This window comes from Herbaspirillum sp. 3R11, assembly GCF_004563925.1.
GTDB lineage: Bacteria > Pseudomonadota > Gammaproteobacteria > Burkholderiales > Burkholderiaceae_D > Herbaspirillum.
This window is the reverse complement of the sequence record NZ_SPNJ01000005.1, coordinates 115,344-225,943: the sequence shown is the minus strand read 5'-3', so window position 1 is coordinate 225,943 and position 110,600 is coordinate 115,344. Positions and strand designations below refer to the sequence as shown.

General features: G+C 59.3%; 120 protein-coding genes and 3 tRNA genes (2 of these 123 cut by a window edge). 40 read left to right on the top strand and 83 right to left on the bottom strand.

Features of this window, described 5'->3' with window-relative positions; genetic code table 11:
• The 4 genes in view from flgE to flgB are tightly spaced (at most 33 nt apart) and all read right to left on the bottom strand, a layout consistent with a single transcriptional unit that may run on beyond the window.
• Positions 1–107, bottom strand: partial view of a flagellar hook protein FlgE gene (gene flgE, locus E4P32_RS21100; RefSeq protein ID WP_116435535.1) — the start only. The gene continues 1,174 nt to the left of window position 1, outside the view; 107 of the gene's 1,281 nt are visible here — the first part of the coding sequence; it begins with the start codon at positions 105–107; its stop codon lies off the left edge, out of view.
• A gap of 33 nt (positions 108–140) precedes the next feature.
• On the bottom strand, positions 141–860 hold the full coding sequence (locus E4P32_RS21095; RefSeq protein ID WP_116435534.1) for a flagellar hook assembly protein FlgD: 720 nt from the start codon (positions 858–860) through the stop codon (positions 141–143).
• Positions 861–875: 15 nt separating this feature from the next.
• Complete coding sequence (gene flgC, locus E4P32_RS21090) at positions 876–1,280, bottom strand: flagellar basal body rod protein FlgC (protein WP_116435533.1); 405 nt, start codon at positions 1,278–1,280, stop codon at positions 876–878.
• A 5-nt stretch (positions 1,281–1,285) separates the two neighbouring features.
• Positions 1,286–1,708 (bottom strand): flagellar basal body rod protein FlgB, encoded by a 423-nt coding sequence (gene flgB, locus E4P32_RS21085; RefSeq protein ID WP_116435532.1) that lies wholly within the window; start codon positions 1,706–1,708, stop codon positions 1,286–1,288.
• A 210-nt stretch (positions 1,709–1,918) separates the two neighbouring features.
• Here flgB and flgA point away from each other — a divergent pair, with 210 nt between their 5' ends.
• The 3 genes from flgA to E4P32_RS21070 all read left to right on the top strand — a co-directional run bounded on the left by flgA (position 1,919) and on the right by E4P32_RS21070 (position 3,547).
• Entirely contained in the window at positions 1,919–2,641 is a 723-nt protein-coding gene (flgA, locus tag E4P32_RS21080; RefSeq protein WP_116435531.1) for a flagellar basal body P-ring formation chaperone FlgA, read from the top strand.
• A 107-nt stretch (positions 2,642–2,748) separates the two neighbouring features.
• The gene (gene flgM, locus E4P32_RS21075; RefSeq protein ID WP_116435530.1) at positions 2,749–3,069 is read left to right on the top strand and encodes a flagellar biosynthesis anti-sigma factor FlgM; all 321 of its coding nucleotides are present in this window, start codon (positions 2,749–2,751) and stop codon (positions 3,067–3,069) included.
• Between the two features lie 4 nt (positions 3,070–3,073).
• The gene (locus E4P32_RS21070; protein ID WP_116435529.1) at positions 3,074–3,547 is read left to right on the top strand and encodes a flagellar protein FlgN; all 474 of its coding nucleotides are present in this window, start codon (positions 3,074–3,076) and stop codon (positions 3,545–3,547) included.
• A gap of 53 nt (positions 3,548–3,600) precedes the next feature.
• On the opposite strand, the gene motD is transcribed toward E4P32_RS21070, so the two are convergent.
• From motD to E4P32_RS21000, 14 genes are all read right to left on the bottom strand, one after another.
• Positions 3,601–4,422 (bottom strand): flagellar motor protein MotD, encoded by an 822-nt coding sequence (gene motD, locus E4P32_RS21065; RefSeq protein ID WP_116435528.1) that lies wholly within the window; start codon positions 4,420–4,422, stop codon positions 3,601–3,603.
• A gap of 23 nt (positions 4,423–4,445) precedes the next feature.
• Positions 4,446–5,192 carry a flagellar motor protein gene (locus E4P32_RS21060; RefSeq protein WP_116435527.1) on the bottom strand — a complete coding sequence of 249 codons (747 nt, stop codon included), beginning with the start codon at positions 5,190–5,192 and terminating at the stop codon, positions 4,446–4,448.
• Positions 5,174–5,908 (bottom strand): RNA polymerase sigma factor FliA, encoded by a 735-nt coding sequence (locus tag E4P32_RS21055; RefSeq protein ID WP_116435526.1) that lies wholly within the window; start codon positions 5,906–5,908, stop codon positions 5,174–5,176. The genes E4P32_RS21060 and E4P32_RS21055 overlap by 19 nt, the downstream gene beginning before the upstream one ends.
• A 6-nt stretch (positions 5,909–5,914) precedes the next feature.
• Entirely contained in the window at positions 5,915–6,712 is a 798-nt protein-coding gene (locus E4P32_RS21050) for an antiactivator of flagellar biosynthesis FleN protein (RefSeq protein ID WP_116435525.1), read from the bottom strand.
• A gap of 34 nt (positions 6,713–6,746) precedes the next feature.
• Positions 6,747–8,225: a flagellar biosynthesis protein FlhF gene (flhF, locus tag E4P32_RS21045; protein ID WP_116435524.1), complete on the bottom strand. Its 1,479-nt coding sequence runs from the start codon at positions 8,223–8,225 to the stop codon at positions 6,747–6,749.
• A complete protein-coding gene (flhA, locus tag E4P32_RS21040; RefSeq protein WP_116435523.1) occupies positions 8,222–10,312 on the bottom strand; it encodes a flagellar biosynthesis protein FlhA in 2,091 nt (696 codons plus the stop codon). The genes flhF and flhA overlap by 4 nt, the downstream gene beginning before the upstream one ends.
• Positions 10,309–11,490 carry a flagellar biosynthesis protein FlhB gene (flhB, locus tag E4P32_RS21035; protein WP_116435522.1) on the bottom strand — a complete coding sequence of 394 codons (1,182 nt, stop codon included), beginning with the start codon at positions 11,488–11,490 and terminating at the stop codon, positions 10,309–10,311. Before flhB ends, flhA begins: the two co-directional genes overlap by 4 nt.
• A gap of 258 nt (positions 11,491–11,748) precedes the next feature.
• The gene (gene cheZ, locus E4P32_RS21030; protein ID WP_116435521.1) at positions 11,749–12,399 is read right to left on the bottom strand and encodes a protein phosphatase CheZ; all 651 of its coding nucleotides are present in this window, start codon (positions 12,397–12,399) and stop codon (positions 11,749–11,751) included.
• A gap of 1 nt (position 12,400) precedes the next feature.
• Positions 12,401–12,796, bottom strand: a complete 396-nt coding sequence (gene cheY, locus E4P32_RS21025) for a chemotaxis response regulator CheY (RefSeq protein WP_116435520.1) — start codon at positions 12,794–12,796, stop codon at positions 12,401–12,403.
• A 118-nt stretch (positions 12,797–12,914) separates the two neighbouring features.
• Positions 12,915–13,991 (bottom strand): chemotaxis response regulator protein-glutamate methylesterase, encoded by a 1,077-nt coding sequence (locus E4P32_RS21020; protein ID WP_116435519.1) that lies wholly within the window; start codon positions 13,989–13,991, stop codon positions 12,915–12,917.
• An 80-nt stretch (positions 13,992–14,071) separates the two neighbouring features.
• Positions 14,072–14,668 carry a chemoreceptor glutamine deamidase CheD gene (gene cheD, locus E4P32_RS21015; RefSeq protein ID WP_116435518.1) on the bottom strand — a complete coding sequence of 199 codons (597 nt, stop codon included), beginning with the start codon at positions 14,666–14,668 and terminating at the stop codon, positions 14,072–14,074.
• Positions 14,669–14,671: 3 nt separating this feature from the next.
• A complete protein-coding gene (locus E4P32_RS21010; protein WP_116435517.1) occupies positions 14,672–15,535 on the bottom strand; it encodes a CheR family methyltransferase in 864 nt (287 codons plus the stop codon).
• 105 nt (positions 15,536–15,640) lie between these two features.
• Entirely contained in the window at positions 15,641–17,329 is a 1,689-nt protein-coding gene (locus E4P32_RS21005; RefSeq protein WP_116435516.1) for a methyl-accepting chemotaxis protein, read from the bottom strand.
• Positions 17,330–17,697: 368 nt separating this feature from the next.
• Positions 17,698–17,937: a hypothetical protein gene (locus E4P32_RS21000; protein WP_233526707.1), complete on the bottom strand. Its 240-nt coding sequence runs from the start codon at positions 17,935–17,937 to the stop codon at positions 17,698–17,700.
• Positions 17,938–18,150: 213 nt separating this feature from the next.
• Here E4P32_RS21000 and E4P32_RS20995 point away from each other — a divergent pair, with 213 nt between their 5' ends.
• Positions 18,151–18,909 (top strand): hypothetical protein, encoded by a 759-nt coding sequence (locus E4P32_RS20995; protein WP_116435514.1) that lies wholly within the window; start codon positions 18,151–18,153, stop codon positions 18,907–18,909.
• A gap of 116 nt (positions 18,910–19,025) precedes the next feature.
• Here E4P32_RS20995 and E4P32_RS20990 read toward each other — a convergent pair.
• From E4P32_RS20990 to E4P32_RS20935, 12 genes are all read right to left on the bottom strand, one after another.
• A tRNA-Pro gene (locus tag E4P32_RS20990) sits at positions 19,026–19,102 on the bottom strand.
• A gap of 76 nt (positions 19,103–19,178) precedes the next feature.
• Entirely contained in the window at positions 19,179–19,577 is a 399-nt protein-coding gene (locus tag E4P32_RS20985) for a hypothetical protein (RefSeq protein WP_116435513.1), read from the bottom strand.
• A gap of 71 nt (positions 19,578–19,648) precedes the next feature.
• Positions 19,649–20,032, bottom strand: coding sequence for a DUF427 domain-containing protein (locus tag E4P32_RS20980; RefSeq protein WP_116435512.1), 384 nt, complete (start codon positions 20,030–20,032; stop codon positions 19,649–19,651).
• A 162-nt stretch (positions 20,033–20,194) separates the two neighbouring features.
• Positions 20,195–21,442 (bottom strand): MFS transporter, encoded by a 1,248-nt coding sequence (locus E4P32_RS20975; RefSeq protein WP_116435723.1) that lies wholly within the window; start codon positions 21,440–21,442, stop codon positions 20,195–20,197.
• 332 nt (positions 21,443–21,774) lie between these two features.
• Positions 21,775–22,197, bottom strand: a complete 423-nt coding sequence (locus E4P32_RS20970; RefSeq protein WP_116435511.1) for an Rrf2 family transcriptional regulator — start codon at positions 22,195–22,197, stop codon at positions 21,775–21,777.
• An 85-nt stretch (positions 22,198–22,282) separates the two neighbouring features.
• The gene (locus tag E4P32_RS20965) at positions 22,283–22,762 is read right to left on the bottom strand and encodes an OsmC family protein (protein WP_167735765.1); all 480 of its coding nucleotides are present in this window, start codon (positions 22,760–22,762) and stop codon (positions 22,283–22,285) included.
• A 279-nt stretch (positions 22,763–23,041) separates the two neighbouring features.
• The gene (locus tag E4P32_RS20960; RefSeq protein WP_135008779.1) at positions 23,042–23,674 is read right to left on the bottom strand and encodes a hypothetical protein; all 633 of its coding nucleotides are present in this window, start codon (positions 23,672–23,674) and stop codon (positions 23,042–23,044) included.
• A 465-nt stretch (positions 23,675–24,139) separates the two neighbouring features.
• A complete protein-coding gene (locus E4P32_RS20955) occupies positions 24,140–25,492 on the bottom strand; it encodes a pentapeptide repeat-containing protein (protein WP_135008778.1) in 1,353 nt (450 codons plus the stop codon).
• 138 nt (positions 25,493–25,630) lie between these two features.
• The gene (locus E4P32_RS20950) at positions 25,631–25,825 is read right to left on the bottom strand and encodes a hypothetical protein (RefSeq protein WP_135008777.1); all 195 of its coding nucleotides are present in this window, start codon (positions 25,823–25,825) and stop codon (positions 25,631–25,633) included.
• Positions 25,826–25,973: 148 nt separating this feature from the next.
• Positions 25,974–26,049: transfer RNA gene (locus tag E4P32_RS20945), tRNA-Asn, on the bottom strand.
• A 245-nt stretch (positions 26,050–26,294) separates the two neighbouring features.
• Positions 26,295–26,370: transfer RNA gene (locus E4P32_RS20940), tRNA-Asn, on the bottom strand.
• Positions 26,371–26,462: 92 nt separating this feature from the next.
• Positions 26,463–27,686 carry an amino acid aminotransferase gene (locus tag E4P32_RS20935; protein ID WP_116435507.1) on the bottom strand — a complete coding sequence of 408 codons (1,224 nt, stop codon included), beginning with the start codon at positions 27,684–27,686 and terminating at the stop codon, positions 26,463–26,465.
• Between the two features lie 116 nt (positions 27,687–27,802).
• On the opposite strand from E4P32_RS20935, the gene uvrB reads away from it, so the two are divergent.
• Positions 27,803–29,896, top strand: coding sequence for an excinuclease ABC subunit UvrB (gene uvrB, locus E4P32_RS20930; RefSeq protein WP_116435506.1), 2,094 nt, complete (start codon positions 27,803–27,805; stop codon positions 29,894–29,896).
• A 93-nt stretch (positions 29,897–29,989) separates the two neighbouring features.
• The gene (locus E4P32_RS24175) at positions 29,990–30,784 is read left to right on the top strand and encodes a uracil-DNA glycosylase (RefSeq protein WP_158559739.1); all 795 of its coding nucleotides are present in this window, start codon (positions 29,990–29,992) and stop codon (positions 30,782–30,784) included.
• A 74-nt stretch (positions 30,785–30,858) separates the two neighbouring features.
• Here E4P32_RS24175 and E4P32_RS20920 read toward each other — a convergent pair whose 3' ends face one another.
• The gene (locus E4P32_RS20920; RefSeq protein WP_116435505.1) at positions 30,859–32,832 is read right to left on the bottom strand and encodes a methyl-accepting chemotaxis protein; all 1,974 of its coding nucleotides are present in this window, start codon (positions 32,830–32,832) and stop codon (positions 30,859–30,861) included.
• Positions 32,833–32,863: 31 nt separating this feature from the next.
• Here E4P32_RS20920 and E4P32_RS24170 point away from each other — a divergent pair, with 31 nt between their 5' ends.
• Positions 32,864–33,001 (top strand): hypothetical protein, encoded by a 138-nt coding sequence (locus E4P32_RS24170; RefSeq protein ID WP_158559738.1) that lies wholly within the window; start codon positions 32,864–32,866, stop codon positions 32,999–33,001.
• 28 nt (positions 33,002–33,029) lie between these two features.
• Here E4P32_RS24170 and E4P32_RS20915 read toward each other — a convergent pair whose 3' ends face one another.
• The 11 genes from E4P32_RS20915 to E4P32_RS20865 form a co-directional block, all read right to left on the bottom strand.
• Complete coding sequence (locus tag E4P32_RS20915) at positions 33,030–33,452, bottom strand: VOC family protein (RefSeq protein ID WP_116435721.1); 423 nt, start codon at positions 33,450–33,452, stop codon at positions 33,030–33,032.
• A gap of 44 nt (positions 33,453–33,496) precedes the next feature.
• Complete coding sequence (locus E4P32_RS20910; protein WP_116435720.1) at positions 33,497–34,300, bottom strand: sulfite exporter TauE/SafE family protein; 804 nt, start codon at positions 34,298–34,300, stop codon at positions 33,497–33,499.
• A 23-nt stretch (positions 34,301–34,323) separates the two neighbouring features.
• Positions 34,324–34,917 carry a malonic semialdehyde reductase gene (locus tag E4P32_RS20905; protein ID WP_116435504.1) on the bottom strand — a complete coding sequence of 198 codons (594 nt, stop codon included), beginning with the start codon at positions 34,915–34,917 and terminating at the stop codon, positions 34,324–34,326.
• Positions 34,918–34,922: 5 nt separating this feature from the next.
• Complete coding sequence (locus E4P32_RS20900; protein WP_116435503.1) at positions 34,923–35,297, bottom strand: RidA family protein; 375 nt, start codon at positions 35,295–35,297, stop codon at positions 34,923–34,925.
• Positions 35,297–36,217 carry a dihydrodipicolinate synthase family protein gene (locus E4P32_RS20895; RefSeq protein WP_116435502.1) on the bottom strand — a complete coding sequence of 307 codons (921 nt, stop codon included), beginning with the start codon at positions 36,215–36,217 and terminating at the stop codon, positions 35,297–35,299. The genes E4P32_RS20900 and E4P32_RS20895 overlap by 1 nt, the downstream gene beginning before the upstream one ends.
• 45 nt (positions 36,218–36,262) lie before the next feature.
• Entirely contained in the window at positions 36,263–37,177 is a 915-nt protein-coding gene (locus E4P32_RS20890; RefSeq protein ID WP_116435501.1) for an alpha/beta hydrolase, read from the bottom strand.
• Positions 37,177–37,983, bottom strand: a complete 807-nt coding sequence (locus E4P32_RS20885) for an ABC transporter ATP-binding protein (protein ID WP_233526706.1) — start codon at positions 37,981–37,983, stop codon at positions 37,177–37,179. The genes E4P32_RS20890 and E4P32_RS20885 overlap by 1 nt, the downstream gene beginning before the upstream one ends.
• A 14-nt stretch (positions 37,984–37,997) precedes the next feature.
• Complete coding sequence (locus tag E4P32_RS20880) at positions 37,998–38,741, bottom strand: ABC transporter permease (protein WP_094563271.1); 744 nt, start codon at positions 38,739–38,741, stop codon at positions 37,998–38,000.
• A 100-nt stretch (positions 38,742–38,841) separates the two neighbouring features.
• Entirely contained in the window at positions 38,842–39,396 is a 555-nt protein-coding gene (locus tag E4P32_RS20875) for a VOC family protein (RefSeq protein ID WP_116435499.1), read from the bottom strand.
• 31 nt (positions 39,397–39,427) lie between these two features.
• A complete protein-coding gene (locus E4P32_RS20870) occupies positions 39,428–40,426 on the bottom strand; it encodes an ABC transporter substrate-binding protein (RefSeq protein ID WP_233526705.1) in 999 nt (332 codons plus the stop codon).
• A gap of 53 nt (positions 40,427–40,479) precedes the next feature.
• Positions 40,480–41,427 (bottom strand): fumarylacetoacetate hydrolase family protein, encoded by a 948-nt coding sequence (locus tag E4P32_RS20865; RefSeq protein ID WP_116435497.1) that lies wholly within the window; start codon positions 41,425–41,427, stop codon positions 40,480–40,482.
• Between the two features lie 164 nt (positions 41,428–41,591).
• Between E4P32_RS20865 and E4P32_RS20860 the strand changes: the two genes are divergently transcribed.
• The gene (locus E4P32_RS20860; RefSeq protein WP_116435496.1) at positions 41,592–42,536 is read left to right on the top strand and encodes a 2-hydroxyacid dehydrogenase; all 945 of its coding nucleotides are present in this window, start codon (positions 41,592–41,594) and stop codon (positions 42,534–42,536) included.
• A gap of 74 nt (positions 42,537–42,610) precedes the next feature.
• On the opposite strand, the gene E4P32_RS20855 is transcribed toward E4P32_RS20860, so the two are convergent.
• Entirely contained in the window at positions 42,611–43,090 is a 480-nt protein-coding gene (locus tag E4P32_RS20855; protein WP_116435495.1) for a VOC family protein, read from the bottom strand.
• A 266-nt stretch (positions 43,091–43,356) separates the two neighbouring features.
• Here E4P32_RS20855 and E4P32_RS20850 point away from each other — a divergent pair, with 266 nt between their 5' ends.
• The gene (locus tag E4P32_RS20850; RefSeq protein WP_094563266.1) at positions 43,357–44,001 is read left to right on the top strand and encodes a GntR family transcriptional regulator; all 645 of its coding nucleotides are present in this window, start codon (positions 43,357–43,359) and stop codon (positions 43,999–44,001) included.
• 275 nt (positions 44,002–44,276) lie between these two features.
• Positions 44,277–45,386: a porin gene (locus E4P32_RS20845; protein ID WP_233526704.1), complete on the top strand. Its 1,110-nt coding sequence runs from the start codon at positions 44,277–44,279 to the stop codon at positions 45,384–45,386.
• A 355-nt stretch (positions 45,387–45,741) separates the two neighbouring features.
• On the opposite strand, the gene E4P32_RS20840 is transcribed toward E4P32_RS20845, so the two are convergent.
• The gene (locus E4P32_RS20840) at positions 45,742–45,981 is read right to left on the bottom strand and encodes a hypothetical protein (protein WP_116435494.1); all 240 of its coding nucleotides are present in this window, start codon (positions 45,979–45,981) and stop codon (positions 45,742–45,744) included.
• A gap of 105 nt (positions 45,982–46,086) precedes the next feature.
• Here E4P32_RS20840 and E4P32_RS20835 point away from each other — a divergent pair, with 105 nt between their 5' ends.
• On the top strand, positions 46,087–47,019 hold the full coding sequence (locus E4P32_RS20835) for a LysR substrate-binding domain-containing protein (RefSeq protein ID WP_116435493.1): 933 nt from the start codon (positions 46,087–46,089) through the stop codon (positions 47,017–47,019).
• On the opposite strand, the gene E4P32_RS20830 is transcribed toward E4P32_RS20835, so the two are convergent.
• The 5 genes from E4P32_RS20830 to E4P32_RS24395 all read right to left on the bottom strand — a co-directional run bounded on the left by E4P32_RS20830 (position 46,995) and on the right by E4P32_RS24395 (position 50,160).
• Positions 46,995–47,306: a putative quinol monooxygenase gene (locus E4P32_RS20830; protein ID WP_116435492.1), complete on the bottom strand. Its 312-nt coding sequence runs from the start codon at positions 47,304–47,306 to the stop codon at positions 46,995–46,997. The genes E4P32_RS20835 and E4P32_RS20830 overlap by 25 nt on opposite strands.
• Before the next feature lie 108 nt (positions 47,307–47,414).
• On the bottom strand, positions 47,415–48,344 hold the full coding sequence (locus E4P32_RS20825) for a metal ABC transporter substrate-binding protein (protein WP_116435491.1): 930 nt from the start codon (positions 48,342–48,344) through the stop codon (positions 47,415–47,417).
• A gap of 18 nt (positions 48,345–48,362) precedes the next feature.
• Complete coding sequence (locus E4P32_RS20820) at positions 48,363–49,244, bottom strand: metal ABC transporter permease (RefSeq protein WP_116435490.1); 882 nt, start codon at positions 49,242–49,244, stop codon at positions 48,363–48,365.
• Positions 49,241–50,032, bottom strand: coding sequence for an ABC transporter ATP-binding protein (locus E4P32_RS20815; protein ID WP_116435489.1), 792 nt, complete (start codon positions 50,030–50,032; stop codon positions 49,241–49,243). The genes E4P32_RS20820 and E4P32_RS20815 overlap by 4 nt, the downstream gene beginning before the upstream one ends.
• A 2-nt stretch (positions 50,033–50,034) precedes the next feature.
• On the bottom strand, positions 50,035–50,160 hold the full coding sequence (locus tag E4P32_RS24395) for a hypothetical protein (RefSeq protein ID WP_255419431.1): 126 nt from the start codon (positions 50,158–50,160) through the stop codon (positions 50,035–50,037).
• Positions 50,161–50,370: 210 nt separating this feature from the next.
• On the opposite strand from E4P32_RS24395, the gene E4P32_RS20810 reads away from it, so the two are divergent.
• Genes E4P32_RS20810 through E4P32_RS20795 form a run of 4 tightly spaced genes read left to right on the top strand, consistent with a single transcriptional unit; the run spans position 50,371 to position 53,689 of the window.
• Complete coding sequence (locus tag E4P32_RS20810) at positions 50,371–50,940, top strand: DUF2796 domain-containing protein (protein WP_116435488.1); 570 nt, start codon at positions 50,371–50,373, stop codon at positions 50,938–50,940.
• A gap of 23 nt (positions 50,941–50,963) precedes the next feature.
• Complete coding sequence (locus tag E4P32_RS20805) at positions 50,964–51,677, top strand: ABC transporter ATP-binding protein (RefSeq protein ID WP_116435487.1); 714 nt, start codon at positions 50,964–50,966, stop codon at positions 51,675–51,677.
• A complete protein-coding gene (locus tag E4P32_RS20800) occupies positions 51,674–52,936 on the top strand; it encodes an ABC transporter permease (RefSeq protein ID WP_116435486.1) in 1,263 nt (420 codons plus the stop codon). The genes E4P32_RS20805 and E4P32_RS20800 overlap by 4 nt, the downstream gene beginning before the upstream one ends.
• A 45-nt stretch (positions 52,937–52,981) precedes the next feature.
• Positions 52,982–53,689, top strand: a complete 708-nt coding sequence (locus tag E4P32_RS20795) for a DUF3299 domain-containing protein (RefSeq protein WP_116435485.1) — start codon at positions 52,982–52,984, stop codon at positions 53,687–53,689.
• An 881-nt stretch (positions 53,690–54,570) separates the two neighbouring features.
• Here the strand turns inward: E4P32_RS20795 and E4P32_RS20790 are convergent.
• From E4P32_RS20790 to E4P32_RS20780, 3 genes are all read right to left on the bottom strand, one after another.
• Positions 54,571–55,218, bottom strand: coding sequence for a DUF2026 family protein (locus E4P32_RS20790; RefSeq protein WP_116435484.1), 648 nt, complete (start codon positions 55,216–55,218; stop codon positions 54,571–54,573).
• A gap of 48 nt (positions 55,219–55,266) precedes the next feature.
• Complete coding sequence (locus E4P32_RS20785) at positions 55,267–55,548, bottom strand: hypothetical protein (RefSeq protein ID WP_116435483.1); 282 nt, start codon at positions 55,546–55,548, stop codon at positions 55,267–55,269.
• 282 nt (positions 55,549–55,830) lie between these two features.
• Positions 55,831–56,196 (bottom strand): hypothetical protein, encoded by a 366-nt coding sequence (locus E4P32_RS20780; protein WP_116435482.1) that lies wholly within the window; start codon positions 56,194–56,196, stop codon positions 55,831–55,833.
• 150 nt (positions 56,197–56,346) lie between these two features.
• Here E4P32_RS20780 and E4P32_RS24165 point away from each other — a divergent pair, with 150 nt between their 5' ends.
• Entirely contained in the window at positions 56,347–56,508 is a 162-nt protein-coding gene (locus E4P32_RS24165; RefSeq protein WP_158559737.1) for a hypothetical protein, read from the top strand.
• A gap of 82 nt (positions 56,509–56,590) precedes the next feature.
• Here the strand turns inward: E4P32_RS24165 and E4P32_RS20775 are convergent, their stop codons facing one another.
• The 3 genes from E4P32_RS20775 to E4P32_RS20765 all read right to left on the bottom strand — a co-directional run bounded on the left by E4P32_RS20775 (position 56,591) and on the right by E4P32_RS20765 (position 58,665).
• A complete protein-coding gene (locus tag E4P32_RS20775) occupies positions 56,591–57,202 on the bottom strand; it encodes a hypothetical protein (protein ID WP_167735730.1) in 612 nt (203 codons plus the stop codon).
• A gap of 615 nt (positions 57,203–57,817) precedes the next feature.
• Entirely contained in the window at positions 57,818–58,177 is a 360-nt protein-coding gene (locus E4P32_RS24330; RefSeq protein WP_233526703.1) for a hypothetical protein, read from the bottom strand.
• Positions 58,178–58,344: 167 nt separating this feature from the next.
• Entirely contained in the window at positions 58,345–58,665 is a 321-nt protein-coding gene (locus tag E4P32_RS20765) for a hypothetical protein (protein ID WP_116435480.1), read from the bottom strand.
• 281 nt (positions 58,666–58,946) lie between these two features.
• On the opposite strand from E4P32_RS20765, the gene E4P32_RS20760 reads away from it, so the two are divergent.
• From E4P32_RS20760 to E4P32_RS20750, 3 genes are all read left to right on the top strand, one after another.
• Entirely contained in the window at positions 58,947–59,735 is a 789-nt protein-coding gene (locus E4P32_RS20760; protein WP_116435479.1) for a FadR/GntR family transcriptional regulator, read from the top strand.
• Positions 59,736–59,930: 195 nt separating this feature from the next.
• Positions 59,931–60,845, top strand: coding sequence for a 5-dehydro-4-deoxyglucarate dehydratase (kdgD, locus tag E4P32_RS20755; protein ID WP_116435478.1), 915 nt, complete (start codon positions 59,931–59,933; stop codon positions 60,843–60,845).
• Between the two features lie 118 nt (positions 60,846–60,963).
• Positions 60,964–62,400, top strand: coding sequence for an aldehyde dehydrogenase family protein (locus E4P32_RS20750; RefSeq protein ID WP_116435477.1), 1,437 nt, complete (start codon positions 60,964–60,966; stop codon positions 62,398–62,400).
• A 177-nt stretch (positions 62,401–62,577) separates the two neighbouring features.
• On the opposite strand, the gene E4P32_RS20745 is transcribed toward E4P32_RS20750, so the two are convergent.
• The 7 genes from E4P32_RS20745 to E4P32_RS20715 form a co-directional block, all read right to left on the bottom strand.
• On the bottom strand, positions 62,578–64,320 hold the full coding sequence (locus E4P32_RS20745) for a methyl-accepting chemotaxis protein (protein WP_116435476.1): 1,743 nt from the start codon (positions 64,318–64,320) through the stop codon (positions 62,578–62,580).
• Positions 64,321–64,531: 211 nt separating this feature from the next.
• Complete coding sequence (locus E4P32_RS20740; RefSeq protein WP_116435716.1) at positions 64,532–65,590, bottom strand: beta-propeller fold lactonase family protein; 1,059 nt, start codon at positions 65,588–65,590, stop codon at positions 64,532–64,534.
• Positions 65,591–65,724: 134 nt separating this feature from the next.
• Positions 65,725–67,314 carry a galactarate dehydratase gene (gene garD, locus E4P32_RS20735; protein ID WP_116435475.1) on the bottom strand — a complete coding sequence of 530 codons (1,590 nt, stop codon included), beginning with the start codon at positions 67,312–67,314 and terminating at the stop codon, positions 65,725–65,727.
• Positions 67,315–67,358: 44 nt separating this feature from the next.
• A complete protein-coding gene (locus tag E4P32_RS20730; protein ID WP_233526718.1) occupies positions 67,359–68,642 on the bottom strand; it encodes an MFS transporter in 1,284 nt (427 codons plus the stop codon).
• 576 nt (positions 68,643–69,218) lie between these two features.
• On the bottom strand, positions 69,219–69,641 hold the full coding sequence (locus E4P32_RS20725; protein ID WP_116435474.1) for a CHRD domain-containing protein: 423 nt from the start codon (positions 69,639–69,641) through the stop codon (positions 69,219–69,221).
• 90 nt (positions 69,642–69,731) lie between these two features.
• Positions 69,732–71,993, bottom strand: a complete 2,262-nt coding sequence (locus tag E4P32_RS20720; protein ID WP_167747548.1) for a molybdopterin cofactor-binding domain-containing protein — start codon at positions 71,991–71,993, stop codon at positions 69,732–69,734.
• Positions 71,990–72,460: a (2Fe-2S)-binding protein gene (locus E4P32_RS20715; protein WP_116435473.1), complete on the bottom strand. Its 471-nt coding sequence runs from the start codon at positions 72,458–72,460 to the stop codon at positions 71,990–71,992. Before E4P32_RS20715 ends, E4P32_RS20720 begins: the two co-directional genes overlap by 4 nt.
• A 279-nt stretch (positions 72,461–72,739) precedes the next feature.
• On the opposite strand from E4P32_RS20715, the gene E4P32_RS20710 reads away from it, so the two are divergent.
• Positions 72,740–73,651, top strand: coding sequence for a prolyl oligopeptidase family serine peptidase (locus E4P32_RS20710; RefSeq protein WP_116435472.1), 912 nt, complete (start codon positions 72,740–72,742; stop codon positions 73,649–73,651).
• A gap of 71 nt (positions 73,652–73,722) precedes the next feature.
• Here the strand turns inward: E4P32_RS20710 and E4P32_RS20705 are convergent, their stop codons facing one another.
• Complete coding sequence (locus E4P32_RS20705) at positions 73,723–74,292, bottom strand: OsmC family protein (protein ID WP_116435471.1); 570 nt, start codon at positions 74,290–74,292, stop codon at positions 73,723–73,725.
• Positions 74,293–74,643: 351 nt separating this feature from the next.
• On the opposite strand from E4P32_RS20705, the gene E4P32_RS20700 reads away from it, so the two are divergent.
• The 5 genes from E4P32_RS20700 to E4P32_RS20680 all read left to right on the top strand — a co-directional run bounded on the left by E4P32_RS20700 (position 74,644) and on the right by E4P32_RS20680 (position 79,652).
• A complete protein-coding gene (locus E4P32_RS20700; protein WP_116435470.1) occupies positions 74,644–75,681 on the top strand; it encodes an ABC transporter substrate-binding protein in 1,038 nt (345 codons plus the stop codon).
• Between the two features lie 36 nt (positions 75,682–75,717).
• Positions 75,718–76,746 (top strand): ABC transporter permease subunit, encoded by a 1,029-nt coding sequence (locus E4P32_RS20695; protein ID WP_116435469.1) that lies wholly within the window; start codon positions 75,718–75,720, stop codon positions 76,744–76,746.
• Positions 76,740–77,555 (top strand): ABC transporter ATP-binding protein, encoded by an 816-nt coding sequence (locus E4P32_RS20690; protein ID WP_116435468.1) that lies wholly within the window; start codon positions 76,740–76,742, stop codon positions 77,553–77,555. The genes E4P32_RS20695 and E4P32_RS20690 overlap by 7 nt, the downstream gene beginning before the upstream one ends.
• Positions 77,552–78,742, top strand: a complete 1,191-nt coding sequence (locus tag E4P32_RS20685) for a cytochrome c (protein ID WP_116435467.1) — start codon at positions 77,552–77,554, stop codon at positions 78,740–78,742. The genes E4P32_RS20690 and E4P32_RS20685 overlap by 4 nt, the downstream gene beginning before the upstream one ends.
• A 118-nt stretch (positions 78,743–78,860) precedes the next feature.
• Positions 78,861–79,652, top strand: coding sequence for a MetQ/NlpA family ABC transporter substrate-binding protein (locus E4P32_RS20680; RefSeq protein WP_116435466.1), 792 nt, complete (start codon positions 78,861–78,863; stop codon positions 79,650–79,652).
• A gap of 94 nt (positions 79,653–79,746) precedes the next feature.
• Here the strand turns inward: E4P32_RS20680 and E4P32_RS20675 are convergent, their stop codons facing one another.
• Positions 79,747–80,790 (bottom strand): DMT family transporter, encoded by a 1,044-nt coding sequence (locus E4P32_RS20675; RefSeq protein WP_116435465.1) that lies wholly within the window; start codon positions 80,788–80,790, stop codon positions 79,747–79,749.
• A gap of 139 nt (positions 80,791–80,929) precedes the next feature.
• Between E4P32_RS20675 and E4P32_RS20670 the strand changes: the two genes are divergently transcribed.
• The 3 genes from E4P32_RS20670 to E4P32_RS20660 all read left to right on the top strand — a co-directional run bounded on the left by E4P32_RS20670 (position 80,930) and on the right by E4P32_RS20660 (position 82,875).
• Positions 80,930–81,373, top strand: a complete 444-nt coding sequence (locus tag E4P32_RS20670; RefSeq protein WP_116435464.1) for an SRPBCC family protein — start codon at positions 80,930–80,932, stop codon at positions 81,371–81,373.
• 39 nt (positions 81,374–81,412) lie between these two features.
• The gene (locus E4P32_RS20665; RefSeq protein ID WP_116435463.1) at positions 81,413–81,868 is read left to right on the top strand and encodes a MarR family winged helix-turn-helix transcriptional regulator; all 456 of its coding nucleotides are present in this window, start codon (positions 81,413–81,415) and stop codon (positions 81,866–81,868) included.
• Positions 81,869–82,101: 233 nt separating this feature from the next.
• Positions 82,102–82,875, top strand: coding sequence for a DUF2076 family protein (locus E4P32_RS20660; RefSeq protein ID WP_348533521.1), 774 nt, complete (start codon positions 82,102–82,104; stop codon positions 82,873–82,875).
• Positions 82,876–83,779: 904 nt separating this feature from the next.
• Here E4P32_RS20660 and E4P32_RS20650 read toward each other — a convergent pair.
• The 4 genes from E4P32_RS20650 to E4P32_RS20635 form a co-directional block, all read right to left on the bottom strand.
• A complete protein-coding gene (locus E4P32_RS20650) occupies positions 83,780–84,265 on the bottom strand; it encodes a hypothetical protein (RefSeq protein ID WP_233526702.1) in 486 nt (161 codons plus the stop codon).
• A 348-nt stretch (positions 84,266–84,613) separates the two neighbouring features.
• Positions 84,614–84,853 (bottom strand): hypothetical protein, encoded by a 240-nt coding sequence (locus tag E4P32_RS20645; RefSeq protein ID WP_116435460.1) that lies wholly within the window; start codon positions 84,851–84,853, stop codon positions 84,614–84,616.
• Positions 84,854–85,002: 149 nt separating this feature from the next.
• Entirely contained in the window at positions 85,003–85,590 is a 588-nt protein-coding gene (locus E4P32_RS20640; RefSeq protein WP_116435459.1) for a hypothetical protein, read from the bottom strand.
• A 213-nt stretch (positions 85,591–85,803) separates the two neighbouring features.
• Entirely contained in the window at positions 85,804–86,286 is a 483-nt protein-coding gene (locus tag E4P32_RS20635; protein ID WP_116435458.1) for a MarR family winged helix-turn-helix transcriptional regulator, read from the bottom strand.
• Positions 86,287–86,330: 44 nt separating this feature from the next.
• Here E4P32_RS20635 and E4P32_RS20630 point away from each other — a divergent pair, with 44 nt between their 5' ends.
• From E4P32_RS20630 to E4P32_RS20615, 4 genes are all read left to right on the top strand, one after another.
• On the top strand, positions 86,331–87,839 hold the full coding sequence (locus tag E4P32_RS20630; RefSeq protein WP_116435457.1) for an FAD-dependent oxidoreductase: 1,509 nt from the start codon (positions 86,331–86,333) through the stop codon (positions 87,837–87,839).
• 247 nt (positions 87,840–88,086) lie between these two features.
• Positions 88,087–88,653, top strand: coding sequence for a DUF3455 domain-containing protein (locus E4P32_RS20625; protein ID WP_116435456.1), 567 nt, complete (start codon positions 88,087–88,089; stop codon positions 88,651–88,653).
• 196 nt (positions 88,654–88,849) lie between these two features.
• Positions 88,850–89,392, top strand: coding sequence for a sigma-70 family RNA polymerase sigma factor (locus tag E4P32_RS20620; RefSeq protein WP_233526701.1), 543 nt, complete (start codon positions 88,850–88,852; stop codon positions 89,390–89,392).
• Complete coding sequence (locus E4P32_RS20615) at positions 89,389–90,108, top strand: anti-sigma factor (RefSeq protein ID WP_116435454.1); 720 nt, start codon at positions 89,389–89,391, stop codon at positions 90,106–90,108. Before E4P32_RS20620 ends, E4P32_RS20615 begins: the two co-directional genes overlap by 4 nt.
• A gap of 96 nt (positions 90,109–90,204) precedes the next feature.
• Here the strand turns inward: E4P32_RS20615 and E4P32_RS20610 are convergent, their stop codons facing one another.
• From E4P32_RS20610 to E4P32_RS20585, 6 genes are all read right to left on the bottom strand, one after another.
• Positions 90,205–90,861 carry a DsbA family oxidoreductase gene (locus E4P32_RS20610; RefSeq protein WP_116435453.1) on the bottom strand — a complete coding sequence of 219 codons (657 nt, stop codon included), beginning with the start codon at positions 90,859–90,861 and terminating at the stop codon, positions 90,205–90,207.
• A 141-nt stretch (positions 90,862–91,002) separates the two neighbouring features.
• Positions 91,003–91,647 carry a LysE family translocator gene (locus E4P32_RS20605; RefSeq protein ID WP_199525667.1) on the bottom strand — a complete coding sequence of 215 codons (645 nt, stop codon included), beginning with the start codon at positions 91,645–91,647 and terminating at the stop codon, positions 91,003–91,005.
• Between the two features lie 244 nt (positions 91,648–91,891).
• Positions 91,892–93,076 (bottom strand): glycerophosphodiester phosphodiesterase family protein, encoded by a 1,185-nt coding sequence (locus tag E4P32_RS20600; protein WP_116435452.1) that lies wholly within the window; start codon positions 93,074–93,076, stop codon positions 91,892–91,894.
• Between the two features lie 132 nt (positions 93,077–93,208).
• Positions 93,209–93,907, bottom strand: a complete 699-nt coding sequence (locus E4P32_RS20595) for a class I SAM-dependent methyltransferase (RefSeq protein ID WP_116435451.1) — start codon at positions 93,905–93,907, stop codon at positions 93,209–93,211.
• Positions 93,904–94,365, bottom strand: coding sequence for an Rrf2 family transcriptional regulator (locus E4P32_RS20590; protein ID WP_116435450.1), 462 nt, complete (start codon positions 94,363–94,365; stop codon positions 93,904–93,906). The genes E4P32_RS20595 and E4P32_RS20590 overlap by 4 nt, the downstream gene beginning before the upstream one ends.
• 136 nt (positions 94,366–94,501) lie before the next feature.
• Complete coding sequence (locus E4P32_RS20585) at positions 94,502–95,080, bottom strand: XRE family transcriptional regulator (protein ID WP_233526700.1); 579 nt, start codon at positions 95,078–95,080, stop codon at positions 94,502–94,504.
• Between the two features lie 267 nt (positions 95,081–95,347).
• On the opposite strand from E4P32_RS20585, the gene E4P32_RS20580 reads away from it, so the two are divergent.
• The 7 genes from E4P32_RS20580 to E4P32_RS20550 all read left to right on the top strand — a co-directional run bounded on the left by E4P32_RS20580 (position 95,348) and on the right by E4P32_RS20550 (position 103,349).
• Positions 95,348–96,715, top strand: coding sequence for an LLM class flavin-dependent oxidoreductase (locus E4P32_RS20580; RefSeq protein WP_116435449.1), 1,368 nt, complete (start codon positions 95,348–95,350; stop codon positions 96,713–96,715).
• 126 nt (positions 96,716–96,841) lie between these two features.
• Positions 96,842–97,336, top strand: a complete 495-nt coding sequence (locus E4P32_RS20575; protein ID WP_116435448.1) for a flavin reductase — start codon at positions 96,842–96,844, stop codon at positions 97,334–97,336.
• Between the two features lie 40 nt (positions 97,337–97,376).
• Positions 97,377–98,600, top strand: coding sequence for an MFS transporter (locus E4P32_RS20570; RefSeq protein WP_116435447.1), 1,224 nt, complete (start codon positions 97,377–97,379; stop codon positions 98,598–98,600).
• A 103-nt stretch (positions 98,601–98,703) separates the two neighbouring features.
• Complete coding sequence (locus E4P32_RS20565; RefSeq protein ID WP_116435446.1) at positions 98,704–100,134, top strand: NAD-dependent succinate-semialdehyde dehydrogenase; 1,431 nt, start codon at positions 98,704–98,706, stop codon at positions 100,132–100,134.
• Positions 100,135–100,337: 203 nt separating this feature from the next.
• Complete coding sequence (locus E4P32_RS20560) at positions 100,338–100,547, top strand: DUF3311 domain-containing protein (protein ID WP_116435445.1); 210 nt, start codon at positions 100,338–100,340, stop codon at positions 100,545–100,547.
• A 1-nt stretch (position 100,548) separates the two neighbouring features.
• Entirely contained in the window at positions 100,549–102,048 is a 1,500-nt protein-coding gene (locus E4P32_RS20555) for a sodium:solute symporter (protein ID WP_116435444.1), read from the top strand.
• A gap of 89 nt (positions 102,049–102,137) precedes the next feature.
• A complete protein-coding gene (locus E4P32_RS20550; RefSeq protein WP_116435443.1) occupies positions 102,138–103,349 on the top strand; it encodes a M20 aminoacylase family protein in 1,212 nt (403 codons plus the stop codon).
• A 53-nt stretch (positions 103,350–103,402) separates the two neighbouring features.
• Here E4P32_RS20550 and E4P32_RS20545 read toward each other — a convergent pair whose 3' ends face one another.
• From E4P32_RS20545 to E4P32_RS20505, 9 genes are all read right to left on the bottom strand, one after another.
• On the bottom strand, positions 103,403–103,831 hold the full coding sequence (locus E4P32_RS20545) for a hypothetical protein (RefSeq protein ID WP_116435442.1): 429 nt from the start codon (positions 103,829–103,831) through the stop codon (positions 103,403–103,405).
• Positions 103,832–103,852: 21 nt separating this feature from the next.
• A complete protein-coding gene (locus tag E4P32_RS20540) occupies positions 103,853–104,476 on the bottom strand; it encodes a glutathione S-transferase family protein (RefSeq protein ID WP_116435441.1) in 624 nt (207 codons plus the stop codon).
• Between the two features lie 88 nt (positions 104,477–104,564).
• Complete coding sequence (locus tag E4P32_RS20535; protein WP_116435440.1) at positions 104,565–105,281, bottom strand: aspartate/glutamate racemase family protein; 717 nt, start codon at positions 105,279–105,281, stop codon at positions 104,565–104,567.
• Between the two features lie 20 nt (positions 105,282–105,301).
• Positions 105,302–105,823, bottom strand: a complete 522-nt coding sequence (locus E4P32_RS20530; RefSeq protein ID WP_135008776.1) for a hypothetical protein — start codon at positions 105,821–105,823, stop codon at positions 105,302–105,304.
• A gap of 24 nt (positions 105,824–105,847) precedes the next feature.
• The gene (locus E4P32_RS20525; RefSeq protein ID WP_116435438.1) at positions 105,848–106,936 is read right to left on the bottom strand and encodes an FAD-dependent oxidoreductase; all 1,089 of its coding nucleotides are present in this window, start codon (positions 106,934–106,936) and stop codon (positions 105,848–105,850) included.
• 173 nt (positions 106,937–107,109) lie between these two features.
• On the bottom strand, positions 107,110–107,445 hold the full coding sequence (locus tag E4P32_RS20520; RefSeq protein WP_167735708.1) for a hypothetical protein: 336 nt from the start codon (positions 107,443–107,445) through the stop codon (positions 107,110–107,112).
• 254 nt (positions 107,446–107,699) lie between these two features.
• The gene (locus E4P32_RS20515) at positions 107,700–108,599 is read right to left on the bottom strand and encodes a DUF72 domain-containing protein (RefSeq protein WP_116435437.1); all 900 of its coding nucleotides are present in this window, start codon (positions 108,597–108,599) and stop codon (positions 107,700–107,702) included.
• Between the two features lie 72 nt (positions 108,600–108,671).
• On the bottom strand, positions 108,672–109,379 hold the full coding sequence (locus tag E4P32_RS20510) for an MOSC domain-containing protein (RefSeq protein ID WP_116435436.1): 708 nt from the start codon (positions 109,377–109,379) through the stop codon (positions 108,672–108,674).
• On the bottom strand, positions 109,376–110,086 hold the full coding sequence (locus tag E4P32_RS20505) for a glutamine amidotransferase (RefSeq protein ID WP_116435435.1): 711 nt from the start codon (positions 110,084–110,086) through the stop codon (positions 109,376–109,378). Before E4P32_RS20505 ends, E4P32_RS20510 begins: the two co-directional genes overlap by 4 nt.
• A 97-nt stretch (positions 110,087–110,183) precedes the next feature.
• On the opposite strand from E4P32_RS20505, the gene E4P32_RS20500 reads away from it, so the two are divergent.
• A protein-coding gene (locus E4P32_RS20500; RefSeq protein WP_116435434.1) for an XRE family transcriptional regulator crosses the window boundary here: on the top strand, positions 110,184–110,600 show its 5' portion. Its footprint extends 126 nt past the window's final position; the window shows 417 of its 543 coding nt (coding positions 1–417); its start codon is at positions 110,184–110,186; its stop codon lies off the right edge, out of view.

Below are 110,600 nucleotides of genomic sequence, written 5' to 3'. Positions count from 1 at the left end.
TGTGCCGATTTGAAACCCACTGTGCTGGCGTTGGCAACGTTATTGCCGATCACGTCGAGGCTCTTCGATGCCCCTGCCAGACCGCTCAGGCCTTGTTGAAAACTCATTTGATTCTCCTTGTGCTGGAAGCAGTCAGTGGATTACAGGATTTGGATAACGTCGGTCGGCTTGATGGTGCCGATATTCGATACATTCAGCTTGACGCCGTCGGTGCCGGTGCTGACGCTGGCAACCGTGCCGAAGGACAGCGCCGTGGCGTCCACGGCGGTGCCGGCGCTGGTCGCTGCGACAGTGAAGGTGTACTGACCGTCGGCCGCCTTGGTGCCGGCGTCGTTGGTGCCGTCCCAGATGACCGGCACGGTGCCCGCAGCCTGGCTGCCCAGATCCATCTGACGCACGACGGCGCCGGTGGTCGCGTCACGGATGGTGACCTGAATGCTGTCGGCGTTGGCGCCGAGCTGCACGCCAAACACGGCTTTTTGTGTGGTTGTCTCGGTGCCGTCGGCAGCCTTGACGGTATCCGAAGTCAGAGTCAGGTTGTTGCCCGCGGCCAGCACACTGTGGCCGATCATGTTGGCTGCTTGCAGCGACTGCGCCGAACCCAGGTTGGACATGAGCGACGCCAGCGTGGTGTTCAGCTGGCTGATGCCCGACACGGTCGACAGCTGCGCCAGCTGTGTGGTCAGCTGCGAATTGTCCATCGGATTGGTCGGATCCTGGTTCTGCATCTGCACGGTCAGCAGCTTCAGAAAGCGATTCTGGATCGCTTCGGGGCTATTGTCGTTCAGGCTCGAAGTATTGGAGGTCGATGTCGACGTGCCATTCATTGACGACAGCAGATCGTTGGAGACAGTAGTCATGATTTAAGATCTTCCTTATTGACCGATGGTGAGGGTTTTCATCAACATGTTCTTGGCGGTATTCATCGTTTCGACGTTAGTCTGATACGAACGCGATGCGGAGATCATGTTGACCATCTCCTCTACCGGATTGACGTTGGGCATGGCGACGTAGCCGTTGCTGTCGGCCATCGGATGCTTGGGGTCGTACATCAGCTTGGGCGGCGCCTGGTCTTCGACGATCTGGCTGACCTGCACACCGCTGTTCTCGATATTACCGAACGGGACCGCCTTGAATACCACTTGCTTGGCCTTGTACGGCTTGCCGTCCGGACCGGTTGCGCTGTCGGCGTTGGCGATGTTGCTGGCGACCGTATTGAGGCGCTGGGATTGCGCACTCATGGCAGAACCGGCGACGTTGAAAATATTGGAAAGAGACATGATGATCAGCCTGGTTGGATGGCAGCGAGCAGACCTTTGATCTGCGCATTGACGGCGGTGATGCCTGCTTCGTAGCGCACCGCGTTGTCGGTAAATTGGTTACGTTCGACGTCCATGTCGACGGTGTTGCCGTCCACACTGCTTTGCGTTTCCTTCCGATACAGCAGCGGCGAACCGCCGATGCCGCCGTCGCCCGCAGCCTTGCCGGAAATGTGGGCCGACGAGGTGCGCGCCAGCTCGACCGGTGGCACCGTGCTCGACTTGCCCGCCATGGCGCCTTCCAGCGTTTTGGCGAAGTCGATGTCGCGCGCCTTGTAATTCGGCGTATCCGCGTTGGCGATATTGGACGCCAGCAATTGCTGACGCTGGGCGCGCAAATTCAGCGCCGTTTCATTGAATCGCAGATAATCATCCAGTTTTGCAGCCATCTAATCCTCCTGACGTACCCTTCATAAAGTACGCTTTACGCCGATAATGGGATTTACACACCATTGGATCATAAGGCTACCCCTCAAACTCTAATGCCCGAGAAAGAGAGAAAACTATGCCTTGTTCGACCTTTTGACAGAGTCGGCCGCCAGTACTATTGCTGACAGGATGGCCCTGCCTCCGATCACCCGGGTTGAAAAGTTGTTGTTATGAAATTATTGTCCAAAGCGCTGTTGCCTTTGCTGCTGTTGCTGCCCGTATTCGGGCTGTCTGCGCTGGCGCAAACTGCTGAACAGAACACCCCGCCGCGCCAGGATCTTGGCGCCCTGCAAAAGATTGCAGAACAATTCATGAAAGTACAGACAACCGGTTTGTCCGGCACTGTCAATATTGCCGTCGAACCGGTCGACAGCCGCCTGAACCTTGCCGCCTGCACGTCGCCGCAAGCCTTCATGCCGAACGGCGGCCGCCTGTGGGGCCGCACCACCATCGGCATCAAGTGCATCGCGCCGTCGCCGTGGACAATCTACGTGCGCGCCACGGTACAGGTCATTGCAGAATATATTGTCACCGCAGCGCCGTTGGCACAAGGCCAGATCATCGGCCCGAATGACATCACCAAGATGAAAGGTGACCTCTCGAATTTGCCCAGCAGCATCATTACCGATCCAACCCAGGCCATCGGCCGCACCGCCAACATTTCGCTGGCGATGGGCGCCCCGATCCGCCAGGATGCATTGCGCAGCAATCGTGTAGTCCAGCAGGGGCAAACCGTACGCGTGGTATCCACCGGCCCCGGCTTCCAGATTTCTACCGAAGCGCGCGCCCTGACGAACGGTAGCGAAGGCCAAATGGTGCAAGCCAAAACGCCTGCAGGCCAGGTCGTGAGCGGGATAGCGAAGGCCGGCGGCATACTCGAAATCAATTACTGACAAGAAACATCCTGACGGGCGATAAAAGAATTAAAGTTTGCGGAAAAATGGCCGATAATCTAGGCAACAGGCGGGTCACAGAACCCTAACCCATTAAGGATGATGCCGTGAACGTTAATGACGCCCTCAAAACAGGCAAAGGCTTACCGGAAATCGCGCAACCCCAGGCGCGCTCCGCAAACAGCAATGCCGGTACAACAACAGCCAAGACAGGCAGCGACGCTTCTACCGCCGCCAATGTCCAGCTGTCCTCGCAATATCAATCACTGGGTGTGAAAGCCACTGCGACCGGCGGCACTTTCGACGCCAAAAAAGTTGCTGAAATCAAGGCTGCCATCGCTAACGGCACCTTTCAGGTTGATCCCGAGAAAGTCGCCAGCGGTTTGCTCGATACTGTCAAAGATCTGATCGGTTCACGCAGGGCTTAATGTAATGACAAGTAATTCGCTTCTGCCATCCCAGACACTCGCTGACGAAAAGCTGGTCACGTCACGCCTGGTGGCGGCGTTGCAGCAAGAGCAGGATTTGCTCAGCGGCAATGGTGATGCCGACAAGATTCCCGACATCATCAACGAGAAGGCCAATATTGTTGCCAACATGGCGACGTTGGCGGATCAGCGTCACAAAATTCTGGCTGCGCTGGGATTCACTGCCGGCGAAAACGGCATGCAGTCATGGATCGAACAACACGGTTCGGCTGAAGACAAGCAAGTGTGGGATGAATTGTTCGCACTGGCCCAATCTGCACGCGAACTGAATCGCCTGAACGGCTTGCTGATCGGCAAGCAAATGGCAATCAATCAGAACGCCATGAACATCCTGCAAGGCAAGAGCAACGGCTCCTTTTATGGTCCTGACGGCCAGTCCAGCCTGCGCAGCTCTGGTCGCCCCCTCGGCATCGGCTGATTTTCGACAGCCCGGAATTTGAAAAGCCCGTTCGCAAGAACGGGCTTTTTGCTTTAGGGCGCCGACTTGGGCTGGACCGGTAGCGCAGCCTTGCCGCCCTCGTCCGCAAACGGCACCTCGGTTGCCTGTTCCGCCAATCGCGACAAGATCATCACGTCAACGCGACGATTACGCAGCCGCCCTTCCGGCGTATCGTTGGAAGCCACCGACTGGTTCGATCCATGCCCGACCGCCGTCAAGCGCAGGTCGGCGATGCCTTGGTTGTTGAACAGTCGCGCCACCGTGCTCGCGCGCACCGCCGACAGTTCCCAATTGGAAGGAAACACGCTGGTGTTGATCTGCGTATTGTCGGTATGCCCTTCGATCTGGATGGCGTGATCGTCATTCTTCAGCACGCGCGCGATGGCAATCAGGGTTTCTTCCGACTCCTTGCTGACCTTGGCGTCGCCGGGTGCGAACAATACATTGGCGTTGATCTCGACATTGACGCCCACGCTCGTTTGGGTCACACGCACCTTGCCTTCCTGGACCAATGGCGCCAGTACCTGCATGATGTCGCGCGCCATGTCGGTCATGCGCTCTTTTTCACGGCGTAGCGCTTCGTTGTTGCGCGGTTTCTGCAGCGTGATTTTGGGTGCGACGGATTGCTGGGCGCCCTGCCCGCCAGCCTGAACAATGATCGGCGCGGTCGAGACCGGCTCCTTGCCGAAGGCGTTGATCAGCGAGTCGGCAAGGATCTTGTACTTGCCTTCGTTGACCTGGGAAATGGCATACATGACCACGAAAAACGCGAACAGCAGCGTAATGAAGTCGGCATAGGAAACCAGCCAGCGCTCGTGGTTCTCATGCTCTTCTTCATGTTTTTTGCGCGCCATGATGTGCGTTGTGCGTCAGTAGGTCATGCGGTGGTGAAATAGGATTCGGCGCGCTCCTGGATCACGCGCGGATTGTCGCCGCTGGCAATGCCGAACAGACTGTCGGCCACCATGTCGCGTCGATTCACTTCCACGGCGAGCAACTCCTTGAGCTTGTTGGCCACCGGCAGGAAGAACAGATTAGCCAGGCCGACGCCGTAAATCGTCGCCACAAACGCCACCGCGATGCCGCCGCCCAGCTTGGCGGGGTCGGATAAATTTTCCATCACATGGATCAGGCCGAGCACCGCGCCAAGGATGCCGATCGTCGGCGAATAGCCGCCGGCGGCTTCCCATATCTTGAGCGCCTGGCGCTGGCGGGTTTCGTAAGCGGTAGTATCGACCTCGAGGATCTCGAGCAACTTGGCCGGTGTGATGCCGTCGATCAGCAGGCGCAGGCCCTTCTTGACGAAGGGGTCGCTGCTGTCGTTCATGTGCTCTTCGAGATGCAGCAGACCTTCGCGCCGCGAGATGCCGCTCCAGACCGTGATGTTGTCGATCAGTTTGCGGTGATTGTGAACCGGCGGAGAAAATACCCAGGACAGCAACTTGATGCCGTGGACGAAGTTGTCGAGCCTGGTTTGCAGCAGCACGGCACCGACGGTGCCGGTGAAGACGATCAGGAAAGCGGTCGGCTGCAGGATAGAACCGGGATGACCGCCTTCAAGCAGCAAGCCCAGGAGGATGCCTCCCAACGCCAGCAGTATCCCTCCTACGCTACTCCAGTCCACGCCTGCTCCCTCAAGGTCGAGCGCATGCGGGCGATGGCCTGGCTGTGCAGCTGGCAAACCCGCGACTCGGAGACGCCCATGACGGCGCCGATTTCCTTCAAGTTCATTTCCTGTTCGTAGTACAGGCCCATGAGGATTTTTTCACGCTCAGGCAGGGCCTTGATCGAATCGATGACGGCGTCGCGGAAACCACCGTTGATCAGGTTCTGCAACGGGTCATCGGTATCACGGGTCTGATAACGATCGAGGAAATGCTCGTGACCGCCATCGGCATCGTGGAAATCTTCGTAGTAAATCAGCTGGTGGCCGCCGCATTCGGTCAGCATGTCCTGGTATTCCGGCAAGCTCAGCTTGAGCTGCGTGGCGACCTCGGTCTCCTGCGGCGGACGGCCGAGTTGTTGCAGCAGGACATGGATGGCCTCTTCGATCTTGCGGGTATTCTGGCGGATGCTGCGCGGCAGCCAGTCGCTGCTGCGCAGTTCGTCCAGCATGGCGCCGCGGATACGCTGCACGGCATAGGTTTCGAACTGCGCGCCGTGCGTTTCTTCATAGCGATTGACGGCATCAAGCAGACCGATCATGCCTGCCTGAATCAAGTCGTCCACTTCCACGCTCGGCGGAAGCTTTGCCTTCATCTGATGCGCCAGCTTTTTTACAAGCGCCGCATGCAGCTCGAGCAAATCGTTCTTGGTCGTCTTTCCCTTGACGTTATACATAACACGTCATACTCCGAGACTTGCACCATCGGTTGCCATACCGTACGTGCCTTTGGTGAGATTGGACAACGAAAACTGATCGGCCAGACGCTTGAACGCAAGCGTCGCGCCGGCCAGCGGAAATGCTTCCAGCACGGTGCGGCCCTGTCCCGATGCGCGACGGATATGTTCATCTGCCGGGATGGAGCCCATGAAATGCAATTGCGCCGCCAGGTAGCGATTGGCCGCCTGCGCCATGTTGGCATACACCATCTGGGCTTCCGCGTCCGAACCACCGCTCACGAGCAGGTTGAAAGGACGGCGGCCGAGCTTGTCGCTGAGGCCCTTGAGCAAGACGTAAGCCGCCTTGATCGAGGTCGGGCTGGTCGACATGTGCACCACGATTTCGCCCATTTCCATGGCCGGCACCGGCAGCAGTTCGTCGTCGTTCAACTCACCATTGATGAGCGTGATGTCCGACTCTTCCGTCAGTCCGTCGAAAATTTGTGCCAGCCGTGAGGCTTGCGGATGCGTGGAAGCCGATACATTCTTGCGCGACAGGCGCGCCAGTGCGAAACCTTCCGGCACCATGCGTACCGCTTCGTCCAAACGCCGCTCCTGACGGGCAACGTCAAGCAGTGTCGCCACGGCGACACCGCCGAAACGCGACAAGATCACCGAGGGCGTCATGCAAGCGTCGACCAGTAATGCGTTGTGGTCGGCGGCGGCAAGAGAGGCTGCCAGATTGATCAGCATCGCGCCTTTTTCATCGTCGGGAAGAACCGAGAAGAAAGTGAACACGCGCGGCGTCGGACGCTCCAGCATCCGTCGCAGTCCTTCCGCTTGATCAACGTCATAGCTAGCCAAGGATCACCTCCCGCAGGCTTTTGTCATTCATGGCCGTGGCCGTCGGTCCGACAACAACCGGCAACTCGGCATCCTGAAATTCGAACGGTGCTGTTTCTCGCTTCAGTTTAAAAGCGCGGTCAGCCAGATACAACCTGTTGGCAACGTGCAAATCTTCCGGCACGCGCTGACCGTTCGCCACGTAATACAGATTCAGTTTTTGACGGATGACAACATCCAGCACGTTGCCGATGGTTGCCGCTTCGTCGAGCTTGGTAATAATGCAACCCGCCAGGCCATCGCCCGAATACGCGCTCACGACTTCATTGAGCGTGCCGCCGGTCGCCGTTGCATTGAGGCACAACAGGCGCTTGATGTCGGTACCTGCGCCCGACAGCATGGCGGCCTGTTCGGCCACCATCTGATCGCGCTGGCCCATGCCGGCAGTATCGATTAGGACAGTATGTTTGCCGCGCAGTTCGTCGAGTGCGATACGCAAATCGGATTCATCTTTGACCGAGTGCACCATCACGCCGAGAATCTTGCCGTAAATGCGCAATTGCTCGTAGCCGCCGATACGGTAGCCGTCGGTGGTGATCAGCGCCAGCTTGCCCGGACCGTGGCGCATCACGCAACGCGCCGCCAGTTTCGCGGTCGTGGTCGTTTTGCCAACACCGGTCGGACCGACCAGCGCGTAGACGCCGCCTTCTTCCAGCAATTCGTTTTCGTTGGCCATGGTCATCAGATTCTTGGCCAGCACCGACTTGACCCAGAACATGGCGTCTTGCGATTTCGGGCTTTGCGGCAAGTTCTCGGTGATCAGGCGCGACAGGCTGGCGCTGAAACCGGCGGCCAGCATTTCACGCATGATCGCCGCCTTGGCCGGTTCGCGCTTTTGCGTGCCGCCCCAGGAGATTTCCGCCAGTTGGGTTTCCAGCACGCCGCGCATGGATCGGATCTCCGTCATGACGTCGGACAGGATTTCGTCGTAGTCCTTGCCGTCGAATTCAGCCATGACGCCGGGCTGTTGCGGACGAGCTGCAACTGCAGCTGCAGCAGCGACAGCGGCCTTGGGACCGGCAGCCACCTGCGTCGGCGTCAGAGCTTGTACCTGCTGCTCCTTGGCGCTGGCGCGTGCTGCGTTGCGGGTACGCCAGACGCGGGCATCGGCTTGCGCCGTGTTGTGTTCGACCGGCATGGATGCACCGGGCGCCTGCGGTTGCTGTTCGACGCGTGTGCGCGGCACGGCGGCCTGCAGCGACTGTTGCGGCGCAGGCTGGGCAGGCGGTCGGCGCACGGCCGGACGCGGCATGGCATCCTTGGACATGGCCGGCACCACCAGCGACGACATGTCTTCGTTTGCCATGGCCAGGATCTCGACACCGTCGTCGATATTCCGGTTGGAGAGAATGACGGCGTCAGGACCCAGCGCTTCGCGCACTTGGCGCCATGCGTCTCGCGACGAACCTGCTATAAATTTTTTGACGTTCATGCTTGCCCTCCAACTAGGCTAGTAACTTTAATCGTTTTCGAATCAGGAACTTCAGCGTGTGAAAGCACCCGGAGTTGTGGCATTGCGCGTCGCAAGAAGCGCGCCAGCAATGCTCGCAAAGGACCCGGGACCAACAATACCGGGGTTAAACCCAACTGCTCTTGATGACGTGCTGCGTTTTCTGTTTGCGTAATCAGTGTATCCGCGAGACCAGGCTCGATGCCGCCGCCTTCCGGCCCGCTGGCCTGCATCGCCTGCATGAGCAGACGTTCCAGCTTGTTGTCCAGCGTCATGACCGACAGCTCGCTCTCGGTCGGGAAAATCTGCTGCACGATCGCGCGGCCCAAGGCAATGCGCACGATGGCGGTCAATTCATTCGGCTCCTGCACGCGTGGCGCATGCTCGGCCAGGGTTTCGATGATAGTCCGCATATCGCGGATATGCACGCCTTCGATGAGCAGGTTTTGCAACACTTTTTGCACTGTGCCCAGCGGCAACGCCTTCGGCACCAGATCTTCGACCAGCTTCGGCGCATCCTTGCCGATGTGATCCAGCAATTGCTGCACTTCCTGACGACCCAGCAATTCGGCTGCGTGGACCGTGATCAAGTGGTTCAGGTGCGTAGCGATAACGGTGCCGGTATCGACCACGGTATAACCCATGGTCTGCGCCATTTCGCGCATGTTGCTTTCGATCCAGACCGCCGGCAGACCGAACGCAGGATCGGTGGTCATCAGGCCCGGCAACGGACCGGTGACCATACCCGGATTGATCGCCAGGAACTGGCCGAAAGTAGCCTCGCCCTTGCCGATTTCCACGCCCTTCAAGGCGATGCGGTAGGCCGAAGGTTTGAGCTCCAGGTTATCGCGAATATGGACCGGCGGCGACAGGAAGCCGACTTCCTGCGCGAATTTCTTGCGGATGCCCTTGATCCGGCGCAGCAGTTCGCCGCCCTGCCCTTTATCCACCAGCGGGATCAGGCGATAACCAACTTCCAGACCGAGCGTGTCGACCGGGAGAATATCCTGCCAGGTGGCTTCTTCGATTTCCTGCGGCGTCGTGACCGGAGCAGGCAATTCGGCGATAGCGCCGGCCTCCTGCTTGCGCTTGTTCACCGAGTAACCCGCAGCAGCCAGCAGGCTGGCGATGATGATGAAGGAGACGTGCGGCATGCCCGGGATCAAGCCCATGCCGCCGATGATGATGGCGGTCAGGTACAGGACTTCCGCCTTGGCGAACAACTGGTTGATCAGCTGACCGCCGACGTCTTGGTCATTGGCCACGCGCGAGACCACCACACCGGCAGCAGTCGAGATGATCAGGGAAGGGATCTGCGCGACCAGGCCGTCACCGATGGCAAGCAGCGTGTAGTTCTTCAACGCCAAGTCAAAGGCCAGATCATGCTGGACCATACCGACCACCAGACCGCCGACGATGTTGACCACGGTCACGATGATGCCGGCCACGGCATCGCCGCGCACGTACTTACTCGCACCGTCCATGGCGCCATAGAATTCTGCTTCCTGCGCGACTTCCTTGCGACGGGCGCGGGCTTCCGGCTCGCCGATCATGCCGGCATTGAGATCGGCGTCGATCGCCATCTGCTTGCCGGGCATCGCGTCAAGGGTAAAGCGTGCGCCCACTTCGGCGATACGACCGGCGCCCTTGGTGACGACGGTGAAGTTGATGATCGTCAAAATGATGAACACGACGATACCAACGGTGTAGTTGCCGCCGATCAGGAAGTGGCCGAAGGCCTCAATCACTTTACCCGCTGCGTCGGGACCGGTATGGCCTTCGGTCAGCACGACGCGGGTGGAGGCGACGTTGAGCGACAGACGCAGCATGGTGCTCACCAGCAGCACCGCCGGGAACGCCACGAAGTCGAGCGGCTTGACTGTGTACAGCGCCGTCAGCAGCACGATCACCGACAACGAAATATTGAAGCTGAACAGGATGTCGAGTGCAAAGGCCGGCAGCGGCAGCACCATCATCGCCAGCATCATGACGATCAGGACCGGCGCCGTGAGCGCCTTGGCGTGCTTGACCGGCACCCAGGTCGGCAGTTTCATGCTGTTGATGTTCATTGTGCAGCCTTAGCTTGTGCGGCAGCCATGGCGGCCTTGCGTTTGTACAGTGGATCGTCCAGCTCTTTCGGCACTTCCAGGTCGCTCGGCTCGTCCGGACGGACGCCGCCGTTGCTGTTGTAGGTGCGCAGCTGGAAGATATAGGCGAGGACTTCGGCGACCGCTGTGTAGAGCGATTCCGGGATCTCGTCGCCGATTTCGGTGTGGTAGTGCAATGCGCGCGCCAGCGGCGGCGCTTCGAGAATCGGTACGTTGTTCTCTGCGGCGATCTTGCGGATGTTGGCCGCCACCGCTTCGGTGCCCTTGGCCACCACCTGCGGCGCCGACATGCCGCCTTCGCTGTACTTCAGCGCCACGGCAAAGTGGGTCGGGTTGGTCACCACCACGTCCGCAGTCGGCACTGCCGACATCATGCGGCGACGTGCGGCGGCGCGTTGCAGAGCGCGGATCTTGCCCTTGATCAACGGGTCGCCGTCGGATTCCTTGTGTTCCTGCTTGACTTCCTGACGCGACATCTTGAGCTTGCGGGTGTAATTCCACAATTGATACGGCACGTCGATGGCCGCAATCGCGATCATGGCGCACACCATCATGATGAAACAGGTCCACAGCAAATTCGGCATATGGCTGCTGGCCACCTTGAGCGGTTCGACGCTCAGGTTGAGGACGGCGTCGAGATGGGTGCGCATGGCGAACCAGGCGATGAAGCCGACCAGCACGCTCTTCAGGATGCCCTTGCCCAACTCGACCAGCGAATTGAGCGAGAACAGATTCATGATGCCCTTGATGGGATTGAGGCGGTCGAACTTGGGTTCCAGCGAGCTGCCGTTGAACAGCCAGCCGCCGAGGATCAGCGGCGACGCCACGGCCGCCAGGGTCATCAGGAAGGCGACGGGGATGCAGGCGATCGCCACTTCCATGAAGTGGCCGCTCATGCGTTCGAACAGCAAGGCCGGATCGAAGGCCATTTCGCGTTCGAAGGTCATGGTCGAGACCATGAAACGGTTCAGGCTGGTCACCAGCGGACCGGTAAACATCCACAGGGTGCAACCGCCGATCAGCAGCATGACGCACGTCGCCATCTCGCGCGAGCGCGGCACGTCGCCCTGCTCACGCGCTTTTTCAATGCGTTTGCTGGTGGGCTGTTCGGTCCGTTCTTGATCGCTATCTTCGGCCACTGCCGTTCCCCTGTATTGCTTCTTTCCGCTGATGAAGGCGGAATTTTGAGACTATCAGGCAGAATTATTGGCGAGGGAAGCCTCGAATCATCACGGGAATAAGGGGCGAAACGCCCCGTATTTCGGGGCAGGGGAAGCGCGTCATATCTGCCTTCAGGGGGCGAAGGCAGACGGGACGGCGGTCTGCGGTGTTGTCGGGTGGTCGTAAAAAACCACACGCAGCAACACCGCAAGCAGGAAAATTATCGTTAAAACAACTTAAAAGCCCAGACTTTCCAGCAAATCGTCAACCTGGCTTTGATTGGCGATCACGTTTTGACCGGTCGGATTGATCTGCGGACCATTCAGCAGCCCGGAATCTTCGCGCTTGGCTTCCGGCGGGGAATAATCGACCAGCAGTTGCACCAACTGGCTTTCAATATCGTGCGCCACCTCGGTAACGCGCTTGATCACTTGCCCAGTCAGATCCTGGAAATCCTGCGCCATCATGATGTCGAGCAGTTGCTGCTTGGTCAGGCTGACGTTTTCACGCGTTGCGCCGAGGTAAGCCTGGGTCTTTTCCGCCAAAGCGCGGTAATCGCCCTCCGAAAACGGCGCGTCGGTGACTGCCTTCCACTCCGCAGCCAGCGTGCCAGCACCTTCGCCGATAGCATCCTGCATCGGACCGGCAGTCTCAGTCGCCGTCAGGACGCGCTGGGCAGCCTTCTCGGTCATCATCGCCACATATTCGAGGCGGTCGCGCGCGTCCGGCATGTCGCTGGCCGCTTTTTCCAGCAAACGATCGAAACCGAGCCCACGCAGGTTGTCATGCAAGCTGCGCGTCATGTGACCGATACGCGAGAGGAACTGATCCTGCTGATCAGCTACCGGCGCGCCCGACGGCACTGCTCCCTGGGATGCGCTATCCACGTCAGCCTCCGGCGGCCAGCTTTTCGAAGATCTTGCCGAGCTTTTCGTCCAGAGTCGCGGCCGTGAACGGCTTGACCACATAACCATTGGCGCCGGCTTGCGCAGCGGCAACGATGTTTTCCTTCTTGGCTTCGGCAGTGACCATCAGCACCGGCAACTTCGCCAGCGCCGGATCCTTGCGGATTTCCTGCAGCATGGTCAAGCCATCCATATTCGGCATATTCCAGTCCGAAACCACGAAGTCAAACTGGTCGGCGCGCAGCTTCTGCAGCCCTTGCACGCCATCTTCAGCTTCATCCACATTGGTATAACCGAGCTCTTTGAGCAGGTTACGGACAATGCGGCGCATCGTGGAGAAATCGTCTACAACGAGAAACTTGGTATTAGGGCCTGCCATGATTATTACTCCATTGATTCGAAACTATTGTTGACGATAACGACACTAATTCGGCAAAACTTAAGGCCCAGCAACTAGCAACCGGTCAAATTTCCCGGATGGCCGAATGGTACTCGAACTACACCCGCAATGCACGACTGCCGTGCTCGGCAAGATAACTCAACACCCGGCCAGGCATGGCCTGCAGCGCCAGCACCTCGTGCGCCCCGCCCACTGCGATTGCTTCGCGCGGCATGCCGAAGACCACGCAGGACGCTTCGTCTTGCGCAAAATTATAGGCGCCGGCGTTGCGCATTTCCAGCATGCCCAGGGCGCCGTCCTTGCCCATGCCGGTCAGGATCACGCCGACCGCGTTCTTGCCGGCGCAGGCCGCCGCCGAATTGAACAGGACGTCGACCGACGGCCGATGACGATTGACCGGCGGCCCCTGGTCGAGCTGGGTCATGTAGTTGGCGCCGCTGCGCACCAGCTTGAGATGCGAGTGTCCAGGTGCGATATAGGCATGGCCCGGCAGGACGCGCTCGTTGCCGGCAGCTTCCTTGACCGAAATCTTGCACAGGTTGTCGAGACGTTGCGCGAATGAACGCGTGAAGCCTTCCGGCATGTGCTGGGTAATCAGGATGCCCGGGCAGTCGGACGGCATGCGGATGAGGAATTCCTTGATTGCCTCGGTGCCGCCGGTAGAGGCGCCGATGATGATCAGCTTTTCGCTCGACAGCAGCGGGTTGCGCATCTGCGGCAACGGCTCGCTGCTCGCCTTGTGCGCGTCCGGATGCGGAATGGCGCGCGGACGGATGCTGGCCTTGGACGCGGCGCGGATCTTGTCGGCGATCATGTCGGTGTATTCCTGCATACCGCTCTGGATCGAGATCTTTGGCTTGGTGACGAAGTCGACCGCCCCCAGCTCCAGCGCGCGCAGCGTGATTTCCGAACCGCGCTCGGTCAGCGACGACACCATCACCACCGGCATCGGTCGCAAGCGCATCAGTTTCTCGAGGAAGTCGAGGCCGTCCATGCGCGGCATTTCGACGTCCAGCGTAAGGACGTCGGGATTGGTCTGCTTGATCAGATCGCGCGCAATGATGGGATCGGGAGCAACGCCCACGACTTCCATGTCAGGTTGGCTGCCGATGATCTCTTTCATGACGCTGCGGATCAATGCCGAGTCGTCGACGATCAATACTTTTATTTTCATACGATGCGTACTTTCCTGAAACTGGCCCCTGCGGTCTCCGCCCGGGCCGATAAAACCCTTCTCTGCCGACGCAACCGACCTTAAAACAGGTCGACTGCCCCGCCCACCGGTTTGGCGACCAGCTTGCTGGCGTAATCCTGTTCGCGATTCACCAGTGTATTGTTGTGCAATTGCTTGAGCTTCTTGACCAGCACCTTGCCGGTGCGGGGGAAGAAATATACCTTACGCGGCCAGATATCGTTCAGATCTTCCGCCGTCACGCGAATATTTTCCGCCTTCAGGTAATCGCGTACAAATTGCGCGTTGCGTTCGCCGACGTTGATGGCGATGAAGCCGCGCAGCACGTTGCCGCCCCCGAATACCTTGGCTTCCAGGTTCTCGCGCCGGGCGCCGGCCTTGAGCACGTCATTGATCAGAATTTCCATGGCGTAAGTGCCGTAGCGCATCGAGGCCGAAATCGGGCTGTCGCCGTCGCCGCTGTCAGGCAGCATGAAGTGGTTCATGCCGCCGATGCCGGTGACGCGGTCGCGGATGCATGCCGACACGCACGAACCCAGCACCGTGACGATCATCATGTCCTTGTGCGTGAAATAGTATTCGCCCGGCAATATCTTGGCCGCGTCGCAATCGAAGGTGCGGTCGTAGTAGACGTTGGAAGCGAATTGGTCCTGGTTCATGACTTATTTCCCCGCCTTGCGTTGTGCTGCACCGAGCTCGTAGACCGTTTTTCCCTTGAGCTTCAAGGCGTCGGAGACATACAGGAAGTTTTCGGAATGGCCGGCAAACAGCAGCGCATGCGGTTTCATGAGCGGCACGAAGCGGGACAGGATCTTGCTCTGCGTCGGCTTGTCGAAATAGATCATCACGTTGCGGCAAAAGATGACGTCGAACTGCCCGGTCACGGGCCAGTTGTCACCCAGCAAATTCAGTTGCTTGAAGGTCACCAGCTTGCGCAATTCAGGACGCACCCGTACGTAACCTTCCTGGTTGCCCTTGCCGCGCAGGAAGAATTTCTTGATGCGCTCGGGCGACAGCTTGTCGATGCGCTCGATCGGATAGACGCCGTTGGCGCCGGTGGCCAGCACGTTGGTGTCGATGTCGGTGGCGATGATCTGCGCCGGCGGCGTCAGAGTGCCGTAGGCTTCGCACAGCGTCATGGCGATGGTGTAGGGTTCTTCGCCGGTGGAGGCGGCCGAACACCAGACCGTGGCAGGCTCTTTCAGCGTCTTGACGAAATCGGCAAGGATAGGGAAATGATGCGACTCGCGGAAGAACGACGTCAGATTGGTGGTCAGCGCATTGGTGAATGCCTCCCACTCGTCGCTGTCGCCGCCGCGTTCAAGCAGGTCCAGGTATTGCACGAAGGAAGCGATGCCGGTCGCACGCAGGCGCCGCGCCAGGCGGCTATAGACCATTTCCTGCTTGCTTTCGGCCAGCGCAATGCCGGCGCGCTTATAGATAAGATCCCGCACCCTGTCAAAATCGCGATTCGTAAAATCGAATTCTTTGACAGAATCGAGCTTATTCTGCGGAGCAGGTTTCAAGTTGTTGTTCCTTTTCTAATCCGGACCTATCGCATTCTCAGCATTCTCGATAGGTTACCCCCGTTGTCGAATAGTCTATCAACCTGCCCTGCCCGGTCAAGCTGTTCAAGCCGAGATCTGGCGCACCAATCCCTTGCTGTTCTCCGTCTTACCCGTTTGCTTAAGCTGCTTTGGCGTCGGCGCCGCCGCCAATGCGACCGCTTGGACAGGCGCTGCCTCCTGCGCCTGGCTGGAGCGATAGCCGACCCGGAAGCCTCCCCAATGCTTGCCGTTCACATAAATCGGTACGGAAAGATCGTGCATGACTTCGCCGGTATCGCGTTTATACGTCTGTAACAGGAACGGTTTTGTATTCGCCCCGCAACGCTTTCCAGTACGATCGCTGAAGATGCGCTTGGTGCGGTTGTTGACCAGGTCGGTGTCGTAGTCGCCGGTCAGCGGCCTGGAGAATTTTTTGTTATGCGTGGGGAAATAACCGTTGTTGTCCACCGCACCGGCATACGCCAGTTGCGGCATGGACTCGAGGATAGCTTCCTGGACGTCCGGCAATACACGGTCGGTGAAGGCGTCGAATTGCGTCGTGTGCTTGGGCGGATTGGTGTTCGGCAGCGGCTTGTAGGTGCGGTCGAACAAGGCCCCTTCGCTGATCCGGCCGGCGCCGATGGCCTCCTCGAACAACTTGCCGATACGCTTGGCGGCAGCGGCGGCGACTTTCTGGATGTCGTCGTGCTGGGTCTTGGCATTGCTCGCGGCGATGGCGTCATAGACCAGCTCGGCGCGTTCGGACAAGGCCATGGCGGACGCAGCCACACGTGGCAACTCGATGTCGGTCGCCAGCATGCCGTCACGGATTTTGAGGATGGCTTCGGCGATGCGGTGTGTGGTCTCGACATGCTCGCGGGAAGCGCGGGCGATCTGCTGGATCTCCTCTTCCGAAATCCCGGCGGAACGTTCGATGTTGCCGAGGAAGCCATGCACGCGCTCGACGTTCTGCGACGCTTCCAGCACCTTGGCGCTCAGGGATTGCATGCCGCCGGAAGCGCGCTCGGCTTCTTCCGTGATCGAACGCACCATGGCGCCGATGTCGTCGGTGGCTTCCTTGGTGCGCTGGGCAAGTTGGCGCACTTCGCCCGCCACCACCGCAAAACCGCGCCCGTGTTCACCCGCGCGCGCCGCTTCGATGGCAGCGTTGAGCGCCAACAGGTTGGTGCGTGCAGCGATCTCGCTGATGACTTCGGTGATGCCGTGGATGCGCTTGGATTTTTCCTGTAGCGCCGACATCATCGCCGACGCGTTCTGCGCATCGGTGCGCGCCTTGCCGATCTGTTCCAGGCCGAGGTCCACTTCCGCGCGGCCGGCCACGCTTTCGGCGCGCACGTCGGCGGCCACTTTGGAAGCGCGCTCGGCATTGGCGGCGATCTGCTCGGTGGTGCTGGCGTTCTGCTCCGAACCGGTGACGATGCCGTTGGCGGCCTGCACGTCCTGGGCGATCTTGTTCTTGATGGAGTCGACGAAATAGGAGGTCTCAGCGGCGCCGATCATGATGTGGTCGATCTCGCTGCCGATCTTGTCGACGAAGCCGCCGCCCTGGTCGGACTCGCCGCGCCGCGCCAGGCGCGACAGGATCACCGCCACCGCCGTCGCAATCACCGCCAGCCACAAGGGCGACAGAGGTACCGGCAGCGCCAACGCGCCGAGACCGGCGAAAATGCCGACGCCGACCGCAATGGGAACAACCACCTGAATCAGCACGTCCAGCGAGCGCGACAGCGCCCTGCTTTTCCTCTCGAACATACAGCAGTCTCCTCACGAGTTGCCGTCATGCCTGGTCTTGGTCTGATTGGCATGTACGGATGTCATCCGAACAACTTTTATCAGGAAGGAAATTATGAATACGCCGCGCGGTCCGCTATCCGTTGTTCTCGTTCGAGCAAACCGACGCGCAGCCTTCCCCTATTTTTGGCCCAGCTTACAAGGGATAACTTACGCGTAACTTATGCGGAACGGTTTGGTGGGGGATTCTCCCGGAACTGCGCTCAGGGAAAATGTATACCGCTCCGGCCATACTCGCAGGTAGGCCCTGCAGCCGGTGATATTGAGGAACGAAGAAAGGTCGCCGCCGCCCGCCGATCAGGCCGGGGCGACGGGATGATGCAGGATGATTACTTGGGACGAACGCTGATGTGCTCATCCAGTGCGCGCTGTGCAAGCTCAAGCGACTTGAGCGCTGCCTGCCAGGGTTCATAGTCGGCCATCGTCAACCATTCGGCGCCGGGATTCTTCTTCCACTCTTCCAGCTTTGCATTCAACAGCTCGTACTCGCAAAGTTGCGCTTCCAGCAGCGCCTCTATCTCCAACCGGAGTTCATCGGCGCGCAGTTTCCATGCATCAGGTGTGTCCATGTCGATCTCCATAAAGTCGCAGAATCCTAGCATGAAAACCTTTACGCGCAGAGGCAGAAAAGATACCCCCCAACAGCGCAGGCAGGTGCGCGGGCACGCTATACTCCCCTGACAATACGCGTTAGAACGCGATAAGACATATACGGGGAAGCAGATAATCTTGCACAGCCGGCTGCACAACGACGCGGCGAAAAACGGGAAGGGAAAATACCGATGCAGGTAAAAACGCTGACCGGCGCGACACGGCTTTGCGCCGCAGCGCTGGTCTTTGCCGCTGGTGCGATCACCTGCGGCAGTACGCATGCCGCCACCGGCTACTACCTCGTCTCCGTCTACAGCGCCGAAAATCAACTCTCCGTCGACTACAAATACTGGAACGCCAAGAAACACGACAGCGCGCCGTTCGGCTCGCCCGAAATCGGCATCGGCTATGGCGTTACCTCGCAGTGGTACACCGAAGTCTACGGCGTCTACTCGCAGACCGCAGCGCAAGGCACGCGCTTCGGCAGCCTCAACTGGCAAAACGATTTCTTGCTGACGCAGGGTCAATACTGGTTCGACCTGGCCATCCACACCAACATCGAGCAATACACGCGGCGCGACGGCTACGGCCTGGAATGGGGCCCGGTTTTCCAGACCGAAATCTGGCGCACGCAGCTCAACGCCAACATCTTCCTGCAACGCGACTACCGCACCAGCCAGAACAACGCCACCCAACTGGTATATCAATGGCAGGTCCGCCAGCACTGGAAACCGCTGCTCAACTTCGGCGTGCAAGGCTTCGGCGAACTCGGCCGCTGGGACAACTGGAGCAGCAAGGCCGACCAATCGCATCGCGTCGGCCCTGCCCTGTTCGGCACCTGGTACCTGCCCAACGCACACAAGATCCTGTACGAAAGCGCGTACCTGATCGGCAAAAACAGCGGGCGTCCGGCGAAGAGTTTTACGATGCGGGTGCAGTACGCGTTCTGAAATTCAGGCACACCGACGGGTGTTTTTCGACCGCGCAAAACAAAACAGCACTGAGCCGGCGATGCCGATTCAGTGCTGTTTTTCCTTATGGATTGCTCCGCAAGGTTTGGATCTATTGGTCGGGACGGAGTGATTCGAACACTCGACCCCTTGCACCCCATGCAAGTACGCTACCAGGCTGCGCTACGCCCCGACGAGCCGACAATTATAGCAGAGTGGAATTTGTTTTGTCTCTGCCAACATCCATCGCGACGATTTCCTCCCTCTGCTTACAGCGACACCGCCGTGGCCTGGTCCTTGTCGTCCTTGTTCTTCTTGTCTTGCGGGCCCGGCTCCTTGATTTCCAGATTCTGTGCGCGCAGCTTGTCGCGAATCAGGCGGAACGCGTCGACGTCGAGCATCGGCGAGGCGCTGGGCTGGCGCTTCTTTGCCTTGCGGCTGTCCGAACTTACCGGCGGAGGAATTTGGCTGGCGCTGGAAGCAATTTGTGCGAGCTGGTCGTTTTCCTCGATCAGCCTCAACGCAGCGGCCGAGAGCGTGATCTTGTCGAGCGGCGCAGACGGCGCAGCAGTGGCGGCCGGGACAGGCGCGACGCTGGCAGTTTTGGCTTCCGCCGCGTTGTCCGCGTACGCCGATTGCGGCAAATTACCGTTTGCGCCGATCAACATGACTTGCTCCCGCTGATTATTGTGATCCTCAGGTAACGGCCGCCGTCGCTACATCTTTAGTACGTGAACAATCAGGCGACGTCGCGCACCTCAAGCGCATCGACGCGATCCGGATAGAAAGCGACATAGCCCTTGATCGCCGCCACGGCATCATAGGGCTCCTCGTAACTCCAAACGGCGTTGACCGAGCGGTCAGCCCCGAGCGGGATGCTGTAGTAGGAGCATTCGCCCTTGTAGGGACAGTAGGTCTGGTGATCGGTCCGTTCGAGCAGACTGAAGTCGACGTCTGCGCGCGGGATGTAATACACGGGCGGATAACTCGCCTCCTTCAGCGCCAACGCGGCGCGCGTGTCGGCAATGGTGCGGCCGGCCAGCGAGACGACCACGCGGGCCGCAGTCGGCGTGATGGTGATGGGATGATCAGGTCCGGGAACCTTGACAGGTCGTATGCTCATGGAATGACTCCTTGTTGGAACGACAACACGGTCAACAGGACCGCGCAATATAACCGCACCTCATGATGATGTGAGAGGCGCTGCCGCGACTAGTTCCGCGTTCGGCGCGACGACTTCGCCAATGAAAAAAGCCCGTGCGTTTCAGCGCACGGGCTTTGTTTGTTACTTGCTCAATATTTCATCAAGCTTCTTGTTGCCCATGCCGAAGCTGGCAATCGCAATCAGACCCAGCAGGCCCAGTGCACTGCCCAACCACAAGGTGGATGGAATGCCAGCGGCATCAACCACGACACCGCCGACGAAGGAACCGACGGCGATGGCGACCTGCACGATGCTGACGAACAGCGCCGAACCGGCTTCAGGCAAATCCGGCGACGACAGTTGCAGCCAGATGCTCAGGCACAGCGGAATCGCGCCGAAAGCCACGCCCCAGGCAATCACCATCGCGGTCACGCCGAGTTGCGACGCATGCACCAGCGGCATGGCTAACAAGGCCAGCATCAGCAACACCACCACGGAGAACAGCGATGCCTGCAGGTGGCGCGTGACAAAGGCCGAAATCACCAGGTTGGACACAAAACCGACAAAGCCGAACGCCAGCAGCACTGAGGTAATCTGCGTCAAGGTGAAACCATTCTGACCGAGGAAAGGCGCGATATAGGTGTACGACGAAAAATGCGCGCCGAACACCAGTGCCACCATCAGCAAGCTCTTGCGTGGATTGCGACGGCTTACCAGTGTAGTCAGGTCACGGAAGCGGATCGCCGCCTTGGACGGCAGCGACGGCAACAGCAAGGTTTGCGCCGCCAGCGCCAGCGCGGCCAGGATCCCGGTCGCGATGAACGATGCACGCCACGACGACAAGCCGCTGATGAAGGTACCCAATGGCACGCCGATCACGGTTGCGAACGTCACGCCGCTGAGGATCATCGCGGTCGCCTTGGCCGCGTGCTCCTGCCGCACCAGCCGGCCGGCAGTTGCCAGCGCCAGCGTCCAGAAACCACCCAGCGCCGCGCCCAGCAGTGCACGGCCGAGCAGCATCACGCCGAAGGTCGGTGCGAACGCCGATACCAGGTTCGACGCCAGCAACAGCACCGACAGCATCAACAAGATGAAGCGACGATTGATGCGCCCTGCTCCCAGCATCAGGCCCGGCGCAGAAATGGCGGCGACCACGCCAGGCGTCGTCACCATCAGGCCGGCAGTGCCCGGCGATACGCCGAGGTCATGGGCGATCTGCGGCAACAGGCCGACCGGCAAGAACTCGGTCGTCACGAACGCGAAGGCGCCGGTCGCCACTGCGACCACCGACAACCACGAACGCAAAGGCGAGGCCGCGTTTTCCGCTGCGCTGAGCGGGTCGTGTGCGACCTCGACCGACGCGTTATTCACCGCGATATTCTTTTCCATTGAAAACTCCTGAATCTGTTTGGCCCTGCGCCACCCCAGCGCGTTGAACCGATTGTCTATGAATGCATGCAGCCGCCGCCAACCAGTGATGCCGGCTGCGGTGAAATGCAATGTCCTGCCTGTTTCGTCGTCCGTCTTGCAGATGCTCATCGCTCAAACTGTCTTATTTTTAATGACAGTTTTGAAATAAAAATGAGGACCGTTGACCGATCCTCCTTTTTCGAGCATCCCTGAATGTGGCTTTTCGCCTTATCTATGTGCAAGGCCAGATAGTTGAACAATTGGCCTTGTCGTGAATTTCCTTGTGAACCTGGTGCGATCCTGCCTGCTTGCTAATCGCAGATCGTGCTGACCAGTTCGGAAAGCTTCCTGCCCTTTAATACTTTCAACATCGCGCCTTCGACTTCGGAAATCACCGGATCCAGCGCCATGTCCATGCCGCAACTGACGCGGCAACATGGATCTTTGGGCCGGGTATTGTGCTTGAGCACCGGCTCTTCTTCCACCGCCTGGTAAATTTCAGCCAGGCTTATTTGCGAGGCCGCGCGCGCCAACTGTGCGCCGCCGCCCTTGCCTTCCTTGGTCACGACCAGATGCGCCTTCGACAACTTGCGCAGCAGTTCGCGCACGAACACCGGATTGGTGTTGACGCTGGCCGCAATGGCGGCGGAGGACAAAAACGCTTCTCCTCCCCGGGTCGCGTGCTCGACGCTGACCAATATGTGTGCCGCCACGGCAAATCGACTCGACTTCATACTGTATTTATATTCGATACAGATACCCAAGTCAAGCAACTTGTCCGAATATGCTTATACCTCTGCAAAAAAACTGCAAGTCCCGTCAGGTTTCCGTGGCCGTTGACGTCGGCACAACCGCAATCTCGGTCAGCACCGAATTGGCCAGGAAGCACTGCTCATGCGCCGCATGATGCAAGGCCTCGTCTTCATCCGGCGTCGGCACGCGGCCGCGGTAGGCGATGGCCGGCTGCAAGGTCGCCTTGCTGACCATCAGTTTGCCCTTGGCATTCTTTTCCATGACAGCAGTTGCACGGTCGACATAACTATCGACCACAAAACCCTGCTTGGCCGCGATGGCCAGGAAAGTCAGCATATGGCAACTCGACAGCGACGCCAGGTAAGCCTCTTCCGGATCGACGTTGTCGGCCGAGGAATACGGCAAGGGAACGATATGCGGCGATGATGACGCCGGCACTTCCACGCCGCCGTCGAAACGCCAGCGGTGCACCCTGCTGTAGCGATTGTCGGTGAACACTTCGTCGCTGCCGCGCGTCCACAAGATGCTTGCCTCGATTTCTATCATGCAAAATCTCCCGTCGAAGTGCGCCAGCATACCTGCAAAATTCCCAACCTGCAGGCGAGCGCTTTGGCGCCGACCAACGAAAAAGCCCCGCACGGATGCGAGGCTTTCGAATTTTTTGGCTCCCCGAGCCGCACTCACTACGAACCTTTAGAATTTTAACACTAGTGGTTCAACTCCCGCCTCACGTCATCGCGCCCAAGCATGCACTCCTGTCCAAGACATCCAAAAACCGAAGTTCTTTCCTTAAGCAAGACTCCAACTGATCGCTGATCTGCGAACCTATACCGACCAGACTTCCCAATAAAACAATCCAGAATCCATTGTGTTGCTATTAGATCCTGAAAAATCGCATTGTTTGCGATGTGTGGCGTTCAAAGCGCCAGCTAAATTGTCTGCTAACAAGTCCGTTTCCTCAGTATCGCTTTCACCGAAATAGCCCCACGCAATTCGTCCTTTTTCCCTACTAAAACTCGTTAGTGCTTGAAACATTAAATCCATTTCTTGTCCGGGCGGACCAGGAAATTTGTCTCCCAGAAAATTAAAATTAATCATAGAGACCTGATCAATATTTTTCGCAGCCTCATACATACAACTCTGCATTCTGATCACGAAATGAGCAATATGAAGCCCCATTAACGCTCTATTTTCAGACAGCGAAATAGTGAGCCTCTCTCCTTTGGTAACATTGATAAGCGGCCCAATTTCAACACGAATTTTCCCCTCTGAAGTCTCAGCTCTGCTGTAGTGTCGTTGCAAACCAAGTTCTCGAATGAAATGCTCCGCCGAATCTCTGATTGCCTCCTCTTTCGCCGAAATCGCAAATATCGAAACAGCTGGGCTTACATTTAGTTCTTCAAAAAAAACAGATAGAAAACAGTCTCGATATTTTTTTGAAGCATTTTTCCACTTCATCAAAATTCCGGTCTTATGGCGAAGCCTATGAGCGAGCCGAGCAGCAAGCATTGCGTGCTGCATGTGAGAAGACATTATTAATACGGTCGTATGCCACGTTTCGCCGGTTAGCTGCTCACTCGGAGAGTGATCCATAGAAAGACTATATAGACCATGTACACTCTCGCGCCGCATGTGTTGTTGTAGCACCTCCAATAGATGCTCTCTAGACATGGTGGTTACGCATGCAGAAAAGGAGTTTAAAAACTTTGGCAAAAATAAAGTGATTATGGCTCCCCAAACCATACCCGCTAGGAGCTTTCGAGGTTTTAACGCGATGCATCTAGCTCCCCCTTCTGGCTTTGCCGTACTCAAAAAGGTATCTCAACAAAATCTGTCCTCGCTCATCACGACTTTGATCACAACAACTCCCGCACGTTGATTCCGGTGGCAATCTTAAGACTATGAATTTTGCCCTCGCAAAAATCACTTCATCTTGAATAAGTTGCGCAAAGCCAATGCGACAAAAAACCATCCTGCTAAAGCCATAACTTTTTGAACCACAATAAACGGGATTACGATTCCAATGTGCTCACCACCGAATATCGATTCACGCAATGCATCGCTTGCTTTTTCAATGCCAAGTGGAGGAAGGCTTTGCAACACAGAAAATTCTATTGTGCCTAATAACGTTAGCGTATCGAATCGACAACTGGCTATCGAGGGGCAATTCGTATACGCGCTTAAACCGCAGTAGAGTGCAAAAAAGAAGATCAGGGGCAATACAATTAGAAAGAACAGAGGTTTAGCAATCGAGAATCCATAACCAGCTACGCGCTCATATAGAAAATACAACGCTGCGACACCCAGCTTAGAGCCCCTTTTCTCTGCATCTAACTCAAGTACTAAAAAGCGTTGTTCTTCACGTGTTATTTGATGCTTGCTCATCGCGTGTCTTAATGTGCTAAACGCTTTTGCGACTGACGGATCAGCAATTTCCACTCTAGAAAATTCTGCACCATCGAAGGAAGTATTTTGATGCAAATCACAGTTATGAAACCAAGGAGCCACCTTAAATTTTGCACCTATAAATGTAGTTTCGTGAAGAAACTTTCGATTGCTAAAATCTGCGCAGCCACCAAATTCAACGTCCCTGAAAGAAGCTCGCCCAAAAGTTCCTAACTTTCCATCTGGTTGTTGCTGGCCTGAAAAATCGACGTCTTTCGCAAAATGCGCCCTGTCAAAACATATTGTTCCGAATTTAGTGTTCGAGAAATATGTCGAGTCGCAAAAAATGCTGCCTCTAAAATTGGCCGAATATAAATCAGAATGACGGAAAAAAGTGCGACCTCGAAATTCGCAGCTATCGAAAAGTACATCCCTTTCAAATTTACACTCAGCTGAAAATTGATTTTCGAACCTAACTCCTAGAAATCGCGCCGGGCCGAAAAATCTTGAATTAAAGATTGATAGCCCTCCTTTAAAACAGGTATTGGTAAAGATGATTCCGGTATGAAATTCGTATCTTCCCAGTGAAAAACCGTCTTCAAACACATGATCGCCAATATCAATGACGTAGGCTCGACGTGCCTCAGTCCACATCCATATTGTGACCTCATTTGTGTCGCCATCTTGCCGAGACCATCTATATTCAGTTCTGTGTTGAGGATCCGCGTTTTCTGCGGAAATTAAAACCTGCTGCCATTCATTGAAAACTAGATGTCCCTGCAATAATTTATTCAGGCAGAGCGCCTGCCACTCTTTGCGAGTTAGGTTGCGATCAACTCCGTAGTTTTCATGCTCAGGTTCGATCTGTGTAAAAGTGGGCCGAGCACTCATTTTATTTTCCCAAAAAAGACTCTAACTTTTAATTTTTCTAATTCGCATTGCACCGTCGCAACATACCTGCGTAGGCTTGCAGTAGGAACGATTGGTGAGGGATATCGATTTTCTCTACGAACCAAATCTTCAGTCGAATCAACGGCGATCAGTCTTTTTAAATTTCGGAAGAAATTTTTCCTGAATATCTTTTTTAAAGAGGCTTACAAAAGTTTGAGCCAAACCCACAATCTCAGCCCTTTCAGGAAGATCGCTTTCCACTGTCATGTTCTTGATTATTTTGGCGCTCGGAGGTGAGCGTTTGATCTTTTTGCCGCCAGTTTCGCTTTTCATGGTCTACCCCGATCGGAAGAAGAACCGTGAAAATAACGCAAATTGCCTTACAACTCAAAGACTTAAAGAAATACTCGAATTTTGGACAAAAAAAAATGAGCTTCGCCAAAATGGCGTAACTCATTGTTTTCTAAAACTAAAGTAATTATGGCTCCCCGACCTGGACTCGAACCAGGGACCTGCGGATTAACAGTCCGTCGCTCTACCAACTGAGCTATCAGGGAACAGCAGAGGGCGCGATTATGAACTAAATTTTCCTTCGCGGCTATATCTCCACGACAGAAAATTGCTAAATAACTCGCTACGCGCCGCCCTCTTCTTCATCACGCCTTGCGGGCAATGCGCGACAAGGAAAAACGATGCCGGAACAGGCCGCGCGTGCTCGCCGCGATGCATATCGGCGACACACGAAAACGACTTTCCGGAATTGAAAAAGCCCCGCACGGATGCGAGGCTTCTTCGAATTTTTTGGCTCCCCGACCTGGACTCGAACCAGGGACCTGCGGATTAACAGTCCGTCGCTCTACCAACTGAGCTATCAGGGAACAGCAGAGAAAAAGATTATGACCGGAATTTTAATTACTGTCAAAACCTTTTTGCATCCCGGCCATTTTCAGGCTGGAATGCACTCCCCCGATCAGAGCACCTTGGCGATGGCGTCAACGACGGCATCGATGTTCTTGGTGTTCAGTGCAGCCACGCAGATGCGGCCGGTGTCGACGGCGTAGATCGAAAACTCATTGCGCAGGCGCTCGACTTGCGCCTTGGTCAGGCCCGAGTACGAGAACATGCCGCGTTGCTTGATGACGAAGTCGAAATCGTGCGCAGGCGCTTTTTCTTTCAGTTTCGCGACCAGCAGCTGGCGCATTTCGCGGATGCGCACGCGCATCTCGGCCAGTTCGCTTTCCCACAGAGCGCGCAGTTCCGGCGAAGCCAGTGCAGTAGCCACAACCTGGCCACCGTGGATCGGCGGGTTGGAGTAGTTGGTGCGCACCACGCGCTTGAGTTGCGACAGCACGCGAGTGGCTTCTTCATTGGTCGAGGCGACGATGCTCAACGCACCGACGCGCTCGCCGTACAGCGAGAACGACTTCGAGAACGAGTTCGACACGAACAGCGGACCGCCTGCTTCGGCGAAGCGGCGCACCACCTTGCCGTCTTCTTCGATGCCGTCGCCGAAGCCTTGATAGGCCATGTCGAGGAACGGAATCAGGCTGCGCGAGGTCACAACTTCAATGACTTGCGTCCATTGATCGGCAGTCAGGTCGGCGCCGGTCGGGTTGTGGCAGCACGCGTGCAGCAGCACGACCGAGCCGGAGGCCATGGTCTTGAGCGCATCCAGCATGCCGGCGAAGTTCACGCCGCGAGTGGCCGCGTCGTAGTAAGGATAGTTGTTGACGGTGAAGCCGGCCATCTCGAACAGCGCGCGATGGTTTTCCCAGCTTGGGTCGCTGATCCAGATCTGGGTCGATGCCGGCGAGAAATGTTTGATGAAGTCGGCGCCGAGCTTCAGTGCGCCGGTGCCGCCCAAGGCTTGCACGGTGATCGCACGCTTCTCTTGAACAACTGCGCTGTCGGCACCAAATACCAATTCCTGGACTGCCTTGTCGTACGTTGCCAGACCATCGATCGGCAAGTAGGTACGCGGCGCCAGTTTGGCGGCCAGTTCAGCTTCCGCTTTTTTCACGCACTCCAGCAGCGGCACCTTGCCGTTATCGTCGTAGTAGACGCCAACGCCGAGATTGGTTTTGCCCGGATTCTTGTCGGCATTGTATGCATCGGTAATGCCGAGAATAGGGTCGCGGGGCGCCATTTCGATGGCGGTGAAAAGGGAGGAGGAGGCTGAGAGAGGTGCGTTCATCGTGATAACATAAAAAGTTAGCTGCAAACGTAGATTGCAGTCGGGATGGATGCAGGGCAAAGCCGCGAGCCGAGCACCGTTTTGCAACACGTAATTTTACCAAAGGTCGAATGACAATGGCTGATTTATCCCCTGTTTCCGCAGCATCTTCTACGCTCGACGAGAGCAAGTTCCTGACGTTTCCTGATTCTCCTTACCGTCTGTACCAGCCCTTCCCGCCTGCCGGCGACCAGCCGGCCGCCATCGACAAGCTGGTCGAAGGGGTGCATGACGGTTTGTTCTTCCAAACCTTGCTGGGCGTGACCGGCTCGGGCAAGACGTATACGATGGCCAACACCATCGCCCGCCTCGGCCGGCCGGCGATCATCTTCGCGCCGAACAAAACGCTGGCGGCACAGCTTTACAGCGAATTTCGCGAGTTCTTTCCGCAAAATGCGGTGGAATATTTCGTCAGCTACTACGATTACTATCAACCGGAAGCCTACGTACCGCAGCGCGATCTGTTCATCGAGAAAGATTCCTCGATCAACGAGCACATCGAACAAATGCGCCTGTCGTGCACCAAGTCGTTGATGGAACGACGCGACGTTGTCATTGTGGCAACGGTATCGGCGATTTACGGTATCGGTAACCCCAACGAATACCACCAGATGATCCTGACCTTGCGCGCCAAGGACAAGGTCAGCCAGCGCGACGTCATCGCGCGCCTGATCCAGATGCAATACTCGCGCAACGAAGTCGATTTCGGCCGCGGCACCTTCCGCGTGCGCGGCGACACCATCGACGTGTTCCCGGCCGAGCATGCCGAGCTGGCGGTGCGCATCGAAATGTTCGACGATGAAATCGACAGCCTGCAATTGTTCGATCCGCTGACCGGCCGCGTGCGCCAGAAGATTCCGCGCTTTACCGTCTACCCGGGTTCGCATTACGTGACGCCGCGCGCGACCGTGCTGCGCGCCATCGAAACCATCAAGGACGAACTGCGCGAACGGCTGGAATTTTTCCGCAAGGAAAACAAGCTGATCGAAGAACAACGCATTGAGCAGCGCACCCGTTTCGACATCGAAATGATGACCGAGATCGGCTTCACCAAAGGCATCGAAAACTATTCGCGCCACCTGTCCGGCGCCAAGGCCGGCGATCCGCCGCCGACGCTGGTGGATTACCTGCCGCAGGACGCGATCATGTTCCTCGATGAGTCGCACGTGCTGATCGGCCAGTTGAACGGCATGTACAACGGCGACCGCGCGCGCAAGACCAACCTGGTCGACTACGGTTTCCGGCTGCCGTCGGCGCTGGACAACCGGCCACTCAAGTTCGACGAGTTCCAGGGCAAGATGCGCCAGACCATTTTCGTCTCGGCCACGCCGGCGGAATATGAAAAGACCCACTCCGACCAGGTGGTCGAGCAAGTGGTGCGTCCGACCGGCCTGGTCGACCCGCTGATTACCGTGCGTCCCGCAACCACGCAGGTCGACGACCTGATGCAGGAAATCACCATCCGCGTGAAGAAGAACGAGCGCGTGCTGGTGACGACGCTGACCAAGCGCATGTCGGAGCAATTGACTGAATTCCTCAGCGACAACGGCATCAAGGTGCGCTATCTGCACAGCGACATCGACACCGTCGAACGCGTTGAAATCATCCGCGACCTGCGTCTCGGCACCTTCGACGTGCTGGTCGGCATCAACCTGTTGCGCGAAGGCCTGGACATTCCCGAAGTGTCGCTGGTGGCGATCCTCGACGCCGACAAGGAAGGCTTCCTGCGTTCCGAGCGCAGCCTGATCCAGACCATCGGCCGCGCGGCGCGTAACCTGAACGGCATGGCGATCCTGTACGGCGACAAGGTCACCGATTCGATGCACAAGGCCATCGGCGAAACCGAACGCCGCCGCGCCAAGCAGGTGGCCTTCAACGAAGCCAACGGCATCACGCCGACGGGCATCAAGAAAGAAATCCGCGAACTCATCGATGGCGTCTACAGCCCGCAGGAAGCACGCGTGGAACTGATGGTGGCGCAGGAACAGGCCAACTACGAGGCCATGAGCGAGAAACAGGTCAGCAAGGAAATCAAGCGCCTCGAAAAGCTCATGCAGGATCACGCCAAGAACCTGGAGTTCGAAAAAGCCGCCAAGGTGCGCGACCAGCTGCATCAGCTCAAGCAGCAATTGTTCGGCGCTGCCGGCGACGACACGGTGGCCGTGGCCTAATTCGAGACAACCAAGAAGCGTCCTGGACTGCCCGCATTGATTTATGATGCGGGCAGTTTTTCATTTCCGATCAACCTTCAGCAATCCTTCATCATGCCGGCTACCGTCCCCACCGCCCTGCTCGATCTCTGCGCCAGCGCCGATCCGTCCTGGCACGCCATCCTGAAAACCGGCCTGCAAGCCATTGCCGCTCTCGACTCCGACTATTTGCCGGCGCTGGTGCAAGACGCCACCTATCTGCCGACCGAAGGCCGCCTCTTCGCCGCGTTCAAACAACCGATTGAAGAGGTCCGTTACGTACTGGTCGGCGAAGGCCCTTACCCGCGCGCCGCCAGCGCCACCGGTGTCTGTTTCATGGATGGCGCGGTCGGTTCGCTGTGGTCGGACAAGGGCTTGTCCAAACAGGTTAACCGCGCGACGTCGCTGCGCAACTTCATGAAGATGCTGCTGGTCGCCGATGGGCGCGTGCCGGTCGACAAGACCAGCGGCGACGCCTTGCTCGACATCGCCGCCAAGGCGCAGGCCGACACTGCCGGCACCATCCAGACGCTGGCCGATCTGCAGGACAACCTGACTGCGCAGGGTTTCCTGCTGCTCAACGCCAGCCTGGTGTTCCGCACGCACGTGAAACCGGTCAAGGACGCCAAAGCCTGGAAGCCGTTCTTTGAAACCGTGTTGAAGGGATTGGCGCAGCACGCCGAGGATAAAAAAAAGACACTGCCGACACTGGTCCTGTGGGGCAAGATCGCCGAAGAGCTGCACGGCTTGCCGGTAGTTGAGCGCTTCCCGCGCGCGGTAGCGGAACATCCCTACAATCTGAGCTTCATCGCCCATAGCGGCATGCAGGAGCTGTTCGGCGCCATGCACTTGCTGAAGAAGCAGGCGTAGAAGCATTTCCGTTACGTGAAAAAAAAGCGGCGCCGCTACGTTAGCGACGCCGTTTTCATTTCTAGCTGCTCTGCTCAAAACTCTTCCCAGGATCCGTTCTCGTCACCACCCGTTTTCATCGCCTTGCTCTCGCTGGCGGGCTTGGCGGTAGCGATCTTGGCGACCTCTTTCCTGACAGCAGGCTTGGCTTTGATCGACGGCGCCGATAGCGTGATATCGACGGTGCGCTTGGCGACGCGGCCGACTGGCGCAACGGCCCTGTCTTCCAGCTTGAACTCGGCCACCACCTCGGCCAGATGCGCAGCCTGATCCTGCAAGGATTGTGCAGCGGCGGCGGCTTGCTCCACCAATGCAGCATTCTGTTGCGTGGCCTCATCCATCTGTGTAATGGCGCGACCAATCTCGGCGATGCCAGAACTCTGCTCCTGGCTGGCAGCGCTGATTTCTCCCACGATGTCAGTCACGCGACGCACGCTGGAGACCACCTCGGTCATGGTGTGGCCGGCCTGTTCGACCAACTGGCTTCCAGCGTCGACTTCGTGCACGGAAGCATCAATCAGTGACTTGATCTCTTTGGCCGCAGTAGCGCTGCGTTGCGCGAGACTGCGCACTTCCGACGCCACCACCGCGAAGCCTCGGCCCTGCTCGCCGGCCCGTGCCGCTTCTACCGCGGCATTGAGGGCCAGGATATTGGTCTGGAAAGCAATACCGTCGATCACGCTGATGATATCGACGATCTTGCGCGCGGAGGCGTTAATCGATCCCATGGTATCGACCACTTGCGCCACCACTGCTCCTCCCTGCACCGCAACTTCGGATGCGGAGACGGCCAGTTGGTTGGCTTGACGCGCATTGTCTGCGTTCTGCTTGACGGTAGAGGTAAGTTCCTCCATCGCCGAAGCGGTTTCTTCCAATGAACCGGCTTGCTGCTCGGTGCGGCCGGACAGATCGAGATTGCCGCTGGCGATTTCACTCGACGAGGTTTTGACGGACTCACTCGCGTGACGGATTTCCAGCAATGTCGCAGCGATCTTTCCTGTGAAACGATTGAAGGCGCCGGCAATCTGAGACAGCTCATCACGCCCTTCCGCATTGAGGCGACAAGTCAGATCGCCTTCGCCGGACGCGATATCTTCCAGCGCATCACGCACCAGTCCAAGCCGTTTCAGCAAGCTGGTGATCGTCCATGTCAGCAACACTGCGGCGGCGGCAATTGCGAGAATCGCGGCGATCGCCGATGTGACGATCAGAGAGCGGATCGAATGGGTTGCTTCGGCATAGTTCAGCGCCACGACCAGCGACCAGTCCGTACCTTCGATCGCGCGTACGAAGAGCAATACCCGGACGCCGTTAATCCTCGCCTCACCGCCCTGCTGTCCCATTGCCGCCAACGTTTGCGGCGTCAGCGATTGATCCAGAGCAGAGATCGGCTTCAACGCCAGTTCCTTGTTCGGATGCGTAATGATCACCCCGTCCTTGCCGACGATGAAGGCAAAGCTGCCCGGCGTTGGTTTGATGCCGGCCACATTGCGTACGACATTGTCGAGCTGCACGTCGGATCCAACCACCGCTTTGAGATCGCTCTTGCCGCCGACGGCTTCAGCAAAGGTCACCACCAGCTTACCGGTTGTCGCATCGACATAGGGCGCCGTCAGTACCGGTGCGCCTGCATTGACGGCCTGCACGTACCAGGGTCGCCCGGTCGGGTCATACCCCGGCGGCATATCGTGCAGGGCCAGCATGCGCTTGTCCGGATAGCCGATGTAGGCGTCGTCAAAAGCCCCCGCTTCTTTGGCCGCGGCAATGATGGGCACCACGTCATTCTGCTTGAGCGCCTGCTTCATCGATCCGGTGATGGTGCGCTTGCTGCGGACCCACTCGGCAATGTTCGCAGCATGACTATCCGTCAGCTGCTCCATCTCCGTATTCAGGGTTTCCAACGTGTCGCGCCGCACGCCGTAGATATTGGCAGCGCTTAAGGCAATCATGGCGAACGCCACGATCAGGACGCAAATAACGATAAGGCGGGTCCGAAGTGAGGACAGCATGATATTTCCCCCGAGTGATGCAGCAGACGCAATGGATACAACGGATGCAAATGCGCAAATGTGCGTCGCCTCCTCAATGCCGGAAAGCATTGTTGAGCTGCGACAACTTTATATCGACGACAACCGCGAACGGCCAAACGCTGCGACAAAAGAAACCCTCACCTTGTAATCCAATATAGCAGGCATTTATTTCAATTTCATCTGGCAAAAATCTGGTTCATCGAGGCAAAGCCTTTGAACTCCAGCGAGTTGCCCGACGGATCCTGGAAGAACATCGTCGACTGTTCGCCCGGCTCCCCCTTGAAGCGCGTCTGCGGCTCGAGAAGGAAAGGCACCTTCGCCGCCGCGATGCGCCGGGCCAATGCATCCCACGAGACCTGGTCAAGGATGATGCCGAAATGTGGAATCGGGACATTGTTGCCGTCGACGTTGCCGGCGCCCTGCGGCACGACCAAGTCCTTTTTCAGATGCAGGGACAATTGGTGCCCCATGCAATCGAAGTCAACCCAGCGTTCGGTGCTGCGGCCCTCCGAGAAGCCCAGCACGCCGCCATAAAAACTGCGCGCCTCGTCGAGGTCGCGCACGAAGAAAGCCAGGTGAAAAGGATGCAATGCGCTCATGTTCTGCTCCATAAAAAAGATATTCCCGATAATGCCATCATGATCTACAGCATGCCTACCAGCATCTTGGTGCCGACCGCAATCAGCATCAGTGCGAACAATTTTTTCAGCTTCGCCACCGGCAAGGCATGCGCCATCCGCGCGCCCAGCGGCGCCGTGAATACGCTCGCCACGGCAATGCCGATCAATGCAGGCAGATAGACGAAACCAACACTGGGCGACGGCAGACTCTCGATGCGCAAGCCATTGACGACAAACCCGATCGTGCCCGCCAATGCGATGGGGAAACCCAGTGCCGCCGAGGTGCCGATCACCGTGTGCAACTGTACGTTACACCAGGTCATGAACGGTACCGACAAGGTGCCGCCGCCAATGCCGACGAAGCTGGAGAACACGCCGATGGCGCCGCCAGCACTCAGCAAGCCTGGCGTCTGCGGCAACTGCCGGCTGGCCTTTGGTTTCAGATTGAGCAGCATCTGCACCGCGACGAAATAGGCGAAGCCGATGAAGATCATCTTCAGCAACTGGCTCGACATCTGCGCCGCCAGCCAGGCGCCGAGCAAAGTGCCCAGCATGATGCCGGGCGTCATGCGCCGAACGATCGCCCAGTCCACCGCACCGCGCGCATGGTGCGCACGCAGGCTGGAGATCGAGGTGAACAGGATCGACGCCATCGAGGTCGCCAGCGCCATGTGCTGAATGTATTCCGTTGGAAAGCCGTGCGCGGCAAAGATGAACACCAGCGCCGGCACGATCACGGTGCCGCCGCCGACGCCAAGCAAGCCGGCGAGGATGCCGGTGCCGGCACCGAGGAGAAGATAGGAAATCAGTTCAGGAAGAAATTGCATGATCAATCATCGGAATCAAAAAATCAAAGAAGCTGGCAAGCCTGCTCAAACGACAAACGCGGACTGCGCGGAAATAACTTGCTGCTATCGCCGTGGCCGAGATTGCACAGAAAATTGACGCGATGGCGGCCGTCGGCGAAAAAAATCGCATTGAGCTTGTCCGCATCGAAACCCGACATCGGCCCGACGTCGAGCCCGATGCTGCGCGCCGCCAGCATCAGGTAAGCGCCCTGCAGGCTGCTGTTGCGGAATGCGGTTGCTTCAGCCAACGCCGGCTTGGACGCAAACAGATCACGCATACCCGGATTGTGCGGAAACAATTGCGGCAGCAAGTCGTAGAACTGCGTGTCGTAAGCGATCACCGCCACCACCGGCGCGGTCATCACCTTGTCGACGTTGCCCGGATTGAGCGCCGGCCGCAGCCGCTCTTTCGCCTCCTCGCTACGCAAAAACAGCATACGCGCCGGCGAACAATTGGCGCTGGTCGGCGCCAGTTTCATCAGCGCATAGAGCTGGTGTAGTTCATCGTCGCTGACCGCCGTCGGCAACCAGCCGTTCTGCGTACGCGCCTGGCGAAACAGGCGGTCGAGCGCCTGATCGGAAATCACATCGGTCATCTTTTTCACTCGATTGGTTTGTAAGCGGTCGCGGTCAACTCGACCAGCATGTCGGCATGCGGCAGCTGATGCACCGCCACGGTCGTGCGCGTCGGTCCCTGCTGGCTGAAGTATTCGCCGTAGACGGCGTTATAGCCGTCGAAGTCGCGCATGTTCACCAGATAGCTGGTGATGGCCACGCAATCGGCAAGATCGGCATCGAGTGTCTGCAAGGCGTCGCGAATTTTGCCGATGACGACATGCGTCTGTTCGCGCACGTCGCCGGGCACGCTGCCGTCGGCCAGCCGCGCACTCATGCCGGAGACGAACAGGTAGTCGCCGGCGCGTTTGACGTAGGGATATTTTCCCAACGGCTTGGCTTGCGTTGCAGTAGTACTCATCAGCCCGCCAATCCCGGCATGCCGAAACCGATCTGCTTCAGCTCATCCAGCAACTGCAACTTGTGCTGCGCATTCAGGCCGCTCAGCGGCGGACGGACGTTTTCCCACACCGGGTTGTCGCTGTAGTGCGCGGTGGCGAACTTGAGTGCGGCGATCATCGGATATTTCTGGAAGATCTGGCGCACGGCGTCGGCCTGCTGCTGCAATTGCGCGCCGTGGTCCTTGTCCCAATCGGCGCACAGCTTGCCGATGCCGGCAGGATGGATGTTGGCGGTAGCCGAAATGCAACCGGCCGCGCCCAGCGGCCGGGCGCGCGACAGGAAGGATTCGGATGCCGGGAAAATCGCAAATCCGGGAAATGCGTTCAGCATCGCGGCGACGTTGTCCCAATCGCCGGAACTGTCCTTGATGCCGACCACGGTCTCGGGGAAATCCCTGATCAGACGCTCGATCAAGGTCAGCGTGATAGACACGCCGGTGAAGGCCGGGATGTGATACAGGTAAAGTCGGAGCCTGGGCGAATCGACGCGCGCGATGACTTCGGCGTAGTACTTGTACAGGCCGTCGTCTGAAACGCCCTTGTAGTAAAACGGCGGCAACATCAGCACGCCGGCACAACCGGCATCGACGGCATGGCGCGTCAGTGCGACGGTATCGTCGAGGGCGCAGCAGCCGGTGCCCGGCAACATGCGCTCAGGATCCAGCCCTTCGCTGGTCAGGCGATCAAGCAGTTGCTTGCGCTCGGTGACCGTCAGCGAATTGGCTTCGCTATTGGTGCCGAAGATCGCCAGCCCGGCACCCTGGCTCAGCAGCCAGCGACTGTGACGGACGAACAAGTCGGCGTCGACGCTGAGGTCGGACTTGAACGGCGTGACGACGGGTGCGAACACGCCGGATAGTACGGAAGATACCTGGTTCATAAACGTTCTCTCAGAATGAAATGTTCACCACCGGATCACCGCCGGTCAGGCGGCTTCGATAAAGTCCAGAATCTGCCGCCCCAGCACGTCGTCGTCGGTATCCATATGGGCGACGATGGAGGTGTGGTTGTGATGCCGAACCTGCACGAAACGCGGCGCGCGGCCACGTGCCTGGCCGACGCGCCAGAACAGCTCGGCGGCATAGACATCGAGATAGGGATTCTCATGTTCGGCGATGGCGATCATCAGCGGCACGTCGATGCTGGCGGCATACGTAACCGGTGAGACTTGCTCATACCGATCCATATCCTCGCCCCAGTAAGCCCTGACGCCGCCGGCATTGGGATTGTCGGCATGCACGTCGGCCCGCAGACGTGCGCTGATCAACACCAGCTTGGCCACGCCATGCCCTGTCGCCGGACGCACGCGCGGATCGGCGATGTAACTGGCGGCATGGGCGCCGCCCGCGGAGTGGCCGATCAGAATGATCTGCTCCGGATCGCCGCCGTATTCATGTGCGTGCGCCCTGGCCCATGCCACTGCGGCGGCGACATCGTCGGAGCCGGCTGGATACGGCGCTTCCGGCGCGAGACGATATTCGACGTTGATGCCGACCATGCCCTGACGCGCAAAGTAGTACAGCACGTTGCCGTAAATCTGCTCGTTGGCGTTCATGTTGCCGCGCAGGAAAGCGCCGCCATGGACAAACATCACCACCGGACGCCGCTGCGTGGAGACGCCACCCGGCAGATAGACATCCAGCTTTTGACGCACGTGCTCGCCATAGGCAATGTCGCGCGTGACGATGATGCCGTCCTTGTCGACGGCATTGAGCAGCGGCGTATAAATGTCGACCACGGCCTGGCGATGACGATTGATGTCGTTGCGCCAGACCGGCCCCAGCGCCAGCAAGGCTTCTGCGCTTTGGTCCGACAGGCCGGGGAAAAGCTTGTCCCGCATCAGTACACTCCCATGATCTTGCTGATCTCGGCGATGTACTGGCCGTAGCGCGGATTGCCTTTGATGTTTTCCGGCAGGCGCGGACGCGGCAGGTCGATCTTGATGTCATGCAGGATACGGCCCGGACGGCCCGACATCACCAGCACGCGATCCGACAGGAAGACTGCTTCCTGAATGCTGTGCGTGATCAGCATCACGGTCTGCATGCGCTCTTGCCAGATGCGCAGCAGCTCGACATTGAGCAAATCGCGCGTCAGGGCGTCGAGCGCACCGAACGGTTCGTCCATCAGCAGGATGCCGGGATCAAGCGCGAGGATCTGGCCGATCGACGCGCGCTGGCGCATGCCGCCGGAGAGCTGGTGCGGATGATTCTGTTCAAACCCGGACAGGCCGAGCATCTTGATCAGGCCACGCACTTTTTCTGCGGTCTGTTCCGCCGGCAGCTTGCGCAACTGCGCGCCGAGCATCATGTTTTTTTCCACCGTCAGCCACGGCAGCATGTTACTGGTCTGGAAGACTACGCCGATCTCCGGCGACGGCCCTTTGACCGGCTTGTTGTTGACCAGCACTTCGCCTTCGTTGTGCGGCACCAGACCGGCGACGATGCGCAGCAAGGTACTCTTGCCGCAGCCACTGGGGCCGAGGATGGAGACGAATTCACGTTCGCGGATCGTCAGCGAGACGTCTTCTAGCGCGTTGACGGCATGCTTGCCGGGGTAGCGTTTCACTACATTGCGTACGCAGATGGCGCCGGCTTCGTTCATGGTTTCGTCCGCAGGTACGGCTTTCAGGTTTCTGAGCGTCATTGTCTGTCCCATCGTTACACCGCCTTCCCGCGCCACCACACCAGGCGCGACACCACTTCCACGATCCAGTACAGGAAGGTGGCCAGCACCGTGATCACCAGGATCGCGGCAAACATCAGATCTGTCTTGGCGTTGGCGGTCGCCAGCGTGATCAGATGGCCGAGACCTTCTTCCGAACCGATGAACTCGCCAACGATGGCGCCGATCACCGCCAGCGGCATGGAGATCTTGATGCCGTCGATGAAGCTCGGCAGCGCTGCCGGCACATGCAAGCGCCAGAAGGTGTCCCAGCGCGAGGCGCCGAGTGCGCGAAAGTGTTCGTCCAGATTGGCCGCGATGCCGGACAAGCCGCCCAGCGTGGCAATCACCACCGGGAAGAAAGCAAACAGGAACGTCGCCGCGATCTTGGAGGCGAAGCCGTAACCGAACCACACGATCATCAGCGGCGCCAACGCGATCTTCGGCATGCTTTGCAGCGCGGCGATGAAGGGATACAAGGTGCGTCGCGTGAAGTCGCTGAAATGAATCAACATGCCCAGCAGCACGCCACCGGCCACTGCCGCAACGAAGCCGACCAGCACTTCGGTCAATGTCACCCAAGTGTCGCTGACGACCATGTCGCGTGCATCCCAGCCGGCCAGCACCACCGCGCTCAACGGCGGCAGCAGATAACGCCGCACGCCGAGTGCGGCGACGCCGTACTCCCACAACAGCGCAAACGCGCCCCAGAAAACGATGGCCTCTATCCAGCGTTTCATTTGTCTCCTCCTGCTTTCGGTTTTTACAATCGTTGGCGCACACGCTCCCACGCCGGTTGCGTTGCTGCAGCCGGCTGAAGAATCCGCATGCTTTATAGGTTTATTTTTTGTTGGTCTTGGCGTCGATCACGGCCTGCGGTGGCGGCACCACGAAATGCTTGAAGCGGTACTGATCGAAAGAATCGATGTTGCGCTCCCAGACCTTGGGTTCGTATTTGGTCTCCGGCGTGATCTGTGTCATCTCGCAGTAGATCTCGACGTTGTTGCCATCCGGATCCTTGAAGACCAGGAACAGGTTTTCACCCGGCCCGTGCTTGCCAATACCGCGTACGATTTCGACGCCCTTCTGTTGCAGAAAATCCGCTGCGCGATCCATCTCGGCGCGATCTTCCACCAGATAGGAAAAGTGTTCCATGCCGGGACGGCTGTAACGCGGCAGGTCGTCGATGTCCGGCGAATCCTTCGGAATCTGCGACAAGGCCAGATCGTGGTGATCGGTGCCGGCGCGCAAAAAGACCATCTGGTCGCTGATCCAGTCGGACACTTGCAAGCCAAGAATCTCGGTATAGAACTTGACCGAGGCCTGGATGTCGCGCACGGCCAGCACCAGATGGCCGAGGCGTTTTGGGCGTATTGTTTCCCGCATTGCTGTCATTTCATTTCCTCCTTGATTTGCTCAATGACGCCTACTCGACGAACTTATTGGTGTAGATATCGTTCGCTTTGATCGGCGCTTGCAGATTGAATGCCTTCTTCACAAAATCGACGGTTGCCTGCATGCGGTCGGCGCGCATCCAGCCCAGTTTTTTATTGTCGGCTTCAGGGTCGTCGATGATCTGATTGGTTTCGGTAATTTGCTGCAACAGGATGCCCTTGTCCATCAGCTTTTGTTGCGCGGCGATGGCGTCGGCGGCTTCCTTGGCGTGGGTACGCTGATACTCGAATCCACGATACGTCGCCTGCACGAAGCGCTTGACCAGATCGGGGTTGCTCGCTACCAGCTTCTCGGTGGTGACGATGCCGTTGCCGTAGAGGTTGAGGTTGAAATCGCGATAGCGCATCCAGCCCAGCTTCTTGCCGTCCTTTTGCAGCAGTGCTTCGAGGATCGGCTTGTTGGCGCCTTCCCAGCACTCGGCCAGATCGATGCGGCCTTCGAGGAAGGATGAATTGATCACCGACGGATCCAGGCGCAACAGTTTGATGTGATCGGCCGGCAGCTTGTTGGCTTGCAGCCAGCTCGGCACGATGTTTTGCAAAGGCGACGCAGCACCGCCGCCAAGCGACAGGCCTTTGAGGTCGGCCGGTTTTTGCAGCTTGCGCTCGGGCTTGTCGATGTAGCACAGCGCCGCCGGCCAGCGGGTGTTGATGGTGCCGACCATCACGGTCTTGCCGCCTTGCGCGCGGTTCAACATGACGCTGATCGGATCGCCGTAACCAAATTCAAACAGACCCTGATCGATTTCATTGACGGTGCGCTGACCGCCGTAACCGCGCACCGCGCTGACATCCAGGCCGGCTTCAGCGTAGAAGCCTTTGGCGATCGCCACCAGAATACCGCCGGTGCTGCCTTGCGGTAGCCATGCCAGATTGAACTTCACCTTGTCCGCTGCAACCGCAGGCGCGGCACAGCATGAACCGATCACTACAGAAACCAGAAACTTCTTGATGCACTTGCTGATGACCATCAGATTCTCCGTTGAATGCTGCATGTACCGCGTAAGTGAGATTCTTTACTTCGTTATCGAAGTGCGGTGGCGACAACCCTGTTACGGATGCTGCCGATGCGCTCGATGGAGGCAATCATTTCGTCGCCCGGCTTGAGATAGACACCGCGCCCCATGCCGACACCATCCGGCGTGCCGGTGGCGATCAGATCGCCGGGCTGCAGAGTGAGAATGCCGGACAGGTACGCGATCTGCTCGGCGATGTTGAAGATCATTCCCTCGGCGGTGTCGTCCTGCATCATTTCGCCATTGACCTGCAACTGCATGCGCAGCTTCTGCGGATCATCAATGCAGTCACGCGGCACGATCCACGGCCCCATCGGACCGAAGGTGTCGAAACTCTTGCCGCGGAACCAGTCATGCTTGAACGGATAGTCGCTTCGGCGATTGAGGTCGCGTGCGCTGATGTCGTTGAACACGGTGTAGCCGGCGATAACGTCATAGGCTTCGGCAACCGACACGTTCTTGCAGCGGCGGCCGATGATGACGCCGAGCTCGACTTCCCAGTCGAGCTTTTCGGTATTGCCCGGCATGACGACATCGGTCTCGGTGGCGGTAACGCTGGTTTCCGCCTTCATGAAGCAATAAGGCGAACTCTCGGCACGCGGCGCCAACTCGGTACCCATCTCGGCGGCGTGATCGTAATAGTTGGACGCGGTGGCGAAGATACGGCCAGGCACGAACGGCGCCGCCAGCTTGTAGGCCGACTTGTCGAGCGGCTTCACCGCACCGGCGGCGACCAGGCTCGGCAGCAGCTCCGCCAGGTTTTTCAACTGTGCGTTCTGCACATCCCAGGCGCCGATCAGCGCCGACACGCTGCTGACTTCACTGGCTGCCAGACCGCTGCTGCGGCTGGCCTTGATGACCTCTGCCAGATCGAACAGCACCTCGTTCAACACCAACGCCGGCCGCGCCTGCCCGCCCTCGTTTTGCACATACGTTGCAATCGCATACCAAGCCAAGATCGCTTCCCCTCAAAAAATTAAGCATTTCAGAATAATCAATATGAATACATTAAAACTTATACGTATACATTGCAATACAAATATGTAAAAATTTTTATACATAAGAATCGCTATGTATTCATATGGCGTTTCGATTTTTGCCAACCTTGATGAGAATGCCGATGCCCTCTTCCTTTGAATTGCTGATCCTGATTCCGCTGGCCGACGCTTTGGTGGCGCAGTTGCGCGACAACCCGGCGCTGCCGGCCGTGCGCTACGCGCCGAAAGGAATCGATTGGAACAATAAAGACCTGCACTCAGTCAGCATCGTTCTGACCAACGGCTCAACCGGCCTGACCCGCGCGCAAATGCAGGCAATGCCGCAACTGAAACTGGTCAGCGCCTTTGGCGCAGGGTATGAGAACGTCGATCTGGTTGCCGCCAAAGACCTCGGCATCGCCGTCACCCACGCCCCCGGCGCCAACAACGCCACCGTCGCCGATCACGCCATGGCGCTGATGCTGGCGGTATCGCGCGGGCTGCACCTGCTTGATGCCGCCGTCAAAGACGGCGGTTGGGAGAGCAATCGCGCAGCGCGCCCGACCGTCAACGGCAAGCGGCTCGGCATCGTCGGCCTGGGAAACATCGGCGAGCAGATCGCACGCCGTGCGGCGGCCTTCGATATGGAAGTGGCGTATCACGCGCGCCATGTGCGTGCGCATGTGCCCTACCTATATTGCGCCACGCCGATGGAGCTGGCCGCACGCAGCGACTACCTGATCCTCGCCTGCCCGGGCGGGCCGGCGACGCGGCATCTGGTCAATCGGTATTTGCTGCAAGCCCTGGGGCCGCAGGCTTTTCTGATCAATATCGCGCGCGGCAGCGTGGTCGATACGGCGGCGTTGATTGACGCATTGGCGAGCAAGCGCATTGCCGGCGCGGCGCTGGATGTGGTCGATGGCGAGCCGGCGATACCGGAGGCGTTTCGCACCCTCGACAACCTGCTGCTGACGCCGCATATCTCGGGCCGTTCGCCGGAGGCGTTGCAGGCGCAATTGCGGATGTTTGAAGAAAACCTCTCCGCACTCCAGGCAGGCGATCCGCTTCAGCACATCGTGACGCGCTGATCGGACACCGTACCGTACAAATAAATACGCCCGGCCGATGAACCGGCCGGGCGCAACGAAATTGAAGCCGGAAATTACAGACCGCTGCGATCCGCCTTCAGATCAGGATGCCGGAAAGCCGGACCGTCGCCCTTGGCGCTTGCCACCGGGCCGTCCTTGGAAGCGCCGCCCCAGCCGTGATCGGTCAGATCGCAGATGACGCCGTCGGGATCCTTGTATTTGACTTCGTAGAAGATGTTGCCTTTGACCGGCACTTCGCCCATGTAGTACTCGCCACCGGCTTGTTCGACGTCCTTGCGCGCATCGACGATGTTGTCGACCCAGACGCCGATGTGATGCAGGCCGACGAACTCGCGGCCGCGGTCGCCGGCGGCTTCGTCGGTCTTGTAGTTCAGCAGCGCCAGCGACATGGTGCCGTCGCTCAGGTAGACGCCGCGCGCCAGGGAAGAATCTGTTTCGCCGACCTTCTTGAAGCCGAAAGCCTGCTGGTAAAACTCCGCGGTTTTCCAAGGATCCGGAACGGAGATAGCGATGTGACGCAGTTTGTTAGCCATGGTGCAGCCTCCTCTTTATATGAGTAGATGAAAGCAAAATACTGGATATACACAACGGCTGATTCTACTCAGGGATTTTTTATATGTATACTTTAATTTTTAAATGTATTCTTAAAAATATAATTAGATACTTTTGATCTTATCCAGCTGTTGGTATAGATTTTTGCTATAGTGCAAGCGATGTAAAATATAGCCATCCGCACCACAAACCGAATCATCTGCAGTCCCCATAAAACCGGCCATCCAAGAAAACCGAGAACGCAAGAATGGAAACCATCTCTCTTCGCATCTATCGCACCCTGACCGATGAAATCATCAGCGGCGTGCTGCCACCCGGCTCCGCGCTGGAAGAAATCGCTCTGTCCGAACGTTTTAAAGTGTCGCGCACCCCGATCCGCCAGGCGCTGCGCGAACTGGCCGCGCGCGGCATGATCGAGTTGAAGCCGCGCAAAGGCGGCATCGTCACCAGCATCGGTGTCGACGAACTGGCCGACATGCTGGAAGCCATGTGCGAGCTCGAAGCCCTGTGCTGCCGCATCTGCGCCGAACGCATGAGCGCGGTGCAAAAGAAACAGCTGGAACTGGTCCATCTGCAAAGCCAGGAATGCGTGGCCAACGGCGACGACGCCGGCTATCTGGCGCTGAACAAGAAATTCCACAACCTGATCTGCGCCGGCGCGCACAACAAGAGCCTGGCCGACACGATTGAAAACCTGCGTGATCGCCTGGCGATGTTCCGCGCAGCACAGGCCGGCGTCGACAAGCGCCTGACGGTGTCGCACGAAGAACACGATGCGATCATCGCGGCGATTCTTGCGTCCGATCCGGAGAAGGCTTATCTGGCGATGCGCAATCACACCACACGCCTGAGTATCCATGTGCTGGAGATGATCAAGGAACATCAGGCGTAAGCCTTCGCCTCTCCCCTTCCTGCTAAAGGCGCCCGTCTTCCGACCGGCGCCTTTTCTTTTGCCCTTCCGTCCCTGATCAGAACGTTGCAATGCCGCTGGCGCCTATCTTTTGGGTAGGACGACGGTGATGTTATCTATCTCATCCACTCAATTGATTCCCATAAAATCAAATAAATTCAAATTTAATTTATACGTATACATATAAATTCATATGAATTATTATTTTCTCCAAACAAGAAAAACATCGACAACAACTCTATGGAGGAGATTCAGGGATGAAACAGGCAATCAATCAGACAATGAAGGGCTTGATCACGGCGGGACTGACTTCGGTAGCGGCCTCAGCGGCAGCACAGACTGATACCGTGACGATGTACGGTTTTTTGAAAGTGGATGCGGAAAACGTCTGGGCCGGCGGCGCCAATGGCGGCATCGGTCGCATGGGACGCATATCGAACAACTTGTCGGTGCTCGGCTTCAAGGGGGTGGAAGATCTGGGCGGCGGCTTGCAGGCGTTTTTCCAGATCGAATCGAATGTCGGTGTCGACACCGGGAGCGGCTCGTTTGCCGATCGCAACGACAACGTCGGCTTGCGTGGCAGCCTGGGCGAGATTTTCGCCGGGCAGTATGAGTCGCCCTACCGCTTTGTGTCGGTGTACGCGATCGATCCGTTCACGGCGGGCATCTTTGCCTCCAACTCCATCATGGGCAATGGCTTCACGACGGCGGCCAATGCGCAGTCGCCGGCATCCTTTGATCGTCGCCAGAAGAACCTGGTGCAATATTCAACGCCGAATTTCAACGGCCTGATCGGCCGCATCGCCTATGCAGCGCGCGAAGAACAGACGGCCACGACCAATCCGGGCCTGGTCTCCGGCTTGCTGACCTACGAAAACGGTCCGCTCTATCTGGCCTACGGCTATGAGCAGCACAAGGATTATTTTGCAGCCGGCACGCTCGATACCGGCCACAAGATCGGCGCCGCCTATTCCTTCGGCAACACGCGCGTACGCTTTGCGTGGGAACGCCTGCGGTATGAACCGACGGCCAGCACCAACCTGCGCCGCGATGCATGGCAACTGGCGCTGACGCACAACATCGGCAGCGGCCAGTTCCGCGCTTCGTATGTGCGGGCGGCACGCTCCAAGGGCAATGCGACAACCGGCATCGGCGGCATCGGCAAACCGGGCACGGCGTCCGGGGCGCAGCAGTTCTCCCTCGGCTACGGCTACAACCTGTCGAAGCGCACCGAACTATGGGGTGCTTTCACCAAGCTCAGCAATGAGCAGACGGCGAGCTACAACTTGTCGGCCAACGCGATCCCCGGCCTGTCCGCCGGGCAAAGCCCGGCAGGCCTGGGAATCGGCATCACGCACAAATTCTGAGCGCGAGTTCCGACCACGAGCTTTAACTACGCTCATCGGTATCCGCAGGATATTCGGTGGATATTCGGTGGAAACAAGGGCGCCCTTTGCGGGCGCCTTTTTGCTGGATGAAAGCGACGCATCATCATGATTCTTCATGAGCGTCGCTTCGATATCGTCTTCCCGCAGAGGGACATCCTGGGGGCGACATCTGTTTGCTGTGAGCCGGTACGGCAAGATTGCTTCCGGCTCGTTCTCCTGTCGCTTCAAACCCGATCGTCAGTATCAGATCGAGATGCGCGCAGCATTTTTAACATCTCTGGCATCACGCCAATATCATTCAGTCTTCACGACTGTCTTGCATCCGATTTATCTATCAGATTTGCGATTGCAGTCGCGACAAAGCTTGCAGATGGCTGCGATCGAGTTCGCGCAAACGGCGTTCCATCTCGGCGTGAGTCGTGACGCCTTCCAGATAAGCGGCATCGTTCAGGTCGAACAGTGCGCCGTCAACAGTCTTGGCAGGCGTGCTGAATGCGCGCTCGACAAAGAACTGGAAAGCTTCCAGCAAACTCTGTAAATTATTAGAAAAACCGGCGGATTGATAAGTAGACATTTCTTTCTTTCACATGAATAACGTTGCAGTGATAGTGAGAATAGGGTCTACCCCTCACTTTAAAAAGCAATATTTTCCGACACCTGCATTAGAAAAACTTACACCATGTCCCTTTCCCTGCCGCCCCTGAAGGCGCTCAAAGTGTTCGAAGCGGCCGTCCGCACGCGCAGCCTGACGATTGCCGCGCACGAGTTGCACATCACGCATAGCGCGGTCAGTCAGCAAATAAAATTGCTGGAAGAACACTTCGGCCAACCCTTGTTTATCCGCTTGCCGCGTGGCGTGGAAGCAACGGAAGCGGCGCAGACCTTTTATACCGAAGTACGCGCCGCGCTCGATCGCATCGCCATGGCGGCGGAACAATTGACGCTGACCGGCAAGAACCGCATCGTGCGCGTGATTACCGCGCCCTCGGTGGCGATGCGCTGGCTGATTCCGCGGCTGTCGCAATTCCAGATCGACAATCCGCGCATCGAGGTACGCGTGACGACCACCGTCTCCGAGCATTTCGAAGACCTCAAGGATCCCTTCGACGTAGTGCTGTGGCGCAGCCCGCTGGAGCGCAGCGGCTTTGAATGCGTGCGCTTCCTCGACGACGTGTCGGCGCCGCTGGCCTCCCCGCATTACCTGGAGCTGCACCCGATCAACAAGCCGGCAGATCTGCTGCAGGCGTCGCTGATCCACCTGAGCGTGCGTGCGGAAGCCTGGCAGCAATGGCTGATCAAGGCCGGCGTGCCGGTGAAGAAGAAATTGCCGGGGACCAGTTACGAGCACTTTTTCCTGAGCTTGCAGGCGGCGTCGACTGATCTGGGGATTGCGATGGGATCGCTGGCGCTGGTGGACGACGACTTGTCGCACGGTCGCCTGCGTCAGCTGTTTCCGGAAGTGGTATTGCACGGCCAGGGTTTCCACATGTTGCACCGGACCGGCGAAACCAATGGCAATGCCCTGAAGACCTTCATTACGTGGCTGATGCAGATGGGCGCTGCATCAGCCTACGATCCTGACAAACGTTACTCAGCCGACTCAACGATGTGAACCGCGCGATCGGCGATCAGGTCTTTTGACTTGTCGCGGTAGTCGAGCATGTGCGGTTGGGTGAAGTGAACCTTGAGCGCTTCGGCGCTTTCCCACTTTTCGATGAAGGCGAAGGTGTCCGGGCCGAGTTCGGCCTGGGCGCCGCCGAAGCCGGGCACGTCGATGACCGGGTCGTAAGCAATGCAGCCCTGTTCGGCACGGACGGCGGCCAGATTGGCGCGCACCAGCTTCAGCAGTTCTTCGCGCTTGCCGGGCTTGGCGGTAATGATTGCGACTACGTGGACCATGTTGTCATCTCCTGTTGTTGTGAGGGAAAACGACAAGCATACGCGAAGTTGCCGAAGCTTGACGACGCCCCCACTCCGACCTGCTGCGGACGCCGTCTTGGCTCAACATCAGTTGAGCTTCATCTGCGCCAGCAACTGTTCGATGTTGTAACGCATCAGCTTCAGGTAAGTCGGCGCAGGACCGTCGGCCTGCGACAACGCATCCGCATACAGCTTGCCGCCCAGCGTGACGCCGGCTTCCTTGCTGATCTGCTGCAGCAGCTTGGGGCTGCTCATGTTCTCGATGAAAACGGCGCGAATTTTTTCCTTGCGGATCTGACGGATCAGATTGGCGACTTCCTTCGCGCTCGGCTCGCTGTCGGTCGACACGCCCTGCGGCGCCAGGAAGCGCACCTGGTAATGCGCGCCGAAATATTCGAAGGCGTCATGCGAGGTGATCACCTTGCGCTTGGCCGGCGGGAACTGCGCGAATTGCTGTATGGCCCAGCGGTCCAGCTCGTTGAGCGAAGCAATATACGCGTCGCCGTTCTTGCGATACAGCGCGGCGCCGGCCGGATCGAGCTTGCTCAGGGCGGCAACGATGTTTTGCGTGTAGATCACGATATTGGCGGGATTCTGCCAGGCGTGCGGATCATTCTTGCCGTGATGGTGTTCGTGTTCGTCGTGGCCGTCGTGATCATGCTCATCTTCCACGCGGTCGCGCACGGCGATGCCCTTCGACGCCACCACGATGTCGCCGCGATAGTTGGCCGACTGAGTCACGCGGTCCATCCAGCCTTCAAAGCCGAGGCCGTTGACGACCACCAGTTTGGCGCGCGCCACTGATTTGATGTGATCCGGCGCGGGCTGGAACACGTGTGCGTCCTGGTCGGGACCGACCAGCGTGGTGACCGCAATGCGGTCGCCGCCGACGTTGGCGACGATATCCCCGAGGATGCTGAAGCTGGCCACTACCGGCAAGCGAGCGTCAGCGGCGGATGCGCTCTGGACAGCCAGCACGGCTGCGATCGAAAACAAGACCTGGCGAAACAGTTTCACGATGACTCCCAAAAAGAATTAAGCGCGCAGATGCGGCCGGCGCAGGATGCGCGGCAACCAGCCGCGCGGTGCAAAGATCAGGGACAGGAAATAGAAGCCGCCGGCGCACACGATGATCACCGGCCCGGACGGCACCGAGGCGTAATACGACAACATCAGCCCGGCATAACCGGCCAGCGCGGCCTGCACGGCGCTGTTGACCAGTTGCGCCGGCAAGGTGTCGTGCCACAGGCGCGCCGATACCGCCGGCAGCATCATCAGGCCGACCGCCATCAGCGTGCCCAATGTCTGGAACGAGGCCACCAGGTTCAGCACCACCAGCATCAGGAACAATTGCTGATACACCGTATTGCGCCCGCCGCTGGCGGCCAGGTAGGATGGGTCGAAACTTTCCAGCAGCAAGCCGCGATACAAACCCGCCATCAGCAGCACGCTGAGACTAGATACGCCGGCCACCAGCAGCAGGCCTTCGGTGTCGACGCCGAGCACGTTGCCGAACAGGATGTGCAGCAGGTCGAGCTGGGTGCCGTGGCCGGAAATCATGATCACGCCGAGCGCCAGTGCGACCACGTAGACGGCGGCGAGGCTGGCGTCTTCCTTGAGTTCGGTATGGCGGCTGATCCAGCCCGCCAGCGCCACCACGATCACGCCGGCGAGGAAACCGCCGATGCTCAGCGCCGGCAGCGACAGACCGAAGAAAATGAAACCGGCCGCCACACCCGGCAACACTGCATGGCTAAGGGCTTCGCCGAACAGGCTCATGCGGCGCAGCGTCAGCATCACGCCCAGCGGCGCACTCGACAAGGCCAATGCCAGCGTCGCCACCAGCGCGCGGCGCATGAAGGCGAATTCCTGGAACGGTGCAATCGCGAATTGGTAGAAATCATGGAGCAGCATCATCGCGGCGCACTCCCTTCGTTGCCAACCGCATGGCCGACATCACCGGCATCGAGAACATCGACCGCGCACAGCGGCGCATGCTCGTCGACCGCTTCGGCCATGGAACGCGCACGGTGCAGGTTTTCATGGCACAGCACGCCTTCGGTCTCGCCCCAGGCGACCACATTGCGCGCCAGCAGCAGCGATTGCGGGAACGCCTTACGCACCTGGTCATAGTCGTGCAGCACGGCGATCACGGTGCGCTGCTCGGCGTGCCAGGACTGGATGATGCGCAGCAAGTCGCTGGTGGTCCGGGTATCGATGGCGTTGAACGGCTCGTCCAGCAGAATCAGTTCGGCGTCCTGCAGCAGGATGCGCGCGAACAGCACGCGCTGGAACTGCCCCACCGACAGGCTGGCGATGGCACGCTGCGCGAAGCCGTCGAGCCCGACTGCGGCCAACGCGCCTTCCGCGCGCTGCACCATGTCGCGGCTCATGCGGCGGAACAGCCCGGCGCGCGACCAATAACCCAGCAATACGCAATCAAGCACCGAGATCGGAAAGCTGCGATCGATCTCGGCCTGTTGCGGCAGATAGGCGATGCGCTCGGCCGCCAGATGCGTGACGACGCGACCGCTGTTGCAGCGGACCTGGCCCATGATGGTTTTCAGCAGCGTGCTCTTGCCGGCACCGTTGGGGCCGACGATGGCGGTCAGCGAACCGCGCTTGAACTCCCCGCTGACGTGATGCAAGGCGGGATGGCGGCGGTAGGTGACGGTGAGGTTTTCCAGCGAGATGGCGACGGACATGGTCAATCTCCTCCCAGGGCCCACAGCACGCCCAGCCACAGCAGCAGGCACACGGGCGCGACCAGCAGCACGCGCTGCCACCACGGCAGCGCAAGCACGCTGGTTTGTTGAAAGAGACGGGAGAACATGGGCGCGGATATTTTTATTGGTCAATCGGGGGAATCAAATCAATCTGCAACCCAGTTGCAAATTAACGGAAGATCGGAATTATAATGCAACATTGTTGCAAGATGTGACAAAGCTCCAACAAATCCTTCAACCCAGTCAAAATGCAGCCCGGGACGACTTTCCGCTTTGCGGATCGTTCCAGGCAGCTCACCTGAAGAAAGATCGCGCCCATGTACCTCCATTTCCGCCCCGCCGCTGTCCTCGCCGCCACCCTGCTGTTGTCCGCCCCGCTGGTCCATGCCCATGAAGCGCACGTGCACGGCGTCGGCAAGCTCGATGTCGCGCTCGACGGCCAGACGCTGTCGCTGCACCTTGATTCGCCGCTGGTCAATCTGGTCGGCTTCGAACATGCCGCCAACAGCGCCAAGGACAAAGCCGCCGTCCAGGCCATGACGAAAAGCCTGCGCAACACCGGCGCCGACGCTGTATTTGTCGCCAGCCCGTCAGCGGAATGCAAGCTCAGTGGAGTCAAATTGGAGTCTGCAGCACTTGATCCGGCGCTGCTGGGTGAACCAGCCGCAACCAAACCGGCGGCGCAAGCCGACCATGACGGTCACGCCGATCTCGACGCCGACTTCACGTTCCGCTGCGCCCGTCCGGAACGGCTGCAGAAAATCGAGGTCCGCCTGTTCGACTCCTTCAAGGGCTTCAACAGCATTGACGTGCAATTGGTTACGGGCAAGCGCCAGGGCGCCGCCAAACTGACACCGGCGGCCAACAGCATCGCCATCCCCCAATAGTTTCAGCCAGCGAACACCACGATATGAGCGACGCCGCCATCGCCTTGCGCGACATCACCTTTACCTGGCCCGGCCAGAAAACGCCGACGCTGGCGCTGGACCGGTTCGAGGTGCAAGCACGCGAGCAAGTCTTCGTCAGCGGCCCCAGCGGCAGCGGCAAGAGCACGCTGCTGGCGCTGATCGGCGGCATCAGCAGCGCCCAAGCCGGCAGCGTCGCCATTCTCGGCCAGCCGCTGGAGGCGTTGCCGGCGTCGCGGCGCGATCGTTTCCGGGTCGACCATATCGGTTTCATCTTCCAGCAGTTCAATCTGATTCCTTATCTCTCGATCCTCGACAACGTGCTGCTGCCCTGCCGCTTCTCGGCCTTGCGCCGCGAACGTGCGCTGGCGCAGGGCAGCGATTTGCGCGCGGCGGCCGAATCGCTGCTGCGCAGTCTAGACATGGCGCCGGATTTATGGACGCGGTCGGCGACGCAATTGTCGATTGGTCAGCAACAGCGTGTGGCCGCAGCGCGCGCGCTGATCGGCCGGCCGGAAATCGTGGTCGCCGACGAACCGACCTCGGCGCTCGACAGCGACCGCCAGCAGGCTTTCCTGAACCTGATCCGACACGAGTGCGAACAGGCCGGCGCCAGCCTGGTGTTCGTCAGCCACGACCAGCGCCTGGCCGAACGCTTCGACCGTCGCATCGCGCTGAACGACATCAACCGCTGCGCACAGGTGGAGGAATCGGCATGAGCTTCCTGTTCCGCCTGGCTGCGCGCAGCGCCTGGAATCGCCGCTACACGCTGGGCCTGATGATGCTGGCGATCGCCCTGTCGAGCGCCATGCTGCTCGGCATCGAACGCGTGCGCCATGAAGTGCGCGACAGCTTTTCGCAATCGGTGTCCGGCACCGACCTGGTGGTGGGCGCACGGACCAGCCCGGTCCAGCTGATGCTGTACGCGATCTTCCGCATCGGCGGCGCCACCAACAACATGGGCTGGGACAGCGCGCAGAAGCTGGCAAAGAATCCCGCCGTCGCCTGGACCATCCCGCTGGCGCTGGGCGATTCGCATCGCGGCTTCCCGGTGCTGGCGACCAACGGCGACTACTTCAAGCATTTCCACTACGGCGACGGCCAGGCGCTGCAACTCGGCGCAGGCCGCGTCTTCGGCAGCGTCTTTGAAACCGTGCTCGGCGCGGAGGTAGCGCAGCGCCTGCATTACAAGCTGGGCGACCGCATCGTGCTGAGCCACGGCATGGGCAGCCTGCACCTGACCGATCACGCCGACAAGCCGTTCACCGTCACCGGCATCCTGGCGCGCACCGGCACGCCGGTCGACCGCACCGTGCATATCGGCCTCGATGCGATGGAAGCGATCCATCTCGACTGGGAAGGCGGCGCGCCGATGCCGGGCCTGTCGATTGCGCCGGCGCTGGTGAAGAAATTCGACCTCACGCCCAAGACCGTCACCGCCGTGCTGGTCGGCCTGAAGAGCCGCGCCGCGGTCTTCGGCGTGCAGCGCGACATCGCCGACGATAACAGCGAACCGCTGATGGCGGTGCTGCCGGGCGTGGCGCTGGATGAATTGTGGCAAGTGGTCGGCATCGGCGAAAACGCCTTGCTGGTAGTGTCGGGCATGGTCGTCATTGTCGGCCTGGCCGGGCTGGTGTCGGCTATCCTGGCAAGCCTGGGAGAACGGCGCCGAGAACTGGCGGTGCTGCGCTCGGTGGGTGCGCGCCCGGGCGACGTGTTCCTGCTGCTGGCGCTGGAAGGACTGGCGGTGATGCTGGCCGGCGTGGTGCTGGGCGTAGTCCTGCTGACGCTGGCGCTGCTTGCGCTGGGGCCCTTCCTGAGCACGCAATTTGGCGTAACATTGCATCCTGCCTTGCCGGCCGCCGGCGAACTGCAGCTGCTGGGCTGGACCGTCCTCGCCGGCTTTGCCGCGAGCCTGCTGCCTGGCTTGCGCGCCTACCGGCTGAGCCTGGCCGACGGGCTGACCCCCCGGATTTGATTTGATTTCGCGGTCTGGCGACCGCAACTTTGACGAAGCAACCTCATGAAAAGTATTACCTGGATAGGCGGCATCGTGGCCGCCGGACTACTGGTCGGTTACTCGGTGCATCTGGCGGCGACGCCGAACGCACCCAAGGTCGCCCCGGCTGCCGAAGCGCCTGCGCCTGCTGCCGCGGCAGCCCCTTACTCCGACAACGCGCAATACAAGGTCGGCGACCACCTGCAGCAGGCGCCCGACCTGCAAAAGACGCCTTACAAGCCGTCCGGCAAGACCGATGGCGGCTTCCGGGAAATCGCCTGGGAGTCGCTCATGCCGAAAGACTGGGACGCCATGGCGCCGTTCAAGGGCCTGAAGCTGGACAAGATGGAAGACGGCGACCCGCGCGCCATGGAAGCGCTGTGGAAAGCCAAGAAGTACTGGAAGAACGCGCCCGTCGATCCGTCCATGAACGGCGCGGCGATCCGCATCCCCGGATTTGTCGTCTCATTGGAGCGAGAAGGCGAGGCCTTGAAGGAATTCCTGCTGGTGCCGTATTTCGGCGCCTGCATCCACGTGCCGCCGCCACCGGCCAACCAGATCATCCACGTGCACAGCAACAAGCCGGTCAAGAATACCCGCACCATGGATGCAGTCTGGATCAGCGGCGTGCTGAAGATCGAGCGCTCCGACACGATGATGGGCAGCGCCGGCTACAGCATGAGCTCGGTCAAGGTCGAACCGTACACGGATGGCGCCCCTCAGGGCGGCTGAGGCAAGCTGGAATCAGGATGGGGATAATGCGAATTTGCTGTGGATTTGTCGGGAAGTTATCCCCACATTTTGGTAGCAAGCCTGTGGATAAGCACTGGAGAACTTGCTTAAGTCGTTGATAACAAGGGAAATTCCATTCCTGGTTATTCCTGAGCAAGTTGAAGGCAAGAACGCACCCCGCGCCGCCTGGCTGGATCACCAGCAGGGAGATTGGCGGCTTCCATGACGTGTGCGTGCAGCCGGGTTACGACGCCACTATCCGGCATTGGCTACTAACGGACGCTGCCGCAGCATGTGCAGCAGCCAAAATTGGTTTTTAGAACGTATTCAGATCTGTAGCGAGAGGCCATCAGCCGTTGGCGGCCGGAGCGGAGGAACCGGAGCGTACTTGAGTACGTGAGGATTCCGAGCACCGCCCGACGGCGGATCATGGCCTCGCAGTAAGATATGAATGCGTTCTCGAAAAAAAACCTGCGATACGTCTGTATCGCAGGTGAATCTAAAGCAAGTTTAGAGGAGACGAACGAGATTCTATCGACAACGTATGACGGCTTTGTGACACTCAAAAAAGGTTTCGCAGATTCCTGAATCTCGCTGCAACCATAATTGGGATGGTTGCCACTGTCATCAACAAGTCACAAAGCCAGCTTATCCTGTCTACTCTTTCGCGATACATGCAACCGATATGCATGATTGCACGGTGTGCCGGACCAACCGTCCGGTGCACCACTCCCCGCCCTTCTCCTCTGTTCCTGCTTCCCTCAAGACGACTACTACAGTTCACTTCCCCAAGTGCTGTACGTACTTCTGCTGCTACCTCTACTGCTGCTGCTTCCCCTCTACCCCGAATTCGTATTCCTGATTAATTCCGGCCGTTGCCGTCACCAGGCGCCGGTCACCTGCAAGCGGCTCAGCGTCATCTTGGTGCCGTCACCTTCGGCGGCCTGCATGACCAGCCCACTGCCCAGCTCCTTCGGCGGCTTCTGATACCAGTCCATGCACACCTGCGACAGATTGCTCAGGGCCGGCTTGTTCATGAACTGCTGCAACAAATCGCGTGTTAGCGCCAGATTCGGCTCCAGCCGGAAATCGCCCAGCGTCTTCAGTTCAGTCGGCGACGCCGACATGCGCGCCAGATCCTTCTGGAACATCTGCCGCGGCACCGCCATCGGGTGACCTGCGTCGGCCAGCAACTCTTCAAACACCGGCGCCATGAAGTCCAGCGCATAACCGTCGCATTGCACCCAGCAGTGGAACGCATCGCTGTTGCTGTCGACCTTGTCGCCGTCCAGCGTGCCGAACGACAAGGCGCCGCTGCCGTCTTTGCTGATCAGGTAGAACGCCGCACCGGCGACCGGGAAGGCATTCTTCTTGTAAAACTTTTTCAATATCTGCGCCGCGGTGACGCTGAAGAAAAAACTCGCGGCCGGGATATTGGCGTCGACACTATCGAGCACCGAGTGAATGACGCGAAAAATACGTTGGTAATCCGCAAGCGGGATGAGGGGGCGAATGTTTGATGATTTCATCCGCGTATTTTCTCATACCGCATGCGGGTCAAGCCGGCTCAACTCTGCTCAGGCTGCATTCTTGCTGGTGGCATCCGCATCGTTGCTGTGCAGGAAGCATGCGCAGTTGACGTCGTGGTGCACCGAGCAGGCGGTCAGTTCGCGCAGGCGATCCGATTTTTCGTGGTCGGACGAGAGTACGCGCAGACGCTCACGGGACATCTTCATTTCTCGCTTGTTCCATTCGCAATCGGCGCGGATAAACAGATACATCAAGCCCAGGCAGAAACTCAGGTAAGTGACAAACATCAAGGTAATGTCGTTCGGCACTGTATCGACGATGAATTGCATATGACCTCCGTTGGCTTGATTACGCAGAAGGTCTGTTGTCGCAGGGCTGTCGCCGTGTTGCAAACCGTCTGTCCATGGAATGCATCATAGACACGCAGGCAGGCACAATCTATCGGGGAATTCCCTATGTCTTCGCGGCATTGTCGACAGCGCGGACAAGAGCAAAAACAGAAAAAAACGGAGGAAAAGCAAAGAGAAACGAGCTCGGGAACGAGTGCTCCCGGAGAGGAAATACAAATGCGCTGCCCTGCAATCAGGGCAGCGCATCAGTACATCAATGTATCAGTTCGATTGCGCGTCGATATCGGCCAGCGATTCGCGGCCGCGTTGGGTAATCTCGAACTGCTTGCTGCCTTCCTTGGCGACAATGTGTCCCTTGCGGACGAGGAAGATCGCCACGTCCGCCTCGACCACCGCATCGGCATCCGCGTTCAGGCCGCGCAAGGCCTCGATGCAACGATAGATGAACAAGGTCTGCAGGCCCTTTTCAGTCAGCGCCAGATGGCCCTCACGGGTGTATTCAAGCATCTTGATGCCGGTCAGGCGCTTGGTGTTGCGCGCCACGCAGGCACTCGGGCGGCCGCGATGCTCCTTGCGGCTGATCTGACCGAGGGCGTCAAATTCATCTTTGGTCAAATCATTGCTCATTGCTGCGTTCTCCGGGTAGGGCTTGCTGTATGCGGGCATCCGAACGGACGCCCCGGCCGCCATGGTACGCGCGAAACGCCATTCTGCCCAGACTTGACCGCCGACTTGTCCACAGCGCCTGTGAACAGCCCTGTGGACAAGCTGTGGGGCATGCCCGCAATCCCTTGCGGCAACTGTGCCGGCAACAGATTGATTGTTTATTGGGCGACAACGGACGGAATCGGCGAAAAAAAACCCGCCGGACATCAGTCCGGCGGGTTCAATCTCAAAAACTTCTTCCAGGAGGTTATTGAGGAGACAGCCTCACTGTAAAGCCAAAATCCACACATGGAAACGATCAATATCGTATTCGCTTATTCCGTGGAGGCATAACAGACCGTCTCCGGCCGCCGGATTACATCGGCGGCTTGACGCCATCCTTCTCGATCACGAAGCGTCCGGCCTTCCAGTCTTCGCCGCTGCGCGACGCCACCACAAATACCGTCAGGCCGGGCTTCAGGTCCTGCACAGTGGCCGGCACGAAGGTCACGACCGGCACATCCTTCGGCACTTGGATCTTGATGTTCTTGCCCTGATAGGTCAGGTCGAGATCGCGGCCGGCATTGCCCGACACCACGGCCGAGACCGTAGCGTTGGTCATGCTGCTGCCTGGCAGCAGGTCCCAATCGTAGTGACCTTCTCCGGAACCGCGCGCTTCCTCCGGAAACACCACGACTTCCAGCGCCTCGATGCCGCCGTTCGCGGTGGGCTTGCCGGCCGTACCGATGAAGCTGCCCTGCTTGATCGACGACAACTCAAGCGCCTTGACCGAGGAATAACGGGTGGCGTCGTTGAGTTGCAGCGTCAGCTTCTTCCCTTCGCGCGTCAGTACTTCAACGCTGTTGCTGCCAACTGCGGCGACAGTGCCACGGATCCTGCTGGGCGCCGCATTCTGCGCCTGGACCAATACGGGCAACGCCAACGCGGCAACGGCGAACAACGACAACAATCTGGAACGACTCAACATGGCGATTCCTTGGGTGAGAGAAAAATTGAGTCTAGCATCGGACCCAAAATGCCGCTGGCGCGCCACATGTGCGCATTTCGTCGCATGCTTGCCACGCTGGAAGCTGCTTCACGGCCTCCATTCACGCTCCATGTAGTTGCTGCCGTGATTCGTTTTTAAGCCGGGAGCACTCCTCCTGCGTTCAGCCATCGACAAACTGACCAACAAAATATTTACAAAACAAAGAGTGAAGTTATTTGCCAGAACATCTGGACAAGTATTGGATTTGATAAAAATAACTATCTATAAAATCTCGAATTTATTCGATATGAATCACGCGACGGATTTGCAAGAATGCAGTCAAGTCACTCGCATCCCTTTCGGTTCCTGCTCCTGAAGCCGCTCCTCTTCAGGCGCCATCGCAAGTCCGGGGACCACGTTCCCGGCCGTCAGGTTTTTCGGGGGAGTGACGAGCTTTCCCGGTGCCGGTTCCCCTGGCACCGGGTTTTTTTATGCCCGCAGAAAAACGACCTTCCATGAAAAAAGCAGCATCCGACGTGGTGTCGGATACTGCTTCCGTCCAGCTTTTCGATCTGCGTCTCCGTCGGGCGGCTGCCCGCCGGCAGCAATGCAAATTTATCCCAAACGCCAGTTGGAACGATGACGAGATTGCGATTTGACGATATGCAATTCGTCATTGGCGGCCGGCGCCGTGCGGCGGAACACGTTGCGCCCCGCGTTGGTCAGGTTGAAGGCGCCGCCCAGATTGGGAATGCCGAGGCCCTTGCTGATCACGCTCTGCACCACGCGGCGCGGAATGATGCGGAAGTCGCCCTTGAACACGCTGTACATCCAGCGCAGCTCTTCGCCGGTCAGTTCGACGTTGGGATCGACCTCGGCGACGGCGCGTACGGACTTCTTCGCGATGGGGCGCTCGCTGATTTTCTCGGCGCGGTCTTCTAGTGTGTATTCGGTGTCCAGCTCAATAGTTTTCATGATTTCCTCACGGCAATGAAACTGATACTAGCACAATCTCTAAACAAGTGTGGAAGCCTGAATGCCGCGTGCAGCAAGGGATGCCAAGGCATCAACATGTTTTTTTCACATGTTTCCAAGGACGTAAAAAAAGCCGGCGAGGCCGGCTTGGCAATGCTGCATGGAAATTATGCGGCCGTTTCTTCTATCATCGCCTTGCGGGACGAATGCCTGACAGCGACATGCGCCGCGGCGCGTTCTTCAGCCGTCATGTCCAGCATGTCCTGATACACCAGCTGTTGCGCCTGCAGAACGTCCAGATGCGGGAACAGCGCACTCTTTTCTTCGACCAGGCGTGCAGCCTTGCGGCGATCGCCGTCGCAGACGTCAACGATGAAATCGTGGCGACGCTGCTCGGGCGTGGCGGCAACGCGGTCGGCTGTGGCAAAGCGGTTGAACACGTAGGTCAGTCCGCAGAAGGCGACGAAGATCCAGAGAAGGCTGTTCATGGCAAACTTTCGGCAAGTGGTTGGATGCCTTGCATTGTGATTTTTTGCCGCGCCCGGCGATATAGGAAAACTCTTAAATGCAGTTTTGCCATCACCATCGGCTACACTGAGGCCTGCGCGCAACGAGAAAAACAGCCGCCGGGCGGCCACCAAGCCCGCAACAGAGGCCCACTTGCGCTACGAAAACAAGTCATCCTCTGGTAAGATGTCGCATAACCTTCCGTCGTGCGATGCGTCCAGATCCGCACTTCACGCCACTTTCACGTACTGACCTATAAAAAATGGAAGTTACCGAGACCCCCAGCCCGCTGATGCGTCCTCGCAAAAAGACCCAAAGCCTGTCGCAGGAAGTGGTCGGCGCGATTTCCGAAATGATTTCCAACGGCTCCATCAAGCCCGGCGAAAAGCTGCCCACCGAGTCCGAGATCATGCTGACTCAGGGCGTCAGCCGCACCGTGGTGCGCGAAGCGATTTCGCGCCTGCAGGCCGCAGGTCTGGTCGAAACGCGGCACGGTATCGGCACCTTCGTGCTGGAAGCGCAAAAAGCCGGCAACATCAACATCGACCCGGCCACCATCACCACGATGAAGGACTTGCTGGCGCTGCTGGAACTGCGCATCAGCCTGGAAACCGAAACCGCCGGCCTGGCTGCCGCGCGCCGCAGCGATGCGCAATTGCTGGAAATCCGCCAGGCGCTCGACGCCTTCCATGAGAACCTGAAAAAAGGCGTCGACACGGTCGGGCCGGACTTCCGCTTCCACTTCCAGATCGCCAATGCCACCGGCAACCGCTATTTCATCGAGATTCTGAGCCATCTCGGCGCCGGCGTGATCCCGCGCAAGCGTCTCAACACGGCCGAACTGGCGCGCGATCCGCAAGCCAGCTACCTGGACCGCGTGCAACGCGAGCATGAAGACATCTACGAAGCCATCGCCCGCCGCGACACCGAAGCCGCCCGCGCCGCCATGCGCAATCACCTGACCAACAGCCGCGAACGCCTGCGCCGCGCCCAGGAAGCCGCCGAATCGGCTGCCGATGCGCTGCAACAGAATAAAGCGTCGGACAAGTAATCATTAGTAGAACAGCTACTGCGCGTCTGCTCAGTAGCGACGCAGTTGCAATACCTGACCCGGCCGGCAGCAAAAACTGCTGGCTTTCTTTTAGTTGATGTTGTACGATGACTGATATCTTAATTTCATCCGAATTCAAAAGACACTGAAGCGCGACGATACTTTTCTCTCATTACTGGCACCTACGACACCGACATGTACACACCACAAGACCTGAAACAAATCCTCTCCGCCGGCCTGCTCTCCTTCCCGCTGACCGACTTCGACGAGCAAGGCGACTTCCGTCCGAAGACCTACATCGAGCGCCTGGAATGGCTGGCTCCCTACGGCGCCAGCGCATTGTTCGCGGCCGGCGGCACAGGTGAGTTCTTCTCGCTGGTGCCGGGTGAATATTCGGACATCATCCGCACCGCCGTGGATACCTGCAAAGGCAAGGTGCCGATCATCGCCGGCGCCGGTGGCGCCACCCGCGCAGCCATCGGCTACGCTCAGGAAGCCGAACGCCTCGGCGCGCACGGCATCCTGCTGATGCCGCATTACCTGACCGAAGCCAGCCAGGAAGGCATCGCCGAACACGTCGAAGCCGTCTGCAAATCGGTCAAGTTCGGCGTCATCATCTACAACCGCGGCGTCTGCCGACTCAACGCCGACATGCTGGAACGCCTGGCCGACCGTTGCCCGAACCTGATCGGCTTCAAGGACGGCGTCGGTGAAATCGAATCCATGGTCACCATCCGCCGCCGCCTCGGCGATCGCTTCACCTACCTCGGCGGCCTGCCGACCGCGGAAGTCTATGCAGCCGCTTACAAGGCGCTGGGCGTGCCGGTCTACTCCTCGGCAGTGTTCAATTTCATCCCCAAGACCGCGATGGACTTCTACCACGCGATCGCCAAGGAAGACCACGCCACCGTCGGCAAGCTGATTGACGATTTCTTCCTGCCTTACCTGGCCATCCGGAACCGCAAGGCCGGTTACGCAGTCAGTATCGTCAAGGCCGGCGCGCGTGTCGTCGGACACGATGCAGGTCCGGTGCGCACCCCGCTGACCGCCTGCACGGAAGCGGAACACGAAGAACTGGCCGCACTGATCAAGAGCCTCGGCCCGCAATAAATTGCACGGAATGCACCGCAGTTTTTTCATCCATAAGAAGTAACCAAGCCAGGACTGACCGCCGGAATTTTCCCGCGGTCAGTTTTGGCTTCCATGCTTCCACTTTCAGGAGAACACAATGTCCCAATTTGCGAACTACATCAACGGCGAATGGCTGCAAGGCGCCGGCGTCAACAAGAACATCAACCCGTCCGATCTGTCCGACGTCATCGGTGAATACGCCCAGGCCGACGCCGCGCAAGCCGACATCGCCATCGCCGCCGCCCACGCTGCGTTCCCTGCCTGGAGCACCGGCAACATCCAGGCGCGTTCGGATGCGCTCGACAAGATCGGTTCGGAAATCCTGGCGCGCAAGGAAGAACTCGGCCGCCTGCTCTCACGCGAAGAAGGCAAGACGCTGGCCGAAGGCATCGGCGAAGCCGGCCGCGCCGGCAATATCTTCAAATTCTTCGCCGCCGAAGTACTGCGCATCCAGGGCCAGAAACTGGCATCGGTACGTCCCGGCATGGACATCGAAATCACGCGCGAACCGGTCGGCGTAGTCGGCATCATCGCGCCATGGAATTTCCCCATGGCGATCCCGGCGTGGAAGATCGCACCGGCGCTGGCCTACGGCAACACCGTCGTCTTCAAACCGGCTGAACTGGTGCCGGGCAGCGCCTGGGCAATTGCCGACATCATCAGCCGCTCGGGCATCCCGGCCGGCGTATTCAACCTGGTCATGGGTCGCGGTTCAGTGGTCGGCCAGCGCTTCATCGATGACCGCCGCGTCACCGCCCTGACCTTCACCGGCTCGGTCTCGACCGGCAACCGCGTGGCGCAAGGCTGTATCGCGCGCATGGCAAAGTTCCAGCTTGAAATGGGCGGCAAGAATCCGCTGGTGGTGCTCAACGACGCAGACCTCAACGTCGCCGTCACCGCAGCCGTGCAAGGCGCGTTCTTCTCGACCGGCCAGCGCTGCACCGCGTCCAGCCGCATCATCGTCGAAAAGGATATCTATCCGCGCTTCATCGAAGCGGCGCGCGCCCAGCTGGCCGGCCTCAAGATCGGTCACGCGCTGACGGCCGACACCAACATCGGTCCGGTCGTGGATCAATCGCAACTGGATCAGAACCTGTCTTACATTGAAATCGGCAAGCAGGAAGGCGCCAATCTGGTGTTCGGCGGCGAGCGCGTCAAGCGCGACACCGACGGCTTCTACATGACGCCGGCGCTGTTCGCCGACTGCAACAATGACATGCGCATTTCGCGTGAAGAAATCTTCGGACCGGTGGCCTCGGTGATCCCTGCAGACAACTACGAGCACGCGCTGCAACTGGCCAACGACACCGAGTTCGGTCTGTCGTCGGGCATCTGCACCACCTCGCTGAAGTACGCCACCCACTTCAAGCGCCACGCTCAGGCCGGCATGGTGATGGTCAACACGGCCACCGCCGGCGTCGACTATCACGTACCGTTCGGCGGTCGCAAGGCATCGAGCTTCGGTCCGCGTGAACAAGGCGCGTACGCTGCCGAGTTCTACACCACGGTCAAGACTTCGTACACCGCTGCATAAGCAAATAGCAGGCTGCGTCATGAACCCCTGACCTCATCAGGTATCCACAGCCGCCGGCAACGGCGGTTTCAGCGCCGGAACGTGTGTTCCGGCGTTTTTTTTGAGTGCCGGAAAATCCGTGCAGGCATAAAAAAAGCACCGCCGTGGCGGTGCTTCCAGTGCGTCAACAACAATGCCTCAGAATTGTTCCCAATCGTCGTCCGTCCCCGAAGCTGGCGGAAGGCGCGGCGCCGACCGCGCAGTGCCCACCGCGGTGCCGGCCGGCTTGTTCAACACGCGCGGCGCTTTCGCGGCGGGTACGGCGGCCTTGGGCGCAGCCGCCGGTGCCGATACCTGAGCGGTGCGCGCCGCCGGCTTTGCCGCTTGCTGCGCATCGATCCGGAAAATGCTGACCGCCTCGGCCAGCGTCATCGCCTGCGTCTGCAGGGACTGCGCCGCCGCAGCAGCCTCTTCCACCAGCGCGGCGTTCTGCTGCGTCACTTCGTCCATCTGTGCAATCGCCTTGTTGACCTGGGCGATGCCGTCGCTTTGCTCGCGGCTGGCCGAGCTGATCTCGCCGACGATGTCGGTCACGCGCCGTACGCTGTCGACCACTTCGCCCATGGTCATGCCGGCGTTTTCAACCAGGCGGCTGCCCGAGTCGACCTTGCTGACCGAATCGGTGATCAGTTCCTTGATCTCTTTCGCCGCTGCGGCAGAGCGCTGCGCCAGGCTGCGCACTTCCGACGCCACCACGGCAAACCCGCGGCCTTGCTCGCCGGCGCGGGCTGCTTCAACCGCTGCATTCAAGGCGAGGATATTGGTCTGGAACGCAATACCGTCGATCACGCTGATGATGTCGACGATCTTCTTGGATGAGTCGTTGATGGCGGTCATGGTGTCGACCACCTGCGCCACCACCTCGCCGCCCTTGACTGCCGTCTCGGACGCCGAATGCGCCAGCTGGTTGGCCTGCTGGGCGTTCTCGGCATTCTGTTTGACGGTGCCGGTCAGTTGCTCCATCGATGCAGCAGTCTCTTCGAGCGAACTGGCCTGGGTCTCGGTGCGTGACGACAGATCGAGATTGCCGGAGGCGATTTCCTGCGCGCCGGTGTTGATGATGTCGGTACTGGTGCGCACGCGCGAGACGGTGCTGAGCAAGCCCTGCTGCATGCTGCGGATCGAGGCGAACAGCTGGCCGATTTCATTGCGGCCCGGTTCGCTGATTTTCATCGTCAGATCGCCACCGGCCACCTGGTCAAGCAACGTCACGGCACGATTGAGCGGTCTCAGCACGATGCTGCGTAACAGGAAATGCACCCCCAGCACAAGAATCAGCGCCGCAATCAGACCGACCGCCACCAGCCACACCACCATGTTGTATTCGCGGTCGCGCTGATCGACGATGTCATCGGAGAGATCCTTGGTCAGCTTCTGGAATTTCTCCAGCTGCGTGGAAAAGTTCGCGCCCCGCGCCGTGATGTCGCGGCCGTTGATCTCGACGTAAGCGTTGGTGTCATTGGCGCGCAAGGCCTCCGCGGCCTTGTTGAGCACATCCGACAATTGCTTGCCGGCGCTGACCAGATCCGCCTTGAGCTTGTCGTCCTGTCCCTTGAACGGCGCGGCCTTGTCAAACTCGTCGAGCAGCTTGAGCGTGCGATCGTAGCTGGTCTGCGCACTCTTCAAGGCGGAATTCTTGACGTCCTGGTCGTTCTGCTCCTTCACCGCACTGTAGGCGCGCGTCAGGGCGGCGCGGGTGCGCGTGGTGTCCTTGTAGGCATCGTTGATGGTCAGCGCGCGCGATGCGACGTCGTGCACCATCACGGTAGATTCATTGGCACGGCCCAGCGCAAACACGCCGACGGCGGCGCCGAACACGATCATGGCGGCAAACAGCGCCAGCGCGCTCATCAGACTGAAACGAACGGTGATGTTCCGCATTCTTCACTCCCATTTATGTTTTAGTTTTCGATACACGCGGACGTGCTCTGCGCAATCTTAGAGCAAGGAAAAACGTCGCAGGCGATTTTTTGCACGATTTTTGAGCAACATCAACTGCAGCATTGTCGGAACGGCAAGTTTGATGCGCCAATGCAAAATCCCCCGCACGGCATGGCCTGCGAGGGATTTTTTCAAGCTGAACCGCACGTCCTCAAGGAAACGCGACGATCTCCACCCAGTTCGGATTCTTGCCCAGTTCATAGTGCTGCAAAGGCTTCAGCGCCCCGGTTTTACGGTTGATGGCGTAGCTGGTCAGACCGTTCGATTTTTGTCCGACCGCCAGCAGATACTTGCCTTGCCGATCGATGTTGAATCCGCGTGGCTGGGTCTCGGTGGCGAAGTTGCCGATGATGGTCAGTTCACCGGTTTTGGCATTGACCCGGTAAGCCGTCAAGGTGCTGGACGTGCGTTCCGATGCATAGAGGAAACGGCCATCCGGCGTCAGATGGATATCCGCGGCAGCCGGGGCATCACCCTTGAATCCTGCCGGCACCGCCGAGACGGTGCCCTTCAGCGTCAGCGTACCCTGCGCGGCATCGTAGGCATACGTGTTCACCGTACCGTCGAGCTCGTTGGTGGAAAACACGTAGCGCAGGTTCGGATGGAACACAAAGTGACGCGGACCGGCGCCGGCCTTGGTGGCGACCGATGGCGGCGTGTTAGGCGTCAGCTTGCCCGTGGCGGCGTCGAATTTGAATTGCAGGATGACGTCGCTGCCGAGGTTGGAAGCGAAGACGAAATTGTTCTTCGGATCGCTGCCGACGGCGTGGGCATTCTTGCCCGTGTTGATGACGGTGGCCGGCTCCTGCACCAGGCCGGTGGCGCTGATCGGATTGACCGAGATCTTGTGTCCGGTATAGGACGCGGCAAACAGGAAGCGGCCGGTCTTGTCGGTCGCCAGGTTCGCCATGTTGTCGACCAGCGGAACCGTCGCCAGCGCTTTCAACTTGCCGCTCTGCTGATCGACCGCGAAGGTCGTCACTGAATACGGCTGCGAGCGCAGCGAGGCATACAAACGATGGTGGTCGGGACTGAACGCCAGCGGCATCACCGTGCCGCCCGTCGGCACCTGCTCGACCAGCTTCAGGCTGCCGTCCTTGTTCAGTTGCAAGACCGAAATGTCCTTGCTGTCGGCGTTGGACACGTACACCATTGTTGCTGCGTTGGCGCCGATACCGGCCGCGCAGCCCAGCACTGCTGCGCCGGCCATCAGCGCATACTTTCCGAATTCCATGTTTCCTCCCGTTGATGAAAAAATGCTCCCGCTGTCGATGACGCGGGAGCTTGTAGTTTTATGTTTGCAACCTGATGAAGGCTGAATGACGCTCAATGAAGCGGAACGAATCAGGTGATCGGCGCCGGGTTGAAAAGCGTGAGCGCATTGTGCAGCTTCCACTTCTCGGCCCAGGTCTGCTTGCGGCCGCTGGCGACATCTAGCATCAGCTGGAACAGTTCCCAGCCGACGTCGGCAATCGTCGCTTCACCGCTGGCAATGCGTCCGGCGTTGACGTCCATCAGGTCGTGCCAGCGCCGCGCCAGATCGTTGCGCGTGGCGACCTTGATCACCGGCACTGCCGCCAGGCCATAAGGCGTGCCGCGGCCGGTGGTGAAGATGTGCAGGTTCATGCCGGCTGCCAGTTGCAAGGTGCCGCAGACGAAATCGCTGGCCGGCGTGGCGGCGTAAATCAAACCCTTCTGCTTCAACTTGTCGCCGGGAGCCAGCACGCCGGAGATCGGGCTGCTGCCGGATTTGACGATCGAGCCCATGGCCTTCTCGACGATGTTGGCGAGGCCACCCTTCTTGTTGCCGGGCGTGGTGTTGGCGCTGCGGTCGACACCACCTTTCTGCAGGTAATTGTCGTACCAGTCCATCTCGCGGATCATGGCTTGCGCGACCTCTTCGTTGATGGCGCGCGAGGTCAGCTGATCGATGCCGTCGCGCACTTCGGTGACTTCCGAGAACATCACGGCGGCGCCCGCACGCACCAGCAGGTCGGTGGCGAAACCGACCGCCGGGTTGGCCGTCACGCCCGAGAACGCATCGCTGCCGCCGCACTGCACGCCGACCACCAGATCGGAGGCCGGGCATGTCACGCGACGGCGCTTGTCAAGTTCCTGCAGGCGCGCTTCGGCCATTTTCAGGATGGAATCGATCATGGAGTTGAAGCCGACGTGTTCCGCATCCTGCAGGCAGACCACGTACGCCTCACCTGCCTTGTGGATGGGGATGATGCTTTCCGGCAGCAGGCGATTCGGCTGCAGCTTTTCGCAACCGAGGCTGACCACCATCGCCTGGCCGCCGAAATTCGGATTGAGGCTGATGTTGCGCAGCGTGCGGATCGGGATGTCGGCGTTGGGCGCATCGATGGCGACGCCGCAGCCGTAGGTGTGTTCCAGCGCGACCACGTCTTCGACGTTGGGATACTTCGGCAGCAATTCCTCACGGATGCGCTTGACCGCATGCTCGACCACGCCGGCCACGCATTGCACGGTGGTGGTGATCGCCAGCAGGTTGCGCGTGCCGACCGAACCGTCGGCGTTGCGATAGCCTTCGAAGGTATAGCCTTCCAATGGCACCGAAGCCAGCGCGGGCGCCTTGCGCGTGGCGATCGGCAGGTTGTCGAGTCCGCGCGCCGGCGGCAGCGTCACCACCGATTCTTCGATCCAGCTGCCCTTGGCGATGTCGCGCGCGGCATACCCGATGGCGACGTCGTAACGGATGATCGCCTCACCCTGTGGAATATCGCGCAGGGCGATCTTGTGCCCCTGCGGCACCTGGCTGATCAGCGTCAGGCCATCCGGGAACACGGTGCCGGCCGGCAGGCCGCGGTCATTGACGACGATGGCGACATTGTCGTTCTCGTGCATCAGGATGTAACGCGGCGCGTTGACGTTGACGTTGATGTTGGCTTGGCTGTTTGTTTCGGTGTTCATGGCTATTCCCATCTGCTGCAATTTTTCTGCGGGTTATTACAAGATCAAAGCGGCTTCAGTTCGACGCGCTTGATTTCCTTGACGATGACCAGATAGCTGATCACCGTCACCAGCGCATTGGCGCCGACGAAAATAAGTGCGCCGCTGAACGAACCGGTTTCCTTCAGGATATAGCCGATCACAATCGGCGTGGTGATGCCGGCAATATTGCCGAAGGTGTTGAACAGGCCGCCCGACAAGCCGACGATTTCCTTCGGTGCGGTATCGGCCACCACGGCCCAGCCGAGCGCGCCGACACCCTTGCCGAAGAAGGCCACGGCCATGATGCCCACCACCATCCACTGCGCATCGACGTAGTTGCACAGGATCATCGTGGTCGACAGCAGCATGCCGCCGACGATAGGAATCTTGCGCGACATGGTGACGCTATGGCCGCGCTTGATGAGGCGATCCGAAATCAGGCCGCCGACGACGCCGCCGATGAAGCCGCACACCGCCGGAATCGACGCCACGAAACCTGCCTTCAGGATCGACATGCCACGCTCCTGCACCAGGTACACCGGGAACCAGGTCAGGAAGAAATAGGTGATCGTGTTGATGCAGTATTGGCCGATGTACACACCCAGCAGCATGCGGTTGCTCAGCAGTTGCTTGATGTAGCCCCACTTGGCCTTGCCCGCGTCAGTGCCTGCGGCGGATTTCGGTTTGGCCTGGTCCATGTCCACCAGCCCGCCGCCCTGCTCGATGTGCTGCAGCTCGGCCTGGTTGATCATCGGATGATCCTTGGGGCTATGGATGATCTTGATCCAGATGAAGGTCAGCACAACGCCGACCGCGCCCATCACCGTGAACACATGGTGCCAGCCGTAGACGTGCGTGATCCAGCCCATCAGCGGCGTGAACAAGACTGCCGCGAAATACTGCGCCGAGTTGAAGATGGCCGATGCCGTACCGCGCTCCGCCGTCGGGAACCACGACGCCACGATGCGGCCGTTGGCCGGGAACGACGGCGCTTCCGCCAGGCCAACCATGAAGCGCAGCAGGAACAGCAACACCACCGCAGCGGCCGTGCCGAACCAGGTGACGCCGCCTTGCAGCAGCGTGAAGAAAGACCACAGGAAAATGCTCAGCGCATAAATTTTCTTGGAGCCGAAACGGTCCAGCAGCCAGCCGCCCGGCAATTGCGCCAGCACGTAGGCCCAGCTGAACGCCGAGAAGATGTAGCCCATCATCACCGGATCAAGACCGAGTTCGGACTTCATCGAGGTGCCGGCAATCGACAGCGTGGCGCGGTCGGCGTAGTTGACCGTCGTCACGATGAACAACATGAACAGAATCAGATAGCGGACATGGGTCGGCTTGATGTTTTCCTTGGCGCTTGCACTGATGGCGGCGCCGACTTGATTGACACTCACGGACTATCTCCTGACCGGAACTGCGCTCAGGCCTTTACGGAGACGACAAGACAATAAACCGGAATGCGGCGAAAGCGCGGTCTCCTGCTCATGTTTGACGTTGTCCGACGAAGCGGCAGCGGCAGTATTTATTATGGGATTGCTGTTTGATAAATTTGTTATCAGTCATCATACAACATGAAATGCAGTATAAACACACGCTTTTGGTTTGGCAATGGAATTATTGCCCGGCCTTCGAAAACCGCCAAAGACCGCTACAGTATTGATATCCCCCAAACAGGAATGCGCCAAAAAAGCACTGAAATCATTCAAATTTCAAGGTCGCAGGCCCTCCCGTTGTTACGCCATTACTGCCTTTCACGCAACAAAACCAGCTAGGTTGTACGACCATCCTCTCACCGGACAAACCGTACGCCCACAAAAAAGCCACCCTCGCGAAAGGATGGCTTCTGACGCCGGAGAGAAATCCGGCTCGCAATCTGCGGCGCCTTATTTCGGCAGCAGCTGACCGCGGATTTCACCGCCCGGATGTGCAGCAGTGTGGACGTTGACGTACAGTCCGCCGGCCATGTAGGCGGCATATTGCTCGTCGGTGAATTTGGCGCCGGCAGGAACGGTCCAGCCGTTGTCGCCGTCCTTGGTCAAGCCGACCAGCACCGGACCATTGGCGCCGGCAACGCCGGTATGAATGTGCGCCATCTTGCCTTCGATGCCGGTCGTAGTGATCTTGCCGCTCACGCTCTTGTCGGCGGCGACGCTGATGCTACCGGTGCCGCTGGCGGTGGAATTGTTGGCAGGGACTTCGCTGGCGCCCTTGAGGTCGACGCTGACGGTTTGCGCGATGGCGGCGCTGCTGAACGACAGGACTGCGAACAGGGCGAGGATGATACGACTGGCTTTGACGTTGATCATGCTTGGTTCTCCTTGATGTTGGACTTTATTGGGAAACAGCTCGCGCAGTGTAGAACACAAACGCGAGCGCTGCAGCGCCACTGCCGTTTTTCAAACCCTCTGCAATGCCGCCTTCACCCGCTCCGGCGTGAACGGCACCGTGCGCAAGCGGATGCCGACCGCGTCCCACACCGCATTGGCCAACGCCGCCGTCACCGGCGAGGCTGCCGCTTCCCCACCGCCCAGCGGCGGCATGGTGGGTCGGTCGATCAGTTCGATGCGCAACTCCGGCACCGCCGGGAACGCCAGGATGGGATAGCTGGCCCAGTCGACGTTCTGCACCCGGCGCGTGTCGAAACGAATCTCTTCATACAGGCTGCGTGAAATGGTTTGCAGGATGCTGCCCTCGATCTGCGCGCGCAGGCCGTCGGGATTGATGATCAGTCCGCAATCGTGAGCACAGGCCACGCGCAGCACGCGGATCTCGCCGCTGGCGCGGTCGACCTCAACTTCCATCGCCATGGCGACGTAGGTTTCGTTGTGTTTGTAATGCGAATAGGCGATGCCGCGCCCGCGCTTGTTCGTCTTGTTGCCGACGCCTGCGCTGGCGGCACGCACTTGCCAGCCGAACAGCGCCGCCGTGCGTTTCAGCACTTCCGCACCGCGCGCATCCTTGAGCGATTGCAGGCGGAACGCCAGCGGATCCATGCCCGCCCGCGCCGCCAGTTCGTCGGTGAAGCATTCCACCGCATAGATGTTGGCGATCTTGCCGGGCGCGCGAATATTGGCCGGACGCAGCGGCGCACTGTCGTGCCAGTGCACCCCGACCGCGACGTTGGCGACCTCGTACGGCGGATCACCGTTCTGCGAAATCAGTCCGGTGGAAATCCCCTTCGGCTGCGGCATGCCCGCCGTCTGCGGCGCCAGCAAGGGCACCGTCGGCAAGCTGGCGGTGGCGCGCGGCAGCCACATCTCGGTGCGCCACGCGGCGATCGACTTGTCGGCGTTCAGCGCGCCTTCCAGCGTCAGCGCCTGCGGCGGCCCTTTCGGATCGAAGCCGTGTTCATCCTGGCGCGACCACTGCACGCGCACCGGCTTTCCCAGCGTCTTCGACATCAGCGCCGCATCGGCGGCGGCGTCGTCGTGGCCATTCATGCCGTAGCAGCCGGCGCCGTCGACGTAGATCAGGCGCACCGCTTCATTGGGCATGCCCAGCATCTGCGCGTAGGCGGGACGATAGCGATGGGTGCCCTGCGAGGCGGTGTAAATGGTCGCCTGCTTCGCACCCACGTCGGCCACCGCGCACGACGGGCCGATCGAGCCGTGCGTCTGTATCGGCCAGTAATAACTCGCGCTGATCTTGTTGCCGGCGCCTTGCAAGGCGGCGACCGCGTCGCCCTTCTTCACCAGCGTTTCTTCGGCGTCGAACGGACCGCTGCGCAGCCATAGTTCGACCTTGTCGTGGCCCATCAGCTTGTCGCTGTCGCTCCAGACCACTTTAAGTGCGGCGGCCGCCTGGATCGCGTCCCATTCATCGGGCGCGGCGACGGCAAGGAAATCGCCCAGCCGGACCACCTTCACACCTGGAAATTTCTTGATCGACGATTGATCGACCGAGACGATGTTCGCGCCCTCGGCAGCCGGACGGATCACACGGCCATGCAGCATGCCGGGCAACTTCACGTCATGGACATAGGTATGCGTGCCGGTCACCTTGGCCGGCACGTCGGGACGCAGCAGCGGCTTGCCGACCACGCGATAATGTTGCGGATTGTTGAGCGGCGCCTTGGCGTCAACCTTGAGATCGAAACGCTTGCCGCCGACCAGCTCGGCGAAGCTCAATCCTGCACCTCCGGATTTCGGCCGCACCACGCCGTCCTGCACCATCAGATCGGACGCCGGTTTCTGCAAGCGTGCCGCCGCCATCGCGAGCAACGCCTCACGCGCGGTTGCCGCCGCCTGGCGGATCTGCACACCGCCGCGCATGACGCCGCTGCTGCCGGCGGTCGGTCCCTGGTCGGGTGTGAGTGCAGTGTCGCCCTCGATCATTTCAATCTTGTCGACGCCGATGCCGAGTTCTTCGGCCGCCATTTGCCGGATCGCAATGCGCAGCCCCTGCCCGAGATCGACCTTGCCCGAGAACAAGGTCACCGTACCGTCTTGGTGGATCGCGATGTAGCCGTCCACGGCGCCGGCATCGAGTGTCTTGTCGAGCAGCGCATGCGCCTGTGCATTCCCGGCCTTGTCGCGCAAGACTTGTTCGGTAGCCAGCACCGTCACGGGAGCAAGCAGCGTCACCACCAGCGCGCCGCCGGCCTTGAGCAACTGGCGCCGGCTCATCTGCATATCAAAGGAAGCGAAAGGAGCGTTCATGCCGGCGTCCTCCCCGAAGCGCGCATCACCGCACGCAGGATGCGCACGTGGGTGCCGCAGCGGCACAGATTGGCCGACAGCGCATCCTTGATTTCAGCTTCACTCGGTTTTGGATTGGATGCCAGCAAGGCGGCGCTGGTCATCACCATGCCGTTGGCGCAGTAGCCGCATTGCGCCGCCTGCTCGGCGATGAAGGCAGCCTGCACCGGATGCGGTTTGTCGGGCGTACCGAGTCCTTCGATGGTGGTGATGGATTTGCCGGCCACCGCCGACAACGGCGTCACGCAACTGCGCAGGGGCGTCTGGTCGAGCAGCACGGTACAGGCGCCGCATTGACCCAGACCGCAACCGAACTTGGGGCCGGTCAGGCCGATGCTGTTGCGCAGCGCGTAGAGCAGGGGTTGGTCGGGATCGCGGACATCAACGGAACGGGCCGTGCCGTTGACGATGAAATTGATGGTAGGCATGACGCTCTCCGGGTCATTGAAGCTGGCTATTAAAAATCGAGGGGGATTTCCAAATCACTTGCAGTACCGAGGCATGGTGCGCGATGGATTCTAGCATGGCGACATTCGCAGCAGAATGGGCTTTTCAGGGGATTTGTCAGCATGTTGAAAGACTGATTGGCACACACACAACAGAACGTAAAAACTTGCTGCGGCAAGGTGCAGATTCCCGCGCGCGCGCCAGCTGATTCACAGATAATCGTCCGACTCCGCCATCATCAGAACAACAAGGGACCATTCATGCATCACCACCTGCGCCGCCTTCTGCCCTGCCTTCTGCTTTGTCTGAGCCTTGCCGCAACTGCTGCCGTCACGACTGCACATGCCCAGCAACTTGCCAACGACCTGCACGAATCCGTCGTCACGATCGATGTGCGCGTCAAGGATTTCCACGGCCGCGAAGAAGCCGGCAAGGTCGTCGTGACGCAATTCAAACCCGACGGTGACGGCCCCTTCCCCATCCTCATCCTCAACCACGGCCGCAGCCCGACCAACCGCTCCGATCCGCCGCGCTTCCGCTACACCAAACAGGTGCGCTACTTCACCGAACGCGGCTTCGCGGTGTTTGTACCGACCCGCATCGGTTACGGCCAGCAAGGCACCGACTTCGATCCGGAATACAGCGGCGGCTGCAACAACAAGGACTACGCACCGATGGCCGAAGCCGCAACCACGCAAATCCTGGCCGTACTGAAATACGCCAAGGAACAGCCCTACGTCGATCCTGCGCGCGTACTGTTCGTCGGCCAGTCGGTCGGCGGCTATTCAACCGTGGCCGCCACCGCGCGCCATCCCGCCGGGCTGATCGGCGCCATCAACTTCGCCGGCGGCTCCGGCGGAGACCCGGCCTCGCACCCCGGCATTCCCTGCCAGGGCAACCGGCTGGAAGACATGTACGTCCACTTCGGCAAGACCGCCAAGGCGCCGATGCTGTGGATCTATACCGAGAACGACCAGTACTTCAACCCGGCCCACAGCAAGGCCTGGCATGCCGCTTTCGTGAAGGCCGGCGGCACCGCCGAATACCATCTGCTGCCGCCCTTCGCCAAGAACGGCCACACGCTGTTCTCCAACGGCGTGGAAATCTGGTCGCCGATCGTGTCGGAGTTCCTCGGCAAGATCGGCTTCAATGCCGAACCGGTCAAGCATTAGCACCAGGTTTTTTGTAGACCGGGATCACGGCGACGCAACACGGTCGCCGGTCCCGCAATTGATCAGGACGATCAGGAAATTGCCTGCTCAGTCCGCTCAATGTCCGCAGCGGCAACGCTACGCGTGTGACGGATCTCCGCGCGAATCTGCTGCGGATTCTTGAGCAGGTTGAGAATCGGGCAGGTCTTTTCCACCGCCTCGAACAAGGCGTCCACGTCTTCCTTCGCCGCCGGCGACACCAGATGCACGGTGTAGCCGATGTCGTGCGGATAGATCGGGATGTCTTCGTAACCTGGGCGGCCGCCACGCGGATCGATCTTGCCGCTCACTTCCACTTCCAGCGATTCCACCGGCACCTGGCGATGCGCCGCCTGGATCAGGAAGATGTGCGTCACGCAGGAACCCAGCACCCCCAGTTGCAACTCGGGAGAGCTAGGCCCGAGGTTGTAGCCGGCGAAATCCGGCGGGCTGTCGCTGATCACCTGATGGTCGCGGATGCGGATGCGGCGCACGCCGCTGCGGCCTTCGGCGCTGACCGTAGCTTGCAGCGCAACGGGCGCGGCCTTGCCGGCGTCGATGAGCGCTTCGCGCGCCAGCACGGCGCTGCGTTTTTCGGAGAGGTAATGGTTGAGCGTGGTCATGATGGTCCCTTTCTATAAAGTATCAAATGCGGATGCAGGGCATAAGTCTCCATCCGCTATTTGCCCGCGACAACGAAGCATTCCGCATATTCATATGCGCGCGCAAGGCGCTCCGCGTCTGCGATAGCGACATATCCAGCAACGAATCCAACAGCGCTCGTCAAGCCTGCATCCACCCTGCCCGATCAGCGTCACATCAAGCGCCCGACGCATAAATAAACGCATTCTTATTCTTTGGGCGCACCGCCCGTCCTCATTAGTATTTGCCTGTTTTGTCAGCGGCTCGTCAGCGCCATGTCTTTGTCGCGTCCTCGCGCAGCCCGCTCCGGTCAACCCAGTGGAGTCCCAACAATGAAGAAAAATAGTCTCTCGCAAGATGTCCTCTCCGTTCCATCCTGGTCGCGTCGCGACGTGCTGCGCGCGGGGGCGGCTGCAGCTGTCGTCGGCGCGGGCGCCGCCATCGTCGCACCCAATGCCTGGTCGGCGCCGCCGCGCAAGCTGACCTTCGCCTGGAGCGCGATCTCGTTCTGCCTTTCGCCGGTGGTGGTGGCGCAGGAGCGCGGCTACTTCGAAAAGAACGGTCTCGACGTCGAGCTGTTGAACTGGGGCGGCTCCACCGATCAGTTGCTGGAAGCACTGGCGACCGGCAAGGCCGACGTCGGCGTCGGCCTGATCCACCGCTGGCTCAAGCCGCTGGAAGCCGGCTTCGACGTCAAGATCATCGGCAGCGCGCACGGCGGCTGCTTGCGCCTGGTCGGCGCCAACCAGGCCGGCGTGAAGGACATCAACAGCCTCAAGGGCAAGATCATCGGCGTGTCCGACCAGAACAGCCCGGCCAAGAACTTCTTCGCCATCCATCTGGCCAAGAAAGGTTTCAACGTCGAGAAGGACGTCGAATGGCGCGTCTATCCGGCCGACCTGCTCGACGTCGCCGTCAAGAAAGGCGAGATCCAGGCGATTGCCGACGGCGACCCGAACATCTTCCTGATCGAGAAGCGCAACAAGGGCATCTTCACCGAAATCGGCAACAGCGCCGTCGGCGAATACAAGGACAAGATCTGCTGCATCCTGGGCGCGCGCGGTGATCTGGTGCGCAACGACAAGCCGGCGGCAGCGGCCGTGGTGCGGTCGATCGTGCAGGCCTCGGAATATGTCGCCGAGAATCCCAACGAAGCCGCCAAGATCTACGCCAAGTATTCGCCCAAGGTGCCGGTCGAAGACCTGCGCGCGCTGCTGAGCAGCCTGACCTATCACCATCATCCGACCGGCAAGTCGCTGCGCGATGAAGTGGAATACTTCGCACGCGATTTCCACACCGCCGGCGTGCTCAAGAAGTCCACCGATCCGGTGCGCCTGGCCAATCACGTCACGCTCGACGTGCTCGGCTGATCTGATCCATCGTCGTTCCCCTTACCGGAGATCACCATGACCACCACTACGACCAACGATGTCCTGCTCAGGGCCGGCCAGGCCGGTCTGTTCGACGGCGTGCGCGCGGTCGGCGTCTGGCGCACTGGCCTGCTGGCGGCCGTCACCTGGCTGCTGCTGGGCGCGATCACGCTGCGCTGGCCCAACAAGGAAGTCGGCTTCAGCGACTGGGCCTTCACCGATGAATTCGGCTACGCCACCATCGCGGTGGGCGTGGTGCTGGCGGTGCTGACGCTGGCCGGCGACCGCGCCGACCGCATCGTCCATCTGCTGCGTCCGGCCGGCCAATGGCTGGTGGCGGCGCCGCTGTTGCTGGGCGTGTGGGAAATCCTGACCGCCAAGCTGGGCGTGCTGCCTTCGCCCTTCTTCGCACCGCCGCAAAGCCTGATCGAGGTGTATACCGAAGACTGGGGCCGTCTCGGCATCAGCACCGCCTACTCGCTGCGCCTGCTGGTGCACGGCTTCGCCGCCGGCGGCCTGGTCGGTTTCCTGGTGGGGGCAACGATAGGCTGGTCGCGCGTGGCCGGCTACTGGGTGCATCCGGTGCTGCGCTTCCTCGGTCCGGTGCCGGCGTCCGCGCTGCTGCCGCTGGCGTTCTTCTTCGCGCCGTCGAGCTATGCCGCGGCCGTGTTCCTGATCGCCTTGGCGACAGCCTTCCCGGTGGCGGTGCTGACCTGGTCGGGCGTGGCTTCGGTCAACAAGAGCTACTACGACGTGGCGCGCACGCTGGGCGCTTCCGAATGGTTCCTGATCCTGCGCGTGGCGATCCCGGCGGCGCTGCCGCAAGTGTTCGTCGGCCTGTTCATGGGATTGGGCGCGGCGTTCTCGGTGCTGGTCACGGCCGAAATGATGGGCGTCAAGGCCGGTCTCGGCTGGTACCTGCAATGGTCGCAAGGCTGGGCCGCCTACAGCAACATGTACGCCGCACTGATCGTCATGGCGATCCTGTGCTCCAGCCTGATCACGCTGCTCTTCAAGGTGCGTGACCGCGCGCTGTCGTGGCAAAAAGGAACCGTCAAATGGTAAACGCAACCATCGAGCAACAAGTTCAACAAGCACAAACAACAGCACCGGCAAAAACCGGTGCGCACATCGATATCCAGCATGTCAGCCACTGGTTCAAGTTGCCCAACGGCGTGCTGCAGGTGCTCGACGATATTTCACTGACTGTTGCGCCCGGCGAGTTCGTCGCCCTGCTCGGCCCGAGCGGCTGCGGCAAGTCCACCTTGCTGCGCCTGGTCGCGGGACTGGAGCCGGCCACCACCGGCCAGGTCACGCAGGATGGCGTAAAGATCACGCGTCCCGATCCCTCGCGCATCGTGGTGTTCCAGGATCCCACGCTGTACCCGTGGCGCAAGGTGTGGGACAACGTCGCGCTCGGCTTGCAGGCGCGCGGCCTGCTCAAGGAACAACGCCACCGCGTCGACGACGCCCTTGCACTGGTCGGCCTGACCGAATTCGCCGACGCCTTCCCGCATCAGCTGTCGGGCGGTATGGCGCAACGTGTGGCGCTGGCGCGCGCGCTGGTCAACGATCCGCAGTTGCTGGTGCTGGACGAGCCGCTGGGCAAGCTCGACTCGCTCACGCGCTTGCAAATGCAGAGCGAGCTGGTGTCGCTGTGGCAGCGCAATGGTTTCTCTGCGCTGCTGGTTACGCATGATGTCGAAGAAGCGCTGTTCCTGGCCAATCGCGTCATCATCTTCAGCGACCGTCCGGCGCGCATCCGTGCCGAGATCAAGGTCGACCTGCCCTATCCGCGCCACCGCGGCGACGCGCGGCTGGCCGAGTTGCGCCACGAAGCGCTGCGCCACCTGGGACTGGATGCCAGCTGGTGAACCTGCTGTCCTTGTCCGACTGGATCAATCTGCTGCTCGGTGCGATCCAGGTATTGCAAGACGGCTTCCTGCACGCGCTGGCGGCGCTCGGACTGGCGCAAACCAGCCACGGGCAGCCGGCCTGGCCGTTCGCCGAACGCCTCAGCGGCGACGTTCTGCTGATTGATCGCAGCATTGCACGGCAACTGCTGAGCGCGCTCGGTTTCTCCGCTGTGGCGTTGTTGGCGTTGGTGATCGCACTGGCGTGGCGACGCGGCCGCGTGGTCATGCTGCTGGCGACGGTCGCCATCGTTTTCTTCACGCCGTGGCCCGATCGCCATCTGCTGGTGGCGCCGGCCGAGCCGACCAGCTTCCATACCTCCCCCACCGGTTTCAGCGCCGCCGCCATCGTCCATGGCCGGCAAGTGTACGAACAACGCTGCGCCAGTTGCCACGCCATTGACGGCAAGGGCGACACGCCGCTGGCGCTGTCCTTGCCGGTGTCGCCGCCCAATCTTGCCAGCGGCTTGCTGTGGCGCCGCGCCGACGGCGAGCTGTTCTGGAAGATCGCCTACGGCGCACGCGACCGCCACGGCGCCGCGACCATGCCGGGCTTCACACGCCAGCTCACCGACAACGACGTCTGGGCATTGATCGATTTCATGAAAGCCAATGCCGCCGGCGCCAGCATCCGCGCCATCGGTTCCTGGGACCAGCCGGTCGCGCTGCCGACCGGTGCCGGCGATTGCAACAAGCAGGCGATCCATTCAAACGGACAACGTGTGCGCGTAATCTTGGCTTCGGCGCGACAACCTGCAGCGCTACCGCTCGACGATCCGCGCCTGCGCAGCGTGATCCTCGCCGACGGTGCGCTGAAGCTGCCGGCGCCGCAAGCGGGCGCGCCTGCCATCGATTGTCTGAGCCGCTCAAAGGACGCCTGGCAAGCACTGTCCATCATCACCGGCATCGACAGCGACCAGCTCGCCGGCACGCAATTGCTGACCGACCGCGACGGCTGGCTGCGTGCACGCAAGCTGCCGGCCGACAGCAACGGCGCTTGGTCCGAGTCCGACATTCTGTGCCGCGCGCCGACCGAAATGGAGGCAGGCAAATCCAACAAATCCAGCGGTCTCGACGGGCTGATCGCAGCGATGGACGCGGAGCCGGTGCGCTTCATCAAAGGCGGTTTCGTGCATGCGACACCCTGACCGACCTGTACAGAGCTAAGAAGAAAACCGCATATCGTCGTGAGAAATGCGTCGTTCGCAATTGCAGAGGCGATTGCTACACTTTCCGCCGACTCTCCTACCGACCAGAAAGCACGCCGTGTTCCCAACCAGCCTGACCAAGAAAATCCTTTTCACCGCCGCACTGGCCTTCAGCGCCAACGTCTTCGCCGCCGATGCGCCCTTGCGCGTGGGCGCCTCGCCCGGCCCGTTCAGCGACTTCCTGCAGGAAGCCGCCAAGATCGCCAATGCGCAAGGTTTTCCGGTCAAGGTGATCGAGTTCACCGAACCGACCCAGATCAACGAAGCGACCCAGGCCGGCGACATCGACCTGAACAACTTCCAGCACGTGCCGTACATGCAGAAACAGAATGAATCGCGCGGCTACAAGATCGTCTCGATCAAGCCGACCTACGTCGCCCCGGCAGGCATCTACTCCGCCAAGCACAAGTCGCTGGCGGCCTTCCCGCAAGGCGCCAAGATCGGCATCCCGAACGATCCGGCCAATGAAGCACGCGCCCTGTTCCTGCTGCAAAAGGCCGGGCTGATCAAGCTGAAGACAGATGCCAACACCAACGCCGGCGTCGCCGACATCGCGGAAAATCCGAAGAAGCTCAACATCGTGCTGCTCGACGAAGTGCAATTGCCGCGCGTGCTGGTCGACATCGACGCCGGCGTCATCACGCTCAACAAGGGCGTGCTGGCCGGCCTCAATCCGAAAGACGCGCTGCTGCTGGAAGACAAGACCTCGCAATGGGCCATCATCTGGGCCGCCCGCGCCGACCGCAAGGACGACCCGCGCATTGCGCGCTTCATCAAGATCTTCGAATCGGAGCAGATCAAGCAATTCATCATCAAGAAATTCAACGGCACGGTGATTCCGGCCTGGTGAGATTGAACGATCTCAGTACGAAAAAAGGAGCCGTGCGGCTCCTTTTTCTTTGGTGTGAATATCTGTTGCCGCCGCCAATTGCGGGCGTTCAGGTTCAATGCGTATGCTGATGATGCGAATCGGGAAAGTGCGCATGCGTGTGCTCGATCCTGGAATGCCGATGCCTGTGCCGATGCGGTACGCCCGCCAACACCGCAGGATCATGCGCATGCTCATGATGCTCATCATGTACGTGTTCATGCTCATGTTCAGTTTCAATATGAATATGCGCATGCTCATGCTTCTCCGAGAGATGCAGCCAGATACCGAACGCCATCAATAGCCCCGCGACTATCAGCGGCGCCGTCACGGGCTCACCCAACATCAGCGCCAGCAGCGCGCCAAAAAAAGGCGCAATAGAGAAATAGGCGCCGGTGCGGGCAGTCCCAAGATGGCGCAGCGCCACGACGAACAGAGCAAGACTCACCCCATACGCCAGAAATCCGAGAGTCATCGCCCCGATCACGACTGCTGCTGAAGGCAAGCTGGCGCCCATCAGCAACGCAAGCAGCAGATTCGTGCAACCGGAGAACAGTCCCTTCACTGACGCCACCCATGACGCATCGTTGAGAGACACCTTGCGCGTCAGGTTGTTGTCCACGGCCCAGGCCAGACACGCCGCAAGAATTGCCAATGAAGGCCACAGCGCTGACAAGTCCGCGGTGCCGGGCCAGCTGAGAATGATTGCCCCGGAGACGATGACCAGCATGCCGAGGGCGATGCGCCGGTCAACGTTTTCCTTGAACACGAACCAGGCAAGAAGCGCAGTAAATACGCCCTCCGCATTCAACAACAAAGACGCCCCCGACGCGGACATTGAGGTCAAGCCGGTCATCAGCAAGACAGGCGCGACGACGCCGCCGGAAATGATGGCACCGGCAAACCAAAGCCGCTCCTCGCGAGGCAGATTCACTTTTGCTGCACCCGTCATTTTCCGGTAGACAGCAAGGCCGATACCGGAACCCAGATAGAACAAACCGGCCAACAACCAGGGAGATGTGTTGGCCAGGATCAACTTGGCAAGCGGAGTCGCAGATCCAAATAGAAAAGCGGCCATCAGCGCCGCTTTGATCCCGCTGGACATCGAAGAAGATGGCATGTCAATTCCTGTGTGGCGTGCAATGAAACGGAAATTCATTGTACTTCTCTCGCCTGAAATACGGCACGGGACCCGGAACGAAGCAGAAAAAGTAATTGACCATTTAAATAAGCGCACTTATCATAAGCAAACTTATTAAATGGAGTTCGCCATGTTTGACACTACACACGCCACTGCGTCATATCATCACGCCACCACAGCATCCGCCGCGACTGTCTGGGAGTTCTTCAAGGCCGTTCCCGACTGGAAGAGTTGGAATGCAGGCGTGCACTCTTGCGTCATTGACGGTCCCTTCGCCGAGGGCGCCTGGATGACGATGGTCCTGCCTGATCAGGACATCATCCAGTCGCAACTGGTCGAAGTCAGCGAACCCAATTCGTTCACTGACGAAACCACGCTCGGCGATGTTATCGTGCGCGTGAAACATGAGGTCCGTCCGCTGTCAGACGGAACGCATCAAATTACCTACGCAATCGACGTCACGGGTGAAGGCGCCGAAGAAATTTGCGCGGGCGTTTCCGCCGATTTTCCCGACGTCTTGCGTGCACTTGCGCAGCAAGCGGAAGCGCGGGGAAACGGATGAACCATCATGCACCTTGCATCCAACAGCATTGAGGAATGAATGTCAAAGCCCAAGCCACTTCCGACCAGCCATAAAGGACCGTCTGACAGTCCGGGATTCTTGCTCTGGCGCATATCCAACACGTGGCAGCGTGAGCAGCGCGCCGCATTACAATCGCTGGGTCTGACGCATACGCAATTCGTCATGCTGGCCGTCGCAACATGGTTCGGTTCCGAAGAGCCGCTTACGCAGATGCGGCTGTCGCAGCTTACCGGCAGCGATCCGATGACGACTTCTCAGGTAGTCAGGGCGCTTCTCGCAAATGGCCTGTTCGAGAGAGAAGCCCATCCTACCGACACCAGGGCCAAGGTAATCTCGGTATCCCGCGCCGGACGCGATCTCGCGCAGAAGGCGGTCGTTATCGTGGAGGCGGTTGATCGGAAGTTCTTTGCACCTTTAGGCGAGCAACAGTCCAGCCTGGTGTCGCTGTTTCAAAAACTTCTCGATAAGGAATGACTGCAGGGTTGGCACCAGATCCGGCAGTTGGAATTTTCGGAGGAAATAAGCCCGCAATAGCGGGCTTTTCTTGTTTGCAGTTTGCAATGCGCGCCGTTCTGGCCGATTGCTGAAATCAAGTTACAAGCTGTTTCGAACTTTGCAATTGCGGACACAAACGCGGGACGATATCAAGCGCATAATCAGGACGCGGGTCACCTAACGACGATGCCGCATATCGTCACGTTTATGTCATGTTCAATGTTGCGTATTACACAGGCCGGGAGCAAAGCATCATGAGTCCTCAGGAAACACAAATTCTACAAGATTTTCTCAATCAACTGACGCAGGTCCGCGGCGTCGGCAAAGATGCGCAAGCTGATGCAATGATTGCCGCCGCCGTCGCGCAGCAGCCGGATGCGGCCTACTTGCTGGTGCAACGAGCGCTATTGATGGATCAGGCGCTCGTCACGTCCAAGGCGCAGATTGCATCATTGCAAAGTCAGGTACAGGCCTTGCAATCAGGCGCATCCCCCGCCCCCAGCTTTCTCAACAACAATGCCTGGGGCAATGCGCCTGCGGCGTCCGTGCGTTCCGATCCGCCCCCTGCTTATGCGCCGGCCTACGCGCCTGCGCCGGTGCCTGCACAGGCAGCTCCGCAATACCAAACGGCTCCGGCGCCCTCCCCGGGATTTTTTGGCGGCGGCATGGGCAGCATGCTGGGAACCGTCGCAGCCACCGCCGCCGGCGTGGCGGGTGGCGCTTTCCTGTACCAGGGAATCGAACATATGATGAATAACGGCAGCGGCTCAGGATCGGCGCATCAGAACGGATTGAGCGCTCCGGTGGAAAAAGTCGAGAACACCACCGTCAACAACTACTACGGCGACAACGCCGACAAGGGACATGCTCAAGCCCGCGACGACAGCAGCAGTGAAGCGGCGTCCGGCAATGACCTTGCCGATCTGAGCAACATTGACCTTGCCGACAGTAGCGACAGCGGTGGCTACGACGACTCCATGGCGTAAGCACGCTGCTTGGGCAGTTGAATATTTTGGATTGATGACTACAAATAACAAAGCCTGCGGATGCAGGCTTTGTTATTTTTGGCTTGCCGGATATTTTCAGTGCTGGACGATCGACCATTGGATTGCTGCTTCTGCCGCCGATTGCGGACTTTCCTGCAAGGTACTTGTAACGTTTTTTTCTGCCAATCTCAATCGAGATTTAGGCAGTTCGCTCTTGTTCGTCAACAGAAAAGTTCTCCCAGTTCAATCATGTCACTACTGAGAAGTTCGAAGTCAAGATTCTGTTTGGGACAGATTTCGTGGTCTCCGCGAAAAACATGAATGTCTACGTACGTTGAAGCTGATGTTTTGTTGTTCGTAAAGACAAAATATTTCACGTCCGTATCGCTCGGGTCAATCGGAGTTGCGCATGGCACGACAGATACATCGAAGTGATCTTCGTACGCCTTAAGTGCTTCGCCAAGTGTTTCTGCACTCGACTCAAAAGCAAGGTCAGTGTGAGGACACGGACTGCCTGTATACGAATAGCGTGAGTTATTGGGGCCGAAGATGATAGGCATAGTACTTATCTCATAAATTTACAAAAAAAATCTTTATAGTCGCTCTTGGCCGATTGCGGGCATCATCAAGAGCGTTTTTTTTGAGTCTTCAATTCTTCCCACCCAGGTCGGAGGCCAAGAAAAAATTCTCGCCTTACCTTCGCCAACGCAATAGCATCCCCCGCTTCAGCCTCAACTTCACCAATACATCCCCAGCAGTCACCACCACAATCAGCTGATAAAGGGTCATCGCTCTGATTCAATTTTCGTTGACATATACCGCAGATATTCTGCATCGCAAATCTCAATTTGAAGGATAAAGTTAGACTGTTCCTGGCCGGTTGCGAACATCTCGCGTATTACGTCTATTTTGGTTTGTCCCAATGGAAGCTGAAGCCAGTCGCATTGTGAGTTGCATAGACACCCTCATATTGAAATGAGAGTACGAATTGCATTGAAGACAGGTCCGCTAAGATACTTAAGAAAATCCGGATTTCCTCTACGAATTCGTCATATCCGCTATTCGGCGGGCGAAAGACAATTACATATTGCACTTTGAAATCGCAGCCATGCACTCCTTCTGCAGAGATGTTTCCAAGACTTGCCTTTTTGTGCAAACGGAAAGAAGTTCTCGACTTCAAGAACCAGCCATCAAATTGTTCTTCCGTTTTATAAAAGTTAGTCACCCCCGATTTTCTTTCTGGATGCGGAAATGAATTGGTCAATTCCACGACTCCAGCGGCTTTTGCCGCCTTTTCTAAGGCTGCCCAATCTGGTGAGCCACCTTCAATCTCAAGATTCATGTCCAGAGACATAATATGTATCTTCCATAGCTTATGGACCGGTTTCATTCAACGACTGCTTTTGGCCGGTTGCTGGTATCCATTATTGAGATACGCTGGGCACCAAAACTAAGAGTCTATGGTGCAATCCGATACAAAACCAATCTCGCAATTAGTGCAGTAGTAGCCATCTAGGAACTGTTCCAAAGGAGGCTCACTAAGTGCCTCCAACTTGCACTCGTCCACGGCAAGTTGGTCTTTGCGTTGATACCCTGCTCGTTCTTCTCCGAAGAGGGATTTGGGGCTAGCCTTCCCAATTAATATTTTCTTGGCACGTACATGAATGCTGGAGAGGCATTTAGGGCAAATATTTGTGCTCTCACCGGACATTTTTTCATTCCTTTTTGTTCGTCTTTTTTAATCGTAGCTCTTCCGAGCCTTTTGATAACTACTACCGAAAGGCTTGAGGCCCAACATAGCTGCTCGGCTTGCATAGCCACCAATTGCGGTCAAAACTATTCCTATAAAAATTAACATGATTCCCAATGCTGATGGGGGCGTAACAAATCGAACAGCAATATAAATCGCTCCTATGCCTGCAAGAATCAAGAAAATTCGCACTCCTCGAATCAAATTTCCATCCTTAATAAAAATCATTTTTCATCCTTTTTGAAATACGCATTTAAGCAAGTGTCAATTGCGTCTTTCGTACAGTCCGTAAAACAACTTGAGTTGCGGTAGTACCGACCAATTTATTGCAGGCTTAGCTATCTTTTCTTAAATTGGATAGGTCTGCTACCGGCCGACTACGGTCTTTCCATATGCAACTTACAGGCCCGCCATTTCATCCAAACGACTATCCGTCCCGCGATCGATCCTGCAACGATGCAAAAAAGGCAGATGAGCCCCTTTTCCATGCGGTCGAAATAGAAACTCTCGAAGACCGTATTGAGTAATGTCATGGCAACGCCCAACCCTAGAACGGATCCGATTCCGCCGTACATGCGGCGATCAAGCATCGTTGCGCCAATCTGGTAACTACTTGAATTTTCTGGCGGCAAGGGCTTGCTCGGGGCTTTGTCCGCGTTGCCGACGCTCGATCGGAAAACAAAATGCAATCCTCTACGACCAATAGCAAGCCCCACCGGTGTGCTCGGCGAGACGTCCGGACTCCATATCGTGTCGCCAGATGCGTCAATCTCCGCAAGCTTTCGACCTTCGACCTCGACACTCAATCGGTCGCTGGTCGATGAATATTGCAGGAAATCCGACAGGCAGATTTTCTGTATCAGAGCTTCTAGCGTGGTGCCGCTATTTACCTCGTAGACTGTTTCAAGTTTGCCGGATTGGTCATCTGCTGCGCAACATGCCTGGCGAAAAATCTCGATTCGCATATCTTTCCGATATTGATTGCTCCCCGCAAAGCGTCTTCTCCGCGCGGAATCCGATAGTATTTTTGATGTGTTTTCTTCCGACTGAAAACAGGTATTTCAGATTCGATGTTTTCTTTCTTCCCGGTCGAAATAGTCTGACATTTTTTGAGCGTATGCAATCAGTTGGAGATGATCGCCTGAGAAGACACCGTCGGCCCCGATTGCACACCCCCATCATGACTCATCAAGCCTATCCAAAGCATCCGCAAACTTCCGTATGAGACGCACCAGATCATCCATCTCGGTCTGCTCCCAGGATGCGAAAATCTTTCTGCCCATGCGTTCGCGGGCGGCGTCGACCAGATCGGTCATTCCCTTTCCCTTGGCAGTCACCGATGCCATGCGGATTCGGCGATCGGCGGCGCTGCTTTCTCTGTGCACCAATCCCAGTTCTTCCAACTTCGAGACCTGGCGACTGACGGTCGTGTAGTCGCGTCCGACGCGATCTGCGATCTCCACCACGCCGATGGGCCCCAGCTTTTCTATCCCGACGAGCAGCGGAAATAGCGCCCGATCCAGAGGAATACCGGCCTCTTTGATCATCGCCTCATCTCGCTGAGGCCGATTCATCGCACTGGCGATACTGATCAGCGACCCATGCAAAACCTTGAGTTGCGACGATATATGTGTATCTTGCACATTTTTATTTATTGACATACACTCTCCTAAACTATGTGCATATTACACTTATGAGGCCGACGATGCTGATGAACAATGAAACCGATGTATTGATCTGCGGAGCAGGCCCGACCGGACTGACGCTGGCGCTTGTCCTGGCGCAACGAGGCGTCTCTTTCCGCATCATCGAAAAAATGGAAGCCGCTTTTCACGGCTCGCGAGGAAAAGGCCTGCAACCCCGCACGCTGGAGATCTTCGAGGACTTGGGCATCCTTGAGGAAATCCTGGACGCAGGCGGCCCCTATCCACCGCAGCGCGAGTACCAGGATGACGGCAGCTGGCGCGACTCGCCGACAGCCGAGCAACGGCCGCCGACGCCTTCCGAGCCCTATTTGATGCCCTGGATGGCGCCGCAGTTTCTGACCGAAGCGGCGATGCGGACCAGGCTTGACGAACTTGGGCATCAAGTCGAATTCGGCTGCGAACTGATTGGACTGGAACAGCAAGAGCAAAGCGTCAACGCACGGATCACCGGCACACGCGGGGAACAAGTGTTGCGAGCACGCTATGTCGTTGCAGCCGATGGCGGACGCAGCTTTGTCCGCAATCTGCTGGAGATCGACTTCCCCGGCAAGACACTGGGCATGAGAGCGGTGGTCGCGGATGTGTCCTTGCACGGCCTGAGCCGGGATGTCTGGCATCGCTTCAGTGGCGGTGCGCAGGAGCGACAAATCTCCTTGTGCCCGCTGGCCGGAACCGAGCTATTTCAATTGCAGGCGGCGTTGGCAGGCGACGAAGAGCCCGACCTCTCGGCCGAAGGTTTGACAAGCATGGTGCTGGAACGTACCGGCCGCGCGGATATCACGATTGTCGCTGTCCACTGGGTGTCGGCATTCCAGATGCATGCGAGACTGGCGCAACGATATCGCGTCGGCCGCATCCTGCTGGCCGGAGACGCGGCGCATATCCACCCGCCGACTGGCGGCCAGGGCCTCAATACCAGCGTTCAGGACGCCTACAATCTCGCCTGGAAACTGGCCGCCGTGCTGGCCGGCGCAGAAGACACGCTCCTCGACACCTACGAAGAAGAGCGGCGTCCGATCGCGGAATCCATGCTCGGTCTGTCGACCAGATTGCTGGAGGAAGCCAGGCGAGGAGAAATGCGTCGCGGCAGAGAAGTGCAGCAACTCGACCTAGGTTATCCGGGCTCATCGCTGGCGTTGGAAACCTCTGCGCGCGAGCATGGGTTACGCGCAGGTGACCGCGCGCCGGATGCTCCTGTGGCGACGCTCTCGGGTACGCCGTTACGTCTTTTCGAGCTGTTTCGCGGCACGCATTGGACATTGATCGGATTCCACGTATCACCCACGCACTCCCCGGAAGCTCAGGATTTGCACCTTCATCTCTTCGGCCCCGGAGGAAATCTGACGGATAGCGACGGCCATTTCCAGAATGCCTATGGGCTTGAGCGCGGCGAGTGGGTGCTGGTGCGGCCGGATGGTTATATCGGTGCGATCGTAGGATCCGACGATCTGGCGCTACTGAAGAACTACTTGCAGCGTGCTGGCGTATCGCTGCACAGGGTGGAATAGGCGTCTGATTCTGGCCGACTGCTGCCTTTTGGACAACCGGCTCGCAGCGCTTTGCCATGACCGAGAAGGCCGCCTTCGCAAGACTCCGGAAGCATGAATTGATTTTGAAAAATTGATTGTGAGATGGTCAATTCCGACTGGCATCCAGAAAAATATCTTCATGAGACTGCATCCAAAGCACGCGCTCGAACGTAGTACAAGTATCAGACCGACTGGCTGATACGATTTACTACTCAAGGAGTTCACCATGCATTGTCTGTTCTTGCGCTCTTCGGCGCCTGCCGCCCGCCTTTCCGCAGTCGCTATCGTCGCGGGTGTGTTGTCCGCATGCGCCCCCATGTCTCCCATGTATTCCCAGGACAAGCTTCCGGACAGTGTCAAGGTCCCTGCGGGCAACAGCGTTTCCATGCAGACCGTTGGCGTCGGTGAGATCACCTACGAATGCCGCCCCAAGAAAGATGCGGCCGGACAGTACGAATGGGTATTCATCGGGCCGGACGCCGTTCTGAATGACCGTAACGGTATGCAAGTCGGCAAATACTTTGGGCCGCCAGCCACTTGGGAGAGCAAGGATGGATCCAAGATCACCGGCGCACAAGTCGCCGTGGCGCCGAACGGCGCCGGCAACATCCCTCATCAGCTCGTGAAAGCAAATCCAGCCAGCGGCAGCGGCGCGATGACTGGCGTCACTTACATACAACGCGTTGCCACCGTCGGCGGCATTGCGCCTGCGATGCAATGCGACAGCACCAAGACCGGCGCAAAGCAGAATGTGCGCTACCAGGCTGACTACATCTTCTGGAAGGCATCCTGAGTTTTCATCGAGACAAATAAGGCGTGACCTGCCAGGCATCCCTCTTCTATGCCAGGCAGGTCACGCCTTGCCAAGCCGCCCCGATGGCGTTGCTATAATCCGGAAGCATTCTTACTCTTGGCTCATCTTCTCTATCAAGCACTCACCGAAGCGCTCACTGCAGACATCCCTTATCAACGTGCCATACGACACTTCATTGTTTGACCATCAATCCGCGCTTCTGGCGTGTGCTGCCGGCGATCGTCGGGCATTGGCGCGTCTGTACGCTGAAGAAAGTCGCTATCTGCTGGGAGTAGCGCTGCGCATCGTCCGACAACGAACGTTGGCTGAAGATGTTCTGCATGATGCCTTCGTCAGCATCTGGACGCGCGCGGGCAGCTTCGATCCTGAACGGGGTTCCGCAAAGGGCTGGATGTATTCGGTGGTGCGGCACCAGGCGCTTGACACGGTGCGCGCTGCGCAGCGTGACAACCTCAGTGAGGTGGCGGTCGAAGATATTGCTTCGGACGGGGGAGATGACGACAGTTCGGTCAGTTGCTCAATTGACTTGCACGCGTCCCTGGGAAAGCTGGACCAATGCTTGACTCTTCTTGACGAAAAAAAGCGCATAAGCATTGTCTATGCTTATGTAGATGGCTGCTCGCACAGCGAGATTGCTGAACGACTCAAGGCCCCCTTGGGATCCGTCAAGGCCTGGATCAAACGCGGCCTTGCTGCGTTACGGGAGTGTATGACATGAATGAATCGGACGCTGAACTGCAATCGTTGGCGGGCGAATATGTCCTCGGCACATTGACTACGGCGCGTCGTCAGGAAGTCGAGCATCGCTTGCTGGTCGATCTGCGACTGCGCCAGGAAGTGGATGCCTGGGAGCATCGCTTGCATCCACTCACCGCGCTTGCTGAGCCGCAGCAGCCAAGCGCCGGATTGTGGCCACGAATCGAACGCAGCTTGTTCACGCCCGCCGCTGTCAGAAAACTGGGCGGCTGGCGCGCATGGTGGAACAGTTTGAATTTCTGGCGCTGGACAGCTGCCGCGAGCCTTGCCGGTTCTTCATTACTGGTGGCGGTGATGGTGCTGACGGCGAGCGAGACGCCATCCGCGCGCGCACCTCAATTCATGGTGGTGCTGGTCGCGCCGCAGGACAAGTCGCCTGGCTGGATAGTACAAACGAACAGTCACCAGCAACTGGATTTGATCCCACTGACCAGCAACCCGCCGCCCGACCAGAAAGCATTTCAATTCTGGACCAAGGGCGACAATTGGAAGGGACCGGTTTCTCTTGGCATTGTCAAAGCGGGCCAGTCGCAACGCATCGGTCTGAGTCAACTGCCGGCCTTGCAGCCCAACCAACTGTTCGAGATCACGCTTGAACCCAGCGCAGGCTCTTCGACCGGCAAGCCGACCGGTCCGATCTTGTATATCGGCCGGGCAATCCAGATCGTCTCGTCCTGAAGGCATTTGCGCTTTCCAAAAAGCTGGCGATGACCCTCGTCAGCAATTGTACTCAGCGACTCTTTTCAAGGTCACATGCACGTACGATGGCTACTGTCACTCCTGCTCGTCGCTTGCCAGAATCTGCCGCAACTGCTCTTCAAATACTTCCGGCGGCTGGCCGCCCGAGATCAGGTAGCGATCATTCACGATGACTGCCGGTACGCTGGAGATGCCGCGCTGGGCCCACAACGCTTCCTCTTCCTTCACTTCCTGCGCAAACTGATCCGACGCCAGTACTGCGCTTGCCTCGGCGCCATCCAGACCGGCTTGGCCGGCAAGTTCCGCCAGCACCTCCCTGTCCCCGATGTTTTTGCCGTCGGTGAAATAGGCTTCAAGCAGCACCAGTTTGAGCGCCGCTTGCGCATTCTTCTCTTTCGCCCAGGCAAGCAGGCGATGCGCGTCGAAGGTGTTGTACACGCGGCTGGCGTCGTCGCGGTTCATGATGAAACCGACGGAGGCCGCCCTGGCCCGGATCTGCTCGCGGTTGATGCGCGCCTGGTCGGCGCTGATGCCGTATTTTTCGGTGATGTGTTCCAGTTGCTCCTGCCCGGCTGGGGGCATACCGGGATTGAGTTCGAACGGGTGCACGGTGAAGTCGACGTGCGTCTCCGGACCGAGACGTTCAATGGCGGTATTGAGACCCGCCAGCCCGATCGCGCACCATGGGCAGACAACGTCGGACACAAAATCAATTTTCAAAGCCTTGTTCATGGCAATACCTCATGGCATGGCACCTGTCGGCAGGTGCCGTTAATGGACGTTAATGGACGAAGATATTTTAAATCGGATGCGCAAACGCCATCAGAGGATGGCCAATTCCGGCCAATCGCAACTACTGACAATATTGACCAGTCAACCACGCCCGCCCGGCGCACGATTGAACACCAGATATCCCGCAATCCCCAGCATGGCGACGCCGAGAAGACTGTCCTGAAGACGCAGGAACCACAAGTTCCTGCTGAGCCAGACACGAATTCTCGATGCGCCATACGCAAAACATGTTCCATTCAGCAGGCCGAGGATTTTTGAGCTCACCGCCAGCACCAGCATTTGCTGCCAGATCGGTCCGATGTCCGGATCAACAAACTGCGGCAGGAATGCCACCAGGAAGATGAACACTTTCGGGTTCAACAAGTTGGTGAACAGCCCTTGCCAAAACACGCCACGGTCTCCATCGGGATTAGCCGTCCCGATAGTCTCGCTTCCACGAATGGAACGTCGTATTGCCCGCAACCCAAGGTAGACCAGGTAGAGTGCTCCGGCGATTTTCACCAGTTCGAACAACATGGGAGACTCACGGAAGATTCCGGCCAGCCCGAACACGACCAGCGGTATCTGAATGAAGCCGGCGGCGAAGGTACCCAGTACGCTCAACCATGCAACCCTGAAGCCTTGCGTCATGCCCCGCGTCAGCGTCAGCGCCATATCGGGACCGGGTGTCAGATTGAGCATCAGGCTGGCTGAAATGTAGAGCAGGAACAGATGAAGTGATGGCATGGCGAGGTCGCTGGTTGATTGGTCTGGTCAGAGCGTTGATTCAACGAATCAACTTGGGACATATCGTCTGCCTGACTTGAGCAGGCGGATGCAACGCCGAATTTATAGCAAATCGGGAAGACCTGCACTCTCCTGCCCGATTGTAGACGCCTCGAACCGGCGACATGGCAGCGCAAGTCCAGTCCATTTTTTCGGGCCGGTGTCAGCATGAAAAAAGGAGCCCGGAGGCTCCTTTTTTCAATGCTTATTTCACGTTCCTCGCCTTCAGCCACTCCTCCAGCGCTACCCTCCCGGTGCCGCTGAAATCGGTAAACACGCCATCCACGCCGGCATCGAAGAATGCCTTGTACTCCGCCTTCGGATCGCCCTTGTAGGTGTCGGTCAGGCGCGCCGCTTCGTCGCGGAAGGTGAACGGATGCACGAACAGGCCGAGCCGGTGCGCGTCGGCCACCAGGGAAGTCGGCGCCATGTTCGATGCCTGACTCAGCATCTTGACCGGGTTGCCGGCAGCATCCACGCCTTGTGCCGAAATGATGTACACCTTCCACGGGCCGATGCCGTCGGCATAGGTCTTGATCTCGGCCAGACCTTCCGGCGTCGCCATCGCGGCGAAGGTGCGCGGGTCGCCGTGTTGCAGCCATGAGTAAGGCTTGGCGGTGTCAGGCGAGTTGTAGGTCAGCGCGCCGGTCTTGAAGTTGATGCCGTCGCCGTCCATCAATTGCACCGCGCGGGTCTTGAGGCCGAGACGGCGCATCATCTTCAGACTCTCCGGCTCGAAGGATTGCACGATGATGGGCGCATCAAAACTGTTCCAGCCTTCTGCATTGATCATGGCAAGCAGCTTTTCTTCCAGCGGCACGCCCAGCAGGCGCTGGAAGATCGGGTTCTTGGTTTCCGGATAGACCAGCAGCTTGCTGGCGGGATTCGCCGCGCGCGTGGCCTTGGCCAGGTCGATGACTTCCTGGAATGTCGCCAACGGATATTTGCCGTCGTATTGATGGCTGCGACCGGCGACCGGTTGTTTGACGCGCAAGGTCTTCAGCTCGGCTGCGGTGAAGTCGCTGATGTACCAGTCCGGCGGCACTGCCACGCCGTCGACGGTGCGCGCCTTTTTGCGCGAGGCGAATTCGGGATGATCGGCGACGTCGGTAGTGTCGCCCAGGAAGGGATTGTGGCAAACGAACAGCACACCGTCGCTGGAGGACATCAGATCCATTTCCAGCGCGTCGGTGCCGGCGGCGATGGCTGCCTGATAGCCGGCGATGATTTCTTCCGGATACAAACCGGGCAAACCACGGTGGCCGATGATCAGCGGCGCGTTGCCGTCCAGTGTCTTGATCTTTGCAACGCCTTGCGGCCCAGCGCAACCTGCGAGCAGAGTTGCCGCTGCGATGGTGAAAATTGAAGATACGGTGGATAAGCGGTTCATGCGTTCTCTTTCTCGACGTTGGGTTTCGGAAAGCCCGTCACGGGCGGCTTCCCTGGAAATCTTGCCTGCGGAAAAGTAGAACGCATTTATGTGACCTTGGCATGACGTCCATGTACGCTCGTCCGGTCTCGCCTATGCCGCCCTGGCAAACCAGCCGTGAATCAACCCGCATTGATAAAACTGCACGGGCGTATCGAATCCGCCGGACACGATTATCCTGGCGATCTTCTCCGGCGCCAGAATGGCAACGTCGCGACGATATGCCGCTCGCATCTGCTCCTGCTTTTCCTGACTGAGATCGGCGCCGGCCATGGTGCGCATCCAGACTTCCAGCAACCCACCGTAGTGCGGCGCCTCCGTATCGGAAGTCAGATCCGAATTGATCAGGATGCCGTCCGGGCGCAGCCGTTGGCGGATGCCGCCGAAGAAGCCGACACGCTCATCTGGCTGCAGAATGAAGTGCGACACCAGCAGCGAGGTGGCGGCATCGAAGGGCTCACCCTGCGGCAGCGAATCCAGATAACCCTCATGGAACGTACAGCGGGAAGCAATGCCCTGCTCCTGCGCCTTGCGACGAAAGACGTCGAGCATCGGCGCGGACGGTTCGACGGCGGTGAAGTGCCAGCCCGGGAATTTTTCCGCCAGAGACAGTATCTCCGCGCCGGTGCCGGCGCCCACGCAAAGGATGCGGGCATCGACGGGTAACTCTGCCAAGACCGCGGCCACCAGCAAGTGCAACCCGTCGCGAAACGGCGCCAGCCTGGCCCACTGGCTGTCATAGGCGGAGGCGGCTTGCTGGTTGAAGGTGGCCTGGAGTTTTTCGTCGTTCATGGCTTGCCTGCTTTCTTGCGCGTCTTCTCGAATCGCTGATGGAAATCCGCGCTCAGCATCGCCAGGGTCACTTCGCCGAAACGTGACACCAGCAGTTGCTCGGCTTCTTCAAATGTCTTGTTCAGGGCGGCGTTGACTGCCTGTTCCACCAGGCAGGCCGGCGCTTCGGTCCTGCTGCCGATGGCCAGCAGCGAGGGACTTCCCAGCGCGACATAGACGTCGCGCAAGCTGATCTGCGCCAGGTCGCAGGTCAGCGTCCAACCGCCGCCGTGCCCCTTTTCCGAACTGACGTAGCCCTGCTCCCGCAGGCCGGCCATGATGCGCCGGATCACCACCGGATTGGTGTCCATCGCCTTTGCCAGCGATTCTGAAGTCATGGGCGAATGATGTTCGGACTGATGTTCGGCGAGGTGCAGCAGCACATGCAGCACGCCGGATAGTCGGCTGTCTTTTTTCATGTAACTCAATTTATTACATGAAACCGGGAAAGTCAACCTTGGTCGGTTTCCTTCCAGCGAAGTGATCCTGCTGAAGCAAAAAAAAGAGAGCCTGCCGGCTCCCCCTTCGGATCTGATTGTCGGCGCCTGAAAACGTTTAGCGGCGCACCAGCGCAATCAGATACCGGCAAGGCTTGCTGCCGGGATTCGTGAAGACGCAATCCATCGGCGGCCCGAGCTGGAGGCAATCGCCCGGATTGAGTTGATGCTCCTGCTCGCCTTCGCGAAACTGCAGTCGTCCCTCAAGCATCAGGATTTGTTCGTGCTGAAAGGTAAACGCGCTGGCGGGATAAGGAACACTGACCTTGGCCGGCAGCACGATCTCCAACAACTCCAGCATACCGCCGGCGGGCGGCGACAAGGTGCGGCGCGTGTAGCCGGTCTCCGGATCGGTCCAGAGGTTTTGCTGCGCATGCTGATTCAGGCGGTTGCCGTTCTGCTCCGCCAGCGACAGCAGCATCGACAACGCCAGCCCGAAGGCGCCCGACAAACGCCCCAGCACGGTCGCGGTAGGACTGGCCTCGCCGCGTTCGATCTTGCTGATCATCGCTTTCGATACGCCGGAACGCTCGGACAGTTCGGCGAGAGACCAGCCCCTGCTGCCGCGTTCGATCTTGATGCGCGTGGAGATGGCCTGGGTGGGGTCTTCTGCGATGAGGGCGTGAGAGGTATTCAAGCGGATGAAATGTCGGTGTCGATAAGCTGCCGATTATACCCGCTGCACCTTGCCGGGGAAACCTGCGCACCACGGCGGCGCTTGATCCGGATCAATACGGGGCACGCCGGATTAATCTAAAAAATATGAAGAATATTCTTGCATAGTGTATTTTTGTCCAATATAGTAAACGACAGAAAAACGCGAATCAGCTGCAATGCCGATCAAAAACAAAGCTGCTGAGCCGCATCGTTTGCCGCAACAAAGATCAGCTACCGAGGAGACAGAATGTCCAGAGAAATCCATTTCAATGCGTTCGACATGAATTGCGTCGGCCACATCCAGCAAGGTTTGTGGCGCCATCCGCGCGACCGTTCGGCCGATTACCGCGATATCCATTACTGGATGGAGTACGCCCGCAAACTGGAAAAAGGATTATTCGACGGCATCTTCTTCGCCGACGTGGTCGGCGTCTACGACGTCTACGCCGGCAACCCGGACGCCGCCATCCGCGGCGCCGTGCAGGTCCCGGTCAACGATCCGACCATGCTGATTCCGGCAATGGCCGGCGTCACCACGCATCTCGGTTTCGGAGTGACCAGTAACCTGGTGTATGAGTCGCCCTTCCTGTTCGCGCGCCGCATGTCGACGCTGGACCACCTGACCGGCGGACGGGTCGGCTGGAACATCGTGACCGGCTATCTGGACAGCGCAGCGCGCGCCATCGGCCTGTCGGGACAGATGGCGCACGATGACCGCTACGACCTGGCCGACGAATACATGGAATTGGTTTACAAGTTGTGGGAAGGCAGCTGGGAAGACGGCGCCGTGCAGGTCAATCGCGCGGACGGCTTCTATGCCGATCCGGCCAAAGTACACGTCATCCACCATCGTGGACGCCAGTACCAGGTCGACGCGATGCACCTCTCGGAACCGTCGCCGCAACGCACACCAGTGCTGTACCAGGCCGGTTCTTCCACACGCGGTCGCCAGTTTGCCGCGACCCACGCCGAATGCGTGTTCGTCAACGGCCAGAGCAAGGACGGCGTCAAGAACATCGTTGACGATATCCGCGCGCAGGCCGTCGCACTGGGCCGCGCCGCCAACGACATCAAGGTATTCCTCGGCGCCACCATCATTACCGCCGCAACCGAAGCCCAGGCCAAGGAAAAATTCGCCGAGTACCAACGCTACGTCAGCTCCGAAGCGGCGCTGGTGCATGCCGCGGCGTCGATGGGCATCGACTTCGCCAAATACGACATGGATGAACCGATCGAAACCGGCAAGAGCCAGGCCATCGTCTCCAACGTCGAAGCCATGACCCGCAGCGCCGGCCCGCAATGGACCAAACGCAAACTGCTGGAACAAATGACGCTCGGCAGCCGCCAGGCGCCGCTGGTCGGTTCGGCCGAACAAGTGGCGGACGTCCTGATGGACTGGTCCGAGCAAGCCGGCGTGGATGGCTTCAACCTGTCGCGCACCGTGGTGCCGGAATGCTTCGACGACATCATCGAACTGGTGGTGCCCATCCTGCAAGAGCGCGGCGTCTACAAGACCGCCTACAAGCAGGGAGCATTGCGCGAGAAACTGTTCGGCACGGCGCGTTTGCCTGCCAGCCACAGCGCCGATCAATACCGTATCAAGCCAACGCCGTAATACGGCTCGGGCCGGCCCCCCTCCCCTCATAGCTGCAGCATCGGCACGCCCGCCATGGCGAGCCGAGGGGGAGCGCTTGCCTTGAATCGGTTGCGCAATCCGCTACATCCTCGACGAAAGTCCGCCATGATCGATAAAAATCTGTTCCGCGACGCCATGTCCAGCTTCGGCGCCGCCGTCAATGTCATCACCAGCGACGGCGTTGCCGGGCTGGCCGGCTGCACCGTTTCCGCCGTGTGCAGCGTCACCGACGAACCACCGACCCTGATGCTGTGCATCAATCGCGACAGCCGCAATAACGCCATCTTCAAAGAGAACGGCGCCTTGTGCATCAACGTGCTGTCGGCCAGCCAGCAGCAACTGGCGATCCTGTTCTCGAGCAAGGGCGTCGACGTCAAGGAGCGTTTCCTGTCGGCGCAATGGGAGCGGCTGGAGACCGGTGCGCCGGTATTGACCGATGCGCTGGTCGCGCTCGATTGCAAGATCGATTCGGTCTCGGAAGTCGGCACCCACAGCGTGTTCTTTTGCTCGGTACAAGCGGCGCGCAGCAACAAGGGCAAGGAAGCGCTGATCTACCTCGGCCGCAACTTCCACTGCCTGCCGACCGCCATGGCGGCATGACCACATGACCGCAACAACGGACATCAGGGACGCAAGCCGCATGAAGGAGATGACAACCACGTTGCCCGGCAAGCTGCGCTCGTTGCTGATCCTGCTGATGTGCGAGATCGGCGCGATGGCGGTCTGGTTCTCTTCCGCCTCGGTCATCTCGATGATCAAGCGCACACAATCGATCCCGCCGCTGGACCAGGCGTTGCTGACCAGTTCGGTCCAATGCGGCTTTGTCGTCGGCACCGTGATCAGTGCGCTGCTGTCGCTGGCGGACCGCTACGATCCGCGCCGGCTCTTCATGGCATCGGCGCTGGTGGCGGCCGCGGCCACCGGCCTGCTGGCGCTGATGCCTCCGGTCGGAACCGGCGTCTTCCTGTTGCGCTTCTTGACCGGCATGTGCATGGCCGGCGTGTATCCGGTCGGCATGCGGCTGGCCGTGACGTGGGCGCAACGCGATATGGGATTGCTGATCGGCTTGCTGGTGGGCGGACTGACGTTCGGCTCTGCCAGCCCGCATTTGCTGGCCGCGCTCGGCGGCATCGAGTGGCGCGTCATCTATGCGATCGCCGCCGGCTGTGCAGCGCTGTCGGGCATCGGCATTCTGTTCTGCGGGCTGGGACCGAACATGACGCGCGGCAGCCGCATCGACTTCAACTACATGGCGCAAGCCTGGCGCAATCCCGCGATTCGCCTGGCCAACCTGGGCTACCTCGGACACATGTGGGAGCTCTATGCGATGTGGGCATGGCTGGCGGCTTTTCTGGCGGCCAGTTTTGCAGCGGCTGGTATGGCGCGGCCGGAACATTACGCCAGCCTGTGGACCTTCGCCGCCGTCGCCATCGGTGCGTGCGGATCGATCGGCGGCGGCTGGCTGGCGGATCGCTGCGGCCGCACCACCGTGACCATCGCCGCGATGGCGACCAGCGCCGCCTGCGCCGTGCTGATTGCCTTTCTCTACGGCTTCACGCCGTGGCTGGTGGCGCCGGTAGCGCTGCTGTGGGGCATCTCGGTGATTGCCGATTCGGCGCAGTTCTCCGCCAGCGTGGCCGAGCTCGGCGACGCCTCGATGACCGGCACGCTGCTGACCGTCCAGACCTGCGCCGGCTTCCTGTTGACGCTGGCGAGCATCCACCTGGTGCCGGAAGTGGTGGCGTGGATGGGTTGGCGCGCCGGCTTTTGCATGCTGGCGATCGGCCCTGCCCTCGGTTGCGTGGCGATGTATCGCCTGCGGCAGCGCCCGGAAGCGATGCGCCTGGCAAACGGAAAAAAATAGAAGTCCGCAACAAATTTTCAGCAAAAGATTCAGCAACAGATGCAACAACAGATGCAACAACAGATGCAGTGCGCAAGCGCGTGTCATTTCACAAGGTCGAGCGATGAACAATTATCCTGAAATTCAATTCCTGATCAATGGCAACTGGATCCACTCCGCCGGCAAGCCGATCATCAACCCCGCCGATGAAAGCGTGATCGGCAGCGTGCCGATGGCTACGCCGCTGCATCTGGAACTGGCGCTGCAGGCGGCCGACGCCGGCTTCCACATCTGGAAGAACGTGGCCCCCGCCAAACGCGCAGAGATCATGCTGCGCGCCTGCGACCTGATGCGCGAACGCGTGAAAAGCATTGCCACAGCCATCACGCTGGAACAGGGCAAGACCCTGGCGCAGGCGCGCGCCGAAGTCCTGCGCGGCTGCGACCTGATCGCCTGGGATGCCAACGAAGGCCGCCGTTTGTACGGGCGCCTGATTCCGGCGGAGCCGGAGATGCGGCACACCGTATTCCGTGAACCGGTCGGCGTTGTTGCGGCGTTTACTCCCTGGAATTTCCCGCTGAGCTCACCTGCGCGCAAGGTCGGCGGCGCCCTGGCCGCAGGATGTTCGATCATCCTCAAGGCGGCGGAAGAAACGCCTGCCGGCGCCCTGATGCTGGCGCGCGCCTTCACCGATGCGGGCTTGCCGCCGGGTGTACTCAACCTGGTGTTCGGCGATCCGGCGCAGATTTCGGAAATCCTGATCTGTCATCCGCTGGTGCGACTGGTGACCTTCACCGGCTCGACCGCAGTCGGCAAGCACCTGGCGGCGATGGCGGCGCGTCACATGAAGCCCGCCATCATGGAACTCGGCGGACACGCGCCGGTGATCGTCTGTGAAGACGCCAATCCCGAACTGGCGGCAACGGTGTCGCTGCAAGGCAAGCTTAACAACGGCGGCCAGGTATGCGTTGCGCCGACACGCTTTTTTGTACATCGCGCGGTCTACGATCGTTTCGTTGCAGCATGCGCCGCCTACGGCGAGAAGATCCGCGTCGGCGACGGCATGCGCGAAGACGTGCAGATCGGTCCGGTCACCAACATTCGCCGCGTACAGGCGCTGGACGCGATGGTCGACGATGCCCTGCTGCATGGCGCGCGCATAGTCTGTGGCGGCAAACGCCTGCCCGGCGCCGGCTATCACTTCCCGTTCACGGTATTGGCCGACGTGCCGGTGACGGCGCTGGCGATGCGCGAAGAACCATTCGGCCCCCTGTGCCTGGTCACGCCGGTGGAGGACATCCACGACGCCATCCGCAAGGCCAACGATTTGCCGTTCGGCCTGGCCGGCTACGCCTTCACCGAATCAGCCAATCATGCACACCGGCTGGCATGCGAACTCGAGGTCGGCAATCTGGCGATCAACCACATGGTGTCGGCGGTGTCGGAAACGCCGTTCGGCGGCGTCAAGGACAGCGGCTACGGCCGCGAAGGCGGCACCGAGGGACTGGAGCACTACACCCACGTCAAATCGGTGTCGCACAAGTTGCTGGGCTGATCCACGAATTTATTCAGATCTCGATCCGACTTCGCTCCGGAGGAAATCCCATGTAGCCCGTTCGCCTTCGCCAGCCCTGTTCGCCCGCATGCCCGCGAACCGTGCAGTTCATCTTCGCCTGTTTCTGCAGCTCAGCTATTTGGGCGGCAGGCCACGCTTGTTGTCGTTTGCATTTGTCAATTGTCAATTCAAGGGGGGATTCAATGAGTGCAGTTAGGTATCTTGCTTTAGTACCCGTAGCAACGGTCATGCTGGGGCCGTTTTTCTTCAATCGCGTCACGCCATTTCTGTTCGGTCTGCCATTCCTGCTGTCGTGGATGGCGCTGTCGCTGGCCATGACGTCAGTCGTGATGTACATCGTCTATCGATTCGATCCGCGCAATGCGCCGGGCTATGTCGAGCTGGGAGAATAATATGAACATTGCCTTGATCCTTATTTTCGGCACCATGCTGCTGGCCCTGTGGCTGGGCGTGCGCGCCCAGCGCGGCAAGGACATGAGCCTGGAACAGTGGACGGTAGCCGGTCGCGGCTTCGGCGCCGGCCTGGTGTTCCTGCTGATGGCGGGTGAGATCTACACCACCTTCGTGTTCCTCGGCGGCAGCGGCTTTGCCTACGGCGTCGGCGGTCCGGCGTATTACATGCTGGGCTTCGGCAGCCTGAGTTTCGTGCTGTCGTACTGGATATTGCCGCCGATCTGGCGCTTCGCCAAACAGCACCGGTTGTTATCGCAACCGGATTTCTTCGCCAAGAAATTCAACAGCCCGGCGCTCGGCATCCTGGTCGCACTGGTGGGTGTCGTCGCCCTCATGCCCTATCTGGTGCTGCAGCTCAAAGGCCTTGGCATCATCGTCAGTGTGGCGTCGTATTCCGGCCTGAGTTCCACGCAAGGCGTCTGGATCGGTGCGATCGTCACGGTGATCTATGTCATGGTGTCCGGCGTGCACGGCTCGGCCTGGACCTCGGTGCTGAAGGATTTCCTGGTGCTGGCAGTGGCGATCTTCCTTGGCTTGTATCTGCCTTGGCACTACTACGGCGGCATCACGCCGATGTTTGAAGCGATCGAACTTGCCAAACCCGGTTTCCTGGCCTTGCCCGCCACCGGCAAGAACGCGGTCTGGATGACGTCCACCGTGCTGCTGACGACACTGGGTTTCTACATGTGGCCGCATATGTTCATGGCGTCGTTCACCGCCAAGAGCGAGCAGAGTCTGCGCCGCAATGCCTATACCCTGCCGATCTACCAGATGATGCTGCTGTTCGTTTTCTTCGTCGGCTTTGCCACGGTCTTGCAGATCCCAGGTTTGACCGGACCCGACATTGATCTGGCGCTGTTCAAGATCTCGATCGCCACCTTCGATCCCTGGGTGGTCGGCATCATCGGCGCAGCCGGCGTGCTGACGGCGATCGTTCCCGGCTCGATGATCCTGATGGCGGTGTCGACGCTGCTGGCGAACAATGTCTATCGCGCCATTCGCAAGTCTAGCGACAACGCCGAAGCAGACAACCGCCATATTGGCCGCGTCGCCAAGCTGGCGGCGCCGCTGGTGATGCTGGTGGGATTGTGGTTCACCCTGCAGGGCGGACAAACCATCGTCTCGCTGCTGCTGATGGCGTACAGCCTGGTGACGCAATTGTTCCCGGCGCTGCTGGCCAGCATCATGCCGTCCCGGCCGGTCAGCAAGGCGGGGGCAATCGTCGGCATTCTGGTGGGTGAAGCGACGGTGGCGGTCCTGTCGGTGACCAAGATGACGATCTCGGACCTGATTCCGTTCATCCCTGATTTCCTCAAGGACACCAATGTTGGCGTGGTTGCGCTGACGCTGAACGTCATCGCCATGTTGCTGGTCACTGCGGCGACCCGCTCCGGCGCCAAGCAGGACAGCAATCAGCTGCGGGCCGATTCAATCGCCTGAATGAGGTAGCGGCTGCTCCGGCGGCGAGGCAAGGACTCCATCGAGACACCCTGCTTCGCCGCCTTTTTTTCATTTTCAATTTTCTAGCCATGACTTCCATCGACGCCCTGAATTTTTCCGATACGACGACGCTGCGCGCCCTGATCAATGCCAACTTGCCGTTCCTGCGCAGCTTCCGGCGCGACCTGCACCGGCATCCGGAATTGCGCTTCGAAGAACTGCGCACCGCCGAGGTGGTCGCCGCCGAATTGCAGAACGCCGGCTATGTGGTGCGCAAAGGCATGGGCGGTACAGGACTGGTCGCGACCTTGCCGGGTAAGCATAGTGGACCGGGTATCGTGCTGCGCGCCGACATGGACGCCCTGCCGATCAGCGAAAAAAATGTCTTCGAGCATGCCTCCAGTTGCGACGGCCGCATGCACGCCTGCGGCCATGACGGACACACCACCATGTTGCTGGGCGCCGCGTTGCTGATGAAAACATTGCCGGCCCCGCCGCACGACGTTCACTTCGTCTTTCAGCCGGGCGAAGAAGGCGGCGCGGGCGCGCGCAAGATGATGGATGACGGCTTGTTCGAGGAATTCCCGACGGCGGCGGTGTTCGGCATGCATAACTGGCCCGACCTGCCAGCCGGGCAGTTCGGATTGCGCGTCGGCCCGATCATGGCGGCCGGCCAGCGCTTCAGAATCATTGTCACCGGTCGCGGCGCGCACGCTGCCCAACCGCATCTTGGCATCGATCCGATTCCGATCGCCTGCGCCATCGTCCAGCAGTTCCAGACGCTGGTTGCGCGCCACAAGAGCCCGGTCGAACCGGCCGTGGTGTCGGTGTGCATGTTCAACGCCGGCATGACCGACAATGTCATTCCCGACAGCGCGGAGTTGCGCGGCACGGTACGCACCTTGTCGTCGACGCTGCTGAAAAAACTGCAGGCAGAGATGGCCCTCATTGCCGAAGGCATTGCCGCCATCCATGGCGCGAGCGCGACGCTGGAGTTTTTCCAATACTATCCGGCGACGGTCAATACGCCCGCCGAGACGGCGTTCTGCCGCCGGGTTCTGCAGCGCTGTTTCGGCGCCGGCAATGTGCACGCGGACGTGCCGGCAAACATGACCTCCGAAGACTTCGGCTTCATGCTCGAAGAGCGTCCCGGAACCTACATCCTGATCGGTAACGCCGCCAACGGCAGTCGCCAGCAGTTGCACAACGCGCACTATGACTTCAATGACGACATCATCGCCGGCGGCGTCGAGTATTGGGTCCGACTGGCGCAATCCTTTTCCTGCGAGCCCGCGAAATAATCCCGGGCGACCTGCAGGCTACTCCGCCGGCTCATGGATCGGCAGCCGAAGGTCTACTGGATGTCGCCCGTGAAATGGATTGCAGGAAGCCCCGACTCTTCCAGGATCTTGCGGAGTTTTGTCGCGTACACGGGATCGACCGCGCCCTCCAGCGGCGGATTGATGTGCACCATGCTGATGGCGCTGACGATGCGCTCGCCGTCATCGACTGCAAAAGCTTCCGCCCGATAGTCGAGCTGATTTTTGTACAGGACATCGATTTCAGCGTGCGTGAGCTGGTACAGCATGCCGTGCGCCGTCGCCCCTTTTTCTCGCAACAAAATGGCTTTCGTCCGGACGATCACCTTGCAGTCGTGAATCTTGGCGAGACGCGGCCGCCGGATGACAATCCCTTTGGTCTGTAGCGAAGCGCCATCCATGTGCAGGCCGTAGAAAAAGATTTCGACGAGACGGTGCGGCGAATTTTCGATTGTGGAATCCATGCTGCTCCGATGCGAAGTGAATCAGGGCGCGCCGTTGTCGCAATGCGCGCCAAAGCCCGGCCGCTCGCGCAGGCGTTCGAAGTAGCTTGCCACCGCAGGATAGTCCGGCCGCTCCATGGGCGTCGACAGCCAGCGATTGACGGACAAGGCGATAGTGATGTCGGCCAGCGTGAAATCCTGGCCGGCGACGTACGCGCCGGTCGCGCCAAGATGGCGGTCCAGCCTGCCCATGTGCGCATTCCAGCCGGCGACTGCGGCGGCCAGTTCTGTTGGCTGTTGATGCGCAAGCGACTTTCTGACCAGTGCCATGAAAGCGTAGCGCCATGCACTGTTCAGGTCCGAGGCCTGCCAGTCCATCCATTGATCCACCTGCGCCCGCCGCCGCGGCTCCTGCGGATACAGCGGATCAGCGCCGTAGCGGTTGGCCAGGTAACGCAGGATGGAATTCGACTCCCACAAAACAAAGTCTCCATCGCGAATCACCGGCACCAGCCCGTGCGGATTCAGCGCCAGAAACTCCGGCGTCTGCGTCGTTTGAAAATCCCCGCCCCAGTTCTCCTGCTGAAAAGGCAAGCCGAGCTCGGTACAGCACCAGAGCACTTTTCTGACGTTGATTGACGTAACTTTTCCAAGGACGGTAATCATGGCGACGCTTTCAGGTTGGATGCACGGGAGATCCGCAGACAAGCATGATACCGGTTCCGCAATGGATCCGGCGGCACCCGCCACAACCTTACTCCGCCGGATAACGCCGCGGCCGCAAGCCTGCCTGGAACCAGTTCACCAGCGACACCGTGTCGTAGATCGGGATGTCGAAGGTCTGCTGGATGTCGGCCGTGAACGGCGCGAGGTTGGTGCATTCGGACACGATCGCGCCAATGGACGGGTTCTCACGCAGCATGCGCGCGACCAGGTCGAGCACTTCCTGGCGCAGCACTGCATACGGCACGCCGTCATCGCCTTCGCGGATCGAGCGCACGAACTCCGAGTCCTGTGGCATGCCGTACACCGGCGTGTCGGCGGCGATACCGACCGCTTCCAGGTATTTGCCGTTGAGCACCTCACCGTTGTAGGTGAGGATGCCGACCTTCTTGTTGGACGGAATGATCCGCTGCACCATCGGCACCTGCAACAGGCTGCTGGTGGCGACCGGCACACCGCAGAAGTCGACCAGCTCCTGCTGGTAGATCGACAGGAAGCCGCAGGTCGTGGTGATGCCGTCGACGCCAGCGTCAACCAGTTCCTTCGCGGCCTTCTTGAAAGGCTCCAGCAGGCTGACGTTGTGCAGGTCGGTCATCTTGGACGGCACGGCATCTTCAACGATGCGGTATTGCACCGGAAAATTCCAGGTGCCGGCATGGCCGATGTCACCGAGGTAACGGCGGAAATGCGTCTTCACCATCAGGATGCCGACGCTGACGCCGTAATAGGTTTTCTTGGGCGCGCTCATGTGTTTGCTCCGTTTCTTCTTTATTGCGCCGGGTCTTGCAGGTAGTCGTCCATGTCGACTTCGAGCAGGCTGTTGAAGATGTTGGTGGCCACCATGGTGCCGCCGAAACCGATCAGATTGACGATGGCGCTGTCATCGTAGCGTTGCTTCAGGCGCGCCCAGATGGCGTCGTCTAGTTGCTTGGCGCGGCCGCCGATGCGGCTGCCGAGGTCGATCAGCAATTGCTCGTCGTCGGTCGGGCTGAAGTCTTTCGGCGAGATGCCTTCGGCCGCCAGCGCCTTGCGGAAGAAGGTCGAACACAGCAGGCAATCCGATGCCGACGAAATCGCATGCGCGTAGACGTTGAAGGCACGCTTGCCGAGCAGCTTGATCAGCTCGGCCTTGATCAGGTAGGAGCCGTGATAGGCCTGGTGCGCCGCCTGCGAATGCAGGATGGTGCCCTTCATGTTGGTGACCTGGCCGACGCGCGCGATTTCGTCGTCGTAGGATTGCCGGCCTTGCGGGTCGAGCGCATCGCGCTGCACGAGGTTGATTCTTGCCATGGGTGTCCTTGTGGGATGAAGACGTCAGAGAAAAAAGCGTTGCGGCCGGAAGCTTTGCAGCTCGGGACGCACGGTGTTGTTGAGGATTTCATCGGCAGCCGCTTCGCCCAGGAAAGGCGCCAGCGTCACGCCGCTGTGCGTGACCACGCTGTAGTAGCCGCTGGTGTCGGGCGATGGACCGACCGCAGGAAATTGATCCGCCGGAATCGCACGCACGCCCACTCGCAAGGCTTCGGCGTCGACGCCACGCAGCAGCGGCAACACCTCGCGGGCGGCGGCGAGCAGTCCCGCCACTTCGGGCGAGCGGCGGTCGAATTCGGCGTCGGCTTTGACCTCGAGATCGTTGCGGCAAATCAGCAGGCGCCCCGCGCCGTCCGGACGGATATGTACCCGAGGAGAAAAGATTACGCGCTGCACGCCGTGCGCCAGCGGCGGCGTGAACAGCATCAGGCCCGCAGACGGCGCCAGCGGAATGCGCAGCCCGGCCGGCAATGCCGCCTGGTCGGCCCAGCGTCCGGTGGCGTTGACGACCACGTCGGCGTCATGTGTCGTGCCATCGGCGGTGGTGACGCCGATTACCCGATTGCCCTGGCGACAGATTGCCGTCACCGCAAGATGTTCAAATACGTGTGCGCCAAGCCGCTTGGCCTCGATCAATAGTCCATGGCTGTAGACCACGGGATCGACCCAGCCGTCGTCGGGAAAGAACGCCACCGGCGCATCGCCGACGGCATCGGGATTGATGTCCGGTTCCAGCGCCTGCAAGGCGGCGCGATCGAGCCACTCTGCGGCATAGCCCCAGGATTGCAGCAAGGCCACCTTGGCGCGATAAGCCTCAGGCGCGATGCCTTCCCATTCGACGGTGCCGCCGCCATGCCACCACGGCGCGTCGCCGAAGCGTTCGCGCAAGGCGGCATGTGCGCGCATGCCGGCGACATTGAGATCGTGATAGGCGCGCGGCGCCTTGTTGTGTGAATTGACCCAGGCGAAGCTGTTGCCGCTGGTGCCGCCGCCGATGCGACCGGCATCGATGACGGTGACGGGCGCACCTGCGCGCGCCAGATGATAAGCGACCGAAGCGCCGATCACGCCGGCGCCGATGACGATATGCATAGTTGGGTTGGACGATCGTCGGGAACTGCGATGACTCAGACTGAGTGCACTGTTCCCGGCGGATTTCCTGATGGTGAAAACAAGATTTCCACTATAGCGCCAGCCCTGCCGGCGCCCAACTATCAATAGCGAGTTTGCAAATTACAAAATCGCATGTGTGAGAGGCGTGTCGCTTATTGCGTCGTGGATTCTTGCGATTTGGCGCGGCGGGCTTTGCGACGCTCGCCGTGTTTCAGAACAGCCGCGCGTTCTTCGTTGGTGATTTCGAGCATGTCGAGATAGACGTGTTCAACTGCCTGCTCGTACGACAGCGTGGTGTCGAGCGCCATCTTTTCGGTCAGCAGCGCGTTGGCTTTCTTGAGGTTGCCGTCACAGACGTCGCGGATGAAATTGAGCTTGCGCTGGAAGTCCGACACGGGCGCTTCTTCTCGCAGCTTGTGGCCGTAGCGCAGCCACAGCATGGCAACGCCGAACAAACCCGCGCCTGTCCCGATCAAAAGTGATCCCATTTAATTCTCCAGCCGAGTAGTTAATCGTTGTTATGACTCGTCACACAAAACAGCGGCAATCCACGAGCATTGCCTGAAATTCATTTTGCGATTTTGCTTGGATTCCCCCCAAGACTTTTGTCCGCCGTCTTGTTGCGATGATTATTTTTTGACATCGGACAGGCGTCATTAAGCGACATTTTTCGGCGCTTCGCAACAAATCTTTACAACATACCAAGGTGACTTTTCAGAGTGTTTCCGCAGTGAATTCTTTGTCAGTTTTCTGTCAGCGCGGCGAGCCCTTTTTCGAGTCCCAGTCGCTCAATCAGACGCCTCGCATCGAAGGGGGCCTTGACCTTAATATCATTATCGAAATAGCAATAAACGTCCCTGCTCTTGCGCGCTTTCGGTTTGCTCGCAGAGACGCAATGCGCATCCTTAGGCTGCCCACCCTTGCTCCACGCCTCGATGCGTTGCGCCCAGCGCTCCAGCGCCGGTTCGGTATAACCGCTGGCGTACAACTCCTTGTCGCCGTGCAGTCGCAGGTACATGAAATCGGCGGTGACATCTTCCAGATACGGCCACTTGCCGGCGGTGTCGGCCACCACCAGCGCGACGTTGTACTTGTGCAGCAGCGCGATGAAACCTTCGTCGATAAAACTCTCGTGACGGATCTCCATGGCGTGGCGCAGTTTGCGCTTCTTGTCGATCTCAAGCAGGCTGCGCTCCTTCATGCGCGGCTCGCAGTGTTGCGCCAGTTCCAGCGCGGCCTCGGTGTCGTGCGGCAACAGGCTCAGGAAATGTTCCACCAGTTCGGCGTCGTAACGAAAACTCGGCGGGAATTGCCACAGGAACGGGCCCAGCTTTTCCTTGAGATTGAACACGCCTGAAGCGAATACATTGGCGAGCGGCCCGTCGATGTCGCGCAGGCGCTGGATGTGGGTGATGAAGCGATTGCCCTTGATGCTGAACACGAAGCCCGGCGGCGTCGCGTCGTACCAGGCGGCGTAGCTCTGCGGACGCTGCAAGGCGTAGAAGGAGCCGTTGAGTTCGATCGAGGGCAAGGCGCGCGACGCGAATTGCAATTCGTCGGCCTGCTTCAGCCCTTCAGGATAAAAGCCGCCGCGCCATGGCGCATAGCGCCAGCCGGAAATGCCGATACGGATCTTTGCCATGGCCGTTGCTCCGAAATGAAGTATCTGTCAGAGCAGACACGTACAGGATTTCAGAGTTCACCATGGTCGTCTTTATGAGACTTCCGCTGACGGCGTGTCTAGCCTCTTCGTCCAATCTTCGAACCGGCCGGATGACAGCCGCTTTTCAAACATGCTGCGCCACGATGGCGGGAAACTGTCGATCGCCAGCAATTCATGCAGCAAGTCCGGCTCGACCGGCCGGCAATACAGCACGTCGAGGATGCGCGACAGCGGCCACTGCGGATGCGGTCGCGCCAGCAAGGTCAGTTCATCGCCGGCGGTGATCCACCCGCTTTGCAGCACGCGGTAGTACCAGCCGGTCTTGCCGGATTGCTGCACCAGCCGCGACATGCCGGCATGGGCGAAGCGCAGGTTGAGCTTCCAGCACGGCTGGCGCGCCTGCGAGACTTCGAGCAATGCATCGCCGAGCGAGAAGCGATCGCCGATGCAGACCTCATGTTCGGTGACCGAATGAGAGGAGATGTTTTCACCGAAGGCGCCCGGGCGCGACCACAATTCCCGCTCGCCGATCTGCGCCTGCCAGAACGCGTAGTGCTCGCGCGGATAGTGATGCACGGCCTTGTCGGGTCCGCCATGGAAGAGCCGGTCCCCCTGCTCGTCGCCCACCAACCCGTCGGTGCCGCACCAGATGCGCCCCGACAGGACATGCTTGTCGATGCCGCTCAGATGCGCAGTCCCCGCCAGCGGGGCGACCTTGCCGGTCAGCAGATGATCGACGCGGCAACGCTGGTCTTTCACGCGTGCAATCCGGTTTCCGCCAGCCAGGCGCGCAGGATATCTTCCGCATTGCTGCGCGCCTGACCGCTGCAGCGTCTGGCGTCGTCGCGGATCGCCGACGGCCTGATCCCGGCCTGAGATAGTTCGCAGGCGTGGCCGATCAGCCAGGCGTCGATACAATCGGCGTCGGCTTCGATGTGGAACTGCAGCGCCAGCGCATGGCGTCCGTAGCGAAACGCCTGATGCGGCGTCCCCGCAGTCGACGCCAGCAGCTCGGCGCCGTCCGGCAGGTCGAAAGTATCGCCGTGCCAATGCAGCACGGCGTCGTTGTCCTTGTCATTGAGCACGGCGAGACTGGATGCGCGACCGGCGTCAGTCAGCGTTACGCCACCCCAACCGATTTCCTTTTGCCTGCCGGGATAGACGCGCGCACCCAGCGCCGCCGCCATCATCTGTGCGCCGAGACAGATGCCGAGCACGGGCTTACCGCTCGCGAGGCGCCCGCGTACCAGTTCGATCTCTTCGCTGATGAAGGGATATTCGGCGCTGTCGTTGACGCCGATCGGGCCGCCCAGCACGATCAGCAGATCCGCTGCCGCCACGGCGGCCGGCGACAGCACATCGACGCCGGCCTGGACGTAGTCGACGGTAAAGCCGGCCTGCTTCAGCACCGGCGCAAAGTTGCCGAGGTCTTCAAAGGCGAGATGGCGGATGACGAGACATTGCATGATGAGCTTTCCGAAGACGAAGGATATGACACGCAGGTGATTATATGACACAAAGTGTCCTGAGCTACAATGCCTGACCTATTTTCGCCATTCCGACATGACCATTCGACTGAAGTTGCTAAGAAAGCAAAAGGGTTGGACGCTGGAGACGCTGGCTGAGCAAAGCGGCCTCACCAAGAGCTATCTGTCCAAGATAGAACGCGGCGTCAGCATGCCGTCCATCGCGGTGGCGCTGAAGCTGGCCAAGGCCTTGCAGGTCGACGTCGGGCAACTGGCGTCGGACGCCGGCAGCGATCAGCTGATCAGCATCACGCGCGCCTCGGCGCGCACTGCCATGGCGAAGACTGCCGGCGGGGCCCGCGCGGTGGAAAGCATCGCCGCCGACATCGCGCCAAAAGAAATGCTGCCCTTCATGATGTATCCGCCGCAGGATTTCGTGGCGTCGGCATTCAAGGAACACGAGGGAGAAGAATTCCTGTTCGTCCACAAGGGCCGCATCGACGTTGAATTTCCC

Excerpts from the sequence above, each read along its gene's own strand:
- E4P32_RS20985 (WP_116435513.1), bottom strand. The coding sequence starts at position 19,577 with ATGTTGATCGGCGCAAACGGTAATTTGCCGCAATCGGCGTACGCGGAC.
- E4P32_RS20810 (WP_116435488.1), top strand. The coding sequence starts at position 50,371 with ATGTACCTCCATTTCCGCCCCGCCGCTGTCCTCGCCGCCACCCTGCTG.
- E4P32_RS20760 (WP_116435479.1), top strand. The coding sequence starts at position 58,947 with ATGGAAGTTACCGAGACCCCCAGCCCGCTGATGCGTCCTCGCAAAAAG.
- E4P32_RS24165 (WP_158559737.1), top strand. The coding sequence starts at position 56,347 with ATGCCCGCAATCCCTTGCGGCAACTGTGCCGGCAACAGATTGATTGTT.
- E4P32_RS21055 (WP_116435526.1), bottom strand. The coding sequence starts at position 5,908 with ATGTATAACGTCAAGGGAAAGACGACCAAGAACGATTTGCTCGAGCTG.
- E4P32_RS20935 (WP_116435507.1), bottom strand. The coding sequence starts at position 27,686 with ATGAACGCACCTCTCTCAGCCTCCTCCTCCCTTTTCACCGCCATCGAA.
- E4P32_RS20920 (WP_116435505.1), bottom strand. The coding sequence starts at position 32,832 with ATGCTGTCCTCACTTCGGACCCGCCTTATCGTTATTTGCGTCCTGATC.
- E4P32_RS20690 (WP_116435468.1), top strand. The coding sequence starts at position 76,740 with ATGGTAAACGCAACCATCGAGCAACAAGTTCAACAAGCACAAACAACA.
- uvrB (WP_116435506.1), top strand. The coding sequence starts at position 27,803 with ATGGCTGATTTATCCCCTGTTTCCGCAGCATCTTCTACGCTCGACGAG.
- E4P32_RS20640 (WP_116435459.1), bottom strand. The coding sequence starts at position 85,590 with ATGCGAATCGAGATTTTTCGCCAGGCATGTTGCGCAGCAGATGACCAA.
- flgA (WP_116435531.1), top strand. The coding sequence starts at position 1,919 with ATGAAATTATTGTCCAAAGCGCTGTTGCCTTTGCTGCTGTTGCTGCCC.
- E4P32_RS20880 (WP_094563271.1), bottom strand. The coding sequence starts at position 38,741 with ATGAAACGCTGGATAGAGGCCATCGTTTTCTGGGGCGCGTTTGCGCTG.
- E4P32_RS20980 (WP_116435512.1), bottom strand. The coding sequence starts at position 20,032 with ATGAGCATACGACCTGTCAAGGTTCCCGGACCTGATCATCCCATCACC.
- E4P32_RS24330 (WP_233526703.1), bottom strand. The coding sequence starts at position 58,177 with ATGAAAACTATTGAGCTGGACACCGAATACACACTAGAAGACCGCGCC.
- E4P32_RS20750 (WP_116435477.1), top strand. The coding sequence starts at position 60,964 with ATGTCCCAATTTGCGAACTACATCAACGGCGAATGGCTGCAAGGCGCC.
- E4P32_RS20840 (WP_116435494.1), bottom strand. The coding sequence starts at position 45,981 with ATGTCTACTTATCAATCCGCCGGTTTTTCTAATAATTTACAGAGTTTG.
- E4P32_RS20530 (WP_135008776.1), bottom strand. The coding sequence starts at position 105,823 with ATGGCAAGAATCAACCTCGTGCAGCGCGATGCGCTCGACCCGCAAGGC.
- E4P32_RS20535 (WP_116435440.1), bottom strand. The coding sequence starts at position 105,281 with ATGAGCGCGCCCAAGAAAACCTATTACGGCGTCAGCGTCGGCATCCTG.
- E4P32_RS20915 (WP_116435721.1), bottom strand. The coding sequence starts at position 33,452 with ATGAGCGCATTGCATCCTTTTCACCTGGCTTTCTTCGTGCGCGACCTC.
- E4P32_RS20665 (WP_116435463.1), top strand. The coding sequence starts at position 81,413 with ATGTCAAAGCCCAAGCCACTTCCGACCAGCCATAAAGGACCGTCTGAC.
- E4P32_RS20765 (WP_116435480.1), bottom strand. The coding sequence starts at position 58,665 with ATGAACAGCCTTCTCTGGATCTTCGTCGCCTTCTGCGGACTGACCTAC.
- E4P32_RS20540 (WP_116435441.1), bottom strand. The coding sequence starts at position 104,476 with ATGATTACCGTCCTTGGAAAAGTTACGTCAATCAACGTCAGAAAAGTG.
- E4P32_RS20590 (WP_116435450.1), bottom strand. The coding sequence starts at position 94,365 with ATGAAAAAAGACAGCCGACTATCCGGCGTGCTGCATGTGCTGCTGCAC.
- E4P32_RS20960 (WP_135008779.1), bottom strand. The coding sequence starts at position 23,674 with ATGAAGTGGAAAAATGCTTCAAAAAAATATCGAGACTGTTTTCTATCT.
- E4P32_RS21095 (WP_116435534.1), bottom strand. The coding sequence starts at position 860 with ATGACTACTGTCTCCAACGATCTGCTGTCGTCAATGAATGGCACGTCG.
- kdgD (WP_116435478.1), top strand. The coding sequence starts at position 59,931 with ATGTACACACCACAAGACCTGAAACAAATCCTCTCCGCCGGCCTGCTC.
- E4P32_RS20645 (WP_116435460.1), bottom strand. The coding sequence starts at position 84,853 with ATGATTTTTATTAAGGATGGAAATTTGATTCGAGGAGTGCGAATTTTC.
- E4P32_RS20570 (WP_116435447.1), top strand. The coding sequence starts at position 97,377 with ATGAAGGAGATGACAACCACGTTGCCCGGCAAGCTGCGCTCGTTGCTG.
- E4P32_RS20580 (WP_116435449.1), top strand. The coding sequence starts at position 95,348 with ATGTCCAGAGAAATCCATTTCAATGCGTTCGACATGAATTGCGTCGGC.
- E4P32_RS21000 (WP_233526707.1), bottom strand. The coding sequence starts at position 17,937 with ATGGACACACCTGATGCATGGAAACTGCGCGCCGATGAACTCCGGTTG.
- flhA (WP_116435523.1), bottom strand. The coding sequence starts at position 10,312 with ATGAACATCAACAGCATGAAACTGCCGACCTGGGTGCCGGTCAAGCAC.
- E4P32_RS20720 (WP_167747548.1), bottom strand. The coding sequence starts at position 71,993 with ATGAACGCTCCTTTCGCTTCCTTTGATATGCAGATGAGCCGGCGCCAG.
- E4P32_RS20970 (WP_116435511.1), bottom strand. The coding sequence starts at position 22,197 with ATGAAGTCGAGTCGATTTGCCGTGGCGGCACACATATTGGTCAGCGTC.
- E4P32_RS20855 (WP_116435495.1), bottom strand. The coding sequence starts at position 43,090 with ATGGCTAACAAACTGCGTCACATCGCTATCTCCGTTCCGGATCCTTGG.
- E4P32_RS20820 (WP_116435490.1), bottom strand. The coding sequence starts at position 49,244 with ATGATGCTGCTCCATGATTTCTACCAATTCGCGATTGCACCGTTCCAG.
- E4P32_RS20830 (WP_116435492.1), bottom strand. The coding sequence starts at position 47,306 with ATGGTCCACGTAGTCGCAATCATTACCGCCAAGCCCGGCAAGCGCGAA.
- E4P32_RS20660 (WP_348533521.1), top strand. The coding sequence starts at position 82,102 with ATGTTCAATGTTGCGTATTACACAGGCCGGGAGCAAAGCATCATGAGT.
- garD (WP_116435475.1), bottom strand. The coding sequence starts at position 67,314 with ATGAACACCGAAACAAACAGCCAAGCCAACATCAACGTCAACGTCAAC.
- E4P32_RS20875 (WP_116435499.1), bottom strand. The coding sequence starts at position 39,396 with ATGACAGCAATGCGGGAAACAATACGCCCAAAACGCCTCGGCCATCTG.
- E4P32_RS20615 (WP_116435454.1), top strand. The coding sequence starts at position 89,389 with ATGAATGAATCGGACGCTGAACTGCAATCGTTGGCGGGCGAATATGTC.
- E4P32_RS24175 (WP_158559739.1), top strand. The coding sequence starts at position 29,990 with ATGCCGGCTACCGTCCCCACCGCCCTGCTCGATCTCTGCGCCAGCGCC.
- E4P32_RS24395 (WP_255419431.1), bottom strand. The coding sequence starts at position 50,160 with ATGTTCTCCCGTCTCTTTCAACAAACCAGCGTGCTTGCGCTGCCGTGG.
- E4P32_RS20670 (WP_116435464.1), top strand. The coding sequence starts at position 80,930 with ATGGAGTTCGCCATGTTTGACACTACACACGCCACTGCGTCATATCAT.
- E4P32_RS21070 (WP_116435529.1), top strand. The coding sequence starts at position 3,074 with ATGACAAGTAATTCGCTTCTGCCATCCCAGACACTCGCTGACGAAAAG.
- flgC (WP_116435533.1), bottom strand. The coding sequence starts at position 1,280 with ATGTCTCTTTCCAATATTTTCAACGTCGCCGGTTCTGCCATGAGTGCG.
- E4P32_RS20785 (WP_116435483.1), bottom strand. The coding sequence starts at position 55,548 with ATGCAATTCATCGTCGATACAGTGCCGAACGACATTACCTTGATGTTT.
- E4P32_RS20505 (WP_116435435.1), bottom strand. The coding sequence starts at position 110,086 with ATGCAATGTCTCGTCATCCGCCATCTCGCCTTTGAAGACCTCGGCAAC.
- E4P32_RS20815 (WP_116435489.1), bottom strand. The coding sequence starts at position 50,032 with ATGTCCGTCGCCATCTCGCTGGAAAACCTCACCGTCACCTACCGCCGC.
- E4P32_RS20780 (WP_116435482.1), bottom strand. The coding sequence starts at position 56,196 with ATGAGCAATGATTTGACCAAAGATGAATTTGACGCCCTCGGTCAGATC.
- E4P32_RS20705 (WP_116435471.1), bottom strand. The coding sequence starts at position 74,292 with ATGACCACGCTCAACCATTACCTCTCCGAAAAACGCAGCGCCGTGCTG.
- E4P32_RS20950 (WP_135008777.1), bottom strand. The coding sequence starts at position 25,825 with ATGAAAAGCGAAACTGGCGGCAAAAAGATCAAACGCTCACCTCCGAGC.
- E4P32_RS20695 (WP_116435469.1), top strand. The coding sequence starts at position 75,718 with ATGACCACCACTACGACCAACGATGTCCTGCTCAGGGCCGGCCAGGCC.
- E4P32_RS20515 (WP_116435437.1), bottom strand. The coding sequence starts at position 108,599 with ATGGCAAAGATCCGTATCGGCATTTCCGGCTGGCGCTATGCGCCATGG.
- E4P32_RS20790 (WP_116435484.1), bottom strand. The coding sequence starts at position 55,218 with ATGAAATCATCAAACATTCGCCCCCTCATCCCGCTTGCGGATTACCAA.
- E4P32_RS20745 (WP_116435476.1), bottom strand. The coding sequence starts at position 64,320 with ATGCGGAACATCACCGTTCGTTTCAGTCTGATGAGCGCGCTGGCGCTG.
- E4P32_RS20805 (WP_116435487.1), top strand. The coding sequence starts at position 50,964 with ATGAGCGACGCCGCCATCGCCTTGCGCGACATCACCTTTACCTGGCCC.
- E4P32_RS20775 (WP_167735730.1), bottom strand. The coding sequence starts at position 57,202 with ATGTTGAGTCGTTCCAGATTGTTGTCGTTGTTCGCCGTTGCCGCGTTG.
- E4P32_RS21020 (WP_116435519.1), bottom strand. The coding sequence starts at position 13,991 with ATGAAAATAAAAGTATTGATCGTCGACGACTCGGCATTGATCCGCAGC.
- E4P32_RS20565 (WP_116435446.1), top strand. The coding sequence starts at position 98,704 with ATGAACAATTATCCTGAAATTCAATTCCTGATCAATGGCAACTGGATC.
- E4P32_RS20545 (WP_116435442.1), bottom strand. The coding sequence starts at position 103,831 with ATGGATTCCACAATCGAAAATTCGCCGCACCGTCTCGTCGAAATCTTT.
- E4P32_RS20625 (WP_116435456.1), top strand. The coding sequence starts at position 88,087 with ATGCATTGTCTGTTCTTGCGCTCTTCGGCGCCTGCCGCCCGCCTTTCC.
- E4P32_RS20635 (WP_116435458.1), bottom strand. The coding sequence starts at position 86,286 with ATGTCAATAAATAAAAATGTGCAAGATACACATATATCGTCGCAACTC.
- E4P32_RS20630 (WP_116435457.1), top strand. The coding sequence starts at position 86,331 with ATGCTGATGAACAATGAAACCGATGTATTGATCTGCGGAGCAGGCCCG.
- E4P32_RS20885 (WP_233526706.1), bottom strand. The coding sequence starts at position 37,983 with ATGACGCTCAGAAACCTGAAAGCCGTACCTGCGGACGAAACCATGAAC.
- E4P32_RS20600 (WP_116435452.1), bottom strand. The coding sequence starts at position 93,076 with ATGAACCGCTTATCCACCGTATCTTCAATTTTCACCATCGCAGCGGCA.
- E4P32_RS20525 (WP_116435438.1), bottom strand. The coding sequence starts at position 106,936 with ATGCATATCGTCATCGGCGCCGGCGTGATCGGCGCTTCGGTCGCTTAT.
- E4P32_RS20575 (WP_116435448.1), top strand. The coding sequence starts at position 96,842 with ATGATCGATAAAAATCTGTTCCGCGACGCCATGTCCAGCTTCGGCGCC.
- cheY (WP_116435520.1), bottom strand. The coding sequence starts at position 12,796 with ATGGCAGGCCCTAATACCAAGTTTCTCGTTGTAGACGATTTCTCCACG.
- E4P32_RS20905 (WP_116435504.1), bottom strand. The coding sequence starts at position 34,917 with ATGACCGATGTGATTTCCGATCAGGCGCTCGACCGCCTGTTTCGCCAG.
- E4P32_RS20595 (WP_116435451.1), bottom strand. The coding sequence starts at position 93,907 with ATGAACGACGAAAAACTCCAGGCCACCTTCAACCAGCAAGCCGCCTCC.
- E4P32_RS20965 (WP_167735765.1), bottom strand. The coding sequence starts at position 22,762 with ATGATAGAAATCGAGGCAAGCATCTTGTGGACGCGCGGCAGCGACGAA.
- E4P32_RS24170 (WP_158559738.1), top strand. The coding sequence starts at position 32,864 with ATGGATACAACGGATGCAAATGCGCAAATGTGCGTCGCCTCCTCAATG.
- E4P32_RS20975 (WP_116435723.1), bottom strand. The coding sequence starts at position 21,442 with ATGGAAAAGAATATCGCGGTGAATAACGCGTCGGTCGAGGTCGCACAC.
- E4P32_RS20675 (WP_116435465.1), bottom strand. The coding sequence starts at position 80,790 with ATGCCATCTTCTTCGATGTCCAGCGGGATCAAAGCGGCGCTGATGGCC.
- E4P32_RS20895 (WP_116435502.1), bottom strand. The coding sequence starts at position 36,217 with ATGAACCAGGTATCTTCCGTACTATCCGGCGTGTTCGCACCCGTCGTC.
- E4P32_RS20800 (WP_116435486.1), top strand. The coding sequence starts at position 51,674 with ATGAGCTTCCTGTTCCGCCTGGCTGCGCGCAGCGCCTGGAATCGCCGC.
- E4P32_RS20890 (WP_116435501.1), bottom strand. The coding sequence starts at position 37,177 with ATGCGGGACAAGCTTTTCCCCGGCCTGTCGGACCAAAGCGCAGAAGCC.
- E4P32_RS21050 (WP_116435525.1), bottom strand. The coding sequence starts at position 6,712 with ATGCTGGAGCGTCCGACGCCGCGCGTGTTCACTTTCTTCTCGGTTCTT.
- E4P32_RS20795 (WP_116435485.1), top strand. The coding sequence starts at position 52,982 with ATGAAAAGTATTACCTGGATAGGCGGCATCGTGGCCGCCGGACTACTG.
- flhF (WP_116435524.1), bottom strand. The coding sequence starts at position 8,225 with ATGAACGTCAAAAAATTTATAGCAGGTTCGTCGCGAGACGCATGGCGC.
- E4P32_RS20520 (WP_167735708.1), bottom strand. The coding sequence starts at position 107,445 with ATGGGATCACTTTTGATCGGGACAGGCGCGGGTTTGTTCGGCGTTGCC.
- E4P32_RS20740 (WP_116435716.1), bottom strand. The coding sequence starts at position 65,590 with ATGGCCGGCGCAGCAGTGCTGGGCTGCGCGGCCGGTATCGGCGCCAAC.
- flgB (WP_116435532.1), bottom strand. The coding sequence starts at position 1,708 with ATGGCTGCAAAACTGGATGATTATCTGCGATTCAATGAAACGGCGCTG.
- E4P32_RS20560 (WP_116435445.1), top strand. The coding sequence starts at position 100,338 with ATGAGTGCAGTTAGGTATCTTGCTTTAGTACCCGTAGCAACGGTCATG.
- E4P32_RS20555 (WP_116435444.1), top strand. The coding sequence starts at position 100,549 with ATGAACATTGCCTTGATCCTTATTTTCGGCACCATGCTGCTGGCCCTG.
- E4P32_RS20710 (WP_116435472.1), top strand. The coding sequence starts at position 72,740 with ATGCATCACCACCTGCGCCGCCTTCTGCCCTGCCTTCTGCTTTGTCTG.
- E4P32_RS20835 (WP_116435493.1), top strand. The coding sequence starts at position 46,087 with ATGTCCCTTTCCCTGCCGCCCCTGAAGGCGCTCAAAGTGTTCGAAGCG.
- E4P32_RS20870 (WP_233526705.1), bottom strand. The coding sequence starts at position 40,426 with ATGGTCATCAGCAAGTGCATCAAGAAGTTTCTGGTTTCTGTAGTGATC.
- E4P32_RS20860 (WP_116435496.1), top strand. The coding sequence starts at position 41,592 with ATGCCCTCTTCCTTTGAATTGCTGATCCTGATTCCGCTGGCCGACGCT.
- E4P32_RS20900 (WP_116435503.1), bottom strand. The coding sequence starts at position 35,297 with ATGAGTACTACTGCAACGCAAGCCAAGCCGTTGGGAAAATATCCCTAC.
- motD (WP_116435528.1), bottom strand. The coding sequence starts at position 4,422 with ATGGCGCGCAAAAAACATGAAGAAGAGCATGAGAACCACGAGCGCTGG.
- E4P32_RS20850 (WP_094563266.1), top strand. The coding sequence starts at position 43,357 with ATGGAAACCATCTCTCTTCGCATCTATCGCACCCTGACCGATGAAATC.
- E4P32_RS20910 (WP_116435720.1), bottom strand. The coding sequence starts at position 34,300 with ATGCAATTTCTTCCTGAACTGATTTCCTATCTTCTCCTCGGTGCCGGC.
- E4P32_RS20700 (WP_116435470.1), top strand. The coding sequence starts at position 74,644 with ATGAAGAAAAATAGTCTCTCGCAAGATGTCCTCTCCGTTCCATCCTGG.
- E4P32_RS21005 (WP_116435516.1), bottom strand. The coding sequence starts at position 17,329 with ATGTTCGAGAGGAAAAGCAGGGCGCTGTCGCGCTCGCTGGACGTGCTG.
- E4P32_RS20605 (WP_199525667.1), bottom strand. The coding sequence starts at position 91,647 with ATGCCATCACTTCATCTGTTCCTGCTCTACATTTCAGCCAGCCTGATG.
- E4P32_RS20730 (WP_233526718.1), bottom strand. The coding sequence starts at position 68,642 with ATGTTGTTCATCGTGACGACGGTCAACTACGCCGACCGCGCCACGCTG.
- E4P32_RS20725 (WP_116435474.1), bottom strand. The coding sequence starts at position 69,641 with ATGATCAACGTCAAAGCCAGTCGTATCATCCTCGCCCTGTTCGCAGTC.
- cheD (WP_116435518.1), bottom strand. The coding sequence starts at position 14,668 with ATGAACCAGGACCAATTCGCTTCCAACGTCTACTACGACCGCACCTTC.
- E4P32_RS20715 (WP_116435473.1), bottom strand. The coding sequence starts at position 72,460 with ATGCCTACCATCAATTTCATCGTCAACGGCACGGCCCGTTCCGTTGAT.
- E4P32_RS20955 (WP_135008778.1), bottom strand. The coding sequence starts at position 25,492 with ATGAGTGCTCGGCCCACTTTTACACAGATCGAACCTGAGCATGAAAAC.
- E4P32_RS20995 (WP_116435514.1), top strand. The coding sequence starts at position 18,151 with ATGCAGGTAAAAACGCTGACCGGCGCGACACGGCTTTGCGCCGCAGCG.
- E4P32_RS20610 (WP_116435453.1), bottom strand. The coding sequence starts at position 90,861 with ATGAACAAGGCTTTGAAAATTGATTTTGTGTCCGACGTTGTCTGCCCA.
- E4P32_RS20650 (WP_233526702.1), bottom strand. The coding sequence starts at position 84,265 with ATGAAACCGGTCCATAAGCTATGGAAGATACATATTATGTCTCTGGAC.
- E4P32_RS20550 (WP_116435443.1), top strand. The coding sequence starts at position 102,138 with ATGACTTCCATCGACGCCCTGAATTTTTCCGATACGACGACGCTGCGC.
- E4P32_RS20845 (WP_233526704.1), top strand. The coding sequence starts at position 44,277 with ATGAAACAGGCAATCAATCAGACAATGAAGGGCTTGATCACGGCGGGA.